Source organism: Kitasatospora sp. NPDC048298 (genome assembly GCF_043201465.1).
GTDB lineage: Bacteria > Actinomycetota > Actinomycetes > Streptomycetales > Streptomycetaceae > Kitasatospora.
The window spans coordinates 1-81,904 of sequence record NZ_JBICYZ010000045.1 but is presented as its reverse complement, the minus strand read 5'-3'; the positions used below and the strand labels follow the sequence as shown (position 1 = coordinate 81,904).

Sequence of the window (81,904 nt, the reverse complement as noted above, 5' to 3'; positions counted from 1 at the left end):
GGCCCCGCCCCCCGCGCCCCGGCGCCGGGGGGTTTCCGGGGGGCGCTCATCCTGGCCCCCCGGCCCGGGGGGGGGGCGCCCGGGGGGGGGGGGGCGGGGGGGGCCCCCCGCCACCGGGATACGTTCGGCCCGGTTCCGTTCAGCCGGCGGAGGGCATCGGGCGGACGGTGAGGATCTGCTCGGCCCGGCCCAGCGGCCCGCGGACGTCGTGCAGCACGGTGCTGGTGACGCCGTGCCCGGACGGGCCGAAGCTGACGCTGGTGTCCAGGCCGGTCCAGCGGCCCTCGGGGCGGCGGTGGAAGTGGATCGTCAGGTCGGTGTTGGGGAACATCCACTCCGTCGGGTCCTGCCGCGTGGCGATGCCGTTGGCGGTGTCCACCATCATGACGAAGGAGGCGTGCGGGCCGCTGGGCTCCCCCGCGACCAGCTCGGCCGCGCTGGAGATCCAGGCGGCGGCGCGGCCGGGGGCGGTCTCCCGGCGGCGGACGTCGATCGAGGCGATGTAGCCGCCGCCCCACAGCCCGGCCATCGCCCAGGGCTCGAACTCCTCGGGCCCGGGCAGCGGCTGGTCGTGGGTGCCGGCGACGGCGGAGGTGTCCAGCTCGGCGAGGAACCAGGCGCGGGCCCGGACGACGGCCCGCCCGCCGATCACCACGGTGGCCTCGACCAGCTCGATGGTGCGACCGGGGCGGACGGTCTCCACCGTGATCTCGAACTCCTCGAGGGCGATCAGGCCGAGTATGTCGTAGCTGATCCGGGCCAGTGCCAGGCCGTCGGCGGGGCGGCCGGCCCGCCCCTGGCCGGCCCGGTGGCGGTCGATGGCGTGCACGATCAGGCCGCCGAGCGGGCTGAAGTGCTGCTCGTCCGCGTGCCAGGCGCCCTGCGCCTGCAGGGTGGGCTTGTAGCTGTGCTCGCCGGTGCGCTGGTAGTAGCTGTCGGGCGCGGCGGTGGGGGTGGTCACGTGCGCTTCTCCTCTGGCCGGATCGCTGGCTGCCGGTTCGGCCGCCGCCGTGGTACGACGGCGGCCGAACTCGGCGTTCAGGATCGTAGGGGGCCGAACCGCCCACGTGGCGTCACGGGTGACGCATCCCACACCCCCGGGGGATCCGGACCGTCAGTGCGCGGCGAGCGGGTAGTGGTCGGAGAGGTCGGTGTAGGTGTAGCTCTTGCCCCAGCTGCTGACCGTCCAGGGCGCGCTGTGCACCCGGACCACCTCGTTGGTGTACTGCTGCGGGCGGGCGTGGTCGGCCCGGTAGAGGACGTAGTCGAGGTCCTCCTTGGGCTCGCCCGGGTAGCGGTAGGCGGCGACGGAGTTGTCGGCGGTGTCGAAGGAGTACGGCCAGCCGGTGCGGGCGGAGGCCGGGGCGAGGTTGCCGTTGGCCAGCAGCGCCTGGTACTCGGCGCCGTGCGAGTCGATGTTGAGGTCGCCCGCGACCAGGACCGGCTCGTCGGCCGGGATCCGCTTGGCGTCCAGGAAGGAGCGCATCGCGGCGAGCTGCCTGGCCCGGATGTCCGCCGCCTGGCCGCTCGCGCAGCCCGAGTCGGTGGACTGGAGGTGGGTACCGACCACGTGGGTGCGGCGGCCGTTGACGTCCAGCACCGCGTAGACGAAGCCCTTGTTGGAGAACCAGTCCGAGCCGCAGGCGTCCTTGTAGACGTACTGCTCCTTGCGCAGGATCGGCCACTTGCTGAGCAGGGTGACGCCGCCGTCCTCGGGGGTGGCGGAGCTGTAGCTGCCGGAGGTGGCGTCCCAGCCGCCGGTGGAGCGGCCGACCACCGGCGTGTGGTACGGGTAGGCGGCCGAGGCCTTGGCGGTCAGCGCGTCGGAGGCCGCGTTGTCGAAGGCCTCCTCCAGCACGACCACGTCGTGGCCCTGGAAGAAGTCCGCCGAGGCGATGGCCTGCGCCCGGTACTGCTGGCCCCAGTTGGGGTAGAGCGAGGTGCTCATCAGGAACGTGTTGTAGGTCAGCACGTCGAGCGGGGGCGCGGTCGTCGGGGCGGTCTCGGCCGAGGCCGGGACGGCGCCGAGCACGGCGAGGACGGTGGCGGCGGCGCCGGCGGCGAGGGCGCGGCGGACGGACGACAGGGGCATGGGGCCTCCGTGAGGGAGCGTTGTCGTGGACCCGTCGGGTCAAGGGATGTTGTGTATCCAACTTGGCTGCCGACACGGCCCGCAAGACATCCGGCGAGCATTTGGTGAACTCGCCGGTAACACCGTCGGCGGGAGGCTGACGGACGGTCACCGCGCTTCCGGGCGTCCGGAGCTGCCGTCACTCGTCGAGCGCACCGCACCACACCGCACCGCGCCGCACCGCGCCGTCGAACGCGGAGACCGCGGTCGTGGTCATCGCGGCCCACAGTGCCGCCGCCCGCCGCACCCTGCGGAAGGCGGGCGCGGCGGGCGGTCGGACGGGCGGTCGGACGGGCTGTCAGAAGGGCAGCGGGTGGCGCACCAGGACGTCGGCGCGAGTGCCCTCCAGGGCGCCGTACAGCAGGGTGGTGCCGAGCGCGTCCACGGCGGGCGCGGCGGACGGGCCGACGGCCTCGGCGACCCGCTCCACCCGGCCGGTCCACAGGTCCCGCCGGAAGAGGTCCGTGGCGCCGTTGGTGTCGCCGGGCACCAGCCCGGCGTCGTCCGAGGCGAAGTGGACCCAGCGGTCGTCCGCCGTCATGACGGCGGGCTGGGTGCCGGTGGGGGCCACCTCCGTCACCGTGCCCGTCCGCAGGTCGCGGGCGTAGAGCGCGACCCGGGAGGCGCCGCCCTGGTCCGGCTGGAACACCCGGAACAGCGCGAACCTGCCGTCGGGGCTCACCCGCCCCTGGCGGGCGGCGTCGCGCAGGGTGCCGCTCGGGTCGACGCTCGCGCCCTCGATCCGGCCGGTGGCGGCGTCGTAGACGTAGAGCGGGAAGAGCTGGCGGGTGGGCGGCGGCTTCGGCGCGGTCGGGGCGGGGGCCGTCGCGGGAGCCGTTCCGGCGGGGGCCGTCGCGGCGGGGGCCAGGAGGTTGGCCGCCTTCGAGCGGAAGGCGACGGTCCGGCCGTCGGCGCTGAGCGAGGGCTCCACCGAGCCGCCGTCGGCGGGGGCGCCGCCCTGCCCGGCGGTGACCAGCCGGGTGGTGCCGGTCCGGCGGTCGGTCAGGTAGATGTTGGCGATGCCCGCCCGGGCCCCGGGGGCGAGGTCGGCGCGGTCCGAGGAGTAGGCGACGAAGCGACCGTCGGCGCTGATCGCGGGGCTGACCGAGTTCCCGACGCCGGTGCCGGCGGTGAGCAGCTCGGTGCGGCCGGTGCCGCGGTCGCGGACGTAGACGTCGGTGCGCCCGCTGCCGTGCCCGGGGACGGCGTTGGCGGCGTCGCTGCTGAAGGCGACGTACCGGCCGTCGGCGCTGATCGCCGCCTGGCTGCTGGAGCCGTCCAGCTGGGCGCCGTCGTCGGCGAGGCTGACCCGCTCGGTCCGGCGCGTCCACAGGTCGCGGACGAAGACGTCGTAGAGGCGGTTGGTGTCACCGGGCACCAGGTTCGAGGCCAGCGAGGTGAACAGGGCGTACCGGCCGTCGGCGCTCAGTCCGAGCGGCTCGGACCAGTCGTCGGCGGGCGCGCCGTCAGGGCTCACGTTCACCCGCACCGTGTCGCCGCCGGCAGCCGCGAGCGCGGGCGTGGACCCGGATGCGGGCGCGGGCGCGGGCGCGGACCGGGCGTGCGCCGCCGGCACCCCGGTGCCCGCCAGCAGCGCGGCCGCCAGTGCGCAGGCCAGCCGTACCGTCCTCTTCATGGGTTCCCCTCCCCTTCGTCCCCCGTCCGCTCCCCGTCACTGCGGCCGAGCCAACCGTCCTGTCGTGGCCTCGGTCAACCCGACCGTCCCGACATGGGCACGATCTCGCCAACTCCCGCACACGGCAGGCCCGCACCGTGCGCACAGACCGGCCCGGGAACCGTCCCGCCCGGGCGGCCTCGCCGACCCCACGTCGTCCGGCCCCACCCGTCCCGGGAGCCCCGAACCGGCCGCGGTCGGCAGGGGCAGGGTGTTGTCCGACGGGCTGCACACTTCGGAGACCATCGGCTGGATCGCGAGCACCGTGTAGCCCGGAAGCCCCCACGGCGGCCGTGTCGACCTTGCCGGAGCGACAAAAATCCTTGGACAGGGTCGGCCGCCGGTGCGAGGGTCCGGGAATGACCGTCGACGAACTTCCCGTCCTGCCCGTCCCGTTGCCCGGCGGCCTGGTCCTGCGCGAGTCCGGGCCGGCCGACCTGGAGCAGATCGGTGCGCTGCTCGCCGAGCGCGGCGCCCCGCAGGACGCCCTCGACCACCGCCTGGTGGTCGAGGACCCGGACGCGGGCTGGTCGGCCTGCGCGGTGGTGGTCGACGGCGACCGGGTGGTCTCCACGGCCACCCTGCTCGACGAGGAGCTGCGCCTCGGCGGCGTCCGACTGCCCGCCGGACAGGTCGAACTCGTCGCCACCGACGCGGAGTTCGAGGGCCGTGGCCTGGTCCGGGCGCTGATGCAGTGGGCGCACGCCCGGTCCGCGGCCCGCGGGCACGTGCTCCAGGTGATGATCGGAATCCCCTACTTCTACCGGCTGTTCGGCTACGAGTACGCGATCGACATCCCGATCTCGCGGCCGGTGCGCGGCACCCCGCCCACCGAGGGCGCGCCGGCGCTGCGCACCGCCCGGGCCGCGGACCTGCCCGCCGTGGCCGCGCTCCAGGAGCGGGCGCAGCGCGGCTTCGACCTCGCGATGGGCCACTCCCCCGCCCGCTGGCGCTGGCTGCTGGCACACGACGCGAGCACGCTGCGGGTGGTCGAGCGCGCCGGGGAGGTGGTGGCCGTGGCGCGCACCACCCCGGTGGACGACGGCGGGTTCCACCTCGCCGAGGCGGCCGCCGCGGACGAGCGGGCGGCGCGCGAACTGCTCGCCGGTGTCGTGGCGTTGGCGCCGCGGGCGCGGCTCCACGTGGTGCACCGGCCCGGCACCCTGCCCGCCGCCGTCTGGCACGAGCTGCTGGACCACACGCCGCGCCCCGAGGCGGAGCAGTACTACGTCCGCATCCCCGACCCGGCCGTGCTGCTCGACCGGCTGCGCCCGGTGTTCCGGGAGCGCCTCGCCGGCGCCGGCCTGGACCACTCCGGCCGCGACCTGCTGCTCTCCACCTACCGCACGCACTACCGGATCCCGGTCGGCGCGCACGGGTCGGGCGAGGTGGTCACGGGCGGCACGCTGCAGCACCCGGATGCCGGCGGCGGCGTGGCCGTGGCGCCGGACCAGCTGGCGGCCCTGCTCTTCGGGCCGTACGGGATCGAGGGGTTGAGCCGCGTCCGGCCGGACGTGTACGTGCGCGGGGAGGCCGAGCCGTACCGGGCGCTGTTCCCGCCGCTGACCTCCGACCTGCTGACGTACTACCTGCCGTGACCCGTGACCCGTGACCCGTGGCGCCGGGAGTTCCGGTCGACCTCCTGTCGGAGCCCGGCGGGTGGGGCGTAGGGTGCGCGGCGTGAACGAAACGATCTTCCGGGGCAGGGATCTGGTTCGTCCGGCCGGTGTCGCGATGCTGTTCCTCGTCCTCACGGTCGAAGTCGCCTTCGGCCTGTTCGCGATGACCGACGTCGGCACGGTCCTGCTGGTCTCGCTGACGCTGGCGATGACCGTGCCCTTCCTCTTCTCGACCCTGCGGTCCTGGACCCGGGTCGGTGCCGACGGGATCACCGTCAACCGGGGCTTCGGGTCGGGCCGCACCTATCCCTGGCAGCAGATCGCCTGGGTCGAGGTGCGTCGGTACCCGGCCGGGGACTCGTTCTCGTACGCGCTGCGGATCCACCTCGCCGACGGGCGGCGCCGGCTGCTGCCGGGCCTCGCGGCGGACAAGTACCACTCCGCGGCCGAGTTCATGGCGAACGCCGACCAGGTCTTCGACTGGTGGGAGCAGAGCACCGACCCGGCCCGACGCGTCGCACCGCGGGTGCGGCTCCGGAACAAGGTGTCCACCACCCTGGTGGTCGGCCTGCTCCTCAGCGGCCTCCTGGCTGCCGTCATCCTGACGCAGTTGCGGTAGGGCGCGGATCCACCTCGCCACCGGCCGGCACCGGCAGCCGTTTCGGCCGGACGCCCTGGCCACGGGGCCCGCGGCCACCGCCGGGCGCGGGTGATCGACGTCACACTGGCCCGCCCCTCACGGTTCGTGCACACTTCCGTTCGTGCTCGCCCGCTTCGGGCGCGCGAACTCACAGGGGGTCTGATGGAACGTCGTACGGTTCTGCGCGGGCTGATGGGGCTTCCGGTCGGCGCGATGGCGGTCCTCTCCGCCGCCGGGCCGGCCCGGGCGGACTTCTCCACCACGGTGAACCCCTCGGTCGACTGGGGGACGTGGGAGGGCTGGGGTACCTCGCTGGCCTGGTGGGCGAACCAGCTGGGCCCCCGGGAGGACCTGGCGGACGTGCTGTTCAGCCGGAAGTCCGTCCGGTTCGGCGGACAGACGCTGCCCGGCCTGGGGATGAACGTGGTCCGGTACAACGCCGGGGGCTCGGGGACGAACAGCATCGGCGGCAGGACGATGCAGCCCGCGCCGGCGCTCGACGGCTTCAAGCAGATCGAGGGTTACCAGCTCGACTGGTACTCGGCGGACCCGCGGTCGGCGAGCTGGAACTGGAACGCCGACGCCCACCAGCGCGACATGATGTGGCTGGCCAGGGACCGGGGCGCCGACCGGTTCGAGCTCTTCAGCAACTCACCGATGTGGTGGATGCTCAAGAACGACGACCCCCGCGGGGCCACGGACCCGTACACCTGCAACCTGGCCGACGGGAACTTCGGCCGGCACGCGGCCTACCTGGCGACGGTGGCCCGCTACGCCCACGACCACTGGGGCATCGACTTCACCTCCGTCCAGCCGGTCAACGAGCCGGGGGCCAAGTGGGGCGGGTTCGGGCCGAATGACGGTGCGCAGGAGGGCTGCCACTACGACCGGGCGCAGCTGGCCGAGATCATCCGGCAGACCCGTACCCAGCTGGACGCCCGGGACCTGCACTGGATGATGGTGGCCGGCCTCGACGACTGGGGCGTCGGCAGTGCCCTGTACAACTGGACCAACAACTCCGACTTCGACGCCGCCACCCGCGCGGCCGTGGGCCGGGTGAACGTCCACGGCTACGACTTCGACGGCGACCGCGACGCGCTCTACAAGGCCGTGGCCGCGGACGGCAAGAACATCTGGATGTCCGAGTACGGCGACGGCGACACCAGCGGTCTGCAGCTGGCCCGGAACCTCAACTTCGACCTGCGCTGGCTGCACCCCACGGCGTGGGTCATCTGGCAGATCCTCGACTGGGAGAACTACGGGGCGATCACCCTCACCAACGGGGTGATCGGCGCGGTCAACGCCAAGTACTTCGTGCTCGCCCACTACATGCGGCACATCCGCCCGGGGATGCGGATCATCGATGCCGGTCACCCCGACGCCGTCGCGGCCTACGACAGCGTGAACCACAAGCTGGTCGTCGTCGCCGTGAACTACGGCGAAGGACAGTGGATCAACTTCGACCTGTCCAGGTTCACCCGGCCCGGGCAGGACGACGCCGTGATCGACCGCTGGGCCACCGGGACGGGCGCCGGCGGCGAGCGCTACCAGTACTACGCGGACACCCGGGTGCGCGGCAACCGGTTCTGGTCCTACTTCAACGCCCGTACCGTGCAGACCTTCGAGGTCTCCGACGTGTACCTGTAGTGGACCGGCCCCGGCTCCCGGGGTGGGAGCCGGGCCGGGCTCAGTCCGCCACGGGCAGGCACTCGGCGAGCAGGGCGAGGACGTCGCGCCAGGCCCGCTCGGCGTGCAGCGGGTGGTGGCGGACGCCGGGCAGGACGGTGTGCTCGACCGACGGGTGGTGGAAGGCGTGCTCGGCGCCGCCGTAGACCACGAGGCGCCAGTCGACGCCCGCGGCCTGCATCTCGGCGGCAAAGGCGTCCCGCTTTTCGGCGGGCATGATCGGGTCCTCCGAGCCGACCCCGGCCCAGACCGGACACCGGATGCGGGCCGCCTCGCCCGGTCGGCCCGTGACGAGTCCGTTGACCGTCCCGATCGCCCGCAGGTCGACGCCGGCGCGCCCGAGTTCCAGCGCGATCGCGCCGCCGGTGCCGTAGCCGACGGCGGCGATCCGGTCGGGGTCGGTCCGGGGTTCGGCGCGCAGCACGTCGAGGGCCGCACCGCCGATGTCCCGCATCCGGTCGGGGTCGTCGAGCAGCGGCAGCACACGGGCCAGCATCTCCTGCGGGTCGGCGAACCAGCGCCCGCCGTGGAGGTCGAAGGCCAGGGCCACGTACCCCAACTCGGCGAGGGCGTCGGCCCGGCGGCGTTGGAAGTCGTTCAGGCCCGGCCCCTCGGGGCCGATCAGGACCGCGGGCCGGCGGCCGGTGCCGCCGGGCAGCGCGAGGTGCCCGACCATCGTCAGTCCGTCGGCGGGGTATTCGACCGTGCGGGTCGTGACCATCGTCATGGGACAGGACCGTAGTGCCGGTCGCGCCCCGGTCGGGCCGGTCTTCGCCGTCGGCAGAGGAGCACCCCGCCACTCGCCGTCCGGTGCTACGTCGGTCGGCTGCCGGTGAGTTGCTGCCAGCGGTCCTTCGCCGCCTCCAGTTCGAGACGGGCCTGCGGGATGCGCGGGTCCGCCTTCTGGCGGGCCAGGAGTTCGGTGAGCCGCTGGCGGGCCTCCTCCTGGCCGGCCGTGTCCGCCAGCGCGTCGCGCAGTTCGGCCTCGGCCTCGGGCACGAGCGCCTGGCGTTCGACCGCGGACGCCTTGGCGTCGGCGCCGGCGTTGAACACCTCGACGACGAACTTCCGCACCTCGGCCTCGGGCGTCTTCTCCAGCGCGACGGTCACGATCGCCTGACGACCGGTCGGCAGCGCCACGTAGACGTGGCCCTGCCCGTCCGAGTAGTCGTCGCGGACCGAGACCTCGTGCAGCGGGTACTCGGCGGTGCGGCCCTCCGCCGTCACCTCCAGCGCGTGGTCGTACAGCCGCAGGTCGTCCCCGAGCGAGGACCGCAACTCGCCCCGGCCCGGCGAGCGGAGCCGGTCCAGGTGTGCCCGGGCCCGGTCGACCCGCTCCTGCTGGGCCTGTTCGGCCGCCGTGACGTCGGCCCTGGCCCGGTCGCGTTCGCGTCGGGCCTCGCGCTCCAGTGTGCGGAGCTTGGCGCGGGCGGCGTCCAGGTCGCGCCGGTTCTCGGCGTACTGCGCGGTGAAGGCGTACCGCCATCCCCCGGGGTAGCGCAGCATCAGCCAGACCACCGCTGCGGCGAGCGCCAGCACGATCACCGCGATCCAGCCCACAGGCCCCATCGATCCCCTCCCGCAGACCCACCGGTCCGGCAGCCACTCCAGCGGACCCGGACCGAGCCGATCGTAGGGACGGCGGCCGGTTCGCGTGGGGGAATCCGGGAATTCCCCGGCTGCCCACCGGCGGCGGGAGCCCTGCCCACCGAAGGGATGTGACCGCGCGGCGGGATTGCGACGGCTCTGCGGGATTGCGACCCGCTCGATGGGCTTCCGGCGGAAGATTTGCGACTTTTGGTCATGGTTTTGGCCAATGTGGTTAAAGGCCGAGCCAAAAATTCGCATGCCCCCTTGCCGATAATGTGATCACATGTGCAGGCACTGTGGCGTTCGCGCGTCACAGGGGAGGGACCGGTCCGCTTCACCGAGCGGGCCCGATCAACAGGAGTCGCAGCCATCAACACCGCCATCCGCAAGGCCGCCCGTGGGGCGATGCCCGTCGCCGTCACCGCCTCCGTGCTCGCCACCGGCCTCACCGCCTGCGGCACCGTCCAGCAGCTGTCCGCCGCTCAGAAGGTGTCGAAGGCCTTCGACAAGGTCCGTGACGGCAAGGCGGCCGGCTTCACCCTCTCCATCGACGCCACCCCCGAGCAGGTCGTCGCGTTCGCCAACTCCGGCGAACACAAGGCCGGCAGCGGCCTGATCGGCTCCGCCCGGGGCGGCGAGCAGCCGATGGACGAGAAGACCGCCAAGGCGATCTCCGGCCTCTCCGTCTCGGTCGCGATCTCCGCGGACAAGCCGCTCAAGGACATCGAGGCCTTCAAGAACGCCGGCAAGGGCGGCGACGCCGGCAAGAACGGCGACCTGACGCTCGACAAGTCGGTGCGCGTCTCCTACCTGCTCTCCGACCGCAGCGGCACCGCGCTGCTGGAGTACCGCCAGGTCGACGCCACGGGGTACCTGCACGCCGACGCCAAGGGCCTGATGAAGCTGACCGGCGAGGACCCGTCCGTGGTCGACGAGATGCGCAAGGACCTGCCCGCGGAGCTGAAGCCGCTCGGCGACGTGCTGGCCGGCAAGTGGGTGTCCTTCGACCTCCAGTCGCTCGCGAACCAGGCCAAGGAGTCCGACGGCAAGAAGGCCGCCCCGAGCGCCGCGCCCACCGCCGACCCGGAGCTCGCCAACCAGCTCCTCAACTCGGTCAAGGACGTGATCGGCCGCACCGTCACGTACGAGGACAAGGGCAAGAAGGACGGCGCCGAGCACCTCTGGGTCAGCGCCCCGGCCCGGCAGCTGGTCGACGAGATGTACAAGGCCGTCAAGCCGCTGTCCGCCAAGTTCCCCAAGCAGCTGGGCGACTTCCCCGACCAGGCCCCGAGCGACGTGCCGGACCGGAAGATCGGCGTCGACCTCTACCTGAAGAACGGCGCCTTCTCCTCCGCCACCTTCGACCTCGCGCAGCTGGCCGACAAGGTCGAGCCGGGCGTCAACTTCCCGGTGAAGCTCGCCTTCAGCCAGTCGGCCCCGAACGTCCAGGTGCCGGCCGACGCGGTCAAGGTGACCGACGACCAGCTGATGGACGCGGTGCTCGGCCTGGCCACCGCGGGTGCCGAGGACGGCCTCGACCCCGAGGACCTGGCCGGCGGCGTCCCGGACGCCCCGACCGCCCCGCCGCTGACCGACGCCCAGCTCAAGGAGCTCGCCGGGCTCGGCTTCTCGGAGATCGAGGCGCGCGCCTTCAACCGGGCGGGCTTCACCTTCGAGGAGATCAAGGAGATCGCCCTCAAGGACGCTCCGGCCAAGGCCTGACGTCCACCTACGACCAACCGACCGGCCGACCGCGCACAGCGGTCGGCCGGTCGCGCGTACGGGGTTCCCGTTGCCGGGCGCGGGCGTCCCCGCCGTCAGGCGTGGGCGGCGGCGCACTCCGGGTGGCCCCAGGAGCTGCCGACCTTGGTGATCTTGTCGCCCTTGGCGTACGGGCGGCTGCACGGGCAGGTGCCGGGGAAGCGGGCGTTCAGGGTGCGCGAGCCGCCGCTCCGCCTGGCGGTGCCGCCGCTTCCGGCGGAGGCGGACGCGGCGGAGGAGCCAGCCGAGGCGGTACGGGCGGCGCGTGCCTTGGGGGCCTTGCTGGCGGCGGCCGGGTCGGGGACCGGCAGGTCGGCGGCGGTGCCGGAGGCGTCCTGCTGGGTGCGGGCGGCGTCGCTGGCGGCCTTGTCGGCGATGGCGTTCAGCGGGTCGCCGTCGACCTGGTGGGCCGGCACGTACACGAAGGTGACGTCCCGGGCCTCCAGCAGCGCGTCGATCGCCTGGATCAGCTCCTGGTTGGCGACCGGCTTGCCGGCCGCCGTCTTCCAGCCGTTGCGCTTCCAGCCCTTGAGCCACTTGGTCACCGAGTCGCGGGTGTAGGTGCTGTCCAGCCGCACCTCCAGCGGGACCGCCGGGTCCGTCGAGGCCAGCAGCTGCCGCAGCGCCGTCAGCTCGCCCACGTTGTTGGTGCTGTGCCCGAGCGCGCCGGCCTGCCACCGCTGGGGCACCCCGGCGGCGTCCGCGACCACGTACGCCCAGCCCGCCGGACCGGGGTTGCCCTTGGCTGCTCCGTCACACGCTGCAATGACTCGTTCGACCATGCCCCGATCATGCCTGGTCGCGGGGCCCGGAGCCAAAGCCGCTCGGCCTGCTCGGCCTGCTCGGCCGCTCAGCCCCGCAGCAGGAGCAGCAGCAGCGCCGCCGACCAGCTGAAGTTGGTCGAGCTGTGCCCCTCCCCCGTCAGCGGGTCGTAGTTCTCCCGCACCGGGCCGTCCCCGGCCAGCCCGCCGGCGGTGGCCAGCAGCCGCTCGACCGTCCGCCGGGCGTCCTGCTCCCAGCCGTACCGGCGCAGGCCCTCGATCGCGAAGTAGGTCTGGTCGAGCCAGGCCAGGCCACGCCAGTAGCCGGCCGGGTCGAAGGACGGCGAGCTGCGGGCCACGGTCGGGAACGGCATGGCGGTGCCGAACTCCGCCGGGTCGAGCAGCAGCCGGCGGACGGTACGGGCCTGGGCGGAGGTCGCGGTGCCGGACCAGAGCGGGATCGCGCCCTCGATGCCGCGGCCCCGGGCGGTGAGTCGGGCCCCGGTGGCCAGGTCGGTGTCGTGGAACCAGCCGCCGGCCGGGTCGTACATGGTGTCGCGCACGGCGGCGTCGATCCGCTCGGCGCGGGCGCGCAGCCGCTCGGCGGCGGGCCGGTCGCCCAGTTCGGCGGCGATCAGCGCCAGGTGGCGGTGGTCGGCGGCCAGGTAGGCGTTGAGGTCGACCGAGCGCTGGTCGAGCGACCAGCCGAGCAGCGTCCCGTTCGCGTCCCGGTTGGGGACCACGCCGGCGGCGTCGAAGCGCGGGGCATTGTCCATGCCGGACTCCCAGGCCGCCGCCTCCACGCGGTCCTGGTCGGTGGCGTTGGCCGGGTCCGCGGTGGCGCCGTACTCGCACAGGCCCTCGCCGAGGTGGTCGCGGGTGCGGTACCACCAGTCCTGGTAGGCGGTGAGCTTGGGCAGCAGCTCTCGCAGGAAGGCGCGGTCGCCGCTGCGCCGGTAGACCTCCCAGACCGCCCAGGAGGCCAGCGGGGGCTTGGAGTTGCGCTCGTTCCAGTTGCCGCCGCCGGTGCTCGGGTCGTTGTAGAAGACGCAGTCGGGGACCATGCCGGCGTCCGGCGCTCCGGCCGGTGCCTGGTGGTCGAACATGGCCCGGATCTGGTCGGCGGCCAGCGCGGGGGCGAAGGCGGCGGTGCCGACGGCCTGCTTCCAGGTGTCCCAGGCCCAGACCCCGCTGAACCACTTGTAGGAGAGCGTCGGGGTGACGGCGTCGTGCCGGATCCGCCCGGCCGGGCTGCGCCAGTTGGTGACCAGGGTCTGCACGCACTTGGCGGCGGTGCGGCGGCGGGCGGCCGGGACGCCCTCGGTGGCCCGGGTCAGGTACCCGTGCCAGCGGGCGGTGCCCTCGGCGGCGACCCGCTCCGGGGTGCGCAGCGCGGCGTCGGCCTCCCGCGCGGCCAGGGCGTACTCGGCCTCGGTGAAGGTGTAGCTCTCGGTCCAGTCCAGGTTGCGGCTCTCCCCCGGCGCCAGCCGTACGGGCTCGGCGAGTTCGGTGCGGTGGCCGTCGCCGTCGGCGCTCAGCACCACCCGGACGGGCCGCGCGTGGCGGACGGCGAAGCGCTCGGTGCCGTCGGTGAGGTAGTCCCAGGTCTGCCGGACCCTGGCGAAGCGCACCTCCACGCCGCGTTCGGCGGCGACCAGTCGCGGCGCCTCGCGCTGCGGGCCGGTGGCGGGGCGCAGCAGCCGGCCCGTCCAGGCGACGGCCAGGGTGCGTACGGCCGGGCCGGTGTTGGCGAGGCGGGCGCGGAGCAGGGCGGTGCGGTTACCGGCGAAGCGCAGTTCCAGGGTGAGGGCGAGGCCGGCGCCGAGGTCGTGGGTCAGGCGCAGCAGGCCGGGCAGCGAGGTGCCGCGCGCGGGGGCGCCGGCGGTGAGGTCCAGGGGGCGGCCCTGTTCGGTGAGCTGGAGGCGGCTCAGGCCGTCGCTGAGCCACCAGGGGTACTCCTGGGCGAGGTACAGCGGGCCGGTGAAGCCTCCTTGCGGGTCGGCGGGGCGGGGCAGGGCGTAGGCGTGCCAGGCTCCGAGGTCGGCGAAGACGTTGATCGGGTTGTTGCCGTGGGCGTCGCCGGGATAGGCCTGGGCGGGGGTGCCGTGGAGGTCGAGGAGGTCGGCGTAGCGGTCCTGGGGGTCGGCCGGGCCATCGAGGGCTGCCGGGGCCTGGGGGTCGGCCGGGTCCGGGGGTTGTGCGGCGGCGGCCGGGGTGGCGGCGAGGACGCCGGCCGCGGCGAGGGCGGCGGAGCCGGCGGCCAGGACGTGGCGGCGGGTCAACGGGTTCATGCGCGCTCCTGGGCGGCGGGGAGTCGGACGACGGCGGCGCCGAGCGGCGCGAGGGTGACGGCCGTGGCGGCCTCGGTGCCGGTGAGCAGGTCGGTGCCGGGCGCGTCGAGCGGCACCCGGCACTCGACGGGGCCGTGGTTGAGCAGGAAGAGGTAGTCGGTGCCGTCGGCGGCGTGCCGGCGGGTGGCTTCGACGCCCTCCGGCAGGCCGGGGAGTTCGGCGCCCACCCCGGCTTCGGCGAGCACCGGGTCGAGCACCGCGCCGAGGTCGGCGCCGAGGTGGCAGCTCAGGTACCAGGCGCTGCCGGCGCCCAGGCGGTTGCGGGTGACGGCGGGGAGGCCGGCCAGTGCGCCGGAGTCGTAGCGGGCGAGGGTTTCGGCGGTCTCGGTCTCGATCCACTCGCTCCAGCGTTCGGCGCGCAGTTCGGTACGCAGGTCGGTGCGTGGTTCGGTACGCAGTTCGGCGCGCAGTTCGGTCCGGGGCTCCGCGGGAGGCTCGGTGCCCGCCGGGGTGAGGGTGGTGGTCGCGCCGTCCGGGATCGGCCAGTGCTCGTCCACCACGATCCCCAGCAGCTCGCGCAGCGGCCCGGGGTGGCCGCCGGGGTGGATGTGGTCGTGCCGGTCGGTGATGCCGCTGAACGGTCCGCAGACCAGGCGGCCGCCGCCGCGCACATAGGCGGTGAGCCGGTCGGCGGTGGCGGTGTCGAGCAGGTAGAGGTTGGGGGCGAGCAGTAGCGGGTAGCCGTCGGGGTCGGCGGTGGGCGGGACGAAGTCGACGGTGACGCCGCGCTCGTACAGCGCCGCGTACCAGGGGCGGAGCAGGTCGAGCCAGCGCATCCGGGCGGAGGGGTGGTCGTCCAGTTCCAGCGCCCACCAGCTGTCCCAGTCGAGCAGGACGGCCACCTGCCCGCGCAGCCGGGTGCCGGCGAGTTCGCCGAGGCGGCGCAGTTCCGTACCGAAGCGGACGGTCTCCTGCCAGCCGCGTGCGGCGGTGCCCCGGTGCGGGAGCATCGCGCTGTGGAACTTCTCGGCTCCGGCCACCGAGGCGCGCCACTGGAAGTGCAGGACGCCGTCGGCGCCACGGGCCAGCGCCTGGAGCGACCAGAGGCGGTACAGGCCGGGGGTCTTGGGCACGTTGACCGGCCGCCAGCTGACCGCGGAGGGGGCCTGTTCCATCAGCAGCCAGGGGCGGCCGCCCTTGAGCGAGCGCATCAGGTCGTAGTTCATCGCGGCGTTGACGTGGGCTCGCGGGTCGGCCGGGTCGGGGTAGGCGTCGTCGGAGACGAAGTCCTCGTGCCGGCTCCACTCCCAGTAGTCGAGGGCCTTGAGCATCGACATAAAGTTGGTGGTGACCGGGACGCCGGGCGAGACCTCGTCCAGGACGGCCTTCTCGGCGCGGTGCAGGGCGAGCAGCGCGTCCGAGCAGAACCGGCGCCAGTCCAGCAGCTGGGTGGGGTTGACCGGGCCGGGCGCGGTGCGGGGAGGCTCGATCTGCTCGAAGGAGTTGTAGCGCTGGGACCAGAAGGCGGTGCCCCAGGAGCGGTTCAACTCCTCGATGTCGCCGTGCCGTTCGCGCAGCCAGCGGCGGAAGTCGGCGGCCGAGGCGGGGCAGAAGCACTCCTGGACGTGGTCGCCGTACTCGTTGTGGATGTGCCACAGGGCGAGCGCGGGGTGGTCGCGGTAGCGCTCGGCGAGTGCCCGGGTGAGGCGGACGGCGGCCTGTCGGTAGGCGGGCGAGGAGGGGCAGTAGTGCTGGCGCGAGCCGAACTCCAGCCGTACGCCGTCGGCGGTGACGGGCAGCAGCTCGGGGTGGGCGCGGACCAGCCAGGCGGGCGGGGAGGCGGTGGCGGTGGCCAGGTCGACGGCGATGCCGTGCCGGTGGACGAGGTCGAGGAGCCGGTCCAGCCAGCCGAAGTCCCAGCTGTCGGCGTCCGGTTGGAGCCGGGCCCAGGAGAACACGCCGACGGTGACCAGGTTGACCCCGGCCTCGGCCATCAGCTTCACGTCCTCGGCCCACACCTGCTCGGGCCACTGCTCGGGGTTCCAGTCCCCGCCGTACAGCAGGCCGGGCACCCGGGTGAGTCGGTCCATGGTCACGGTCGCGGTCATCCCTTCAGGGCTCCGCCCAGCAGGCCGGCCACGAACTGCCGCTGGAAGAGCAGGAAGAGCACCATCAGCGGGAGCGTGGCCAGGAAGGAGCCGAGCATCAGGCCGGAGTAGTCGACGTGGGTCAGTCCGGTCAGCGTGTTGAGCGCGACCGGCACGGTGTACCTGTCCTCGGTGTTGAGCATCAGCAGCGGCCAGATGAAGCTGTTCCACTGGCCCATGAAGGTGAAGATCACCAGTGCGCCCAGCTGCGGCCGCACGCAGGGCAGGACGACCCGGTAGAAGGTGCGCAGCTCGCCGGCGCCGTCGATCCGGGCGGACTCCAGCAGTTCGTCGGGGAAGTCGAGGAAGCCCTGGCGCATCAGCAGGATGCCGAAGGAGTTGGCCAGGAAGGGCACGATCACGGCCTGGTAGCTGTCGATCCAGCCGAGGCTGGCCATCATCTGGAACAGCGGGACCAACAGCACCTGCAAGGGGATCATCATGGTCGCCAGCACCAGGCCGAGCAGCAGGCCCCGGCCGCGGAAGCGGTACTTGGCGAGCCCGTAGCCGCACATCGCGGACAGCAGCGAGCTGAGCGCGGTGTAGACGACGGCGATGCCGAGGCTGTTGAGCAGCACCCGGCCGAAGCCGATGGTCTCCTGGAGGTGCGCCAGGTTGCGCAGCAGGTTGCCGCCGGGCAGGAACGGCGGTGGGGAGTGGAAGAGTTCGGAGCTGCTGTGGGTGCCGGCGATCAGCATCCAGGCGAAGGGCACCAGGCTGACCACGGCGCCGAGGGTGAGGGCGGCGAGGACGGCGGTGCGGCCGAGTCTTGCGGGCAGCGGGGTGCGGCCGGGCCGGGCGGCCGGCCTTGTCGTCGGGATGCTGCTCATCGGCGGCGTTCCCTTCCGTAGAACCGGAACTGGATCAGCGAGACCGCCGCGATGATCAGCACCACCACCCAGGCGATGGCGGCCGCGTAGCCGAAGTCGAGCTGCTGGAAGCCGACCTTGTAGAGGTAGACCACCGGGGTGAGCGTCGCGTCGCCGGGGCCGCCGCGGGTCAGCACGTAGTTCTCGTCGAAGAGTTGGAGGGTGCCGATGGTGGAGGTGATGACGCAGAACAGCACCACCGGGCGCAGTTGCGGCAGGATGACACTGGTGTAGGTGCGCACGGCACCGGCGCCGTCGAGGGAGGCGGCCTCGTACTGGTCGCGGCCGATGGCGTGCAGCCCGGCGAGCAGGATCACCGCGTTGTAGCCGGTCCACCGCCAGGTGACCGAGCCGATCAGCGAGATCCGGGCCCAGGTGGGCGAGTTGAGCCAGTCGACCGGGCCGAGGCCGAGCGCCTGGAGGAGCTGGTTGGCAAGGCCGCCGTCGGTGCGCAGCAGGACCTGGAAGACCACGGCGTAGGCGACCAGGGTGGTGATGGCGGGCAGGAAGAACACCGCCCGCCAGCCGGCCCGGAAGCGCAGCCAGGACTGGTTGAGCAGGACGGCGAGCACCAGGGCGAGGCCGATCATCACGGGCACCTGGACGGCGAGGATCAGGCCGGTGTTGACCAGGGAGTGCAGGAAGGCGGGGTCGTGGAACATCCGCCGGTACTGGTCCAGGCCGACCCAGACGTCGACGCCGTCGCGGCGGGCGGTGAAGCTCTGGTAGAGGCTGGCGCCGAGCGGGTAGGCGAAGAAGGCGACGAAGAGTGCGGTGGTGGGCCCGGCGAACAGCCAGGCCGCGGTCCGTGGGGAGCGCCGGCGGCGGGCGGGGGTGGCTCGGGCCGTGACCGCCGGTTTGCGCAGGGACGCCGGAGGACTGGTCATCGGGCCCGCCCCTACGCGACCGTTTGGCGGCCGGTCGCGGTGGCGATCTGGCGGGCGGCGGAGCGCAGCACGGTGCCCGGGTCGGCGCCGTTGTGCAGCACCTGGTTGACGGCGGTGTTGACGATGTCGAAGGCCTTGGAGTCGTCCGCGGTGAACTCGACGGTGGGGACGCTCCGGGTGAGTCCGGCGAACAGCTGCATGGTGGGCTGGCCGCCGTAGTAGGGCGCGGGCTGCTGGAAGTACGGGTCGTCCAGGGCGGGGAGGTAGGCGGGGAAGAGTCCTTCGTGCTGCATCATCGAGGCCTGGTTGGCCTTGTCGGCGAGCAGGAAGGAGAGGAACGCCCAGGCTGTCTCCGGGTTGCGGCTCTGCGCGGTGACGCAGAGGGTGGAGCCGCCGCTGTTGGCGGTGCGGGTGCCGCCGGGGGTGAAGGCGGGCAGCGGGACGACGCCGAACTTCCCGCTGAGGTCGGCCATTTCGGCGGTGAGGGTGCCGTCCCACCAGGCCGCGGTGGGGGTGGTGGCGGCCTTGCCGTCGTGGGTGCCGGAGACGAAGCCGTCCCAGCCGTTCTCGAAGTCCACCAGGTCGCGGTCGACGAGCTGTTTCATCAGGGTGAGGGCTCGTTCGGCGGCGGGGGTGGCGACGGCGACCTTGCCGTCGGTGAACCAGCGCTGGCCCTGCTGTTGGAGGAGCATGGCGAAGAGGCTGTCCTGTTTGGAGTCCAGGATGAGCAGCTTCTTTCCGGTGGCGGCCTTGAGGGTGGTGCCGGCGGTGAGGTAGTCGTCCCAGGTGTCGAGGTTCGCCGGGTCGATGCCGGCCTGTCGGAAGAGGTCGCGCCGGTAGAACAGGGCGCACGGCCCGCTGTCCCAGGGCAGCGCGAAGACCTTGCCCTTGGCGTCCGTCACGGTGCGCCAGGAGGATTGCGCGTACTGGGACTTGAGGCTGGCGGAGCGGCTGGTGAGGTCGACCAGGCCGTTCGGGAAGTTGCCGATGTAGGTGGGCAGTCTGCTGCCCTCGACGGTGAGGATGTCGGGCAGGCCGCTGCCGGCGCCGAGCCCGACGGTGATCTTGTCGTAGGCGTTGTCGTAGCCGATGTCCACCACCTCGACGGTCGTTCCGGGATGGGCCTGTTCGAAGGCCTTGCCGAGCCGCTGCATGGCCTTGGCGGCGACGTCCCAGGACCAGATGGTGACCTTCCCGGCGAGGGCGGCGCCCGGGCTGCCGGTGAGCTGCTTGGCGCTGGTGCCGGCGGCCCCTCCGGTCGCGCAGCCGGTGGCGCCGGTCAGCAGTAGCGCGCCGCCCGCGAGTCCGGCGGAGAGGATCCGCCGGCGGGACGGCAGGTCAGTTAACTCACCCTGCTCACCGGGTAGTTGGGGATGTTTTTCGGGCCGGGTTGGTGCGGACATCTTGCCTCCCGACTGGTGAATGCCGAATGCTGTATACAGAACTCAGCATTCACAACCCCGTCAAGGCTTGTGACTGAAATCGCGGAAGGTGCCAGCATGAGCACACGCGTCCCCCGAACCCACCCGTACATCCCCAACTCCGCGCCGCAGGTGAGGAAAGCGATGCTGGCGGCGGTCGGCGCCCAGGACGTCGAGGAGTTCTACGCCGACATCCCGGCCGCCCTCCGGCTGGACCGCCCGCTGCGACTGCCCGAACCGCTCGGTTCCGAGGCCCGGCTGGTCGCGCACATGGAGGAGCTGCTCTCCCGCAACACCGCCGTCCCGCCCGGCCGCAGCTTCCTCGGCGCCGGCTGCTACCGCCACCACGTGCCCGCCGTGGTGGACGAGATCGTCAACCGCAGCGAGTTCCTCACCGCCTACGCGGGCGAGCCGTACGAGGACCACGGCCGCTTCCAGGCGCTGTGGGAGTACCAGTCGCTGATGGCCGAGCTGCTGGCCGTCGAGGTCGTCAACGTGCCGACGTACGACGGGTTCCAGGCCGCCGCGACGGCCCTGCGGATGGCCGGACGGGCCACCGGGCGGCGCCGGCTGGTGCTGGTCGGCGCGATCGACCCGGACCGGCTCTCCCGGATCCGCGACTACGTCCGCGGCGTCCACGAGCTGGTGCCCGTCCCGGCCGAGCCCGCCGCCGTCCGGGCCGCGCTGGCCGAGGGCGACGTGGCCGCCGTCTACGCCCAACTGACCGACCACCGCGGGAGGGTGGACCAGGAGCTGCCACAGTACGTCGAACTCGCCCACCGGGCCGGGGCCCTGGCGGTGGCCCACGTCAACCCGCTCAGCCTCGGTGTGCTCACCCCGCCCGCCGACCTCGGCGCCGACCTCACCTGCGGCGACCTCCAGCCGCTCGGCATCCACCCGAGCTTCGGCGGCGGCAACGCCGGCTTCATCGGCAGCCCGGACGACGAGCGCCTGGTCGCCGAGTACCCGAGCCGGCTGTTCGGCCTCACCCCCACCGACGTCCCCGGCGAGTACGGCTTCGGCGACGTCGCGTACGAGCGCACCTCCTTCGCGCTGCGCGAGGAGGGCAAGGAGTGGGTCGGCACCGCCGCCGCCCTGCACGGCATCGCCGCCGGGGTCTACCTCGCCCTGATGGGCCCGCACGGCATGCGGGAGATCGGCGAGACGATCCTCGCCAACACCGCCTACGCCCGGCAGCGCCTGGCCCGCGTCCCCGGTGTGGAACTGGCCGACCCGCACGCCGTGCACTTCGCCGACTTCACCGTCCGCTACACCGGCGAGCGCGGCGCCGCCGAGATCGCCGAGGCCCTGCTCGCCCACGGCCTGCACGGCGGCACCCCGGCCGGCCCGGACGAGGGCCGCTACTGCGTGACCGAGCTGCACACCGCGGCGGACATCGACCGCCTCGCCGACGCGCTTGAGGAGACCGTCAAGTGACGACCAGCCATGACTCCACCCCGGTGGACCCCCGCATCGCCCCCAAACCGGCCCTGCGGCGCTTCCACCAGGCCCGCTGGGACGAGAAGCTGATCTTCGAGCTGGGCGCCCCCGGCGAGCGCGGCATCCTGCCCCCGCTGCCCGAACCCGCCGTCACCGCCGCCGTCGGCGACCCGGCCGAGCGGCTGCCCGCCGCGCTGCGCCGCCGCACACCGCCCGCCCTGCCCGAACTCGGCCAGCAGCAGGTGCTCCGGCACTACCTGCGGCTCTCCCAGGAGAACCTGGGAGCCGACCTCAACGTGGACGTCGGCCAGGGCACCTGCACCATGAAGTACAGCCCCAAGGTCAACGACACCTTCGTCCGCGACCCCAGGATCGCCGCCCTGCACCCGGCGCAGGACGCCTCCACCGTCCAGGGCGTACTCGAACTCGTCCACCGGCTGGAGCAGTTGCTCAAGGAGATCTCCGGCATGGACCGGGTCAGCCTCCAGCCCGGCGCGGGCTCGGCGGCGATCTGGACCAACGTCTCGGTGATCCGCGCCCACCACGCCGCCCGCGGCGAGCTGGAGCAGCGCGACGAGATCATCACCACCGCCTTCTCCCACCCCTCCAACGCCGCCTGCGCCAAGACCGCCGGCTTCCGGGTGATCACCCTGCACCCGGACGCCGACGGCTACCCCGACATCGAGGCGCTGCGCGCCGCCGTCGGCCCGCGCACCGCCGCGCTGCTCATCACCAACCCCGAGGACACCGGCATCTACAACCCGCGGATCGCCGAGTTCGTCAGGATCGTCCACGAGGCCGGCGGCCTGTGCGCCTACGACCAGGCCAACGCCAACGGCATCCTCGGCATCACCCGGGCCCGCGAGGCCGGCTTCGACCTGTGCCACTTCAACCTGCACAAGACCTTCTCCACCCCGCACGCCTGCGGCGGCCCGGCGGCCGGCGCCTGCGGCGTCACCGCCGAGCTGGCGCCCTACCTGCCGCGCCCCACCGTCGAGTTCGACGGCGAGCGGTACGTCCTGGACGACGACCGGCCCGACTCGGTCGGCAAGATCCGCCCGTACCTGGGCGTCGTGCCCAACCTGGTGCGCGCCTACGCCTGGATCATGTCGCTGGGCGCCGAGGGGCTGCGCGAGGTCGCCGAGACCGCCGTGCTCAACAACAACTACCTGCTGCACCGGGTGCGGCAGATCCGCGGCGTCTCCGTCCCCTACGCCGAGGGCCGCCCCCGGGTCGAGCAGGTCCGCTACAGCTGGCAGCAGCTCAACGAGGACACCGGCCTGCACAGCGAGGACCTCGGCTACCGCGCCGCCGACTTCGGCACCCACTACTGGACCAGCCACCACCCGTACGTCGTCCCCGAGCCGATGACCCTGGAGCCCACCGAGTCCTACTCCCGGGCCGACCTGGACGAGTACGCGGCGATCCTGACCGAGGTCGCCCGCGAGGCGTACGAGGACCCGGAGACCGTCCGCACCGCGCCGCACCACTCCACCGTGCACCGGATCCGGCACGAGCCGCTGGACGATCCGGCGCTCTGGGCGGTCAGCTGGCGCGCCTACCGCCGCAAGGTCCTCGGCGAGCAGCCGTGACGCCCGCCCCGGGCGCTCGGATCGGGCTCGTGGTCAACCCGGTGGCCGGCCTCGGCGGCCGGGTCGGCCTCCAGGGCAGCGACGGCGCCGAGGTCCAGCGGCGGGCGCTGGCGCTCGGGGCCCGCCCCCGGGCCCTCGCCCGGGCCGAACTGACGCTTCGCCAGCTCCCTTCGGACATCGAGCTGATCACGGCCGAAGGGCCGATGGGCGCCGGCGCCGCCCGGGCGGCGGGCCGGCCCGCGCGGATCGTCCACCGGCCCGCCGGGGCGCGGACCACCGCCGACGACACCCGGGCCGCGGTGCGCGCCCTGGTCGCGGCCGGCGCCGGGCTGCTGCTGTTCTGCGGCGGCGACGGCACCGCCCGCGACGTCCTGGACGCGCTCGGGCCCGAGCCTCGCCTGCCGGCCCTCGGCATCCCGGCCGGGGTCAAGATGCACTCCGCCGTGTTCGCCGTCCACCCCCGGGCCGCCGCCGAGGTCGCGGCGGCCTGGGCGGCCGGCCGGGGCGTGCGTCTGGAGGCCGCCGAGGTGGTGGACCGGGACGAGGCCGCACTGCGGGCCGGCCGGGTCTCCGCCCGGCTGTACGGCCGGCTGACCGTCCCGGTGCTGCCCGCCCGGGTGCAGCAGCGCAAGACCGGCAGCTCCGGGCCCGACCCGGGGGCGCCGGCCGGCATCGCCGCCGAGGTCGCCGAACGGGTCGGCCCCGGCGGGCTGCTGCTCCTCGGGCCCGGCAGCACCACCTACGCGGTGGCCACCGCACTCGGCGCACCGGGCGCCAGCCTGACCGGCGTCGACCTGCTGCGGCTCGGCCCCGAGGGCGCCCTCGGCCCCGGCCACGCCGACGGCCTCGCCGGCGCCGCCCGGGTGCTGATCCGCGACGCCCGCGCCGACCAGCTGCGCACCCTGCCCACCACCCCGCACATCGCGCTCTCCCCGATCGGCGGCCAGGGCTTCCTGCTCGGCCGCGGCAACCAGCAACTCACCCCCGAACTGCTGCGCGCCGCGGGCCGGGAGCGGCTGCTGGTGCTCGCCACCGAGGCGAAGCTCGCCGCCCTGGCGGGACGGCCCCTGCTGCTGGACACCGGCGACCCGGAACTGGACGACGCCCTGGCCGGCCACGTCCGGGTGATCACCGGCCGCCGTTCCGGCGCCGTCTACCGCCTCTCCGCCTGAACCCGCCTACCCGCCTACCCGCCTGAACCCCCGTCTCCCCCGGGCCAGTTGAAGGAGCCCCCATGATCGACCTGCACGGCAAGCGCGCGATCGTCACCGGCGCCGCCTCCGGCATCGGCCGGGCCACCGCCACCCTGCTCGCCGAACTCGGCGCCGCCGTCGTCCTCCTCGACCTCGACACCGAACGCGGCGAACGGGCCGCCAAGGAGATCGGCGGCACCTTCGTCCGCTGCGACGTCTCCCGGCGCCCCGACTGCGAGCACGCCGTCCGCACCGCCGTCGAACGACACGGCGGCGTGGACGTGCTGTTCAACAACGCCGGCATCATCCGCCGCTCCACCGTCACCGAGATCACCGACGAGGACTGGGACCTGGTGATGGCCGTCAACGTCCGCTCGATCATGCTGCTCAGCGGGCTGGTGGTGCCGCTGATGGCCGCGAACGGCGGCGGCAGCATCGTCAACACCGGCTCCGGCTGGGGCATCAAGGGCGGCGGCCGGGCCGTCTCCTACTGCGCCTCCAAGGGCGCGGTGGTCAACATGACCAGGGCGATGGCCATCGACCACGGCCCGGACAACATCCGGGTCAACTGCGTCTGCCCGGGCGACACCGACACCGGCATGCTCGCCGAGGAGGCCCGCCAGCTCGGCGAGAACCCGGACGCCTTCTACACCGACGCCGCCGACCGCCCGCTCGGCCGGATCGGCCAACCCCGGGACATCGCCCAGACCGTCGCCTTCCTGGCCAGCGACGCCGCCGCCTTCGTCAGCGGCGCGGTCATCGCCGTGGACGGCGCCGGCACCGCCTGACGACCGCACACCGTACAGCACCGCAGCCCCGTACGGCGGCCGGGCGACGGCGTGCGTCGCCCGGCCGGTACGCTACGGACCGAGGGAAGAAGGGAAGCCTGATGGCGATCGAGCGGCGTCCGCTGCGCGAGCAGGTGAAGGACGAACTGCTGGAGCAGCTCGGCCGCGGCCGGTTCACCCCCGGCGAGTCGATCAACGAGGTCCAGCTCGCCGAGGAACTGGGCGTCAGCCGGACGCCCCTGCGCGAGGCCCTGATCAGCCTGGAGCGCGAGGGCATCATCACCAGCGAGCGCGGCAAGGGCTTCCGCTTCGCCCCCACCGGCAAACAGGAGTTCCTCGACCTCACCGCGATCGTGATCGCCCTGGAGTCGCTGGCCCTGCGCACCTCCGACCCGGCCCACCTGGCCGAGATCGCCCCCCGACTGCTCGCCGAGGCCCGCGCCTTCTCCGCCCCCCAGGCCCCGCACGGCACGATAGAGCGCTACGACGACGCCTGGCACGCCCTGCTGCTCTCCGGCTGTACCAACGCCCGGCTGCGCGAGATGATCGACTCGCTGAAGCTCACCCTGCACCGCTACGAGCGGGTGGTGGTCGGCGACCACGAGATCCTGGAACGCGCCGCCGAGGAGCACGAACGGATCGCCCAGTGCCTGCTGGACGGCGACCTCGACCAGGCCGTCACCGCGCTGGAGGCCAACTGGACCAGCGGCATGGAACGCATCCTGGACCGCCTGCCCCCGGTCGCCGCGGTCTGAACGGCCCCTCGGCCCACCGGCCGGTCGGTCACCTGCCCGTCAGCCCAGCTGTTCGGCGACGCCCGGGGTGAGCCAGTGCAGCCGGTCGGCCAGGCCCGCCGCCGCGAACCGCGCGGTGGTCTCCGCCCGCCCCTCGGTGAAGTGCTCCCACGAGGCGTAGTGGACGGGCACCACCCGGCGGGCGCCGAGCGAGGCGGTGAGCGCGGCGGCCTGCGCCGCGTCCATGGTGATCAGCTCGCCGCCGCCGAAGGCCTCGATCCGGGCGGCGCCGAGGTGCAGCAGTGCCGTACCGATCCGGAACCGCCGCCCCACCTCGTCCAGTTCGGGGATGTGGACGGTGTCCCCGGAGACGTACAGCGCCTCCTGCTCGCCCGGCACCTCGACGACGAACCCGGTGACGTCCCCGACCGGCCCGTGCAGGCCGGGCGTGCCGGTCACCCGCAGGGTGCGGCCGTCCACGGTGAGCTCGCGGGTCTGCCACGGGGCCAGGCCGAGCGCGCCGCCGCCGATCCGGGCCGCGCCGCTGACCGTGGTCAGCACCGGACGCCCGGCGAGCAGGGTGCGGCCGGTGGCGTCCAGGTTGTCCGGGTGCTCGTCGTGGCTGAGCAGCACGGCGTCCACCGGCGGCAGCTCGTGCACGCCCAGCGCCGGGCCGCCGGTGCTGCGCAGCACGACCGGGTCGTGCCGGTACTCGGCGGGGGCCCGGTCGAAGACCGGGTCGGTGAGCAGCCGCAGGCCGCCGACCTCCAGCAGGACGGTCGCGGTTCCGATGTGGGTGGCCTCGATCTTCACAGTGTTCCTTCTCAGCTGGTGAATTGATGCTCAGTCAGTGTTCTTTACGGGGATTCTGAAGCGGCGCCGGTAGTCCCCCGGCGTGGTGGAGAGCCGGTCCCTGAACACCCGGTGCAGGGTCTCCACGGAGCCGAAGCCGCAGGCCCGGGCGACACCCGGCAGCGGGTGGTCGCTGCGCTCCAGCAGCCTGCGGGCGGCCTCCACGCGCAGCGCCTCCACGTACATCCCGGGCGTGGTGCCGGTCTCGGCGCGGAAGACCCGGGCGAAGTGCCGTTCGCTCATGGCGAGTTGCGCGGCGAGCGCGGGCACCGAAAGATCGGCCTCCAGGTGCTCGCCGATCCAGCGGCGAAGGTCGCCCAGGTCCGCCCGGCCGCCCGCACGGTGGGCCAGCGGGACGCTGAACTGGCTCTGCCCGCCCGGGCGTTGGAGGTACATCACCATCACCCGGGCGATCTCCAGGGCCAGGTCGTCGCCGTGGTCCTCGGCGACCAGCGCGAGGGTGAGGTCCATCGAGGTGGTCAGGCCGGCGCTGGTCCACATCCGCCCGGAGCGGATGAACACCGGGTCGGCGTCCACCTCGACGGCCGGGTGGTCGGCGGCCAGCCGCTCGGCGGTCGCCCAGTGGGTGGTCGCACGGTGCCCGTCCAGCAGTCCGGCCGCCGCCGTCACGTGCGCGCCCGCACACACCGAGGCGATCCGCCCGGCCCGTGACCCGACCTCCCTCAGCCAGCCGACCACCGCCGGGTCCACCTGCGGCACCGGCCCGTCCGGCCCCAGGTCCACCCGCCCCGGCACGAGTACGGTGTCGGGCCCCACCCGCTGCTCGGCCAGGGTGTCGGTCACGTACAGCGGCACCCCCGAGAAGGTCGCCACCGGACCGCGCCGCTCCGCGCACACCCGCACGTCGTACCCCGGCCGCCCGGGCGGCAGCAGCCGTCCGGCCAGCGCGAGGATCTCGGCGGGCCCGGTCACGTCCAGCGCGTTCACTCCGGGGAACACCGGGATCACGACCAGATGCGGCAGGCGGGGTGCGTCGTTCATGCCCCTACCCTCGCCCGGCGGCGCCGGTGGCGGCAATGACGGGACTCTGCAGGATTCGGCCACTACCCGGGCCGCTGCCCCGCCGCTGTTTGGCCACCGGCCCTACGCCTCCGGCCCGACCCTCCCCCGGACCAGCGCCCGATTGACGCCCGACCGCCTCCCCGCAGCATGATGACCCGCATGTACGGCAAGTGGATCGACTGCCGGGTACGACCCGGAGCACGCGAGGCGTTCGCCGCCGGCCAGCGCCGCTGGTCGGCGATCTCCGACCAGCCGGGCCTGATCGGCCAGGCCGGCGGCTGGGCGCCCGAGGGCGACCGGGCCCTCCTGCTCGCCCTGTGGAGCGACGAGCCCGCGTACGCCCGCTTCATGCGCGAACGCCACGACCCGGCCGCCGCCCACGCCGACCAGCGCGCCGGCTACACGGAGATCGCGGTCGCCACCGGCCCGGTCGTGCTCACCATGCCGGGCGCGGCCCCCTCCCTCCCCGCCGCCCTCGCCCGGGCCACCGCCCTGCGCGCCGCCGACTGCCTCCTCCGCCCCGGCCGCGCCGACCACTTCCTCGCCGTCCAACACGAGGTCTGGGCCCCGGGCATGGCCGCGGCGGACGGCATGCTCGGCGGCACCGTCACCCGCCTCGCTCCCGACCGCTACCTCGTCGCCACCCTCTGGGCCACCCCCGCCGCCCACCACGCGTACACCGTCCACCACCTCCCGGCCCTCCTCGCCCGCGCCGACGTCCCGGCCGACGTCCGAACGCTGACGGGCCACCTGCTCCCCCTCGAACCCACCTGGCGCGTCGTGCCCGAGCCGGCGGCCACCACGGAATGACGCACCCACCGCGACGGGCCGAGGAGTCGCGTCGGTCTCCCCGGCTCCGCCCGTTGTCCCCGCCGACTGCTCCCGGCCGACCCGCGCCGGCCGACCCGGCTCCTGGCCGACGCTCGGGTTGCCGCCGTTCAGCAGGGCAGCGGGCGGCGGGGCGGTCAGGCGGAGGCACCGCGGAAGCGGCCCGGCGCGAGTCCGTGGTGGCGCTTGAAGGCGTGTGAGAAGGCGAACTCCGAGGTGTAGCCCACCCGTGCGGCGAGCGCGCCGAGCGGGAGGTCGGAGTCCCGCAGCAGTCGGGCGGCCAGCGCCATCCGCCACCAGGTGACGTAGCCCAGGGGCGGCCGGCCGACCGCGGCCGTGAAGCGACGGGCGAAGGCCGCCCGGGACAGGCCGGCCTCGGCCGCCAGCGACCCGACCGTCCAGGCCCGGCCCGGGTCCGCGTGCACGGCCTGCAGGGCACGCCCCAGCGCGGGGTCGGCGAGGGCGGCCGCCCAGCCGTGCTCGGGCCCGCCCGCCGACTGCTCCGACCATGCCCGCAGGATGAACAGCAGCAGCGTGTCGAGCAGCGCGGGGACGGCCGCGGCGGCGCCGGGGCGCGGCCTCTCCAGCTCCCCGGCGAGAAGGCCCACCGCCGCGTGCAGTTCCGGGTGGCGCCCCGGTCGGGCGGGCAGGTGCAGGACGTCCGGGACGTCCCGCAGCAGCGGGTGGGCGTGCACCGGGTCGAGCTGGTAGGCGCCGCAGAGGGTCACGGTGTCCGGCTCCGGCAGGTCGGCCCCGGCACTCCCGTACGGCTGCGGCGGCGGCTCGCAGCGCGGTGCGGCGAGCGGGGTGCCGGGGTGGTCGGCGAGGGCGTGGCCCTGGCCGCGCGGCAGGAACAGCACGTCCCCGGCGGCGAGTCGGACCGGCCCACCCGTCTCCGGGAGCAGCCAGCAGGACCCACGCAGGACCACCTGGAAGCCCGCCCCCGGCGCCCCCGGGAAGCGCTGGCCCCACGGCGCCCGCCAGGCCACCCGGGCCGAGCGCGGCTCCCCCGTCCGCAGCGTCGCGACCACGTCGCTCAACACGTCCACCGCACGACAGTAGACGATCACGCAGGAACGCGAGACCCGTGCGCATGGGCGGCCGCGGCCCGCGGACCTACGGTCGGGGGCATGACGGAAACACGAACCGACGCAGCGCCCGGGATCCTCGTGACCGGCGCCTCCGGAACGGTCGGACGCCACCTGGTGCCCCGGCTCACCGCCGCCGCCGTACGGGTGCGGGCGCTGACCCGGGACGCGGAGCGGGCCCGACGGGCGGGGGCCGTCCCGGGGGACCTGCGCGACCCGCACTCCCTGGTGGCCGCAGCGCGGGGCGCCGCGGCGGCCTTCCTGATCTGGCCGTTCCCGACCGCGGACGGCGCGGCACGGGCGGTGGAGGCGCTGGCCGGGCAGGTCGGCCGGATCGTCTACCTCTCCTCGGCCGCCGTGCGGGACGTCCCCGGGGCCGGACCGCACTCGCCGGGGCGGCCGGACGGCGAGATCGAGGCGCTGCTCCTGCGCAGCGGCGTGCGGCACACCGTGCTGCGGCCGTACGGCTTCGCCGCCAACGCGCTGCGCTGGGCCCCGGAGATCCGCGCCGACGGGGTGGTACGCGGGTTCGGCGGGCAGGCCGGGCTCAACCCGATCGACGAGCGGGACATCGCCGAGGTCGCCGCCCGGGTCCTCACGGAGGACGGCCACGACGGCGCCCGCCACGTCCTGACCGGGCCGCACTCGCCCACCCAGGCCGAACAGGTCCGGATCATCGGCGAGGAGGCGGGGCGGCCGGCCCGCTGGCAGGAGATCCCGCGGGCGGCCGCCCGGGACCGGATGCTGGCCGGCGGATGGCCGGCCCCGATCACCGACGGCGCACTCGACTTCCTGGCCGCCCGCATCGACGACCCGGAGCCGGTCACCGACACCGTCCGGGAGATCACCGGGCGGCAGCCGCGCGACTTCCGGGCCTGGGCGGCCGAGCACGCCGCGGAGTTCCGGTGAGCGGCGGGCGCCCGCTGCCCGCCGAACCCCCCGCACGGGAAGGGCCGCCGCCCGGGCCGCGGTCGCGCCTCATCCGTCGAAGTTGGACCAGAAGATCCCGACGCCCGCGCCGTTCTCGTCCCGGCCGACCAGGATGCTGTTCGCGGTGGCGTAGCGGGTGGGGAAGACCAGGGCGTTCGCGCCACTCGCCGGGTCGACGACGACGTCGAGCACCGGGGTCCGGGAACCGCTCTCCTGCTGGGCCCGGAACTCGGCCACGGCATGGGCCTCGGGCGTCGCGGCCTCGGCGAAGCCGGTGGTCCGGCGCAGCGCGGCGCCGATGGTCAGGTTGCCCGGAGTGCCGGAGTAGATCGCCGAGGCGTCCTCGCTCAGCAGGTTGACGTCGTCGGACGCCTCCTCCCAGCTTGCGTCCACCAGCGCCCGGGGCGTGGTGCCGGCGGCCACCAGCGCGACCGCGGTGACGTCGGCGCCCCGTTCGTCGTCCCAGTCGTGCGCCAGGTACACCTCGTGCGGCCCGTCGGCGACGACGGAGAACGTGTAGAACTCGGCGCCGTCGAGCCCGCACACGGCGATGCCCCCACGGCTCAGCAGCCGCCCCGCCGGTGTGAACTCGCCCTGGTAGTCGTGCGAGTCGTTCGCCCGCAGGACTTCCTCGATGGCTTCGATCATCTTCATGCGGGCGAGTGTGCCACCCGCTGCCGACAGGCCGTGGGGCGGCGTCCGCTCCGACGGAGGTGAGCGGCCGCGGCGACCGCGACCACCGGCCCCCGCCCCGATCGGACCGCGGGGGCGCGGCGAGGCGCATGGCCGCCGGTTCGCGGTGGTCCCGTGGCGCCACGGCGGGCCTGACCACCGGAGCGGGCGTCAGGCGGCGCGGCTCAGGCGGGCCAGCGCAGCACCGCGCCGAGGCCGCCGGGTGGGCCGTCGGCGAGTTCGGGGACGAGGACGGCCTCGGCGCCGGAGGCCGTGGCGGAGCGCAGCAGGGCGTCGACGGCGGGGGCCTGGGCCGGGTGACGGACGCCCATGTCGCGCAGGTCGGCCCGGTGGACGCCGAGGTGCTCGGGTTCGGGACCGGTCCACACCGGGCGCTCGGGGTCGTGGCCGCCGGTCTGGAGGAGCAGCGCGGCGAGCTGGTGCTGCCGGGCGGCACTCAGTACGGCGGGGATGCCCTGGGCGGCCTGGCCGGGCGCGGTCTGGGTGCCGGCGGCGTCGGTACGGTGGTCGCCGGGCCGGCCGACGCCGGTGTGGAAGGCGTCGAGCAGCTCGGCCAGGTGCCGGGCGCGGTGCCGGGCCCAGGCCTCGCCGAGACGGCGCTCGAAGGCCTCCCGGGAGGTGCCGGCGGCTCCGGTGCCGCCGTCCAACTCAAGGGTCACCGCACGGAGTCGGGGTGGCAGCCGGTCGTGGACGGCCCGGCGTTCCCTGGTTCCGCCGGTGAGGACGAGCAGCTGGGCGCCACCGCGCGGCCAGGTCCGGCCGAGGTGTTCGGCGACGATCCCCGCAGTGCGTTCCCAGGTGTCCTCGACCCGGTGCCGGTAGTGCCACTCGTAGCGGTCGGCGGGCGGGGCGCGGTGCCCCCGGCCCTGCCACTGCGGGCCCTCGACGGTGCCGATCGGCGCGCCGCGCCCGAGTTCGTAGCGTTCCAGGTCCGCCCCGGTGCGGTCGACGGCGGCGACCAGGCAGGCGGGCACCGCGTCGTCCAGCAGGCCGAGCAGCGGACCGGTGTGCGGGAGCGGGGCCCAGGTGGCGGCGACGTCGGGCGGGGAGGCGGCGAGCGGGACGTCCAGCGCCACCTCGCCGTCCGCCGCGAACAGCGCCCGCCCGGGCGGGGACCCTGCGGCGGGTGCCGCGGCCAGGTGGTCGCGGACGGCCGCGCGGGCGGAGTCGTCGGCCCCGGCGTCGGCCAGCCGCTGGACGGCGGCGCGGTCGAGCAGCGCCCGGCGCCGGGCGGCGTCCTCGGTGGCGCGGGAGGTGTCGAGGTACACGGTGGCCCAGGGGCCGGGGCGGTCGAGCAGCGGGGTGAGGATGGCGAGGTCCATGGTGGCCTCCCGGGACGGGGTGCGGGGTCGGTGGGCGGGGCCGACGGGCGGGGCCGACGGGGGCGCGCCCGTCGGCCCCGGCCGGTGCTCAGTGTCCAGGCCGGTGCCGCATCCGGCCGCCCTGGGTGGCGGCGCGCTGCTCCGCCTCGGTGAGGTCCGTACGGCCGGTGAGGTCCGTCAGGTCCGAATGCGCGGAGAGGTCCGTACGCTCGGGCTGCGTGGCGCGCGCCGCGCGTGACGACCGCCGGACCCGCCCGGACAGCCGGATCATCGCGAGGCCGAGGCAGAAGAGCAGCGCCAGCGCGACGCCGGCGAGGAAGACGCTCAGGCTGTTCAGCACCACCAGGTTGCTGCCGAGGATCGTCACCTGGTAGTCGGGCCCGCCGGAGAGGTTGTCCGCGATCAGCAGTCCGACGAACGCGCCGGACGCCGCCATCAGCAGAAGTCCCAGCAGCAACATGGGGATCCCTTCCGTCCTGGTCTCGGCCCCCTCGTCCGCTCGCGCCTACCCACCCCCGGCGGCCCCTAACAAACGCCCTGAAAACCGCACTGACAACCGCCCGGAGACCCGCCCGGGGACACCCAGGCCGTCGCGACGAGGCGGCGCGGGGCGGCCCGGGCGGGCGGGCCCCAGCTGGGCTTGCCGCCGGGGCGGCCGTGGACCCCGGCGTCGCCGACCAGGAGGCAGGAGAGGGCGCGCAGCACCGCCCAGCCGCGAGCCCGACGCAGGGTCGCGGCGTCCGCGGCGTCCGCGGCATCCCCGGCGAGAGTTTTCAGGTGCGGTCGGGCACCAGTGGTTTTCCGGCGGGTTCGCAGACCAGTCGGGGTGCTGGTGTACGACATGCCGCTTTTGGCGTAATCGGGGCGCGCGGGCCGTTCGGCCGTCACGCTGTGCGTGTTCATCGCGGTCCGGTCAGCGAGACCGCTGGTGCACAGGTCGTGTGAGGTGTCGTCCCGGGTCCCACCGCTACCAGGCCGCTCAGGAAGCCTTCTTCCCGACGCGGACATGACGGAGCGGCGACCTCATGAGCCGGCCTGGAGTACCTCGGGGAGCGGCTACCGGCATCGGCGCTTCGGGGGGACGGGTGCCGGCGGTGACAGGTCGAGGGAACGTCTGGCCTCTGTGCCGGCCCGTTGGTAGAACGCGTGATCCATCACCCCGAGGCCTCGCCTCAAGCCAGGACGCCAGGAGACACCAGTGATCAGACACCGCGCCCCGAGTCACCTCCCCTCCGGAGTGGGGGCAGGACGAAGCGAAGCCCGCTCAGGCGTCCGCACTCGTGAGCGGTTGCAGCGGGCAGGGGCCGTAGCAGGACTGTTCGCGGCATTGTCCGGTACGGGACTGTCCCCCGCCGTCGCGGCACCGACGGGGGCCGCGCCGGCCACCACTCCGGTGCGGACGCAAGGAACTGACCCGTCGTTCACCTTCAGCTTCACCGGGGCCCCACAGAGCCTCACCGTCCCGGCGAACGCGGTGGTCACGATCACCGCCGACGGCGCCGGCGGCGCCGACAACACCGGCACCCCCTGTTCCGTCACGGGGGCGGGAGGGACGGGGGCTCGGGTGGTGACCACCCTCCCGAAGACGACCGTCCCGATGACGTTCACCATCGACGTCGGCGGCACCGGCGGCAAGGGCTGCAACGGCAACGGCACGGGTGGTGCCGGCGGGTTCAACGGCGGCGCCCCGGGCGGGACCTACCCGGCCAGTGGTTTTCAATACGAAGGAGCGGGTGGAGGCGGGGCGTCCAGCGTCAGTGCGGGCGGCTCCCTGCTGGTGGTCGCCGGGGGTGGCGGTGCCGCCGGCGGCACCGGAGCGAGCCGCGCGGGAGGGAACGGGGGCAACGGCGGAACATCGGACGCCACCGGTGGTACCGCGGGAAGTGCCACCGGTCCCGGGGCTTCGCCGGGGCAGGGCGGGGGCGGCGGCAGCACCAGCACCACCACCGGGGGCGCCGGCGGGGCCGGCGGCAGCGTTTCGTTCTGTGGGGTTACGAACGGTGGGTCGGGGAGCGGGTTCTCCGGTGCCGCGGTCGGTACCGGTGGCGCCGGGGGCAGCATCGGCGCCGGCTGCGCCCTCACCATCATCGGTGCCGGTGGGGGCGGTGGGGGCGGGTACTTCGCCGGCGGTGGCGGCGGCAGCGGCGCCGTCAACAACCTGGGCACCGCGGCGAGCGGGGGCGGGGGCGGTGGGGGCAGCAGCTTCGCCACCCCGTCCGGTACCGGCACCGGCTACAGCGCCTCCACCATCGGGACGGCGAACAACAACGGCCGGGTGACCATCACCTACACCGTGGGCCAGCCGGTGACCACCTTCCTGAACGCGATCCCGCGCAACACCCGGGTCGGGCGGCCGGTCGTGCTCAACGACCTGGTCTGCCCCGCCGGGGGTTCCACCACCACGCCCACCGGCACCGTCACGTTCACCGACACCACCACCCAGACCACCCTGGGCCGGCCCCGCCTGTTGTTCCTCTCCCTGGGCCGCTGCGCCGCCGGCGGGCTGGTCACCGCGTTCCGCACCCCCGGCACGCACACCATCACCGCCGTCTACAGCGGCGACTCGGTCTACCAGGACAACAGCGCCAACCCCGAAAGCATCACCGTGACGGTGAGCCCCTGATCCCGGAGCGCCGCAGCACCACCGGTAGGCACGTCACCGCGAGGGCCCAGCCGGGCCGGCCACGCCCCGGGCGGCCTCACCACCATCAACCGCGACAAGCACTGCTGCCACCACAAGTAACGGCGTGACACCAGACGGGGCCGGCGAGGATGAACTCGCCGGCCCCGTCTCCGTTTCGACGGGCAGGCCGACAGTCGGCCCGGTGGCCGCGAAGCAACCCGCTTGCTGCTATTCGGTCTGGACGGCGATCAGGCAGGTGTCGTCGTCGGTGTCGGCGGGGCTGAGTTCCAGCAGCCGGTCGAGGTACAGCTCCAGGTCCGGACCGGGGGCGCCGGCCGCCCGGAGCAGCTGTTCCACCGACTCCTCCACCGGACGGTCCCGGCGTTCGACCAGCCCGTCGGTGTAGAGCAGCAGGACGTCCCCCGGGTCGAGCCGGGCGGTGTGCTCCTCGTACTCGGCGTCGTCCAGCGCGCCGAGCAGCACGCCGTGCGGCAGCGGCAGCACCTGGGCTCCGTCCGCGCCGAGCCGGATCGGCGGCAGGTGGCCGGCCCTGGCCCAGCGCAGTTCGCCGCCGAGCGGGTCCAGCAGCACGCACACGGCGGTCGCGGTGACCTGGCCGGGTTCGCGCAGGGCGACGGTGTTGGCCCAGGCCAGCAGCCGGCCGGGGCCGGCGCCGGTGACGGCGAGGCCGCGCAGCGCGTGCCGCAGTGCGACCATCCCGGTGGCCGCGCCGACGCCGTGCCCGGCCACGTCCCCGACCGCGAGCAGCACCCGCCGCTCGGGCAGCACCAGCACGTCGTACCAGTCCCCGCCGACCCGGTCGCGCTGGGCGGCGGGCCGGTAGCGGACGGCGGCGTGCAGGCCGGTGACCCCGAGCGGGGGCGGGGCGGCGGGCAGGATCGCCTGCTGCAGCCGCAGTGCCAGTTGCTCCCGCTCGGCCGACTCCTGCTCGCTGTCGGCCAGCCGCTCCCGGGTGGCGCCGAGCGCGACCTCCGTCCAGTGCTGGGCGGAGACGTCGTGGTAGGCGCCGCGGACGGCGACCAGCCGGCCGGTCTCGTCGACCTCCGGCTCGGCGATCACCCGGGTGAAGCGGTGGGTGCCGTCGGGGCGGTCCAGCCGGACCACCGCGGAGGCGGTGCGGTGGTGGTGCCGGACGGTGTCCAGCAGGCGCCGGATCGCCGGCCGGTCGTCCGGGTGGGTGTGCCGCGCGAGGCGGTCCAGCGGTACGGGCGGCGCGTCCGGCGGCAGCCCGTACAGCTCGCGCAGCCCGTCGCTCCAGCGGATCCGGCCCTCGGCGGGGCGCTCCTCGAACCCGGCCACCCGGGCCAGCCGCTGGGCCTGGCGCAGCAGGGCGACGCGCTCGTCCTCCTCCCGTTCGTCGTCCAGCTGCCAGCACACCAGCAGCCGGCCGCCGACCGGGACGGCCGAGAGCAGGACGGCCACCGGGACGGCCGGGCCCTGGTCCCGGAAGGCCAGCCGGACCCGCTCGGCGGTCGACGGCACGCCCGTCTCGTAGGCGCGCAGCAGGCGGTCGAGCAGCCCGGCGGCGCAGGCGACGGGGTACGTCTCCAGCAGCGAGGCGCCCTCCATTGCCTCGCGGGGCCGGCCGAGCGGGTCGCGGAACCTGGCGTTCACCCGCAGCACCGTGAAGTCGGCGATCCGGTCGGCCCGGACGACGGGGGCCAGCAGCAGCGCGGGGGTGAGCAGCCCGTCCAGGAGGGCGCCGGCCTGCTCGGGGGCCACGGGCTCGGGGGGCCTGCCGAGCAGGGTCGTGCAGAGGTCGGCGAGGGCGTACAGCTCGCGGCGCTGGGCCGGGCCGAGCACGGGGACGGAGCCGGCGGCGGGGTCCGGGCCGGCGGCCGGCCAGAGCAGTTCCAGCGCGCCCCGGCGGCGGCGCCGGTCGAGCAGCGGGAGGACGGCCCGGGCGGCGCCGGCGCCCACCGAGGGGCCGTCCGTCTCCGGCTCGCCGGGCCACAGTTCGGCCGCGCCGCCGACGACCCGCTGCGCCGGGGTGGGGACGCCGGGCGGCACCCGGGCCCAGTCGGCGGCCTCCTCGGCGGAGAGCCCGGCGTGCGCGGCGAGGGCGAGCGCGCCGCCGGGCAGGCGCTGCCAGACGGCCACGGCGCGGACGCCGAGCGCCGTCGCGGCCTGGTCCAGCACGGCCCCGGCGGCGTGCTGCAGGTCGGGTGCGGCGGCGAGCGCGGGCGCGACGGGCGGGCCGGCTTCGGGCGGTTCGGCGACGGGGAGGCCGAAGGCCGCGGGCCCGGGCCCGGCGCCCGCATCGAACCCCGGCTCCGGCTCCGGCAGCCCCGCGATGTCCGCCGCCAGCGCGAGCACCGGCACGCCGGCCTCCCGGGCCAGCCGGGCGAGGTGTGCGGCGGCCTCGGTGACCGGCAGGCCGAGCCGCTCGGCCAGGATGCCGGTGGCGAGGTCGACGGCGGCCCTGGTCCGCGCCTCGGCGTGGGCCCGGGAGGTGGCCGCCTGGAGGCGGCGGACGGTCTCGGCCAGGGCCCGGGCGGTGCGTTCCGCGGCCTCCTGGGCGGAGGACTCCTGCCCGGCGGTCACGGCGCACTCCTGATCCGGGGCAGAGTGCCCGGGCACTGATCTGCGGCACCCGCGCGCCGGGCCGCGGTTCCCCCACGCCGAGGAGCGGTCATGACGCGCCCAGCCAGTGCCGCATCCGCTCCAGCAGCCGACCGGTGTCGACCGGCTTGGTGACGTGGTCGTCCGCACCGGCGGCCAGGCTGCGGTCCCGGTCGCCGGGCATGGCCTTCGCGGTGACGGCGACGACCGGCAGCCGCTCGAAGCGCGCGTCGGCGCGGATCGCCGCGATGGCCGCGTAGCCGTCAAGCCCTGGCATCATGACGTCCATCAGCACCAGGTCGGTCTCCGGGTGGCCGCGCAGCAGGTCGAGCCCGGCGCGGCCGTCGGCGGCGTGCAGGATGCTCAGCCCGTGCCGTTCCAGGGCGGCGGTGAGCGCGAAGACGTTGCGGATGTCGTCGTCGACGATCAGTACGGTCCGTCCGGCGAGCGGCCCCGTCGGGGCCGGGGCCGCGGGGGGCCGTTCGCCGGGCGCGGAGCTCTCGCCGCCGAGCGCCCGGATCACCCGCACCCGCAGCTCGTCCAGTCCGCCGACCTGCTCGACGCCCTCGGGCGGCGCGCCGCCGGGCCCGTACCCGAGCGCCGGTGTGCCGCCCGCCGCGAGTTCGCCGAGCAGCGGGGCGAGGCCCGCGGAGCCGACCAGGTCCAGCAGGACGCACCGGTACGGCCCGCCGGTGAGCGCGGCCCGCAGGCCGGCCTCGTCGCCCACCCCGTCGACCCGCACCGCCGTTGCCGTCCCACCCTCCGACGCGCCGCCCGGCGAGGAGGCGCCGCCCGACACCGACGCGCCGCCCGGCGAGGTCTCCAGGGCACCGACCGCCGCCCGCGCGAGCTGGGTGAGCAGCCCCGGCGGGTCGGGCTCCACCACCAGGACCCGCGCCTCGGCCCCGTCCGCCGCGGAGTCCCCACCCGCCGTCGCCTGCTCGCCCAGCGGCAGGTACAGCGTGAACCGGCTGCCCTGCCCCGCCGCGGAGCGGACGGTGATGGTGCCGCCGAGCAGCCGGGCGAGTTCCCGGCTGATCGACAGTCCGAGGCCGGTGCCGCCGTAGCGCCGCGCGGTGGAGCCGTCGGCCTGCTGGAAGGCGCCGAAGATGGTGTCCAGGTGGGCCGGGTCGATGCCGATCCCGGTGTCGTCCACGTGGAAGGCCACCGCGGCGTGGGTCCGGCCGAGTCCGGGCGGCACTTCCGCCTCCTCGACGCGTTCGATCCGCAGCTCGACCCGGCCGGTGTCGGTGAACTTGACGGCGTTGGAGAGCAGGTTGCGCAGGACCTGGCGCAGCCGCGCCTGGTCGGTGACGATCCGCTCCGGCACGGCCCGGTCGACGGACACCTCGAAGGCGAGCCCCTTCTGGTCGGCCAGCGGCCGGAACCCGGACTCCACGTACTCCAGCAGTTCCCGCAGCGCGAAGGACTCGATGGCGAGTTCCATCTTCCCGGCCTCCACCTTGGAGAGGTCGAGGATGTCGTTGATGAGCTGGAGCAGGTCGGTGCCGGCCGAGTGGATCACGCCCGCGTACTCGACCTGCTTAGGGGTGAGGTTGCCTCCGCTGTTCTCGGCGAGCAGCTGGGCGAGGATGAGCAAGCTGTTCAGCGGGGTGCGCAGCTCGTGGCTCATGTTGGCCAGGAACTCCGACTTGTACATCGAGGTGCGGGTCAACTCCCGTGCCCGTTCCTCCAGTTCCTGACGGGCCTGCTCGATCTCCAGGTTCTTCGCCTCGATGTCCCGGTTGCGCTGGGCGAGCAGTGCGGCCTTGTCCTCCAACTCGGCGTTGGAGCGCCGCAGTTCCTCCTGCCCGTCCTGCAACTCCTCGGACCGGGCCTGGAGTTCGGCGGTGAGCCGCTGGGATTCGCCGAGCAGCTCGTCGGTGCGGGCGTTGGCCAGCAGGTTGCCGAGGTTGACCCCGCAGGCCTCGGCGAACTGGCCCAGGAAGTCGCGGTGCACCTGGGTGAACGGGTGGACGGAGGCGAACTCCATCACACCGATCAGCCACTCCTCCAGGGCGATCGGCAGGATGACCACCGAGCGGGCGTCGGTGCCGCCCGTGCCGGAGGAGACGGTGGCGTAGCCGGGCGGCAGGTCGTCGACGGTGACGGTCCGCCGGGTCCGGGCGGCCTGGCCGACCAGGGACTCCCCCAGGCGCAGCCGCAGGTGCTCCCCCGCCGGGCGGCCGTAGGCGCTGATCAGGGCGAGTTCGGTGCCGTCCGCGGCCTCCTCGGCGAGGAAGAACGCGCCGTACTGGGCGCCGACCAGCGGGGTCAGCTCGTCGGTGATCATCCGGGCGACGGCGCGGATGTCCCGCCGGGCCTGGATGGCGGCGGAGAAGCGGGCCAGGTTGCTCTTGAGCCAGTCCTGCTCCAGGTTGGCCCGGGTGGTCTCGCGCAGCGATCCGACCATCGCGTTGATGTTGTCCTTGAGGTCGGCGACCTCGCCGGAGGCGTCCACGCTGATCGAGCGGGTCAGGTCCCCGGCCGCGACGGCGCTGGTGACCTCGGCGATCGCCCGGACCTGCCGGGTCAGGTTGCCGGCCAGCTCGTTGACGTTCTCGGTGAGCCGCTTCCAGGTGCCGGAGACGCCCTCCACCCGGGCCTGCCCGCCGAGCCGGCCCTCGCTGCCGACCTCCCGGGCCACCCTGGTCACCTCGGCGGCGAAGGAGGAGAGCTGGTCGACCATGGTGTTGACGGTGGTCTTGAGCTCCAGGATCTCGCCGCGCGCGTCCACGTCGATCTTGCGGGTCAGGTCACCGTCGGCGACGGCGGTGGTGACCTGGGCGATGTTGCGCACCTGGCTGGTCAGGTTGTGCGCCATGAAGTTGACGTTGTCGGTGAGCGCCTTCCAGGTCCCGGCGACGTTGGGCACCCGGGCCTGGCCGCCCAGGATGCCCTCGGTGCCGACCTCGCGGGCCACCCTGGTCACCTCGTCGGCGAAGGCGGAGAGGGTGTCCACCATGGTGTTGATGGCGTCGGCGAGGGCCGCCACCTCGCCCTTGGCCTCGACGGTGATCCTCCGGGAGAGGTCACCACGCGCCACCGCCGTCGCCACCTCGGACATCGAGCGGACCTGGCCGGTCAGGTTGGAGGCCATGACGTTGACGTTGTCGGTGAGGTCCTTCCACGTCCCGGAGACGCCCCGGACGGTGGCCTGGCCGCCCAGGTTCCCGGCGGTGCCGACCTCCCGGGCCACCCGCGTCACCTCGTCCGCGAACGAGGACAGCTGGTCGACCATCGTGTTGATGGTCTCCTTCAGGTCCAGGATCTCGCCGCGCGCGTCGACCCGGATCTTCTGGGTCAGGTCGCCCTCCGCGACGGCGGTGGTCACCTCGGCGATCGAGCGGACCTGGGCGGTGAGGTTGTCGGCCATGACGTTGACGGACTCGGTCAGCGCCCGCCAGGTGCCGGAGACGTCCCGGACGTCCGCCTGGCCGCCGAGCCGGCCCTCGGTGCCGACCTCCCGGGCCACCCTGGTCACCTCGGCGGCGAAGGAGGACAGCTGGTCGACCATGGTGTTGATGGTCGTCTTGAGCTCCAGGATCTCCCCGCGGGCGGCGACCGAGATCTTCTGGGTGAGGTCCCCCTCGGCGACGGCGGTCGCCACCTGGGCGATGTTGCGCACCTGCCAGGTCAGGTTGCCGGCCATCGCGTTCACCGAGTCGGTCAGGTCGCGCCACGTCCCGGCGACGCCCGGCACCTGCGCCTGGCCGCCGAGCCGCCCGTCGGTGCCGACCTCCCGGGCCACCCGCGTCACCTCGTCCGCGAACGAGGACAGGGTGTCCACCATGGTGTTGACGGTGCTCTTGAGCTCCAGGATCTCGCCGCGCGCGTCCACCTCGATCTTCTGGGTGAGGTCGCCGCGGGCCACCGCCGTGGTGACCTGGGCGATGTTGCGCACCTGCCAGGTCAGGTTGCCGGCCATCGCGTTGACCGCGTCGGTCAGCTCCAGCCAGGTCCCGGTCGCGTCCGGCACCTGCGCCTGGCCGCCGAGCCGCCCGTCGGTGCCGACCTCCCGGGCCACCCGCGTCACCTCGGAGGTCACCCGGGCCAGCTGGTCGGCCATGCCGTTGAAGACCGCGGCGATCTCCCCCATTACCCCCGGCCGGTCCGGGGAGAGCCGGGTACGGAAGTCCCCGTCGCGCACGGCGGTCAGCCCGGCGAGCAGCTGCCGCAGCGCCTGCTCGGCCGGGTCGGACGCGGGGGCTCCGGCTACCGGGTGCTCGTCCATCCGTCCACCGTCCGGATCGCTCGCACGGCCGGGGTGCGCCGTCCGGGCACCTCGGCACCGAGGGCGGCGGGTCGCCGCCCTGCTCCCACTGTGCCACCGCGGGCCGGGGGTGACACGTGGGGAGGAGGCCCCGCCTGCGGCCCCGGGACCGGCGGGCCCCGGCGCCGCAGTGCGTCAGCGCCTCAGTGCATCAGTGCCGCAGTGCCTCAGTGCCTCAGCCCGGGACGGTCTCGCGGATCGGGAAGGCATCGGTGGCGCCGGTGAGTTCGAGCATCCGCAGGATCAGCGGCCGGGGCCGGGCCAACTCGATCCTGCTGTCGTCCACCGCGGCCCGGGCCTTGGCGCGCAGCAGGGCGTTGAGCCCGGTGGAGTCGCAGAACTCCAGCCCGGCGCAGTCCATCACCACCACGCTGGCCGGCTCGGCGAAGGCCCGGTCGAGCGCGGCCCGCAGCTCGGCGGCCGAGTCGAGGTCCAGCTCGCCGAGCAGCACCAGCACGGTGCCCTGGGCCCACGACCGGATCTCGATGGTGAGCCCCTCGGACCGGTCGACAACCGGGCCCCCGTACTTCGACCGGCGCTGCGTCATGGCTGCGCGCTCCTCTCGCTCCGTCCGGCCGCTCGCGCCGCCCGGATCCCCCGCCGGTCGGCGGTCGGCACTCTCACATCCACGCGGCTATCCGCTGCGGGGCGCCGGAAACCCCTTTCGGTCGGTGGGAAAGGACGCGGCGGGAAGGGCGGCGATCAGCCCCGGTCCGACCGCCCCGACGCCCGGTCCCCGTCCGCACCCGCGGCCGTCAGGGCCGGCGGGCGCGACACCTCCAGCCAGACCTGCTTCCCGCCGTCCTCGGGCCGGGAGCCCCAGGCGGCGGCGAGCCGGTCCACCACCCGCAGCCCGTGGCCGCCCGGCCGACTCATCGTGGCGTACGGGCGCAACCGCGGCGGGACGGGGCTGGCGTCCGCGACCTCCACGCGCAGCCGGGCACCGTCCCAGTGGAGCCGCAGCTCGCGCGGGCCGCCGGGGGCGTGCAGACAGGCGTTGGTGACCAGCTCGGAGACCATCAGCAGGACGTCCTCGGCCGCGGCCCGCCGGTCCTCGTCGACGGCCGGCAGCCAGTGCCAGGACACCAGCGCCCGCCGGCTGAACTCGCGGCTGCGCTGCACCGCGCCGACGCTGCCGCCCAGCACCAGTCGCCTGGTCTGCTCGCGGCCTGGCGGGCCACTGTTCCCGGGGCGGTCCACGGCCTGCCTCCTCATCTCGGCTCGGGCGGGGCGCCGGGCCCGGCGGGGCCCTTCTCGGAGGCCGCCAGCGCCGTACGGAGGTCGGGGTGGACGCGCAGCACGTCGTCGGCCCCGGTGATCGCGAACAGCCGCGCCACCAGCGGGACGGGACCGGCCACTTCCAGCCGCAGCCCGGCCGCCCGGGCGTCCAGCCGGGCGCGCAGCAGGACGTTCAACCCGGTCGAGTCGCAGAACCGCAGACCGGCGAGGTCGACCACGATCCGCTCGATGCCGGCCGCCGACGGCGGGCGGGCCAGCGCCGCGCGCAGCCCGTCCGCGCTGTCGTGATCCAGCTCCCCGGCGACGGTGACGACCCGTACCGGGCCGCGGTCGCCCACCGCGACGCGCAGATCGCCGGACGCGAACTCGCCGCCACCGCCCCGGCCCGGGCCGCCCCGCCCCGGGCCGTCCCGGCCGGCGGGCTCGCGGGGCTGCTCGGGTGACCCTGCCATGGCTCGCTCCCGGTGCGGCGGGGACGGTGGGGACGGCGGGGCGCCGTCCCGACCATCATCGCGCGCACCGTGCCGGGCCGCGCGGACGGCCGTACCCGTGAGCGCCGCGGGTGCGGTCGGGAGCACCGTTCGTCGACCGTCCATGCCTGCGCGCCTGCCCGAACGCCACCGGGACACACGCGCCGGGACGGACGCACCGCGCGGCACGAGCCGATTCGCATCCCCGGATCGCCCGGGTTCACCCCGGATGTTAGAGCCCGCCGCAACGGGGAAGCCGCCCCTGTGGCGGGGCCCGAAGGCCGCTCGCCGGTTCCGTACCGCCCCAGGAGCCAGGCCCTGGCCCCGACCGGGGCGCTCGGACACATGGAGGACAAGGACAGGCCCGTGAGATTCCTCGACCGCAGCACCGCCGGACACCAACTGGCCCGCAGGCTCGCCCCGCTGCTGAACGGGCCGCCCGATGGCGGGGTGGTGGTCCTCGGGCTCGCGCCCGGCGGGCTGCCGGTGGCCGCCGAGGTCGCCGAGGCCCTGGGCGCGCCACTCGACGCCACCGTGGTCCGGCCGGTGGCGGTGCGCGGCCACGACCGTCCGGTCGGCGCGATCGCCGACGGCGACCCGCCGCTGTTCGACCGGTACACCCTGCGGAGCCTGGGCGTCACCGCGGCCGAGCTGGGCGCGAGCGTCAAGCGCGAGCGGGTCGAGGTGCACCGCCGCGAGGCGCTGTACCGCCAGGGCCGGGACCGGCTGCCGGTGCAGGGCCGCACCGCCGTCCTGGTCTCCGACGGACTGACCGACGCCCTCACCACCCGGGCGGCCCTCCACGCCCTCGCCGCCGACCGGCCGGAGCGGCTGATCGTCGCCGCGCCGGTCGGCGACGCCCGGGTCGCGGCCGACCTGCGCCACGACGCGGACGCGGTGGTCTGCCTCCACCTGCCCCGCTACGCGCACGCCGCCGGGCCCTGGTACGGCGAGTTCCACGAGGTCACCGACCGCGAGGCGGCCGTCCTCCTGCATCGGCGCACCCCGCCGGGCGACCGCCCCCGGGCCGGCCGTGCGCCGGGGCACGCGGCCCGGAGCTGAGCGTCATCCCATCCCCGTCAAGGCCGGTTGCCGGGCCCCGCCAAAACCCGTTGCCGCGCGAAGGGTGTACGGACCATCCTTCCGCCATGAATCATCCACAGCACGTCATCGCCCTGGACGGGGGCGTCCTGCGCCGTTTCGACGGCGAGTCGGACCTGCCCGAGTTCTTCGCCGTCATCGAGGAATCACTGGAGCACCTGCGGCCCTGGATGCCGTGGGTGGCCGAGCACAGCCGCGCCAAGACCGCCGAGTTCCTCGCCGGCCGCGCCGAACTCTGGGCGATCGGACGGGAATTCACCTACGCGATCGTGCGGGACGGCGCGATCGTCGGCACCTGCAGCCTGTTCCGCCGCGACGACACCCCGGCCGAGGCCCGCGAGATCGGCTACTGGCTGCACCCCGCCGCGACCGGGCACGGGCTGGTCACCCGGGCCGCACGGGCCCTGGCCGTCGAGGCCTTCCGCCTGCCCGGGGTGGAGTGCGTCGAGATCGTGCACGACCCGGCCAACCGGGCCAGTGGCGCCGTCCCGGCCCGCCTCGGGTTCACCGAGCACCGGCGCCGCCCCGCCGAGGCGCTCGCCCCCAGCGAGACCGGCGAGGAGCTGGTGTGGCGGCTCACCAGGGAGCAGTCGCTCGCCTGGGAGCAGTCACCCGCCCGGGAGCGGTCGGAGCGGGCCTCCACCGGGTGATCCGACGCCGCCCTCCGCTTCACAACAAATCCAGTTGACGGTTCATCACATCAACTGAGGCACGCTATGGCGGAGCAGGAAGTCGGGCTAGGATCACGGCATGGTCACCGCCCGGTCTCCGTTGCGCACACGACGCGCCCGCCCCCGAGGGGCGGCGGCGCGGCTGTTCTGGCTGGGCGCCCTGCTGGCGGCCGTGTTCGCGGCGCACGGGTTCGGCGTCGAGAACGGCGCCGGGCACACCGATCCGATCCGGATCGTCTGGTCCGCCCAGACCGAACAGGCCGCGCCGACGGACGGCGGGCCGCAGGCCCAGCAGGCCCCACAGGCCCCACAGGCCCCACAGGCCCCACAGGCCCCACAGGCCACCCTGCCCGCGCAGCACCAGGAGCACGACGAGGACGCCGACCACCCCGGCGGCGAGTGCCTGTCCGGCAAACCCGAGGACGCTCCCCGCGCCGACGCCGCCCGGTCGGCCGTCGCCGTCCAGCCCGCCCTCGGGGACGTCGCACCGGCGCCCGGCCGGGTGGCGCCGACAGCCGGGAGCGCCGAGTCCGGCGCGCCCGAACTCCCTCACCTGATCGCCCTGCTGAGGATCTAAACCGGCCCCGGGCCGCGCCCCGCCACGCCCGCCTCGCGGTGCGGGCCGGTGCGCGCTGCCCGCGTCCGCCCCCTGTCCTCGCCGATCCGCTGCCGCCGTCGCGCGGCCGCGCGGAGTCCCGTCATGCCGATCAGGCTCCTGGCCGCGCTGTTGCTCGGCCTGTTCTCCCTGCTGCCCGTCGGCTGCGCCCAGCAGCACTTCGACGCCCGGCAGTTCCATCCGGCCGGGGTGACCGTCCCGGTCGATCCGCACGATTCCTCCCCCGGATCCCCGGAGCTGCACTGCGCGGTCGGAGAGGCCGCCGTTCCCACGCAGCGGCCGTCCCGGTCCGTCCGCTCCGTCTGCGTTCCCGCGCCCTGCCCCTTCGCCGTCAGCGGCGACGGCCGGGCGGCTCTTCCGGCGCGGCACCCGGAGGCGGCCGTCGGGCGCGCCGCCCGTGCGCCCGGGCCGAGAGGCCCGCTGCTGGTCACCGGTCGGTGGCGGATATAGGCGGTTCGGTGTTCGTCCGAACCGTCGAACTTCCGCCAACCTCCCGACAGGAGACGAGACATGACGTCCCTCACCCATCACACGGACGACCACCCGGCCCTCGGCGGCCTGGTCGGCAACACCCCGGTCCTGCGGATCGGCGAGCCGCTCGCCCCGGCGGGCCGCGGCTTCTGGGCCAAGCTGGAGGGCTTCAACCCCGGCGGCATCAAGGACCGACCGGCCCTGCACATGGTCCAACGCGCGAGGGCTCGGGGCGAGTTGGTCCCGGGCGGCCGGATCGTGGAGTCCACCAGCGGCACCCTGGGCCTGGGCCTCGCGCTGGCCGGCATGGTGTACCGGCACCCGGTCACGCTGGTCACCGATCCCGGTCTGGAGCCGGCCATGACCAGGCTGCTCACCGCGTACGGCGCCGAGGTGCAGGCGGTCGCCAGCCCGCACCCGCGCGGCGGCTGGCAGCAGGCCCGGCGCGACCGGGTGGCCGAGCTGCTGGCCCGCCACCCCGGCTCGTGGTGCCCCGACCAGTACAACAACCCCGACAACACCACCGCCTACACCCCGCTGGCGCTCGAACTCGCCGCCCAGCTGGGCCACCTGGACGTCCTGGTGTGCAGCGTCGGCACCGGCGGGCACTCGGCCGGCACCTCCCGGGTGCTGCGTCAGCTCTACCCGGGCCTGCGGGTGGTCGGGGTGGACACCGTCGGCTCCACGATCTTCGGCCAGCCCGCCCGCACCCGGCTGATGCGCGGCCTCGGCTCCAGCATCTACCCGCGCAACGTCGCCTACCAGACCTTCGACGAGGTCCACTGGGTCGCTCCGGCCGAGGCCGTCTGGACCTGCCGCCGGCTGGCCGCCTCGCACTACGCCACCGGCGGCTGGAGCGTCGGCGCGGTCGCCCTGGTGGCCGGCTGGCTGGCCCGCACCCAGCCCGCCGGCACCCGGATCGCCGCGGTCTTCCCGGACGGGCCGCAGCGCTACCTCGGCACCGTCTACGACGACGAGTACGGCGCCGCGCACGACCTGCTCGACCGCCCGCCGGCCGACGAACCGGATGAACTCGCCCGGCCGGACGAACGGGAGGTGACCCGCTGGACCCGCTGCGCCAAGGTGGTCGACCCGCTGACCCTGGCGAGCACCGGCGGCGGTGCCGAGTGAGGGACATGACCGCCCAGTTCCGCGGCCACGAGCGCAGCGTCCGGCTGCTGATGGTCAACCAGTTCACCATCAACCTGGGCTTCTACATGCTGATGCCCTACCTGGCCGCCCACCTGTCCGGGGGCCTGGGCCTGGCCGGCTGGACGGTCGGGCTGGTGCTCGGGGTGCGCAACTTCACCCAGCAGGGCATGTTCCTGGTCGGCGGCACGCTGGCCGACCGGTTCGGCTACAAGCCGCTGATCGTGGCGGGCTGCCTGCTGCGCACCGCCGGCTTCGCCGCGCTCGGCCTCTCCTCCTCGCTGCCCGCCCTGGTCGCGGCCTCGGCGGCCACCGGCCTGGCCGGGGCGCTGTTCAACCCGGCCGTCCGGGCCTACCTGGCACGGGACGCGGGCGAGCAGCGGGTGGCCGCGTTCGCGCTGTTCAACGTCTTCTACCAGGCGGGCATCCTGCTCGGCCCGCTGGTGGGCATGGCGCTGACCGCGGTGGACTTCCGCTCCACCTGCCTGGTCGCGGCCGGGGTGTTCGCGGTGCTCAGCGCGGTGCAGATCCGTTCGCTGCCGGCCCGCCGGGGCGACGGGCCGGCCGGGGGCCCGGAGCGCACGGGTGTCCTCGCGCAGTGGCGCGGGGTGCTGGCCAACCGCCCGTTCCTGCTCTTCGCGGGCGCGATGACCGGCTCGTACGTGCTGTCCTTCCAGGTGTACCTGGCGCTGCCGCTGGAGGTCCGCCGGCTGGGCGGCGACGGCACCGGCGGGACGGTGGCGACGGCGGTGCTGTTCGTGGTGTCCGGGCTGGGCACGATCGTGCTCCAGACCCGGGTGACGGCCTGGTGCCGGGCCCGGATCGCGCCGGGCACCGCCCTGGTCGCGGGGGTGGCCGTGATGGGCTCGGCGTTCCTGCCGCTGCTCGCCGCCTCGGCGCTGCCCGTCCCCGGCGCCGGCCTCGGGCGCTGGGCGCTCGCCGCCGGGCCGCCGGCACTGGCCGCGTTCCTGCTGGCCCTGGGCACGATGCTGGCCTACCCGTTCGAGATGGACACCGTGGTCCGGCTCTCCGGGGACCGCCTGGTCGCCACCCACTACGGGCTCTACAACACCGTCTGCGGGATCGGCATCACCGTGGGGAACCTGCTGACCGGCGCGGCCCTGGACGCCGCCCGCGCGGCCGGGCTGGCCGCACTCCCCTGGCTGGCGCTGTGCGCCCTCGGGGTGATCTGCGCACTCTCGCTGCACGCCCTCCACCGGGGCCGGCGGCTCACCGGCCCCGAGCCGGTGCCCGCCCGGTAGGAGCCTCCGAACGGCGGATCCGCGAGGTCACCCCGGGGCCCGCGGGTCCGCCGACACCCCATCAGAAAGCTTGTACCAAACGGTCCGTTTCCTCATACTTCCGGTCAGCGCCTGTCAGGAGCAGATCATCCGTCGTGCTTCCGGAGAGCACCGGCCGGGGTCCGCCCACCGCCTGACCGCGCTTCACGGCCCCAACCCTCAGGGCCGTCACCCCTTCAGGAGGACATCGGTGAGGACCATGCGCACCACCCCCCGCACCGGCACCACGCGCCGCTTCCGCCTGCTCGCCGCGGCCCTCGGCCTGCTCACCGCCACGGCCGTCGCCACGCCGGTCGCCGCCGCCACCGGTCCCGTCGGCACCGCCAAGCCGGAACAGCTCTCGGCGATCAGCGACACCATCCTGAAAGCCGAGGTCAACGGCACCGCCTGGTACGTCGACGAGACCGCCGGACGCGTGGTGGTGACCGCCGACAGCACCGTCACCCCGCTCGCGCTCGCCAAGCTGATGAGCGCCGTCGGACCCGACGCGCCCACCGTCGACGTCCACCGCGTCCCCGGCGTGTTCGCTCCGCTGGTCGCTGCCGGCGACGCCATCTACGGCGGCCAGTACCGCTGCTCGCTCGGCTTCAACGTGGTGAGCGGCAGCACCCACTACTTCCTCACCGCCGGGCACTGCGGCAACGTCGCCCCCGACTGGTACACCGATCTCAACCACACCACCCGGATCGGTCCGACCATCAGCTCGACCTTCCCCGGCCACGACTACGCGCTGGTCCGCTACGACAACAGCGCCCTCAGCCACCCCGGCGGCTTCACCTCCGCCCCGAACGCCGTCGTCGGCGAGGCGGTCAAGCGCACCGGCTCGACCACCGGCACCCACGGCGGCACCGTCACCGGCCTCAACGTCACCGTGCGCTACTCCGACGGCAGCATCGTCAGCGGCCTGATCCAGACCAACGTCTGCGCCGAGGGCGGCGACTCGGGCGGCCCGCTGTTCGACGGCACCAAGGCGCTCGGCCTCACCTCGGGCGGCAGCGGCGACTGCACCTCGGGCGGGACGACCTTCTACCAGCCCGTCAACGCGGCGCTCTCCGCGTACCACGTCAGCGTGTACTGACCGGACGCCTGTGGGCCCACCGCACCGGGTGCGGTGGGCCCACAGGCCTGTCCGGGGGCGGCCGGTCAGCCCGCGTACACGTCCTCCACGTACCGCCCGGCCTCGATCAGCCCCTGCAGCCAGGCCTGGGCGCGCTGCTCGTCCGCGCCCGGGGTGCGCTCCCGGTACAGCGCCCGGAAGGCCTCCCGGACACCCGGCGCCATCCGGGCGCCGTCGCCGCACACGTACACCTCGGCGCCGGCTTCCAGCAGCTCCCACACCTCGGCCGCCTCGGCGGCGATCCGGTCCTGCACGAAGCGCCGCCCGTGCTGCGGCCGCTCGCTGAAGACGGGCCGCAGCGAGACCGCCCCGGCCCGCTCGGCGCTCTCCAGCTCACCGCGGTGCAGGTAGTCCGCCGCCTCGTCGTCGCAGCCGAAGTACAGCAGCGCCTGGGCGAGGTCGGCGCCCTCGGCGAGCAGCGCCCGGCGGTCGGCGACGGCACCCCGGAACGGTGCCAGGCCGGTGCCGGCCGCGATCATCACCACCGGGGTGCGGTGGCCGATCCGGAACGCCTCCCGGCAGGGCCGGACCCGGGCCAGCACGGTGTCGCCGACGGCCACCCGGTCGAGGTAGCCGGATCCGCAGCCGCGGAAGGTGCCCCGGCCCGAGCGGGCCGGCCCGCTGAGCACCGAGACCATCAGCTCCACCTGGCCCGGGTCGCCGGCGGGCGAGGAGGAGATCGAGTAGTGCCGCGGCCGCATCGGCGGCAGCAGCTCCAGCAGCACCGGCCAGGTGAGCCGCTCCTGCAGCGCCGGGTGGTCCTCGATCAGGTCCAGCAGGGTGCGCGGGTCGTCCTCGGGCAGCGCCCGCAGGGCGGCCTGCTCGGGCGGGCAGGGGTTGAGCGCGGCCAGCGCGGCGCGCTGCTCGGCACTCGGGCGGTCCTGCAGCTCGACGTGGCGGGTGAGCAGCTCGCGCACCGTCAGCGGGCGGTCGACGGCCAGGCCGGTGCGCCGGTGCGCCACGACCGACAGCACCGTGTCCGGGGTGGCGCCGAACAGCTTGGCGGCGCGCTCCACCAGCGCCGGGTCGTTGGCCGGGAGCACGGTGAGGTGGTCCGCCGTCCGGTATTCGGCGCCCTGCGGCAGGGCCAGCCGCACCAGCCGCTTGACCCGGTGGTAGGCCGGGTCGGTCAGGCTGCCGACGGCGGTGACGGTCAGCTCCGCCATGTCGTGCCGGGCGGCCAGCGCCGCCAGCGGGCCGCCGGTCACCTCGGTCACCGAGTAGGCGGCCTCCGGCCGCGCCGCGGCGGGCGCGTCGGCGTCCCCGTAGCGCGCCAGCAGGGTCTCGCACAGCGCCTCGGTGAACTGCCGTACGGTGCCGGCCAGGTCGCCCGAGGCGTCGGCCTCGGCGCGGGCCAGCAGCCGGGTGCCGCCGAGCGCGGCGAGCCGGTCGTCGATCAGCGCCGGGACGCGCTGGTAGGTCGCGGCATAGGTGCGGTCGCCGATGCCGAGGACCGCGTACTCGACGCCGTCGGCCGCGGGGCTCTCTCCGGACTCCGGGTCACCCTGGAGGCGGCGGAAGAACCGGGCCGCGTCGTCCGTCGGCTGCCCGTTGTAGGAGGCGGCGGTGATCACCACCGGCCGGTCGGTGGGCAGCCCGTCCGCGTACGCGTCCAGCGGGGCGACCGCGGTCTCGCAGCCGAGATCGGCGGCAGCCTCCGCGAGCTGCCGGGTGAGCTCCCGGGAGGCACCGTAGTTGGAGCCGTGCAGGAGCAGCAGCCCGGTGCCCTGGCGGACCCGCCCGGGGAGGCCGGTGGCCGGCGCGGCGGTGGCGAGGGGGGAAACGGCGGAGGAGGCGGGGGCCGGGGCGGGGGTGCGCCGGGCGAGGCCGAGGGTGAACCCGTCGGGCTTGATGGTGAGCGTCTGCTTGATGCTCAGCCGGTAGTCGGCGTGGTCGATCAGCCGGTAGCGGTGGACCAGCATGCCGAGCAGCATGACGGCCTCGTGCAGCGCGAACTGCCGCCCGATGCAGGCGCGTTCGCCGGTTCCGAAGGGCTTGAAGGCGTGCGGCGAGCGGCCCTCCTCCCGCTCGGGGTCGAACCTGGACGGGTCGAACAGCTCCGGGTTGTCGCCCCACGCCGGGTCGCGGTGCAGCATCGGCGTGGTGACGACGACCGTCTCCCCGGCCCGCAGCGGGATGCGGCCGCCGAGCAGGGTGTCCTCGCGGGCCTCCCGGTTGAACGCGGGCGCCGTCGGCCACAGCCGCAGCGCCTCGTTGAGCACCTGACGGGTGTGGCGCAACCGTCCGACGTCCTCGTAGGAGGGCTCCGGATCGGTCCGGTCGCCCCACAGCTCGTCCACCTCGCGCTGCACCTGGCGCAGCACGACCGGGTTCTTGAGCAGGTAGTACAGGGCGAAGGAGAGCGCGCCGGAGGTGGTCTCGTGGCCGGCGATCAGGAAGGTGATCACCTGGTTGCGGATGTTCTCGGCGTCCAGCCGGGAGCCGTCCGAGGGCCGGACCGCGCCGAGCATCAGGCCGAGCAGGTCCTCGGCCGGGCCCTGGGCGTCCTCCCCGGCGCGGGCGGCGATCACCTCGTCCACCACGCCGGCCAGGTAGTCGGCGTCGGCCCGGAAGGCCTCGTCGCGCTCGCGGTGGTCGGCGTCCGGGTCCCGGGTCAGCTTGGTCATCGCCCAGGCCAGGCAGCGCACCATCGCCTCGATGAAGGGGTGCGGCTCGTCCCGCTCGAAGGAGCCGAAGTCGAAGCCGAAGCCGGCCAGTCCGATGGTGTCCAGGGTCATCCGGGTCATGTCGCCGGGCACGTCCACCGGCAGCCCGGCGGCCTCCCGGCGGTCCCAGGAGTCGATCACCCGGCGGGCCACCCTCAGCATCACCGGGTGGTAGGTGCGCATCGAGCCGAGCGCGAAGGCCGGCATCAGGATGTCGTGCGCCCGGGCCCAGTTGGGCTCGTCGTTGTAGGCGGTGAACAGGCCGTCGCCGGTGAACAGCCGGACCAGCTCCAGCGTCGGGCTGATCGACTTGGTGAAGCGGGCCTCGTCGGCCAGCTCCTCGACCAGCTCCAGCCCGCTGACGACCAGGAGGTCCCGGCCGTACAGCCGCTGGACGTACGCCGGGCCGTGCTCTCTGGCCAGTTCCATGATGCGCAGCACCGGAGCGGCGACCGGCGGCATCGACGAGATGTCCACCAGGGGGACGGCCCGGGCCCCGGCCCCGGTCGCCCGCTCGTCCTCGGTCGTGCTCTCCACGGTATCGGTCATCGCTGTGCCCCTCCCACGGCAGGAAACTTTCTGCTTCCACCACTGTGCGCCCATCGGGCGGGAGGTCCGGTCCCGATCACTACATGATTGTGTAGTACCCGGGGGTGTCGCGGGCTTGCCCACGGACCGTCAGTCATGGCCCCAGGAAAGGAGAACCACAGATGCGGACGACCGAGGGCTGCGGCCCCGTGCCGGACAACCCGCGGGAGGCGGCGGTGATCTGGCGCAACCGGGCACTGCGGCTACTGGACCACATGCCGCTGCCGATCGCGGTGTGCGAGTTCGGCGGGAAGATCCTGATCGTCAACCGTGCGATGGCGGCCGAATTCGGCTGTTTGCCAGGCCAGTTGCACAACCGCAGGATCCTGGAGTTCTTCACCCTGCGGGACAGCGGCACCATCGAGGCGCTCGCCGAGGCCGTCCGGCTGCACCGGCGCTCGCAGTACCCGGCGCGGGTCTCCTGGACGCCCGTGAACGGGCGCGAGCGGTACGGCGAGATGACCGTCGCCCTGGTCGGCGACACTCCGGAGCAGACCCCGAGCATGCTGCTGTCGCTGCAGGCGGCGCCGGCGGGCGCGGCCGCTCCGCCCGGCCCGCAGGCCGAGGTCAGCCCGGTCGAGGCCCGGATCCTGGCCGCGGCGGCCCGGGGCGACACCACGGCGCAGATCGCCCGGGAGATCGGTGTCACCCCGGACGGGGTCAACTACCACCTGACCCGGCTCACCCGGCGCTGGCGCGTCCCCAACCGCACCGCCCTGGTCGCCCGGGCGTACGCCACCGGCGTCCTGGCACCGGACACCTGGCCGCCGCGGCCGGCCCGTCCGGTGTGACCGGCCGGGCAGTGGGTCCGGTGCGGCCTGCCGGGGCGTCAGTCCGCGGTGCGCCGCTGCGCCTCGATGAAGGCCCTCGTGGCGGAGAGGTCCGGGAGCGGGCGCCCGTAGGCCTCCCCGATCCGGACGAGTGGGGTGATCCCGGTGGTCCAACCGTGCCCGTCGAGCCACCCGTCGGTGCCCGGGCCGAGCCCGCCCCGCCACAGCCCGGTCAGCCGGGCGAGCGCCGGGTCGTGCGGCACGCGGCTCAGGTCCCCGCCCTGCTCCACCAGCAGCCGGCTGCCCGGGGCCGCCAGTCCGGTCACGGCCGTGAGCAGTGCGGCCGCCTCCTCGGCCGTGAGGTAGACCAGCAGGCCCTCGGCGAGCCAGACCGAGCGCCTCGCCGGGTCGAACCCGGCCGCGACCAGCCGCTCGGGCCACCGCGCGTCCAGCAGGTCGGCAGGCAGGGCGGTGCGCTCCGCGCGCGGCACGGCGCCGAGCCCGTCCAGGACCTGCGCCTTGAAGGCCAGCACCGGGGCCAGGTCGATCTCGAACACCCGGGTGCCGGCCGGCCAGTCCAGCCGGTACGCCCGGGTGTCCAGGCCCGCCGCCAGCAGCACGACCTGGTCGGCGCCGGCGGCGAGCAGCCGGTCGTCGTAGAAGCGGGTCCGCAGGATGCCGTGGGCGACGAGGGCCCTGGCGAGTGCGCTGTCCGGGCGGGTGGGGCCCGGTTCGAGGCCGGCGGCGGTGACGAACGCGGCGGCGTACGGGTCGACGAAGAGCGGGTCGGGACGGGAGCTCTCGTAGGCCCGCACCCGGGCGACGGACAGGGCGGTGCGGGAGACCGGGCTGAGCGGTTCGGAGGTCGTCATGCCCGGCAATCTACGCGGCCCGCTCCACGCGCCCGGCCCGGCCCGGCCCGGTCACCGGTCCGACTCCGTCCCGTTGCGGAATTCCACAAGTCGGCTACAAGACCGGCCCGTTGGTCCCGCCCCGGGGGCCTCTTCCTCTCCTTCTTCACCTTCATCGGCTGCGGGGTCCTGACCACCGTCCAGTGGCCCTTCGCCCTCACCCTCGCGCTCCCGGCCGTCGGCTGGCTGGTCCTCACCGCCGCGACCACCGCAATGCGCTGGGAGTACCAGGGTCTGGCGACGGACCGGCCGCACGTCCAAAAGGTGATCCGGCCGGCGAAGTGGGTGCCTTCGCCGGCCGGATCACCTCGGTGGTCAGTGCCCAGTACTCAGTGCTCGGCGCTCAGTGCGGACGCGGTCAGAAGATGAGCTTCCAGCCGTCGAGGTGGCCCGAGTCGCTGCGGTACGTGTCCTGCATCCGGAGCCGCCAGGTGCCGTTGGCGGGCTGGGCGGAGGCGTCCACCGTGTAGGTCTCGATGACGTTGTCGGCCGAGTCGCCGAGGTTGCCCTTCTTCAGCGAGTACACCGTGCCGTCCGGGCCGACCAGGTCGATGACCAGGTCACCGCGCCAGGTGTGCTTGATGTCCACGGCCACCTTGAGGTCGCTCGGCGCCTGGCCCGGGATCCGGTCGACGACGATGTCCGAGAAGACCGCCGGGCCCCCGTCCGGGATCGGCAGGGGGGTGGTGTTCGCGAAGATGCCCCGGGAGACCTTCCAGGTGAACGTCTTCGCGATGCTGCTGTGGTGGGAGGCCTTGGCGGTGACGGTGACCGTGTACGTCCCGGTAAGGGCCGGGACGCCGGTGACGCGGCCGGTGACCGGGTGGAGCGTCAGGCCCTCGGGGAGGCCGGTCGCGTGGTAGGTGACGATGCCGGGGTTGAAGTTGACGGCCTTGATCTGGAGATCGGCGGCGGCGCCGATCGCGGTGATCTGGCCGGCGACGGGGTCCATCAGGAGGCCGTCGACGACGCGCGGGCCGACGTTGATGGCCGCCCAGGCGTTGGCGGTGTTCATGTAGGTCGCGCTGGTCTGCCCGTACAGGTCGGCGGCGGCCTGGAGGGTGGCGGTGCGGGCCGCCGCGTAGTTGGTCGACGAGGTCATGTAGGTGGTGAGCGCCCGGTACCAGATCTTGGCGGCGGCGTCCCGGCCGATGGCGGTCACCGGCAGGCCGTCGGAGGTCGGGGAGTCGTAAGCCACGCCGTTGACGGTCTTGGCGCCGCTGCCCTCGGAGGCCAGGTAGAACCAGTGGTTGGCCGGGCCGGAGGAGTAGTGGACGTCGACGGAGCCGAGGTCCGCCGACCAGTAGTCCCTGGAGCGGTTGTCCTTGGAGGGCTTGTCCATGTAGCGCAGCGGGGTGCCGTCGCCCCTGATGTCGATCTTCTCGCCGACCAGGTAGTCGCCCTTGTCCTCGGGGTTGTTCGCCCAGAACTCGATGGCGGCGGCCATGATGTCGGAGGTGGCCTCGTTCAGGCCGCCGGACTCGCCGCTGTAGATCAGGCCCGCGGTGGCGGAGGTGACGCCGTGGGTCATCTCGTGGCCGCCGACGTCGATGGAGGTCAGCGGCTTGACGTTGCCCGCGCCGTCGCCGTAGGTCATGCAGAAGCAGGTGTCGGACCAGAACGCGTTGACGTAGTTCTTGCCGTAGTGGACCCGGGTGTAGGCGCCGACGCCGTCGTCCTTGATGCCGTTGCGGCCGTGGACGTTCTTGTAGTAGTCCCAGGTGAGTTGGGCGCCGTAGGCGGCGTCCACGGCGGCGGTCTGCCGGTTGGCGACGGTGCCGTCGCCCCAGGTGTCGGTCGGGTTGGTGAGCAGCGTCTTGGTGGAGCCGCTGGTGCCGTTCAGGTCGTAGGTGCTGTGGCCGCCGCGGGTGTTGTCGGTCATCGCGAAGCCGCCGCCGGCCGCCGAGGTGCCGATGGTGACCTGGCCGGAGTACTTGCTGTTGCCGACGCCGGTCTCGACGCCCTGGTACTCGAAGATCTTCTTGCCGGAGTTGGCGTCGGTGATGACGTGCAGCTCGGACGGCGTGCCGTCCTCCTGCGTGCCCGTCACGATCGTCTCCCACGCGAGTCGCGGGGTGCCGGACGCGGCCCAGACCACCTTGCGGGCGCTGTCGGCCGCCGGCTCCGCGACCTTCGCGCTCCCGGCGCTGTCGAGCGCGAGGCCCTTCGCCGAGTCGGCGCTCTCCTTGGCGGTGGTGTCGACGGCGATGTCCGCCTCGGTGGCCTTGGTGACGCCCTTCGTGGAGCCGTCCGCGGCGGTGTGGACGACCAGGTCGCCGCCGAGCACCGGGAGTCCGTCGAAGGTCCGCTCGTAGCGGGTGTGCAGGGTGCCGTCGGCGTCCTTGGTGACGCCCTTGACGACCAGCGCCTCCTTCGACCCCAGGTTCAGTGACCTGGTGGTCTCCGCCAGCGACGCGTCCGCCGAGGCCAGCAACTCGCCGCGCTGCTCCGGCGACAGCTGCACCGGCAGCGCGCCGGCGATGGCCTGGACCTCGGTGGGGGCCTCGGTGGGGGTCTCGTCGGCGATGGCGACACCGGACGTCAGAGCGGTCACGATCATCGCGGCGCCGGCTATCAACGCGCCTGCGGCAGTGGTCTTCCTGGGGGATCGAGTCACACTGAACTCCTTCTGCGACGGCCGGGTTGGGGCGGCCGGAGTCAGCCGGGCGGCCGAGGGTGGTGCCGCCCGGTAGAGCTGGTGGTTCGAACGGGTGGAACGGTGTCCGACGTGATTCGCCGCGTCGGGCGGTACGCGTACGACCGCGAGGGTCTCTGCGGTGATGGGACGGTACAGTGCCAGCTTTGTTGAGAACGCGTCACCCGTACGGCAACAAGTTGGCCGAAATGCTTCGCCATAGACGTAATGTCGAGGTAATGCGCCGTCAGAAGACGGGCAATGCAGGCGAAAAACAGACGACCGGCGCCGCTCAGTCCTCCCGGACGGGGTCGGGGATCCAGCTGCCGTGGAAGCCGGCCGGCACCCGCACCGGCAGGTGGACGGTGGCGAGCGGCGCGCCGGTGAAGTCCTCGGCGGAGAGGACGACCAGGTCGCTCGCGCCCCGCTCGGGGTCGTGGACGTAGACCAGCAGGTAGCCGTCGTCCTCCTCGCGGGCGCCCTGCCTCGGGACGAAGGAGACCTCGCCCGCGTAGCTGCCGACGCCGAACTGCCGTACCACACTGGAGTTCTGACGCAGGTCGTGCTTGATCAGCGCGTCTCCGACGGCCTCCGGGGGCAGCGCGCCGAGGCCGACCGGGCGGGCCAGGTGGCCCAGCAGGTCGGTGGTCACGGTGGAGTAGCCGTAGCGGTGGGCGCCGCCCACCACCGCGGGGCTGACCGCCGGGAACTCCTGCGGGCGGTCGTCCAGGCGGGTCTCGGTGACCTTGCCGGAGACGGTGTCGACGGTCCAGCGGTCCAGGGTGGGGCTGCTCTGGCCGTGCAGCGCGCCGCCGACGAACATCCGCGGGTAGCGGACGACGTCGATGACGACCCGGTGGCCGTCCTCGTGGGCGTTGAGCGTGTGGAAGACGAAGCAGGGCCCGACCTCGTACCAGGCGACCTCGGTGCCGTTGCGGGGCAGCAGCCCGATCCGCGCGCCGCGGCTCTCGTCCCAGACCGCCGGATAGGTCCTTCGCGCCCGGTTGTCGGGCAGGCTGAGGCTCACCGCGAGATCGAGGACGACGGCGAAGTTCCTGGTCAGCGCCATGTCGTGAACCACCGGCCGGTGCAGAACCGGGACGTCCACGGCGCGGACGACGGCGCCCTGCGGGGAGACCACCAGGTGGCGCAGCGTCTCGCCGTCCCGCTGCCAGGTGACGGCGTGCAGCTCGCCGGTGACCGGGTCGAGCTTGGGGTGGGCGGCGAACCCCTCGGGCAGCGTGCCGCAGAAGTCGCTCGCGCCCACCGTCTCGATCTCGTAGGAGAGTTCGTACGGGCGGAAGCCGCCCTCGACCAGCGCGAAGGTGCGATCCGCGTGCCCGATGACGTGGGTGTTGGGCGCGACGTCGGCGATCCGCGGCACGGCGCCGGAGCGCGGCCACTCCCCCAGGGTCTCGGCCACGGCGGCACTGCGCACCATCCGGTTGCGGTACCACCGGGCCCGCCCGTCGAGCAGCCGCACCCCGTGCACCATGGCGTACCCGCCGAACAGGTGCCGCGGCCGGCGGTCCTCCGCCCGCATCCCGTTGGGCCCGTTGCGCAGGTACCGACCGTTGAGCTCGGGCGGCAGCGTCCCCGTGACCGGCAGGTCGAACGCGGTGACTTCCTCGGCCACCGGCGTGTACGCCCCGGTGAACGGATTGGTGACGGTGGACACCGCGAACTCCTCCAGGCCGTTTCCGACTTCCGCTGCTACCGCTGCTACGGCGGGCGCTCACGGAGCAGCACGTCCGGACCAACGACCCAACCGCCCCCAGGTGACGGCCGAAGCCCGGCGGACGTCCGATCAGGCAAGGACCCGGGAGACAGGCCCTAGAGTTGCGAAGCCCCTCCGTCGACAGGGAGCTCCGTTCCCGTCGAGAAGGTCGCGTCGAACGCCAAGTACGCCACCGCGGCGGCCACTTCCTCGGACGTCCCCAGCCGCCGCATCGGGTTGGTGCTCCGGTAGGTGTCCTTCGTTGCCTCGACGACGTCGGCGGGCAGCAAGGAGCGGTCCAGGATGCCCGAGTCGATCGGGCCGGGACTCACGGCATTGACGCGCACCTTGCGCGGAAGCAGCTCACGGGCCAGGGTCCGCGTCATCGACCGCAGAGCTGCCTTACTCGCCGAATAGACACTGAGCGCGTCGAGGCCCAGGACGTTCACCACCGACGTGGTCAGGACCACACCGCTTCCCTCGCGCAACAGCGGCGCCAACGCCTGCACTGTGAAGTACGGGCCCTTGACGTTGATGCCGAACAGCTCGTCGTACATCTCCTCCGTCGTCGAGTCGAACGGCGCGGACGCGGTGACGCCGGCGTTGACGAACAGCGCGTCCACCGCGCCGAACCGCTCCCGGACCGTACCGGCCAGCGCCCTGATGTCCTTCAGGGACGCGGCGTCGCTACGGACGGCGATCGCCTTCTTCCCCAACTGCTCCAACGCGGCGTCCAGGGTGGACCTGGTGCGGCCGGTGATCAGTACGTGCGCCCCACCGTCCGCGAACAACCGGGCCGCAGCCAGGCCGATGCCGCTGCTTCCGCCCGTGATCACGATCTTCTTGCCCTCATAAGTGGTCATGCCCTCCAGCCAAGTACCCACCCGCACACCATGTCCAAGACCTGTTCCGCATGCCGTCATGTCCCAGGCGCATGGCAGCGCGCGACGTACCCTGGGCGAATGGACGTCGATCTGCGGCTGGTGCGCTATTTCACGGTCGTGGCGGAGTACGGCAACTTCGGCCGCGCCGCCACCAAACTGCACCTGGCGCAGCCGTCGCTGAGCCGCCAGATCCAGCGGCTGGAGGCTCAGCTCGGTGTCCGGCTCTTCGACCGCTCGCCGCAGGGCAGCAGCCTCACCGACGCCGGTCAGGCCTTCCTTCCCAGAGCCCGGATACTGCTCCAGGAGGCCGAGCAAGCCGCTCACGCTGCCAGAGCCGCCGTCCAGCCCCGTACCATCACCGTCGGCTACGCCGAAGGACTGGTCATCACCGCCTGTGTGCAGGAACTGCGCCGCCGGCACCCCGACAGCCGGGTCCGCACCCGGCACCTCGACTGGCGGGACACGCACGCCCTCGCCGAGGGGCGGGTCGACGCCCTCCTCGCCTACGGACCCCTGCCCTTGCCCACGGACGGCTTCCGGGTGACCAAGCTCCATGAGGAGTCACGGGTACTCGTCATGTCGGCACGTCATCGTCTGGCGAACGAGACATCCGTCAGCCTGCGCGCCCTGTCGGACGAGGAACTGGTGACCTGCGTCAGCACTCCGGTTGTCTGGAGCACGCCCAGGCCGGTCGGCGACCGTCCGGCACCACCCCCGCCCGCGATCGACGACAGCTACGAGGACAAGCTGGAACTCATCGCCACCGGCCACTGTGTCGCGATCTTCCCTGCCGGAGACCGACGCCCCGCTGTGCGCGAGGACATCGCCCTGGTGCCCGTCATCGACATCGATCCCTGCGAGGTCGTGCTCGTCACGCGCGCTGACGACCCCAACCCGCTGCTCGAATCACTGGAGGACGTCGCACGCACAGTGCTCGGCACAGCCTCCCGCCGGGAGAACGACGAACTGCCGGTCAACTGACCCCCTGGGGGTCACTGATGAGGCACGCGGCTTGTCCCACCTGCTCATTCCGCAGGCTTTCTCCCATCGGTCCCGCGACCGGCGGCCGGAGGAGTGCGCGGCCGTGGACGTTCCCCTTGCGGCCCGAACAAGATCAGATACTCGACCGGTCCGGCGGATCCGGCGTTCGTGACTCCATGGGGGACGCGGGTGTCGAACTCGGCGACGTCTCCGGCGGTCAGGACGAGGTCCTGGTCACCGAGTGCGAGCCACAGCCGCCCGTACAGGACGCACAGCCACTCGTAGCCCTCGTGGGAGACCTGACGGGGCCGCGCGGGCTGCCGTTCAACGGCAGGCAGGACGTGCTTGTGGGCGTGCAGGCCGCCGACGTACCGGGTGAGCGGCAGCACCTCCTTTCCGTCGCCGAAGCTCAGCGGCGCCGGGGTGCGCGGCTCAGCCGCCGGGACGGTTGTACCGGCCAGTTCGTCCAGGGAGACGCCGTACTCCTTCGCCAGCCGCAGCACCACCTCCAGGGTGGGCTTGCGCCGACCGGTCTCGATCCGCGACAACGTGCTCGGTGAAATGCCGGTCGCACAACTGATGTCGGCGAGCGTGGCGCCGTGTTGCTCGCGCGCGACTCGCAGCCTGGGCCCCATCGCCGCCATCGTGCCGTCCACCTCGTCGACTGCCACCGTGACCGTTCCTTCCGACCGCCGCTCTCACCGCCCGACCGCAAGCTTGCCAGAATGGCAAGGCTGATCGCGTCGGGCGGGCTTCGCACCGCATGATCGGCGGGCAACCGCGTCTGCCCGCGAACCAAGGAGAAGCCCCATGCAATCCGAACCGACCGCCGCGCTCCGCCACCGCACCGTCGAGGCCCCGGCCGGACGCCTGCACCTGGTCGAGCAGGGCACCGGCCCGCTTGTCCTGCTCGTGCACGGCTTCCCGGAGTCCTGGTACTCCTGGCGCCACCAACTCCCGGCCCTCGCCGCGGCCGGGTACCGAGCGGTGGCGATCGACGTGCGGGGCTACGGCCGTTCCTCCAAGCCGGAGGCGACCGCTGCCTACCGGATGCTCGACCTGGTGGAGGACAACCTCGCCGTCGTGCGCGCCCTCGGCGAGGAGAACGCGGTGGTCGTCGGCCACGACTGGGGCTCCAATATCGCCTCCGCCTCCGCTCTGCTCCACCCCGAGGTCTTCCACGCCGTCGGCCTGCTGAGCGTCCCCTACGCGCCGCCCGGCGGCCCCCGCCCCAGCGGCGTCTTCGACCGGATCGGCGGCCCCGAGCAGGAGTTCTACGTCTCCTACTTCCAGGAGCCCGGCCGCGCCGAGGCGGAGATCGAGCCCGATGTCCGGGGCTGGCTCGCGGGCTTCTACGCGGCCCTGTCCGCCGACACCATGCCTGCCCAGGGAGAGCCCGACCCCCACTTCGTCGCCCGTGGCGGTGGCCGGCTGCGCGACCGCTTCCCCACCGGGGTCCTCCCGGCCTGGCTGAGCAAGGACGACCTCGACGTCTACGCCGGGGAGTTCGAGCGCACCGGCCTGACCGGCGCGCTCAACCGCTACCGCAACATGGACCGCGACTGGGAAGACCTCGCCCCCTACCGCGGAGCCCCGATCGAACAGCCCGCCTTGTTCGTCGGCGGCACGCTGGACGCCTCCACCACCTGGATGGCCGACGCCATCGACGCCTACCCCACCACCCTCCCCGCCCTGTCCGCCTCCCACCTCCTGGAGGGCTGCGGCCACTGGGTCCAGCAGGAACGCCCGGACGAAGTCAACAGCCTGCTGACCGACTGGCTCGCCACCATCCAGGGCTGAACCAGGTGATTCACACCCGCGGGGGTGCTCGAAAACTCCCCGTTCGACCCGGGCTCGCCCGGAGGCGACCCACTTGAACACCGAATTCGAACAGCACCATCATCGGACACCGACCCTGCCACGCCAGCCGAACTCACCCTCCGAGCAGGTGACTTGCCCAGTGGAGTCGCCCCGACCCAGCAGCCCCACCGACCGAGCGAGGAGCCCTCCCGGTGATCGACTTCAAGGTGCTGACCGACCTGGCCCTCCGCGAGGGCATCGAGCGGATCGGCGTCGGCGTGGTGGTCCGCGACGCCTCCGGCCGCGTCCTGATGATCCGCCGGTCCGCGCACGACAACCCGCCGGGCCGGTGGGAGTACCCGGGTGGCGACATCGAGCACGGCGAGGAGCCCGTGGAGGCCGGCGCGGCGCGGGAACTGGCCGAGCAGACCGGCCTCACCGGCATGCCGCTCGACTACGCGCGGCACCTGGACCTCACCGACCGACACGGCCTGTGCGTACGCCAGTTCGTCTTCACCACCGCCGTACCGGACGGCACCCCGGTCGACCTCTCCCCCGACCACGACGACCACCGGTGGGCCACCCCCGACCGGCTCCCGCCGACCGGCGACGGGCAGCGCGCGGTGATCGGGTGGCTCACCGACCGCCTGGCCCTGCCCGGCTGGCGACCGGCCGGCGGCTACCTCACCACCATCGCCAGGCCCAGCTCCTACGGCTGCTTCCTCGTCACCGACCCGCAGGGCCGCGTCCTCGGGCTGCGCTCCACCATCGACCCCGACGTGTGGAACTTCCCCGGCGGCAACGTCGAACACGGCGAGACCCCGTTCGCCACCGCCCTGCGCGAGGCCCGCGAGGAACTGGGCCTCGACCTCGCCGCCGAGAACCCCGAGATCGTCGCCCGCAGGCGCCTGGTCGCCGTCATCCACGAGCAGGCCGGCGCCGAACAACCCGTCCCGGCCTGCGGCCACGTCTTCGACGGCGGCGTCCTCACCGCCGAGCAGCAGGCCCGGATCCGCCTCGATCCCTCCGAACACACCGAGTTCCGGTTCGAGACGGCCCACGACTGGCGCTCCCGGATGACCCCCGCTCGCTACCAGCGGCTCCGCCAGGTGCTGCGCGCCCACCGCTGCGGTGTCCCGCTCTACCTGGAGCGCCCCATCCCGGACGGCGACGACTTCGAGGGCGTCCTGGTCTTCGTCACCGACCGCGCGGGCCGTCTGCTGATGCACCTGCGCGAAGACCGGCCGGGCATGCCCTGGCCCGGCCACTGGACTCCGATCGGGGGCTGGCGCGAGGCCGACGAGAACGCCCGGGAGAGCGCGGAGCGCGAGGTCCGCGAGGAGGCCGGCATCGAGATCACCGGGCTGCGCACCCTCCCCGACCCGCACCACGACCTCGGCCTACCGCTCACCCGCGTCCTGCACGCCGTCTGGGACGGCCCCGAGAGCGACCTGCGCCTCGGCGACGAGGGCCTGGCCGTACGCATGGTCCCCCTCGACGAAGTCCTCACCCTCAAGGTGCCGCCCTACCTGCACCACTACCTGCCCCTGCTCACCGCACCGGCCGACCACACCACCGGGAGCACCTCATGACCCGCCCCGACGACACCGAGACGCCCCACGTCATCGCGGCGGATCCGCTGGCGCTCGTCGTCGGCGTCCACCGCGTGCTGACCGACCGCGGCACGGTGCTGCTCGGCCTGCGCCGCAACACCAGCTACGCCGCCGGCCTGTGGCATCTCCCCGCCGGGCACTGGGCAAGCCGTGTGTCGTGATCGAAGTTGTCGGCTTTGCGTTCCACAGCGTCAGCGGGTGACGAGTTCCCGTACGGCGTCGCTGACGGCGGGGATCTCGTCGGGTCCGGCCCACTCGTGCGCGTCGTGCTCGGTGAGGGTGACCGGGCCGGTCCGGGTGACGGTGACCTCGAAGGTCAGCTGACGGGTGAGGGCGCCGCTGCCGGAGGTGTAGTCGAAGTACCCGAGGTACTTCTCGACCGCGGCGATCCGCAGGCCGGTCTCCTCGTCGACCTCCCTCAGCAGGGCCTGCTCGATGCCCTCGCCCTTCTCGACCTTGCCCGACGGCAGCTCCCACAGGCCGGCCATGAACTCGCCGGCCGGACGCCGCAGGAACAGCTTGCGGTCGCCGTCGGTGATCACGGCGGCCACGACGAACCGTTCCACCCCGTCCGTCTCGGCGGCGGCGCGGATGGTGTCCTCGAACGTGGGGTCGGCGAAGGGAGAGTTCACAGCAGCTCCTTGTGGTGGTCGCTCACCTTGATGGCCGCGCGGATGTACTGCTCGGCCAGCGGACGATCCTGTTCACGATGCCAGACCGGGAGCTTGATCGTGTGCGCGTGGGTGTGCTCGGCGACCGGGAAGTCCCCTGCCTGGTAGCGGCGGTGGGCGTGCGGGTGGCCGGGGAACAGCATGGCCGGGCTCTGGTACAGCGGCAACTGGTTCATGGGGCAGGTGGAGCCCGGCCGGTCGAACTCGACCGCGCCCTCGGCGACCAGGGCCTGGTGGAACCACTCGACGCTGAGGCCACCGAGCTCCTGGGGGCGGTAGGTGAGCGTCAACCCGTACCAGGACGGGACCACTCCTTCGGGCATCGGGATGACCTCCAGCCCGGGGATCCGGGCGAACTCCTCGGTCAGGTAGCGGGCGATCTCCGCCCGTCCGGCGAGGTAGCCGTCGAGGCGGCCGAGCTGGTCGTGCGCGATGGCGGCGGCCAGCGGGTGGATGCGGAGCTTGAGACCGGACCCGGTGACCGCGTACTTCGCGAGCGGGTGCTTGGCCGGGATCTCGGACTTGGCTCGCTTGTTGTAGTGGCCGAACGTCAGGAGCCGGTAGTACGTGTCGTCGTCGTCCGTGAGGACGAACCCGCCCTCGCCGCCGGACAGCGGCTTGGGGCCGTTGAGCGAGAACGCGCCGGCCAGGCCGAAGGTGCCGACCTTCTTGCCGCCGTGGGAGGCGCCGTGGGCGTGGGAGCCGTCCTCCAGCAGGAGGAGGTTGTGCGTCGTGGCGATGGCCTGGATGGCGAGCATCGCGGCCGGCCTGCCCCACAGGTGGGTGACCATGATGGCGCGGGTGCGTGGAGTGATCGCGTCCTCGATCGCGGTGGGGTCGATGTTGCCGTCCGGGCCGGTCTCGACCAGGACCGGCACCGCCCGCAGGTGGAACAGTGGCGAGGCTGTGGCGTGGAACGTCCAGGCGGGGACGATCACCTCGTCCCCGGCCTTGATCCTGGCGGCGTCGTAGGTGGCGTGCAGGGCCGCGGTGCCGGAGCTGAAGGTGACCGCGTGCCGGACGCCGAAGTAGTCCTGGAGGGCGTCCTCCAAGTCGGCGACGACGCCCGAGCGGCCGGGGATGGAGATGGCCGAGCGGAGCTGGGCGATGACCTTGCCCTCGGTGGTGTCGTCCATCGGCGGCCACTCGAAGTGCGTGCCGCCGGCGGTCACCGCGGGCTCGCCGCCCAGCAGGGCGAGGTTGTTCGTCACAGCATCTCCTTGGGGTCGATGTAGCGGCCGGCGGCCTTGGACTCGTAGCAGGACGCGATGAAGGCCATGTGGCCCAGGTGCTGTTCGGGCCCTGCGGTGTTGGGGCGTTCGCCGTCCAGGACCCGGCAGAAGTAGTCGATCTGGGCGGTGGCCGCGCTGGCCGGGGCTTGCGGGCGCGACAGCTCGTCGACGACCTTGCCGTGCACATCGAGGCGCTGGACCTGGCCCTTCGTCAGCAGGACGGAGCCGCGGGTGCCGACCACGTGCAGTTTCTCGGTCTTCGGGGCCATCCAGCGGGACAGGAGCACGGTGCCGTACAGGTCGTTGTCGTAGCCGAGCTGGATGACGGCGGTGTCCTCGGCGTCGTACCCGCCGTCGGGCAGCGCGGCGGTCGAGAAGTCGGCCATGATCCGGTTGGGCATCCCGAAGTACCACAGCAGCAGGTCGACGATGTGGTAGCCCATGTCGATGATGCAGCCGCCGCCGGCCTGACTGACGTCTCCGCGCCAGCCCGCGCCGGGGTCGTCGGTGTGGAAGGTGTACTGGCCGTCGATGAGGAACGGGGTGCCGATCTGGTCCAGGAGCTGGACCACCGACGCGTGGAGGGGGTTGAAGCGCCGTTGGAGCGTGACCATCAGCTCCACCTGGGCCTGCTGGCAGATCGAGGCGAGCTCGCGCGCCTCCGGCAGGGAGGTGGCGAACGGCTTCTCCTTGAGGACGTGCACGCCTCGGACGGCGCACTCCTCGATCACGGCCCGGCCTGCGTGGTGCGGGACCGCGACGATGACGAAGTCCGGCGCCACGTTGTCCAGCAGGTCGGCGGCCTGGGTGAAGCCCGGGACGTTGTGCGTGGCCTGCTGGGCCCGCAGGGTGTCCGGGTCGTTGTCGCAGACCGCGACCAACTCGGCCCGGTTGGAGGCGAGCAGGCCGGGAAGGTGGTCTTCGAGTGCCTGGTGTCCGAGGCCGATGACCGCCGCTCGTCGTTTCATGGGCTGACTCCTTCCGCTTCGTGAGGGAACTTGTCGATGCGTGTCGAGTACAGCGCCAACTCCACTTTCCTGGACAGGCATTGTCTGTAGTCCCGGGGTTGTCCCGCGCTCGCGCGCAGTAGGCTGCCTGTCACTGTCGATGATGGAATTGGCCCCGTGGACGACCCGATCCGGCACCCCCTCGCCTACGCCCGTGAACTGCGCGGGTGGTCACAGAGCGACCTCGTCGTGTTCCTCGACCGGGCCGCCCGCAAGCGCGGGCTCCGCTCCGGCGCCGACAAGACGGCCGTCAGCCGGTGGGAGAACTGGCGCAAGCAGCCGAACCTGGACTCCCAGATCCTGATCGCGGAAGCCTTCGACGTTCCGATCGCCGACATGGAGCTGTTCGGGTGGCCCGATTGGCTGCCCGGCCGTGAGGTTCACCTGCCACTGGGATCGGCGTACACCGTCCAAGCACTTCGAGATGCACAGAGAGCCGCCATGGACCGCCGCAGCTTCATGACCTTCAGCGCCGTCTCGCTGGCCGGCCTCGCCGCCCAGTGGGCCACGATCGAGCCCGATCGCCTGACTTCCGCCCTCGACGGCAGGACGGCCGTGGACCCCGGGCTCGTGGACTGGCTGGAGGAAACCAGCGCGAAGCTGACGACGCTGCCCACCGAACAGCGCCAGCACACGATCAAGCTGATGGACGCTCATCTCGCCACCGTCACCGACCTGATCGAGGGCGGCGGCCACGCCGAGCCCCTCGCCAAGCGGCTGCACCTCCTGGCCGCGTCACTGGCCACCACCTGCGGCTGGTACCGCTTCGACCAGGGCAAGCACTTCGCCGCGGGGAAGCTCTGGGCAGGGGCCTTGCAAGCCGCCAACGCCGCAGGTGACCGCGACTTCGGCGCCGGTGTGCTCTCTGACTTCGCCTACCAGTCGAACTGGATCGGCCAGCCGAACACCTCGGTGGACCAACTCGGCCACGCACTGTCCGGTACCAAGCACCCCACCGCCCGGTCGCTGCTGTTCCTCCGGCGGGCCCGGGCCTACGCCGCGCTCGGCGAACACTCCGCGTGCTACCGCGACCTGTCCGACGCCGAGACCGCACTGTCGACGCGGGCCAGCGACCCCGCGCCGGGCTGGTGCGCGTGGATGAGCCCCGCGGACCTCGCGGTCGACTCCGGCCAGTGCCTGCTCGATCTCGGCCGGGCCGACGAGGCGCACGTCAGGATGGCCGAGGGCCTGGCCCTCCTGCCCAAGGCCCGGGACAAGACGCGTGGCATCTTCCTGACCTACCAGGCCAGGGGCTTCCTGCAGTCCAACGACGTCGAGCAGGCTCTCGCCGTCACCACCGAATCCCTCGATCTGGCCACCCGCATCGGCGCCGAGCGCTGCGTCACCCTGGTCCGCGAACTCGTGCCGGCATTCAAGCCGTACCGCCAGGTTGACGGCGTCGCCGATCTCATCGAGCGCGTCCGGGCTGCGTGACGGACGCTCGGATCAGAGTCGCGGTGATCAGCGGCCGGGAGAGGATGATCCGAGCCGCCGTCGTCAGGACATTGCCAAGCACCGTTACACCGGCCCGGACCGACCGGACCGCCCCGCACCGACCGCCTGAAGCACCCGTCCGCCCAGCCGACCTGGAGGTAGCACCGTGGAGAGCCTTCGCCAAGCCGTCGCCGTGATCGCCCACGACCGGGAGCGGAGCCGGATCGCGACGGTCCACTACGCCGCGCACAGCTGGAGCACGACGCCGGTGTGGACGATCCCCGGCGGCAAGGTCGAGGCCGGTGAGCGCCTCGACGAGGCCGCCGCCCGCGAGCTGCGGGAGGAGACCGGGCTGCTCGTCGAGGCGGAGCAGCTGCGGCTCGTGCACACGGTCCAGGTCGCCGACGGCTGGGACGGCCGGGGCCCCTTCCTGCTGTCGGTCTTCCTCGCCACCGCGTGGCGCGGCGAGCTGGCGAACACCGAGCCGGACAAGCACCTCGACGTGGTCTGGTCCCCCGCCGACCGGCTGCCGCTGCCGATGTTCCCGACGGCCCACGCCGCCCTCACCGACCACCTCTCCGGCGGAAGGGGCTTCTCCACCCACGGCTGGGGCGACGGGCACTTCGACCCCCGCTCGCTGATCGGCACGTGACGGCAGTGGGCCGACACCGCCGACCGCCCCGACCCCCGGCTCCCGACCGACGCCGACACCGACGCCCTGCTGCGCGCCATCGCCGAGGGGCGGCCCGTCGTGGAGGAGAGTGTGGTCGTCTTCCCGGGCAGCACCGTTCCGTACGGCTACCGCACCGTGCACCGGCCGGACGGCGCGACCGACCGTCACCTCGTCCGTCTGGACTCCACGCCGCCGTCCTCCCCCTGACCGCCCACGGAGGTGGGGCCTGCGGAAGCGATCCGCGGGCCCCACGTCCGGTCCGTCACTTGTCGTGACAGCAGTGCTTGTCGGGCTTGACGGTGGTGGGGTCGGTGGCGGTGTGGGTGGCGGGGTCGCCGCCTCCGGTGACGGTGGCCGTGTTGGTGACCTCGTCGTGGGCCTCGCAGGTGGCTTTCACGGTGAGGGTGATCGGCGGGTAGGTGCTCCCGGGGGCCAGGACGTCGGTGCGGGTGCAGGTCAGGGTGGACAGGGTGCAGGTCCAGCCGGTGCCGCTGATGCTGCGGGCGTGCAGCCCCGGCGGGAGGGTGTCGGTGACGGTGACGGCGCTGCCGTCGGTCGGGGTGGTTCCGTTGTTGCCGACGGTGATGGTGTACTTGCCGCGCTCGCCCTGGGTGAAGTGCCGGGCGTGGGTCTTGGTGATGGTCAGGGACGGGACGGGCACGGTGTAGGAGATGATCACCTGGCCGTTGTGGTCCGCCGTCCCGATGGTGGAGGCGCTGTAGGCGGTGCCGGTGCCGGTCGGGGTGGCGAAGCTGCTGCCCCCGCCGCCTCCGCCGCCGCCGGCCTGCGTGCCGCTGTTGACGACGCCGGCGCTGCCGCCGCCTCCGCCGGCGAAGTACCCGCCTCCGCCGCCCCCACCGGCCCCTGTGAGGGTGGGGGCGCAACCGCCGTCGATGCTGCCCCCGGTGCCGCCCGTGCCGACCGTCACGGCGGCGAACCCGCCGCCCGGCCCGCCGGCCGCGGCCGCGCAGGGGGGAGCGGTGCCGGCTGCCCCGCCGGCGCCACCGGTGCTCGTGGTGGTGCTGCCACCGCCTCCGCCCTGCCCCGGCGAGGCCGTGGAGCCGCTGGCGGTCCCCGCGGTGCCGCCGGTGGCATCGGGCGTCGTCCCGCCGTTGCCGCCGTTCCCTCCCGCGGCGCTCGCTCCGGTGCCGCCGGCGGCACCGCCGCCCCCGGCGACCACCAGCAGGGAGCCGCCCGCGCTGACGCTGGAGGCCCCGCCGCCGCCCGGGCCTTCCGCCCGGAAACCGGCGACCGGGATGCCGCCGCCCGGGGCCCCGCCGTTGAACCCGCCGGCACCTCCCGTGCCGCTGCCGTTGCAGCCCACACCGCCGGTGCCGCCGACGTTGATGGTGAGAGTCGCCGGGGAGGCGGACGGCGGGAGGGTGGTCACCACCTGCGCCCCGGTACCGCCCGTCCCCGTGACGGGGCAGGAGGTGCCGGCGTTGTCGGCCCCGCCGGCACCGTCGGCGGTGATCGTGACCACCGCGTTGGCCGGGACGGTGAGGCTCTGCGAGACCCCGGTGTAGCCGAAGGTGAACGACGGGTCGGTTCCGTGGGCCCGCACCGGGGCGGCCACCGCCGCGGCCACCGCCGGTGCGGCGGCCGCGGAGGCCGGCCCCGCGCCGGACAGTGCCACGCACAGTCCCGCCACGGCCCCTGCCCGCCGCCACAGCTCACGGGCGTGGACGCCCTGGTGGGCTCGGCTCCGTCCGGTGTCCACTCCGGAGGGGGGTTGCCGTCTCGGGGCGCGGTTTCTGATCACTGGTGTCTCCTGACGTCCTGGCTTGAGGTGGGGCCGGTGTCGGCCGTACGGCAGCGCGGCTAGTCACCGCGGATTCGCTCACTCATTGTCATTTGACACACACGTTCAGTGGCTGGGCGTGGCGGCCGAACGGACCCGCCACGACCACTCCGAAAGCGGCACGTCACGCGCCGTCGCCGGACCGGCGAACGCCTCCGGGCACCCCTCGGTCAGTGCAGCCAGGGCTGGTAGTTCGGGTTGTCCACGCAGCCGGACTCGACCAGCGAGGCGGTGGCCCGGTCGACCGGGCAGGCCCGGCGGATGAAGTGCCGGTCCACGCCGCCGGGGGCGTCGCGGCTCCGCGCACCCGGGCGCGTGCGGCGTTGTCAGAGGCGCTTGGCAGGATGATCACCATGCTCGCCACCCATCCTGACCAGTGCCGTGACACCCCGCCCGCGCCGCCCGACGTCCGGGGTGACTTCGAGGTGCACCTGACCGTGGAGCCCGGCGCCGCCGAGGCGCTGGCCGCCTGGGCCGAGCGCCACGGCGTGAAGTTCACCCAGATCCTGCTGGCGCGCGGCGCGGCGCCGTCGCAGCCGATGCTCACCCTGCGCGCCGGCGGCACGCTGGCGGAGGTCGCCGCGGAGACCGCCCGGGCCGGCGGCCGACTGGCGCGAGCCGGGTTCACCGTCCTGCGGGCGAAGATCGAGGCCACGCCGTGGGCCCAGGGCGTCCCGGCCTCGGACGAGGACGCCGCGACGCACGGGCCCGGCCGGTACTTCGAGCACCACGTCAAACTGCTGCTCCCGGGCCCGGTCCCCGCCTCGGACCCGGCTCGCCTCACCGCCCTCGCCGAGCTGGCCGTCCGGCACGGCGCGCACCTGTCGCGCAATCCGCGCCGGGTGCGCGAGGACGGCCGCTGCGAGTGGTTCGTGACCCAGCGGTGCCGACTGGTCGGTCTGGGCACCGCGGGCCGCCGGCTGGAGGCACTGCTGCACGACCTCGCCGCCGACGGCCACGAAGTGGTGTCGGTGGAACGCGAGTTCGTCGTCATGGACAGCGCCGAGGCGCTGGACGCGGGGTGGATCGCCGAGCACGAACACGGCACCAGGCCGTACGGAGAGGGAGAGTCAATATGACCGAGAGTCAGTCCCAGTCGCCGGTGGCGTGGGAGAAACTGCAGTACGGGCCGTGGGAGGGCCTCCGGCTGCCCGGGCAGCCGCCGTCGGAGGACGTCCGCGAGGAGCAGGACCTCCCCAGGAGCCTGCGGCCGATCGACGACGAGTCGGTGAGCCAGCAACCGGTCTTCGATCCCGCACTCGCCGGGTACGTCCGGGCCCTTCGCCCCAGCGAGCCCGCCTTCGCCGACCCGCAGCTCGCCGAGCGCTGGTCCGCGGCGCGGCGCGAGGCGCTGAACACCGCACTGTCCGCCGTCGCCGCCTCGCCGTGGGCCGAGCACCTGGTGCTGCGCGGCAGCGTCCTGCTCCGGGCCTGGTACGGCGAGCAGGCGCGGGAGCCCGGCGACCTGGACTTCGTGGTCCGCCCGACGGACTGGGAGCTGGAGGACGAGCGCACCGACCGCATGCTCCAGGAGCTCGCGGCCGGCGCCGAGCGGCTCTCGGGCACGGTCCGGCTGCACGCCGACCAGGCGCTCAGCGACGAGATCTGGACGTACAGCAGGATCCCCGGCCGCCGGCTCGTCCTGCCGTGGACGGCGCCGGGCGTCCCCGGCGGGACGGTCCAGCTCGACTTCGTCTTCACCGAGCACCTGCCCGTCCCGCCGCAGTCCTACCGGCTCCCCGGCGTCACCGGCCCGCTGTTCGGGGCCACGCCCCAGCTCTCCCTCGCGTGGAAGATCCTCTGGCTGGTCTCGGACAACCACCCGCAGGGCAAGGACCTCTACGACGCGCTCCTGCTCTCGCGCACCGCCGAGGTGCCGTACGACCTGCTGCGGCAGGTCGTCACGCAGTCCGACGAGAGCTGGTCGCGCTGGCCGGTCCTCCCCGCACTGATCACCGAACTCAACGTCGACTGGGACGAGTTCGCCAAGGACTACCCGCGGTTCACCGAGCCCGTCGAGGAGTTCCCGGCCCGGCTGCTCACCGCCCTCCGGCCGACCTTCGCGGGCCTCGGCGAGTACGCGCTGCGCGCCCGGTGGCTGGCCCCGGTGACGGAGGAACTGCGGAAGATGCTGGCCGTCGAGGGCATGGACAAGGTCCAGCACTGGATGACCCGGCACCACCTGTTCTCGGACAACAGCCTGGTGATCACCCGTGAACTGCTCGGCGGCGACCTCGACGGCGCCCGTCGCATCATCGCCGCCCACCTGGCCGACCAGCCGGGTCGGTCGACCGACCACCTGGAGGAGGCCGCCGTCCGCTACGCCGCCGAACTGGCCGACGGCCACCGCCCCGCCGACAACCCGTCCTGACGGGAGCGTCGGCCCGCGATCGTTCCTGTGGTCGAGGTCCTGGCCTCGACCACAGGAACCGAACCCCGAACAGCGGTTGTCCTACCCGCCGCCCCCCTCGCTCTCCCGGACCGGCACGGTCCGCCGGCCCGGCCGAGTCCGCTGATCCGGCACGGTCCGCTGCTCCGGCCTGGCCCGCTGCGCGGGGACGCCGGTGCGCTCGTTCTGCAGGTCCCACAGTTCCCTGAAGCGGCCTCCCTCCTCGGCCACCAGCTCGGCGAACGTGCCCTCCTGGAGGACCTTTCCGTTCTCGAGGACCACGATCCGGTCGGCGACGGCCACGTTGGTGAGCCGGTGGGTGACCAGGACGACCGCCCGTTCCCGCGCGACCGCCCGCAGGTTCTGGAAGATCCGGTGCTCGGCGCGCGGGTCGAGGGCGGCGGTCGGCTCGTCCAGGACGAGCAGTCCGGCCTCCCGGTGGAACGCCCGCGCGATGGCCAGGCGCTGCCACTGCCCGCCGGACAGCTCCTCGCCGCCCATCCACTCCACCGCCAGCAGGGTGGACAGGCCCCGGCGGAGCCTGGCGACGACGTCGGCCGCCCCGGAGGCGTCCGCGGCGCGCAGCACCGCCGCGTCGCCCTCGGTGGTGGGCTGGCCCAGTGTGATGTTCTCGCGGCAGGTCAGCGGCCAGCGCGCGTAGTCCTGCGGGGCGACGGCGACCTGCCGCCACAGGGCGTGCGGGTCGAGGTCCCGGGTGTCGCGCCCGTCCCAGCGCACCGTGCCGGCGTCGGGCAGGTAGAGCCCTGCCAGGAGCTTGGCGAGGGTGGTCTTGCCGGAGCCGTTCTCCCCCACCAGGGCCAGGATCTCTCCCCGCTCGACGTGGAGGTTCACCCCGTCCAGGACCTTGCGGTCGGAGGCGGGGTAGGCGTAGTCGAGGTTCTCCACCGCGATCCGGCGCGGCGCCTCGGGAGTGTCGGCGCCGCGTTCGAGCCGGTGTCCGCCGGCGGTGTCGAGGAAGCTCGACCAGTCGTCCAGGTACATGCCGGTGCGGAAGAGGTCCGCACCGTAGCCGACGATGCCCCGCAGGCTGGTGCCGACGGCCGTCAGGGCGAACACGGCCGCCCCACCGCGCGGCAGGCTCATCCGGCCGGTGCTCACCAGCCACAGCATCGCCGCCCACACCACCGCGCCGCCGAGGCCGGAGGCGGCGGCACCGATCACCGACACCCGGGCGCTCTGCATCGCCGCCCGCCGCGAGGTGGCGTCCAGCCGCCGGCCGACCTGGTCGTACTTGGCGAGGAGGAACTCGCCCATGGTGTCGGAACGGACCTGGTCGGCGTTGCGCTTGACGTGGATGTACCAGCGCAGGTTGGCCATGATCCGGCGCTCGCCGATGGTAGCCCGGTTCGCCAGGAACTGCACCCGGGCGGCGTGCACCGACGCGATGCCCTGGGGCAGTGCCGCGAGCACCAGCAACGGCAGGAGGGCGGGGTGGAGCACGGTCAGCACGCCGGCCGCGCCGAGCAGCGAGGCGAGGGAGGCGAGCAGGTTCTGCGCCTCCCCGACGATGTCCACGCAGACCTCGGCACCGCGGTCCGCGGCATCCAGCTCGTCGTTGTAGCCGGCGTGGTCGTAGGCCGTCAGTTCGGCCGCCACGGTGGCGCGCAGCACCTCGGCCTCCGCCGCCCGGGAGATGCGCGGCGACAGGTGGATGGTGACGGTCCTGATCGTGATGCCCAGCAGGGAGCGGGCGCCGGCCGCCGCCGCGATGACGAGGATCGACGGCGCCGCGTGGGCGAGCTTGTCCTCGACCCGGCCGGGGCCGAACAGCGCCGAGATCGTGCCGGTGGTCGCGAACAGCCCGGCCGCGCCGAGCACCGCGGACACGGCCTGGCAGGCCAGGAGCAGCGCGACGGCGGTCCGGTCGATGCGCCAGCCGAGGCGGAACGCGCGGACGACGAGTGCGGGCAGGCGGCGGGCCATCGCGCTGACGCTGATCGCCTCGATCGCCTCGATGCGGCGTCCGTCGGCGAGCCACCGCAGTTCCTCGTCGGCGGTGGCGGCCCCGGCCGCCGTCGTCGCGGCGCTCAAGCGGTCGCCTCCTTCCGCGGCGCGCGGGCCACCAGGGCTTCCGGGGCGGGTGGGACGTGGATCGCGGGGGCGGGGTGACAGGCCACAGATCCTCCAGACACAGAGCGGCGCGCGGACGCGCCGGACCCGACCGAGGGGAGAACACAAGTCGGCTTTCCGAAGGCCGAGTTGACGGTTTCGAGGGAGTCGGCCGGTACGGGCTGACGGCGTCCGATGATGGTGCTGTTCGAATCCGGCGCTCAAGTGGATTACCTCCGGGCGAGCCCGGGTCGAACAGGGACATTTCGAGCACGCTCCGCGCGCGGCCGGGGCCGTACTCCCGTCGGTCGCGCACGGGATCGGGAGGGCCCCGGAGCCCAGTGGGCAGACGGCGAGAGCCTGTTCGAGCGCGGCCTCCGGGAGGCTTCGAGGTGGTCGCGGCAGCTGGGGAGGGCCCACAGCACACAGCCGTCGCCGGATTCATCCGTTCGGCTGGTCAGGTACCCGAGCAGGTTTCGGGCATGGGGAAACCCGGGGGCGACTCGCCCCCCCCAGGCGGCCTCAGGCGCAGCCCGGGCGTGCCAGGGCCTCAGGCCCAGGTGACCGGCAGGCGTTCGGGACTGCGGGTGGTCCGGCCGAGCAGCCAGGTGACCGGTTCGGCGGGGCGGGCGAGCCGGAGGCCGGGCAGGGCGGTGGCGAGGCGCTGCAGGGCCTCGCGCATCTCCAGGCGGACCCGCCAGGCGCCGAGGCAGTGGTGCGGGCCGGCGCTGAAGGCGAGGGTGGGGGCGGCGAGCGGCGCGTCCAGGTCGTCGTCGAGGCCGTCCGGGAACACCGCGCGGTCGCGGTTGGCGCTGTTGATGCTGACCGCCACGACGGCGTCGGCCGGGATCACCCGCCCGCCGAGTTCGACCGGTTCGACGGCACGGCGGGTGGTGGTCTCGTCGTCGCCCAGCGGGATGAAGTGCAGGAGCCGTTCGGTGGCCCGTTCGACGGTGCCCGGGTCGGCGAGGCTCGGCCAGGAGTCCCGGCGCTCGCCGAGCAGGTAGACGAGGGCGTTGCCGAGCGACCCGGACGCGCTGTCGTTACCGCTGGCGAGCAGGCCGCAGACCAGCTGGACCAGCCAGGCCTCCGGGATCCCGCCGTCCTCGTCGGCGGTCCGCACGAGGCGGCTGACCAGGTCCTCGCCGCGCTCACGGCGGCGGCGGGCGATCAGGTCGGCGGCGAAGGCGGTGAACTCGGCGAGTTCGGCGGCGGTGCCGTCGCCTCGGTCCCCGGCGGCCAGGAAGGCCTCCGTCCAGCGGTGCACGTCGGCCTCGTCCGCCCCGCCCGGGCTGCCCAGCCCCATCAGCCGGCTGGTCACCGCGAAGGGCACCGGCCGGGTGAAGCCGGCGACCAGATCGGCCGGCGGGCCGACCGCCACCAGGGCGTCCACGGCGTGCTGGACGGTCTCGGCAACCCAGGGCCGCCAGGTCTCGACGGCACGCGGGGTGAACGCCCGCTGGACGGTGACCCGCAGCCGCCGGTGATCGGTCCCGTCCAGATTGAAGATCGACTCCGGGTTCCCGATCACCTCCGCGTTCGCGCCGTCGACACCGACGGCGTGCAGGTCGTCCCGGGTGAAGCGCGGATCGGTCAGGACCTGGCGGACGTCCCGGTAGCACGTCACCAGCCAGGCGGGGACCCCGTCGGCCAGCACGGTCGGGCGGGGCGGCCGGGCCGGCTGGAAGGGGATCCGGTGCAGCGGCGGGAGGACGGTGCTCGTGCTGGCGGGTGCGATGACGGGGCTCCTTGCCGCGCGTGTGGACCGTGAGAGCGGAGAGGCTCCCGGCCCTTCGACTCTCCTGTCCGGCAGGTCAGTACGGCACATGTCTACGGGCAGCCGCAGGCGCGGGACCACCGCCGCACCCGACTGTCACCCGTCCGTGGGGCCGCGGGCACCGGGCGATTGACCGGGCGGTTGACACGGTGGCGGAGCGCCGACCGGCGGTCCGGTCGTCGCCAGGCGGGCGGCCGGACCGATAATGGACCGAACGATTCCGTGGGTGAGAGGTGACGCATGGCCAGCAGGTTGCGGGTGCTGAGGAAGCAGAACAGGCTCAGCCTGGAGGCACTCGCCGAGCAGGTCGGCGTCACCAAGAGCTACCTCTCCAAGGTCGAGCGCGGCATCAGCGACCCGTCGATCTCGACCGCGCTCAAGCTGGCCCACGCCCTCAAGGTCGACGTCGGCCGGCTCTTCTCGGACGAGGTGGAGCCCGAGCTCGTCACCGTCGTCCGGGCCGGCGAGCGCACCCCCGTCGGCACCGGGGCCGGCTCCGAGGCCTCCCGCTACGAGGGCATCGCGACCGGCCTCAGCGGCAAGCAGATGGTGCCGTTCATGATGTACCCGCCGACCGAGCCGGCGGACTCGCCCTTCAAGTCGCACACGGGCGAGGAGTTCTTCTTCGTCCACGCGGGCACCGCCGTCCTGGAGTTCCCCGAGCGGAGCGTCGAACTCGGGCCCGGGGACAGTGTCTACTTCAACTCGGCCCTGCCCCACCGCTGCCGGAGCACCGGGCCGGAGCCGGCCGAGATCCTCGTGGTCATCCACGACGACCCGGACGGCTCCTCGGACCGGGTTCCCACCCTGCCCTGACGGCCCTCGGCGCCCCGTTCTCGGCGCCCCGTGTTCGGCGCTCAGCCCTCGGCGCTCAGGCCTCGACGTCAGCCCTCGGCGCTCAGACCTCAGCGCTCAGACCTCGACGTCAGCCCTCGGCGTCAGGCCTTCGCCCCGGCGTCGGCCGCCAGGGCGACGCCCGCCCCCGACAGCAACGCGGCCAGCCGCGCCGTCCGCGCCTCGTCCAGCGGCAGCAACGGGCGCCGGGGCTCGCCGACGTCCAGGCCGCACAGCGCCAGGCCCGCCTTCACCGTGGTCGGCAGACCACCGCCGACCAGGAACTGCAGCAGCGGCAGCTGCCGGTAGAACACCCGGCGGGCCGCCTCCAGGTCGGCGTCGCGCACCGCCCGGTACAGCTCCAGGGTGAGTTCGGGGATGACGCACGGTGCCGCCGTGCACCAGCCGGCCGCGCCGGCCGCGAACGCCTCCAGGGCCATCGGGTTGGACCCGTTGTAGAACGGCAGGGCGCCGTCGGACAGTTGGGCCAGCCGGTGCATCCGCTGGATGTCGCCGCTGCTCTCCTTGACCATGGTGATGTTCTCCACCTGGTCGACCAGCCGGTGCATGAGTTCCGGGCTGAGGTCGACCCCGGCGGTGGCGGGGTTGTTGTAGATCATCAGCGGGATGCCGATCGCGTCGGCGATCTCGGTGTAGTGCCGGGTGACCTCGCGCTCGTCCAGCCTCCAGTACGACAGCGGCAGCACCATCACCACGTCGGCGCCGGCCTTCTCGGCGAACCGGGCACGGCGGACGGCGCTGCGGGTGGTGAGGTCGGCGATGCCGACGACGGTGGGCACCCGGCCCGCGACGGCCGACACCGCCGCCTCGGTGACGGCGTACCACTCCTGGTCGTCGAGGTAGGCGCTCTCGCCGGTGGACCCCAGCGGGGCGATGGCGTGGCAGCCGGAGCCGACCAGGCGGTCGATCAGCTCGGTGAGCCGGGTGAGGTCCAGGCCGCCGTCGGCGGCGGAGAACGGGGTCACCGGGTAGGCGATGATCCCCTCGAGGGCGGTACTGGCAGAAGTGGCGATGGGCATCTCAGGAGTCCTTCCGGTTGACGAGGGCGTCGCCGTGGCCGGCCCGCAGGGCGCGGCGGGCGTAGTACGAGAAGTTCGCCTGGCCGCGCTTGGGGGTGGAGATCCAGTCGTGCGCCTCCTGGGCGAGCAGTTCGGGGATCTCCTGGATCTTCCCGGCGGCACTGGCGAGGAGCTGCAGTTTCGCGGCCCGCTCGAAGAGCAGGGCCAGCGTGCACGCCTCCTCGACGGTCCCGGTGGCGACCAGCTGGCCGTGGTGCGCGAGCAGCAGGGCACGCTTGTCGCCGAGGGCGGCGGCGATGATCTCGCCCTCCTCGTTGCCGACCGGGATGCCGGGCCACTTCTCCAGGAACGCGCAGTCGTCGTACAGCGGGCACATGTCCATGTGCGACACGACCAGCGGGGTCTCCAGCATCGACAGCGCGGAGATGTGCAGCGGGTGGGTGTGGATGATGCAGTTGACGTCCGGGCGGGCCCGGTAGACCCAGCTGTGGAACCGGTTGGCCGGGTTGGCCATCCCGTCGCCCTCCAGGACGTTGAGGTCCTCGTCGACGAGGAGCAGGTTGTCCTCGGTGATCTCGTCGAAGCCCAGGCCCAGGCGCTGGGTGTAGTAGGTGCCCGGACGCTCGGCCCGGGCGGTGATCTGGCCGGCCAGCCCGGAGTCGTGCCCGGCGTCGAACAGGATGCGGCAGGTCAGTGCGAGCTTCTGTCGCACCGTCCAGCCGCTGTCGGGTATCGCGGCCCGCATCCGGTGATGGGCCAGGTCCACGAGGTCGGACTTGTCCGTCCGGAACGTGTCGGCCATGCCGTGGTTCTCCTTCGCTCTACGGTCGCGGCGGTCCTCAGGACGCTCAAGGGCACTCAAAGGGCACCCGAGGACGCCCCCGTCGAGTCGGGTCGAGTCGAGCACCGAGGACACTTTCTTCACTTTAGGACACCTTGTGTCCTCGCGTCGACCGTTCACCCCCACGACTCCCCGGACGACCCGGCCGCGCCGTGACGGCACGCTGAAGCCCGCGCGGGCGCCGAGCCGGTTCCCCGACGTCAGGGTCGGGTCGCCTCGGCGCGCCGCGCGGGCGGGTGTCGTGGGCCGGAGGTCAGCGCACGGTGACGGTGAAGACGGGCGAGGCGGCGGTTCCGCTGATGATGCGCAGCTCGTTCAGGCCCTTGATGCCGAGCTTCACGCCGAGGGAGTAGGAGCCGGTACGGGTCGTGGCGACGGACGCGGGCAGGCTGACCCACGCGCCGCGCTGCTTCTGCTGCAGGGTCACCGTGGTTCCCGCCTTGAGGCCGGTGGTCGTGCCGGTGACGCGGAACAGCTGCCACGCCTGGACGGAGTTGACCGACGGCGTGGCGCTGATGCCGGCCTGCACGGCGGCCGCCGACGGGACGGCCGGGGCGACGGCGACGGGCTGGGCGACGAGGGCGGACGGGGCGGTGGCGACGGACGGGGCGGCGGGGGTGGGCTGGGAGGCCGGGGCGGCCGCCATCGCGGCGCCCGCCAGGGCGAGGGAGATGGCGCTGAGGGTGGCCACGGCGGCCAGGCGCAGGGAGTTCCGCTTGGAGACGATCACGGGTACACCTCTTTCAACGGAGGGTCCGGCCCAAGACATGAGCGATGCGACTCGGGCACTGTCATCCGTAGAGACGCCCCGCTCCGCACTCAGGTTGTGGACGAAACGTCACCATCGTGTCACAGCAAGCGAGTTCGCGGGTCCGAATGCCGAAGGAGCGCGACGGAGAGGGTCGTGAGGCGGACTTCCCGCGCGGCGCGGGCGAGTTGGCTAGAATGCGCGGGCCTGGCATGATCACCAATGAAGGGGCGGGGAATGAGCACCGACGAGACCATGGCGACGGCCGCCGAGTTCGGGTCCGAAGAATCGGCAGCCCTGCACATACGTCAGGACATTCCGCACAGCGCCCGGATGTACGACTACTTCCTCGGCGGCAAGGACAACTTCGCGGTCGACCGCGAAGCCGCCGAACGCGTCCTGACCGTCTTCCCCACCATGCGCACCGCGGTCCACGCCAACCGCGCCTTCATGCACCGCGCCACCCGGGCCCTGGCCCGACGCGGCCTGCGCCAGTGGCTGGACATCGGCACCGGCATCCCCACCTCGCCGAACCTCCACGAGGTCGCCCAGGCCGTGGAACCGTCGGCCCGCGTGGTCTACGCCGACAACGACCCCGTCGTCCTGGCCCACTCCCGCGCCCTGATGACCAGCACCCCCCAGGGCCGCACCGCGTACGTCCACGGCGACGTCCACGACCCGGCCGCCATCCTGTCCACCCCCCAGGTCGCCGAGACGCTCGACCTCACCCGGCCCGTGGTCCTCTCGATGGTGGCCCTGCTCCACTTCGTCCCCGAACTCGACGACGCCCACGCCATCGTCAAGCACCTCCTGGACCCCCTGCCGGCGGGCTCCGCGCTCGTCCTCTCCCACGCCACCGCCGAGCTCGACCCGGCCGGCGCCTGCAAGGTGCAGGAGATCTACAACCAGGCCGGAACCTCCCTCCGGCTGCGCCCCAAGGCCGAGTTCGCGACCTTCTTCGACGGCCTCGACCTCCTCGGCCCCGGCATCGTCCCCGCCCACCGCTGGCACGGCGACGACACCGACACCCCCGCGGACAGCCTCCCCGCCACCGTCACCGACGCCCAGGTCTCCTTCTACGCGGCCGTCGCCATCAAGCCCTGAGTGCCCTCGCGTGCTCGCGGCGGACACGCCAACGGCCGTGGGGGGGGGGGGGGGGGGGGGGGGCGCCGCGGCGCCGCCGGGGGGGGGGGGGGGGGGGGGGGGGGGGGGGGCGGGGGGCGGGCGGGCCGGGGGGGGGGGGGGGG

Annotated in this window: 68 protein-coding genes and 1 pseudogene; 31 read left to right on the top strand and 38 right to left on the bottom strand. The window is 73.8% G+C overall.

The features are described 5' to 3' along the window. Positions 1 to 139 precede the first annotated feature (139 nt). The 3 genes from ACGF0D_RS28930 to ACGF0D_RS28920 all read right to left on the bottom strand — a co-directional run bounded on the left by ACGF0D_RS28930 (position 140) and on the right by ACGF0D_RS28920 (position 3,767). Complete coding sequence (locus ACGF0D_RS28930; protein WP_392921187.1) at positions 140 to 961, bottom strand: thioesterase family protein; 822 nt, start codon at positions 959 to 961, stop codon at positions 140 to 142. Between the two features lie 153 nt (positions 962 to 1,114). Next, on the bottom strand, positions 1,115 to 2,092 hold the full coding sequence (gene sph / locus ACGF0D_RS28925) for a sphingomyelin phosphodiesterase (protein ID WP_392877319.1): 978 nt from the start codon (positions 2,090 to 2,092) through the stop codon (positions 1,115 to 1,117). A 337-nt stretch (positions 2,093 to 2,429) separates the two neighbouring features. Continuing rightward, entirely contained in the window at positions 2,430 to 3,767 is a 1,338-nt protein-coding gene (locus ACGF0D_RS28920) for a hypothetical protein (RefSeq protein WP_392921184.1), read from the bottom strand. A 398-nt stretch (positions 3,768 to 4,165) separates the two neighbouring features. Between ACGF0D_RS28920 and ACGF0D_RS28915 the strand changes: the two genes are divergently transcribed. The 3 genes from ACGF0D_RS28915 (at position 4,166) to ACGF0D_RS28905 (ending at position 7,712) form a co-directional block, all read left to right on the top strand. Next, complete coding sequence (locus ACGF0D_RS28915) at positions 4,166 to 5,404, top strand: GNAT family N-acetyltransferase (protein ID WP_392921180.1); 1,239 nt, start codon at positions 4,166 to 4,168, stop codon at positions 5,402 to 5,404. Between the two features lie 82 nt (positions 5,405 to 5,486). Next, the gene (locus ACGF0D_RS28910) at positions 5,487 to 6,044 is read left to right on the top strand and encodes a PH domain-containing protein (RefSeq protein ID WP_392921177.1); all 558 of its coding nucleotides are present in this window, start codon (positions 5,487 to 5,489) and stop codon (positions 6,042 to 6,044) included. Between the two features lie 183 nt (positions 6,045 to 6,227). Further along, entirely contained in the window at positions 6,228 to 7,712 is a 1,485-nt protein-coding gene (locus ACGF0D_RS28905) for a glycoside hydrolase (RefSeq protein ID WP_392921174.1), read from the top strand. A 40-nt stretch (positions 7,713 to 7,752) separates the two neighbouring features. Here the strand turns inward: ACGF0D_RS28905 and ACGF0D_RS28900 are convergent, their stop codons facing one another. After that, positions 7,753 to 8,478: a dienelactone hydrolase family protein gene (locus ACGF0D_RS28900; protein WP_392877331.1), complete on the bottom strand. Its 726-nt coding sequence runs from the start codon at positions 8,476 to 8,478 to the stop codon at positions 7,753 to 7,755. Positions 8,479 to 8,564: 86 nt separating this feature from the next. Further along, positions 8,565 to 9,320 (bottom strand): hypothetical protein, encoded by a 756-nt coding sequence (locus tag ACGF0D_RS28895; RefSeq protein WP_392877333.1) that lies wholly within the window; start codon positions 9,318 to 9,320, stop codon positions 8,565 to 8,567. Between the two features lie 426 nt (positions 9,321 to 9,746). On the opposite strand from ACGF0D_RS28895, the gene ACGF0D_RS28890 reads away from it, so the two are divergent. Then, positions 9,747 to 11,063: a hypothetical protein gene (locus ACGF0D_RS28890; RefSeq protein ID WP_392921172.1), complete on the top strand. Its 1,317-nt coding sequence runs from the start codon at positions 9,747 to 9,749 to the stop codon at positions 11,061 to 11,063. Positions 11,064 to 11,158: 95 nt separating this feature from the next. Here the strand turns inward: ACGF0D_RS28890 and ACGF0D_RS28885 are convergent, their stop codons facing one another. The 6 genes from ACGF0D_RS28885 to ACGF0D_RS28860 all read right to left on the bottom strand — a co-directional run bounded on the left by ACGF0D_RS28885 (position 11,159) and on the right by ACGF0D_RS28860 (position 19,460). Then, entirely contained in the window at positions 11,159 to 11,884 is a 726-nt protein-coding gene (locus ACGF0D_RS28885) for a ribonuclease H (RefSeq protein WP_392921169.1), read from the bottom strand. 68 nt (positions 11,885 to 11,952) lie between these two features. Continuing rightward, on the bottom strand, positions 11,953 to 14,154 hold the full coding sequence (locus ACGF0D_RS28880; protein WP_392921166.1) for a trehalase family glycosidase: 2,202 nt from the start codon (positions 14,152 to 14,154) through the stop codon (positions 11,953 to 11,955). Then, positions 14,151 to 16,262, bottom strand: a complete 2,112-nt coding sequence (locus ACGF0D_RS28875; protein WP_392921163.1) for a beta-galactosidase — start codon at positions 16,260 to 16,262, stop codon at positions 14,151 to 14,153. Before ACGF0D_RS28875 ends, ACGF0D_RS28880 begins: the two co-directional genes overlap by 4 nt. After that, a complete protein-coding gene (locus ACGF0D_RS28870) occupies positions 16,259 to 17,131 on the bottom strand; it encodes a carbohydrate ABC transporter permease (RefSeq protein ID WP_392877343.1) in 873 nt (290 codons plus the stop codon). Before ACGF0D_RS28870 ends, ACGF0D_RS28875 begins: the two co-directional genes overlap by 4 nt. Continuing rightward, entirely contained in the window at positions 17,128 to 18,057 is a 930-nt protein-coding gene (locus tag ACGF0D_RS28865; protein ID WP_392921160.1) for a carbohydrate ABC transporter permease, read from the bottom strand. The genes ACGF0D_RS28870 and ACGF0D_RS28865 overlap by 4 nt, the downstream gene beginning before the upstream one ends. An 11-nt stretch (positions 18,058 to 18,068) precedes the next feature. Continuing rightward, positions 18,069 to 19,460 (bottom strand): ABC transporter substrate-binding protein, encoded by a 1,392-nt coding sequence (locus ACGF0D_RS28860; protein ID WP_392921158.1) that lies wholly within the window; start codon positions 19,458 to 19,460, stop codon positions 18,069 to 18,071. Positions 19,461 to 19,556: 96 nt separating this feature from the next. On the opposite strand from ACGF0D_RS28860, the gene gcvPA reads away from it, so the two are divergent. The 5 genes from gcvPA to ACGF0D_RS28835 all read left to right on the top strand — a co-directional run bounded on the left by gcvPA (position 19,557) and on the right by ACGF0D_RS28835 (position 25,246). Beyond that, complete coding sequence (gene gcvPA, locus ACGF0D_RS28855; RefSeq protein WP_392921155.1) at positions 19,557 to 20,915, top strand: aminomethyl-transferring glycine dehydrogenase subunit GcvPA; 1,359 nt, start codon at positions 19,557 to 19,559, stop codon at positions 20,913 to 20,915. Beyond that, entirely contained in the window at positions 20,912 to 22,510 is a 1,599-nt protein-coding gene (gene gcvPB, locus ACGF0D_RS28850) for an aminomethyl-transferring glycine dehydrogenase subunit GcvPB (RefSeq protein WP_392921152.1), read from the top strand. The genes gcvPA and gcvPB overlap by 4 nt, the downstream gene beginning before the upstream one ends. Before the next feature lie 29 nt (positions 22,511 to 22,539). Beyond that, complete coding sequence (locus ACGF0D_RS28845) at positions 22,540 to 23,682, top strand: ATP-NAD kinase family protein (RefSeq protein ID WP_392921149.1); 1,143 nt, start codon at positions 22,540 to 22,542, stop codon at positions 23,680 to 23,682. Between the two features lie 62 nt (positions 23,683 to 23,744). After that, positions 23,745 to 24,491, top strand: a complete 747-nt coding sequence (locus ACGF0D_RS28840; RefSeq protein ID WP_392877358.1) for an SDR family NAD(P)-dependent oxidoreductase — start codon at positions 23,745 to 23,747, stop codon at positions 24,489 to 24,491. Between the two features lie 101 nt (positions 24,492 to 24,592). Beyond that, the gene (locus ACGF0D_RS28835) at positions 24,593 to 25,246 is read left to right on the top strand and encodes a GntR family transcriptional regulator (protein ID WP_392877360.1); all 654 of its coding nucleotides are present in this window, start codon (positions 24,593 to 24,595) and stop codon (positions 25,244 to 25,246) included. Positions 25,247 to 25,285: 39 nt separating this feature from the next. Here ACGF0D_RS28835 and ACGF0D_RS28830 read toward each other — a convergent pair whose 3' ends face one another. After that, positions 25,286 to 26,038, bottom strand: coding sequence for an MBL fold metallo-hydrolase (locus ACGF0D_RS28830; protein WP_392921146.1), 753 nt, complete (start codon positions 26,036 to 26,038; stop codon positions 25,286 to 25,288). A gap of 30 nt (positions 26,039 to 26,068) precedes the next feature. Next, on the bottom strand, positions 26,069 to 27,079 hold the full coding sequence (locus ACGF0D_RS28825) for a GlxA family transcriptional regulator (RefSeq protein WP_392921143.1): 1,011 nt from the start codon (positions 27,077 to 27,079) through the stop codon (positions 26,069 to 26,071). Between the two features lie 180 nt (positions 27,080 to 27,259). On the opposite strand from ACGF0D_RS28825, the gene ACGF0D_RS28820 reads away from it, so the two are divergent. Next, complete coding sequence (locus ACGF0D_RS28820; RefSeq protein ID WP_392921140.1) at positions 27,260 to 27,910, top strand: DUF4937 domain-containing protein; 651 nt, start codon at positions 27,260 to 27,262, stop codon at positions 27,908 to 27,910. Between the two features lie 155 nt (positions 27,911 to 28,065). Here the strand turns inward: ACGF0D_RS28820 and ACGF0D_RS28815 are convergent, their stop codons facing one another. Beyond that, positions 28,066 to 28,977 carry an AraC family transcriptional regulator gene (locus tag ACGF0D_RS28815; RefSeq protein ID WP_392877368.1) on the bottom strand — a complete coding sequence of 304 codons (912 nt, stop codon included), beginning with the start codon at positions 28,975 to 28,977 and terminating at the stop codon, positions 28,066 to 28,068. 81 nt (positions 28,978 to 29,058) lie between these two features. Between ACGF0D_RS28815 and ACGF0D_RS28810 the strand changes: the two genes are divergently transcribed. Beyond that, complete coding sequence (locus ACGF0D_RS28810) at positions 29,059 to 29,925, top strand: NAD(P)H-binding protein (RefSeq protein ID WP_392877370.1); 867 nt, start codon at positions 29,059 to 29,061, stop codon at positions 29,923 to 29,925. A gap of 69 nt (positions 29,926 to 29,994) precedes the next feature. Here the strand turns inward: ACGF0D_RS28810 and ACGF0D_RS28805 are convergent, their stop codons facing one another. The 4 genes and pseudogenes from ACGF0D_RS28805 to ACGF0D_RS28790 form a co-directional block, all read right to left on the bottom strand. Continuing rightward, a complete protein-coding gene (locus tag ACGF0D_RS28805) occupies positions 29,995 to 30,600 on the bottom strand; it encodes a hypothetical protein (protein WP_392921137.1) in 606 nt (201 codons plus the stop codon). Positions 30,601 to 30,803: 203 nt separating this feature from the next. Beyond that, positions 30,804 to 31,961, bottom strand: a complete 1,158-nt coding sequence (locus ACGF0D_RS28800; protein ID WP_392921134.1) for a hypothetical protein — start codon at positions 31,959 to 31,961, stop codon at positions 30,804 to 30,806. Between the two features lie 88 nt (positions 31,962 to 32,049). Beyond that, positions 32,050 to 32,421 (bottom strand): hypothetical protein, encoded by a 372-nt coding sequence (locus ACGF0D_RS28795; protein ID WP_392921132.1) that lies wholly within the window; start codon positions 32,419 to 32,421, stop codon positions 32,050 to 32,052. A gap of 65 nt (positions 32,422 to 32,486) precedes the next feature. After that, positions 32,487 to 32,702 (bottom strand): annotated as a pseudogene (locus tag ACGF0D_RS28790) (hypothetical protein); the annotation flags it as partial. Between the two features lie 586 nt (positions 32,703 to 33,288). Between ACGF0D_RS28790 and ACGF0D_RS28785 the strand changes: the two are divergent. Beyond that, complete coding sequence (locus ACGF0D_RS28785; protein WP_392921129.1) at positions 33,289 to 34,584, top strand: Ig-like domain repeat protein; 1,296 nt, start codon at positions 33,289 to 33,291, stop codon at positions 34,582 to 34,584. Positions 34,585 to 34,812: 228 nt separating this feature from the next. On the opposite strand, the gene ACGF0D_RS28780 is transcribed toward ACGF0D_RS28785, so the two are convergent. From ACGF0D_RS28780 to ACGF0D_RS28760, 5 genes are all read right to left on the bottom strand, one after another. After that, the gene (locus tag ACGF0D_RS28780; protein ID WP_392921127.1) at positions 34,813 to 37,149 is read right to left on the bottom strand and encodes a PP2C family protein-serine/threonine phosphatase; all 2,337 of its coding nucleotides are present in this window, start codon (positions 37,147 to 37,149) and stop codon (positions 34,813 to 34,815) included. 88 nt (positions 37,150 to 37,237) lie between these two features. Continuing rightward, positions 37,238 to 41,401 carry a HAMP domain-containing protein gene (locus ACGF0D_RS28775; protein WP_392921124.1) on the bottom strand — a complete coding sequence of 1,388 codons (4,164 nt, stop codon included), beginning with the start codon at positions 41,399 to 41,401 and terminating at the stop codon, positions 37,238 to 37,240. A 214-nt stretch (positions 41,402 to 41,615) separates the two neighbouring features. Further along, positions 41,616 to 41,987: an STAS domain-containing protein gene (locus ACGF0D_RS28770; RefSeq protein WP_392877384.1), complete on the bottom strand. Its 372-nt coding sequence runs from the start codon at positions 41,985 to 41,987 to the stop codon at positions 41,616 to 41,618. A 155-nt stretch (positions 41,988 to 42,142) separates the two neighbouring features. Further along, complete coding sequence (locus tag ACGF0D_RS28765) at positions 42,143 to 42,640, bottom strand: ATP-binding protein (RefSeq protein WP_392921121.1); 498 nt, start codon at positions 42,638 to 42,640, stop codon at positions 42,143 to 42,145. Positions 42,641 to 42,651: 11 nt separating this feature from the next. Then, the gene (locus ACGF0D_RS28760) at positions 42,652 to 43,131 is read right to left on the bottom strand and encodes an STAS domain-containing protein (protein ID WP_392921118.1); all 480 of its coding nucleotides are present in this window, start codon (positions 43,129 to 43,131) and stop codon (positions 42,652 to 42,654) included. A gap of 384 nt (positions 43,132 to 43,515) precedes the next feature. Here ACGF0D_RS28760 and ACGF0D_RS28755 point away from each other — a divergent pair, with 384 nt between their 5' ends. The 7 genes from ACGF0D_RS28755 (at position 43,516) to ACGF0D_RS28725 (ending at position 49,536) form a co-directional block, all read left to right on the top strand. Beyond that, positions 43,516 to 44,211, top strand: coding sequence for a phosphoribosyltransferase (locus ACGF0D_RS28755; RefSeq protein ID WP_392921116.1), 696 nt, complete (start codon positions 43,516 to 43,518; stop codon positions 44,209 to 44,211). Positions 44,212 to 44,297: 86 nt separating this feature from the next. After that, on the top strand, positions 44,298 to 44,900 hold the full coding sequence (locus tag ACGF0D_RS28750; protein ID WP_392921113.1) for a GNAT family N-acetyltransferase: 603 nt from the start codon (positions 44,298 to 44,300) through the stop codon (positions 44,898 to 44,900). Between the two features lie 100 nt (positions 44,901 to 45,000). Then, a complete protein-coding gene (locus tag ACGF0D_RS28745) occupies positions 45,001 to 45,498 on the top strand; it encodes a hypothetical protein (protein ID WP_392921110.1) in 498 nt (165 codons plus the stop codon). Positions 45,499 to 45,621: 123 nt separating this feature from the next. Further along, positions 45,622 to 45,987: a hypothetical protein gene (locus ACGF0D_RS28740; RefSeq protein WP_392921107.1), complete on the top strand. Its 366-nt coding sequence runs from the start codon at positions 45,622 to 45,624 to the stop codon at positions 45,985 to 45,987. Positions 45,988 to 46,047: 60 nt separating this feature from the next. Beyond that, positions 46,048 to 47,139 carry a PLP-dependent cysteine synthase family protein gene (locus tag ACGF0D_RS28735; RefSeq protein WP_392921105.1) on the top strand — a complete coding sequence of 364 codons (1,092 nt, stop codon included), beginning with the start codon at positions 46,048 to 46,050 and terminating at the stop codon, positions 47,137 to 47,139. A gap of 5 nt (positions 47,140 to 47,144) precedes the next feature. Next, positions 47,145 to 48,419, top strand: a complete 1,275-nt coding sequence (locus ACGF0D_RS28730; protein WP_392921102.1) for an MFS transporter — start codon at positions 47,145 to 47,147, stop codon at positions 48,417 to 48,419. A gap of 229 nt (positions 48,420 to 48,648) precedes the next feature. Next, positions 48,649 to 49,536, top strand: a complete 888-nt coding sequence (locus tag ACGF0D_RS28725) for a S1 family peptidase (protein WP_392877402.1) — start codon at positions 48,649 to 48,651, stop codon at positions 49,534 to 49,536. Positions 49,537 to 49,601: 65 nt separating this feature from the next. Here ACGF0D_RS28725 and ACGF0D_RS28720 read toward each other — a convergent pair whose 3' ends face one another. Next, the gene (locus ACGF0D_RS28720; protein ID WP_392921099.1) at positions 49,602 to 52,790 is read right to left on the bottom strand and encodes a bifunctional cytochrome P450/NADPH--P450 reductase; all 3,189 of its coding nucleotides are present in this window, start codon (positions 52,788 to 52,790) and stop codon (positions 49,602 to 49,604) included. A gap of 161 nt (positions 52,791 to 52,951) precedes the next feature. On the opposite strand from ACGF0D_RS28720, the gene ACGF0D_RS28715 reads away from it, so the two are divergent. Then, entirely contained in the window at positions 52,952 to 53,620 is a 669-nt protein-coding gene (locus ACGF0D_RS28715) for a LuxR C-terminal-related transcriptional regulator (RefSeq protein ID WP_392877406.1), read from the top strand. A 38-nt stretch (positions 53,621 to 53,658) separates the two neighbouring features. On the opposite strand, the gene ACGF0D_RS28710 is transcribed toward ACGF0D_RS28715, so the two are convergent. From ACGF0D_RS28710 to ACGF0D_RS28695, 4 genes are all read right to left on the bottom strand, one after another. Next, positions 53,659 to 54,471, bottom strand: a complete 813-nt coding sequence (locus ACGF0D_RS28710) for an SAM-dependent methyltransferase (RefSeq protein ID WP_392921096.1) — start codon at positions 54,469 to 54,471, stop codon at positions 53,659 to 53,661. Positions 54,472 to 54,868: 397 nt separating this feature from the next. Next, complete coding sequence (locus ACGF0D_RS28705; protein WP_392921189.1) at positions 54,869 to 57,070, bottom strand: M4 family metallopeptidase; 2,202 nt, start codon at positions 57,068 to 57,070, stop codon at positions 54,869 to 54,871. A 367-nt stretch (positions 57,071 to 57,437) separates the two neighbouring features. Further along, a complete protein-coding gene (locus ACGF0D_RS28700; protein WP_392921093.1) occupies positions 57,438 to 58,823 on the bottom strand; it encodes a carotenoid oxygenase family protein in 1,386 nt (461 codons plus the stop codon). A 155-nt stretch (positions 58,824 to 58,978) separates the two neighbouring features. Beyond that, positions 58,979 to 59,725 (bottom strand): SDR family oxidoreductase, encoded by a 747-nt coding sequence (locus ACGF0D_RS28695; RefSeq protein ID WP_392877604.1) that lies wholly within the window; start codon positions 59,723 to 59,725, stop codon positions 58,979 to 58,981. A gap of 99 nt (positions 59,726 to 59,824) precedes the next feature. On the opposite strand from ACGF0D_RS28695, the gene ACGF0D_RS28690 reads away from it, so the two are divergent. Further along, on the top strand, positions 59,825 to 60,727 hold the full coding sequence (locus ACGF0D_RS28690; RefSeq protein ID WP_392921090.1) for a LysR family transcriptional regulator: 903 nt from the start codon (positions 59,825 to 59,827) through the stop codon (positions 60,725 to 60,727). Between the two features lie 44 nt (positions 60,728 to 60,771). On the opposite strand, the gene ACGF0D_RS28685 is transcribed toward ACGF0D_RS28690, so the two are convergent. After that, entirely contained in the window at positions 60,772 to 61,398 is a 627-nt protein-coding gene (locus ACGF0D_RS28685) for a helix-turn-helix domain-containing protein (protein WP_392921087.1), read from the bottom strand. A gap of 139 nt (positions 61,399 to 61,537) precedes the next feature. Here ACGF0D_RS28685 and ACGF0D_RS28680 point away from each other — a divergent pair, with 139 nt between their 5' ends. The 3 genes from ACGF0D_RS28680 (at position 61,538) to ACGF0D_RS28670 (ending at position 64,301) form a co-directional block, all read left to right on the top strand. Continuing rightward, the gene (locus ACGF0D_RS28680) at positions 61,538 to 62,527 is read left to right on the top strand and encodes an alpha/beta fold hydrolase (protein WP_392921085.1); all 990 of its coding nucleotides are present in this window, start codon (positions 61,538 to 61,540) and stop codon (positions 62,525 to 62,527) included. Positions 62,528 to 62,739: 212 nt separating this feature from the next. Next, positions 62,740 to 64,119 (top strand): NUDIX domain-containing protein, encoded by a 1,380-nt coding sequence (locus ACGF0D_RS28675; protein ID WP_392877416.1) that lies wholly within the window; start codon positions 62,740 to 62,742, stop codon positions 64,117 to 64,119. Then, positions 64,116 to 64,301, top strand: a complete 186-nt coding sequence (locus tag ACGF0D_RS28670; RefSeq protein WP_392877418.1) for a hypothetical protein — start codon at positions 64,116 to 64,118, stop codon at positions 64,299 to 64,301. Before ACGF0D_RS28675 ends, ACGF0D_RS28670 begins: the two co-directional genes overlap by 4 nt. 30 nt (positions 64,302 to 64,331) lie before the next feature. Here ACGF0D_RS28670 and ACGF0D_RS28665 read toward each other — a convergent pair whose 3' ends face one another. The 3 genes from ACGF0D_RS28665 to ACGF0D_RS28655 are packed head-to-tail and all read right to left on the bottom strand — an operon-like array spanning position 64,332 to position 67,011. Further along, the gene (locus ACGF0D_RS28665; RefSeq protein ID WP_392877420.1) at positions 64,332 to 64,772 is read right to left on the bottom strand and encodes an NUDIX domain-containing protein; all 441 of its coding nucleotides are present in this window, start codon (positions 64,770 to 64,772) and stop codon (positions 64,332 to 64,334) included. Then, positions 64,769 to 66,022: a DegT/DnrJ/EryC1/StrS family aminotransferase gene (locus ACGF0D_RS28660; RefSeq protein ID WP_392921082.1), complete on the bottom strand. Its 1,254-nt coding sequence runs from the start codon at positions 66,020 to 66,022 to the stop codon at positions 64,769 to 64,771. The genes ACGF0D_RS28665 and ACGF0D_RS28660 overlap by 4 nt, the downstream gene beginning before the upstream one ends. After that, positions 66,019 to 67,011: a Gfo/Idh/MocA family protein gene (locus ACGF0D_RS28655; protein ID WP_392877423.1), complete on the bottom strand. Its 993-nt coding sequence runs from the start codon at positions 67,009 to 67,011 to the stop codon at positions 66,019 to 66,021. Before ACGF0D_RS28655 ends, ACGF0D_RS28660 begins: the two co-directional genes overlap by 4 nt. A 156-nt stretch (positions 67,012 to 67,167) precedes the next feature. Here ACGF0D_RS28655 and ACGF0D_RS28650 point away from each other — a divergent pair, with 156 nt between their 5' ends. From ACGF0D_RS28650 to ACGF0D_RS28640, 3 genes are all read left to right on the top strand, one after another. Further along, positions 67,168 to 68,484 carry a helix-turn-helix transcriptional regulator gene (locus tag ACGF0D_RS28650; RefSeq protein WP_392877425.1) on the top strand — a complete coding sequence of 439 codons (1,317 nt, stop codon included), beginning with the start codon at positions 67,168 to 67,170 and terminating at the stop codon, positions 68,482 to 68,484. Between the two features lie 166 nt (positions 68,485 to 68,650). After that, complete coding sequence (locus tag ACGF0D_RS28645; RefSeq protein WP_392921079.1) at positions 68,651 to 69,136, top strand: NUDIX domain-containing protein; 486 nt, start codon at positions 68,651 to 68,653, stop codon at positions 69,134 to 69,136. 99 nt (positions 69,137 to 69,235) lie between these two features. Further along, positions 69,236 to 69,364 (top strand): hypothetical protein, encoded by a 129-nt coding sequence (locus ACGF0D_RS28640; RefSeq protein ID WP_392921076.1) that lies wholly within the window; start codon positions 69,236 to 69,238, stop codon positions 69,362 to 69,364. Positions 69,365 to 69,419: 55 nt separating this feature from the next. Here ACGF0D_RS28640 and ACGF0D_RS28635 read toward each other — a convergent pair whose 3' ends face one another. Then, positions 69,420 to 70,793, bottom strand: a complete 1,374-nt coding sequence (locus ACGF0D_RS28635; protein WP_392921074.1) for a hypothetical protein — start codon at positions 70,791 to 70,793, stop codon at positions 69,420 to 69,422. A 509-nt stretch (positions 70,794 to 71,302) separates the two neighbouring features. On the opposite strand from ACGF0D_RS28635, the gene ACGF0D_RS28630 reads away from it, so the two are divergent. Further along, positions 71,303 to 72,037: a hypothetical protein gene (locus ACGF0D_RS28630; protein ID WP_392921072.1), complete on the top strand. Its 735-nt coding sequence runs from the start codon at positions 71,303 to 71,305 to the stop codon at positions 72,035 to 72,037. After that, entirely contained in the window at positions 72,034 to 73,329 is a 1,296-nt protein-coding gene (locus ACGF0D_RS28625; RefSeq protein ID WP_392921070.1) for a nucleotidyl transferase AbiEii/AbiGii toxin family protein, read from the top strand. The genes ACGF0D_RS28630 and ACGF0D_RS28625 overlap by 4 nt, the downstream gene beginning before the upstream one ends. Before the next feature lie 81 nt (positions 73,330 to 73,410). Here ACGF0D_RS28625 and ACGF0D_RS28620 read toward each other — a convergent pair whose 3' ends face one another. Next, complete coding sequence (locus ACGF0D_RS28620) at positions 73,411 to 75,399, bottom strand: ABC transporter ATP-binding protein (protein ID WP_392921068.1); 1,989 nt, start codon at positions 75,397 to 75,399, stop codon at positions 73,411 to 73,413. Between the two features lie 568 nt (positions 75,400 to 75,967). Further along, a complete protein-coding gene (locus ACGF0D_RS28615; RefSeq protein WP_392921066.1) occupies positions 75,968 to 77,074 on the bottom strand; it encodes a cytochrome P450 in 1,107 nt (368 codons plus the stop codon). A 360-nt stretch (positions 77,075 to 77,434) separates the two neighbouring features. Between ACGF0D_RS28615 and ACGF0D_RS28610 the strand changes: the two genes are divergently transcribed. Beyond that, entirely contained in the window at positions 77,435 to 78,010 is a 576-nt protein-coding gene (locus tag ACGF0D_RS28610; RefSeq protein WP_392877441.1) for a helix-turn-helix domain-containing protein, read from the top strand. A gap of 122 nt (positions 78,011 to 78,132) precedes the next feature. On the opposite strand, the gene ACGF0D_RS28605 is transcribed toward ACGF0D_RS28610, so the two are convergent. From ACGF0D_RS28605 to ACGF0D_RS28595, 3 genes are all read right to left on the bottom strand, one after another. After that, on the bottom strand, positions 78,133 to 79,068 hold the full coding sequence (locus tag ACGF0D_RS28605; protein ID WP_392877442.1) for a dihydrodipicolinate synthase family protein: 936 nt from the start codon (positions 79,066 to 79,068) through the stop codon (positions 78,133 to 78,135). Position 79,069: 1 nt separating this feature from the next. Next, positions 79,070 to 79,870: an aldolase gene (locus ACGF0D_RS28600; RefSeq protein WP_392877444.1), complete on the bottom strand. Its 801-nt coding sequence runs from the start codon at positions 79,868 to 79,870 to the stop codon at positions 79,070 to 79,072. A 292-nt stretch (positions 79,871 to 80,162) separates the two neighbouring features. Further along, positions 80,163 to 80,636: a hypothetical protein gene (locus ACGF0D_RS28595; RefSeq protein ID WP_392877606.1), complete on the bottom strand. Its 474-nt coding sequence runs from the start codon at positions 80,634 to 80,636 to the stop codon at positions 80,163 to 80,165. Positions 80,637 to 80,894: 258 nt separating this feature from the next. Here ACGF0D_RS28595 and ACGF0D_RS28590 point away from each other — a divergent pair, with 258 nt between their 5' ends. Continuing rightward, positions 80,895 to 81,761, top strand: a complete 867-nt coding sequence (locus tag ACGF0D_RS28590; protein WP_392877446.1) for an SAM-dependent methyltransferase — start codon at positions 80,895 to 80,897, stop codon at positions 81,759 to 81,761. The last annotated feature ends 143 nt before the right edge of the window (positions 81,762 to 81,904 follow it).

Bases quoted from the DNA above. Each gene is read 5' to 3' on its own strand.
- sph (WP_392877319.1), bottom strand. From the start codon at position 2,092: ATGCCCCTGTCGTCCGTCCGCCGCGCCCTCGCCGCCGGCGCCGCCGCC.
- ACGF0D_RS28920 (WP_392921184.1), bottom strand. From the start codon at position 3,767: ATGAAGAGGACGGTACGGCTGGCCTGCGCACTGGCGGCCGCGCTGCTG.
- ACGF0D_RS28915 (WP_392921180.1), top strand. From the start codon at position 4,166: ATGACCGTCGACGAACTTCCCGTCCTGCCCGTCCCGTTGCCCGGCGGC.
- ACGF0D_RS28905 (WP_392921174.1), top strand. From the start codon at position 6,228: ATGGAACGTCGTACGGTTCTGCGCGGGCTGATGGGGCTTCCGGTCGGC.
- ACGF0D_RS28900 (WP_392877331.1), bottom strand. From the start codon at position 8,478: ATGACGATGGTCACGACCCGCACGGTCGAATACCCCGCCGACGGACTG.
- ACGF0D_RS28895 (WP_392877333.1), bottom strand. From the start codon at position 9,320: ATGGGGCCTGTGGGCTGGATCGCGGTGATCGTGCTGGCGCTCGCCGCA.
- ACGF0D_RS28890 (WP_392921172.1), top strand. From the start codon at position 9,747: ATGCCCGTCGCCGTCACCGCCTCCGTGCTCGCCACCGGCCTCACCGCC.
- ACGF0D_RS28885 (WP_392921169.1), bottom strand. From the start codon at position 11,884: ATGGTCGAACGAGTCATTGCAGCGTGTGACGGAGCAGCCAAGGGCAAC.
- ACGF0D_RS28880 (WP_392921166.1), bottom strand. From the start codon at position 14,154: ATGAACCCGTTGACCCGCCGCCACGTCCTGGCCGCCGGCTCCGCCGCC.
- ACGF0D_RS28875 (WP_392921163.1), bottom strand. From the start codon at position 16,262: ATGACCGCGACCGTGACCATGGACCGACTCACCCGGGTGCCCGGCCTG.
- ACGF0D_RS28870 (WP_392877343.1), bottom strand. From the start codon at position 17,131: ATGAGCAGCATCCCGACGACAAGGCCGGCCGCCCGGCCCGGCCGCACC.
- ACGF0D_RS28865 (WP_392921160.1), bottom strand. From the start codon at position 18,057: ATGACCAGTCCTCCGGCGTCCCTGCGCAAACCGGCGGTCACGGCCCGA.
- ACGF0D_RS28860 (WP_392921158.1), bottom strand. From the start codon at position 19,460: ATGTCCGCACCAACCCGGCCCGAAAAACATCCCCAACTACCCGGTGAG.
- gcvPA (WP_392921155.1), top strand. From the start codon at position 19,557: ATGAGCACACGCGTCCCCCGAACCCACCCGTACATCCCCAACTCCGCG.
- ACGF0D_RS28840 (WP_392877358.1), top strand. From the start codon at position 23,745: ATGATCGACCTGCACGGCAAGCGCGCGATCGTCACCGGCGCCGCCTCC.
- ACGF0D_RS28835 (WP_392877360.1), top strand. From the start codon at position 24,593: ATGGCGATCGAGCGGCGTCCGCTGCGCGAGCAGGTGAAGGACGAACTG.
- ACGF0D_RS28825 (WP_392921143.1), bottom strand. From the start codon at position 27,079: ATGAACGACGCACCCCGCCTGCCGCATCTGGTCGTGATCCCGGTGTTC.
- ACGF0D_RS28820 (WP_392921140.1), top strand. From the start codon at position 27,260: ATGTACGGCAAGTGGATCGACTGCCGGGTACGACCCGGAGCACGCGAG.
- ACGF0D_RS28810 (WP_392877370.1), top strand. From the start codon at position 29,059: ATGACGGAAACACGAACCGACGCAGCGCCCGGGATCCTCGTGACCGGC.
- ACGF0D_RS28805 (WP_392921137.1), bottom strand. From the start codon at position 30,600: ATGAAGATGATCGAAGCCATCGAGGAAGTCCTGCGGGCGAACGACTCG.
- ACGF0D_RS28800 (WP_392921134.1), bottom strand. From the start codon at position 31,961: ATGGACCTCGCCATCCTCACCCCGCTGCTCGACCGCCCCGGCCCCTGG.
- ACGF0D_RS28795 (WP_392921132.1), bottom strand. From the start codon at position 32,421: ATGTTGCTGCTGGGACTTCTGCTGATGGCGGCGTCCGGCGCGTTCGTC.
- ACGF0D_RS28775 (WP_392921124.1), bottom strand. From the start codon at position 41,401: ATGGACGAGCACCCGGTAGCCGGAGCCCCCGCGTCCGACCCGGCCGAG.
- ACGF0D_RS28770 (WP_392877384.1), bottom strand. From the start codon at position 41,987: ATGACGCAGCGCCGGTCGAAGTACGGGGGCCCGGTTGTCGACCGGTCC.
- ACGF0D_RS28760 (WP_392921118.1), bottom strand. From the start codon at position 43,131: ATGGCAGGGTCACCCGAGCAGCCCCGCGAGCCCGCCGGCCGGGACGGC.
- ACGF0D_RS28750 (WP_392921113.1), top strand. From the start codon at position 44,298: ATGAATCATCCACAGCACGTCATCGCCCTGGACGGGGGCGTCCTGCGC.
- ACGF0D_RS28745 (WP_392921110.1), top strand. From the start codon at position 45,001: ATGGTCACCGCCCGGTCTCCGTTGCGCACACGACGCGCCCGCCCCCGA.
- ACGF0D_RS28740 (WP_392921107.1), top strand. From the start codon at position 45,622: ATGCCGATCAGGCTCCTGGCCGCGCTGTTGCTCGGCCTGTTCTCCCTG.
- ACGF0D_RS28735 (WP_392921105.1), top strand. From the start codon at position 46,048: ATGACGTCCCTCACCCATCACACGGACGACCACCCGGCCCTCGGCGGC.
- ACGF0D_RS28730 (WP_392921102.1), top strand. From the start codon at position 47,145: ATGACCGCCCAGTTCCGCGGCCACGAGCGCAGCGTCCGGCTGCTGATG.
- ACGF0D_RS28720 (WP_392921099.1), bottom strand. From the start codon at position 52,790: ATGACCGATACCGTGGAGAGCACGACCGAGGACGAGCGGGCGACCGGG.
- ACGF0D_RS28715 (WP_392877406.1), top strand. From the start codon at position 52,952: ATGCGGACGACCGAGGGCTGCGGCCCCGTGCCGGACAACCCGCGGGAG.
- ACGF0D_RS28710 (WP_392921096.1), bottom strand. From the start codon at position 54,471: ATGACGACCTCCGAACCGCTCAGCCCGGTCTCCCGCACCGCCCTGTCC.
- ACGF0D_RS28705 (WP_392921189.1), bottom strand. From the start codon at position 57,070: ATGATCGTGACCGCTCTGACGTCCGGTGTCGCCATCGCCGACGAGACC.
- ACGF0D_RS28695 (WP_392877604.1), bottom strand. From the start codon at position 59,725: ATGACCACTTATGAGGGCAAGAAGATCGTGATCACGGGCGGAAGCAGC.
- ACGF0D_RS28690 (WP_392921090.1), top strand. From the start codon at position 59,825: ATGGACGTCGATCTGCGGCTGGTGCGCTATTTCACGGTCGTGGCGGAG.
- ACGF0D_RS28680 (WP_392921085.1), top strand. From the start codon at position 61,538: ATGCAATCCGAACCGACCGCCGCGCTCCGCCACCGCACCGTCGAGGCC.
- ACGF0D_RS28670 (WP_392877418.1), top strand. From the start codon at position 64,116: ATGACCCGCCCCGACGACACCGAGACGCCCCACGTCATCGCGGCGGAT.
- ACGF0D_RS28655 (WP_392877423.1), bottom strand. From the start codon at position 67,011: ATGAAACGACGAGCGGCGGTCATCGGCCTCGGACACCAGGCACTCGAA.
- ACGF0D_RS28630 (WP_392921072.1), top strand. From the start codon at position 71,303: ATGATCACCATGCTCGCCACCCATCCTGACCAGTGCCGTGACACCCCG.
- ACGF0D_RS28625 (WP_392921070.1), top strand. From the start codon at position 72,034: ATGACCGAGAGTCAGTCCCAGTCGCCGGTGGCGTGGGAGAAACTGCAG.
- ACGF0D_RS28610 (WP_392877441.1), top strand. From the start codon at position 77,435: ATGGCCAGCAGGTTGCGGGTGCTGAGGAAGCAGAACAGGCTCAGCCTG.
- ACGF0D_RS28605 (WP_392877442.1), bottom strand. From the start codon at position 79,068: ATGCCCATCGCCACTTCTGCCAGTACCGCCCTCGAGGGGATCATCGCC.
- ACGF0D_RS28600 (WP_392877444.1), bottom strand. From the start codon at position 79,870: ATGGCCGACACGTTCCGGACGGACAAGTCCGACCTCGTGGACCTGGCC.
- ACGF0D_RS28590 (WP_392877446.1), top strand. From the start codon at position 80,895: ATGAGCACCGACGAGACCATGGCGACGGCCGCCGAGTTCGGGTCCGAA.